Raw genomic sequence first — 112,278 nt, forward strand, 5'->3', positions numbered from 1 at the left:
GCAAGGCGCATCCCGGACTCGGGGTACTCGTGCTGTCGCAGTACGTCGAGGAGCGGTACGCCACCGAGTTGCTGGCCGGGTCCAGCCGCGGGGTGGGGTACCTGCTCAAGGACCGGGTCGCGGAGGTGCGTGAGTTCGTGGACGCGGTGGTGCGGGTGGCCGAGGGAGGTACCGCCCTCGACCCCGAGGTGGTCGCCCAGCTGCTGGGACGCAGCCGTAAGCAGGACGTGCTCGCCCATCTCACGCCCCGGGAGCGGGAGGTCCTGGGACTCATGGCCGAGGGGCGCACCAATTCGGCGATCGCGCGGCAGCTCGTCGTGAGCGACGGGGCCGTGGAGAAGCACGTCAGCAACATCTTCCTGAAGCTGGGGCTGTCCCCGAGCGACGGCGACCACCGGCGGGTGCTGGCGGTGCTGACCTATCTGAACTCCTGACCCGCACCGGGACGGGAGCGGGGCCGGGACCGGGGGCGAGACCAAGAACCGAAGAACGATGACGGAGCGTCTTCAAGGAAAGCGCCGGGGGGCGAGTGAATCGTGACAAGTCGGGGCGTCGTACCGTCTCAAAACCGCTTTCATCATGCGAATGACCGAGGGAAGGCGACCCTCGCGGTCGTAGGGTTGATCCTGGGAAGGCCTGCGGGAAGGCCGCTCCCGAACAGCCGCCCAGAGGGAGGTCCAGTTCAGTGACCAGTCAGGTCAGCAGCCCAGCGGAGCAGGCCGACGAAGCCGTCGTGGGAGAGCAGCGCAACGAGGCCGGCGTGAAGGACGTCCGCCGCCTCGACCGGGTGATCATTCGTTTCGCGGGCGACTCCGGTGACGGGATGCAGCTCACCGGGGACCGTTTCACCTCGGAGACCGCGTCCTTCGGCAACGACCTGTCCACCCTTCCCAACTTCCCCGCCGAGATCCGGGCCCCTGCCGGAACCCTGCCGGGTGTCTCCTCGTTCCAGCTCCACTTCGCCGATCACGACATCCTCACTCCGGGTGACGCGCCGAACGTGCTCGTGGCCATGAACCCGGCCGCCCTGAAGGCCAACATCGCCGACCTGCCTCGCGGTGCGGAGATCATCGTCAACACGGACGAGTTCACCAAACGGGCGATGCAGAAAGTGGGGTACGCGGCCTCGCCGCTGGAGGATGGCTCGCTCGACGGGTACAGCCTTCATCCGGTCCCCCTGACCACGCTGACCGTCGAGGCCCTCAAGGATTTCGACCTCAGTCGCAAAGAGGCCGAGCGCAGCAAGAACATGTTCGCGCTCGGCCTCTTGTCGTGGATGTACCACCGGCCCACCGAGGGCACGGAGAAGTTCCTGCGGACGAAGTTCGCGAAGAAACCGCAGATCGCCGAGGCGAACCTGGCGGCGTACCGGGCCGGCTGGAACTTCGGCGAGACGACCGAGGACTTCGCCGTCTCCTACGAGATCGCCCCGGCCACGAAGGCGTTCCCGGTCGGCACCTACCGCAACATCTCCGGGAACCTGGCGCTGTCCTACGGACTGGTCGCCGCGTCCCGCCAGGCGGACCTGCCGCTGTTCCTGGGCTCGTACCCGATCACCCCGGCCTCGGACATCCTGCACGAGCTGAGCAAGCACAAGAACTTCGGCGTACGGACCTTCCAGGCCGAGGACGAGATCGCCGGCATCGGCGCGGCGCTGGGCGCGGCCTTCGGCGGCTCACTGGCGGTGACGACGACCTCCGGGCCGGGCGTGGCCCTGAAGTCGGAGACCATCGGGCTCGCGGTCTCCCTGGAGCTGCCGCTCCTCGTCATCGACATCCAGAGAGGCGGCCCGTCGACGGGTCTGCCGACCAAGACCGAGCAGGCGGACCTGCTGCAGGCGATGTTCGGGCGCAACGGCGAGGCGCCGGTGCCGATCGTCGCCCCCCGCACCCCGGCAGACTGCTTCGACGCGGCGCTGGAGGCGGCCCGGATCGCGCTGACGTACCGCACGCCGGTGATGCTGCTCTCGGACGGCTACCTGGCCAACGGCTCCGAGCCCTGGCGGATCCCGGAGCTGGACGAACTCCCGGATCTGACCGTGCAGTTCGCGCAGGGCCCGAACCACACCCTGGACGACGGCACCGAGGTCTTCTGGCCCTACAAGCGCGACCCGCAGACCCTGGCCCGTCCCTGGGCCGTGCCCGGCACACCCGGCCTCGAACACCGCATCGGCGGGATCGAGAAGGAGGACGGGTCGGGCAACATCTCCTATGCCCCGGCCAACCACGACTTCATGGTCCGTATCCGCCAGGCCAAGATCGACGGGATCGACGTACCGGATCTGGACGTGGACGATCCGCATGAGGCGCGCACGCTGGTGCTGGGCTGGGGATCGACGTACGGCCCCATCACGGCGGCGGTACGGCGCCTGCGGACGGCCGGCGAGTCGATCGCTCAGGCCCATCTGCGCCACCTCAACCCCTTTCCGGGCAACCTGGGCGCGGTGCTGAAGGCGTACGACAAGGTCGTCATCCCGGAGATGAACCTCGGACAGCTCGCCACGCTGGTGCGGGCGAAGTACCTGGTCGACGCGCACAGCTACAACCAGGTCAACGGCATGCCGTTCAAGGCCGAACAGCTGGCCACGGCTCTCAAGGAGGCCATCGATGGCTGAGACGTCCACGGAAGGCACGGGCACGATCGAAGCACTCCAGCTGGTCCCCAAGGCCGAGGCCCGCCAGAGCATGAAGGACTTCAAGAGCGACCAGGAAGTCCGCTGGTGCCCCGGCTGCGGTGACTACGCGATCCTCGCGGCGGTCCAGGGCTTCATGCCGGAGCTGGGGCTGGCCAAGGAGAACATCGTCTTCGTCTCGGGCATCGGGTGCTCGTCGCGGTTCCCGTACTACATGAACACGTACGGCATGCACTCCATCCACGGGCGGGCGCCGGCGATCGCGACGGGTCTCGCGGCCTCGCGCCGGGACCTGTCGGTGTGGGTGGTGACGGGTGACGGCGACGCCCTCTCCATCGGCGGCAACCACCTCATCCACGCCCTGCGCCGCAACGTCAACCTGAAGATCCTGCTCTTCAACAACCGGATCTACGGCCTCACGAAGGGGCAGTACTCCCCCACCTCAGAGGTCGGCAAGATCACCAAGTCGACGCCGATGGGGTCGCTGGACGCGCCCTTCAACCCGGTGTCCCTGGCGATCGGCGCGGAGGCGTCCTTCGTGGCCCGGACGGTGGACTCGGACCGCAAGCACCTCACGTCGGTGCTGCGGGAGGCGGCCGCCCACCCCGGCACCGCGCTGATCGAGATCTACCAGAACTGCAACATCTTCAACGACGGCGCCTTCGAGGCCCTCAAGGACAAGCAGCAGGCCGAGGAGGCGGTGATCCGCCTCGAACACGGGCAGCCGATCCGCTTCGGCACGGACCTGTCCAAGGGCGTGGTCCGGGACGCGGCGACAGGTGACCTGAAGGTGGTGCCGGTGACTGCGTCGAACGAGGCGGAGATCCTCGTCCACGACGCACACGCGTCGTCCCCGACGACCGCCTTCGCCCTGTCCCGCCTGGCCGACCCGGACACGCTGCACCACACCCCGATCGGCGTTCTGCGCTCGGTGGACCGGCCGGTGTACGACACGCAGATGGCGGACCAGCTGGATGCGGCGATCGAACAGAACGGCAAGGGGGACTTGGCGGCGTTGCTGGCCGGCGGGGACACCTGGACGGTGGTGGGCTGACCGCCCCTGGCAACAGCGGGGCCCGGATGCGCACACGGCATCCGGGCCCTTGTCGTTCCCACGTCAGGATGGATTCGCAGTCGCCACGTCCGGGCGTCCGACGGTTGCCGGTGCTTTCCCTCGGACAGGTCTTCCAGGCTGCTGATGACCACGGCGAGGGAGGGAGCGTCGATGGCTCGGTCCGCGAATCCGGCCGACGTGTTTGCGCGCCGCGGGGCCCGTCCGTCGCGCCTGTGGATTCTGTACGTCCAAGGCGAACCCCCAGGTCACACATGGACAGGGACGACGACAGCCCTGCCCGGGTCGGGGCGCTTACGCCGCCCGGTGGCCGAACCGAGTGAACCCCGCGTGCGTCGTCACTGACCGGCGCCGCCCCTTCGCGCGTCGTACGCCTCGCGTGCCCCCTGCACCGCCGACATCCTCTTCGCGGTCCACTCCGCCAGCCCCCGTACCTGTTCCGCCGCCTCGCGGCCGAGGTCGGTCAGGGAGTAGTCGACTCTCGGGGGGATCACCGGCTTGGCGTCGCGGTGGACCAGGCCGTCGCGTTCGAGGGTCTGGAGGGTCTGGGTGAGCATCTTCTCGCTCACCCGGCCGATCGCCCGGCGCAGTTCGCTGAAGCGGTGGGGGCGGTCGAGGAGCTGGATCAGGACCAGGACGCCCCAGCGGCTCGTCACGTGCTCCAGGACGAGGCGGTGGGGGCACATCGCCTCGCCGGACGAGGTCAAGGGGCTCACTGCACTTACTGCCATGCCAGTACCTTACTTCAAAGTGGGTACTTTCCAAGAGTTAGCGCTTCTCCTATGGTTAGTGCCACCGCACCCCACAAGGAGACCGCACATCATGAGCATCGTCGTCACCGGAGCCACCGGACACCTCGGCCGTCACGTCGTCGAGCAGCTGCTCGAGAAGGTTCCCGCCGAGCAGGTCACCGCCGTCGTCCGGACCCCGGAGAAGGCCGCCGACTTCGCGGCGAAGGGCGTGAAGATAGCCGTCGCCGACTACAACAGCCCCGAGACCTTCGACGGCGTCTTCGCGGCCGGCGACAAGGTCCTGCTGATCTCCGGCAACGAGTTCGACAAGGGCCGCCCCGCCCAGCACCAGGTCGTCATCGACGCCGCCGAGGCCGCGGGCGTGGCGCTCCTCGCGTACACCAGCGCCCCCGGCACTCTGACCGCCGCGCTCGCCGACGACCACCGGGCCACCGAGAAGGCGCTGCTCGCCTCCGGTCTGCCCTACTCGCTGCTGCGCAACGGCTGGTACAACGAGAACTACACGGAGAACCTCGCCCCCGTCCTGGAGTACAACGCGGTCGTCCAGGCCGCCGGTGACGGCCGTGTCTCCACCGCCTCGCGCGCCGACTACGCGGCCGCCGCGGTCGCCGTACTGACCGGCGAAGGGCACGAGAACACGACGTACGAGCTCGGCGGCGACGAGCCCTGGGGCTTCGCCGAGTACGCGGCCGAGCTGAGCAGGCAGACCGGCAAGGAGATCGCCTACAACGCCGTGTCCGTCGAGGCCTACACCGGGATCCTGACCGGCGCCGGGCTGCCCGGGCCGTTCGCCGCGATCCTCGCCGGGGTCGACGCCTCCATCGAGAAGGGCGAGCTGGTCGTCACCTCCGGCGACCTGTCCCGGCTGACCGGCCGTCCCGCCACTCCGATCGCCGAGTCGATCGAGGCCGCGCTCAAGGGCTGACACTCCCCCAGCGGACCTTGGGCGCTCCACCCCCGCCTGTCATGACCGTATAGCGATACGGGCATGACAGGCGGGGGTGCTCGGCGTTACCTTCGTGCGGCGAGGACAGTGCGAGGAGGAGAGTCCGTGAAGTCCAGAGGCGAGCGGCACATAGGTCTGCTGAACGGTTTCGCGGCCTATGGGATGTGGGGACTCGTCCCGCTGTTCTGGCCGCTGCTCAAGCCCGCCGGCGCCGCCGAGATCCTCGCCCACCGGATGGTGTGGTCGCTCGTCTTCGTCGCCGTCGCGCTGGTCTTCGTACGGCGCTGGGCCTGGGCGGGTGAGCTGCTGCGGCAGCCGCGCAGGCTGGCCCTGATCACCGTGGCCGCCGCCGTCATCACCGTGAACTGGGGCGTCTACATCTGGGCCGTGAACTCCGGCCATGTCGTGGAGGCCTCGCTCGGGTACTTCATCAATCCCCTGGTCACCATCGCGATGGGCGTGCTGCTGCTCAAGGAGCGGCTGCGGCCCGTGCAGTGGGCGGCGGTCGGGATCGGCGCCGCAGCGGTGCTCGTCCTCACCGTCGGGTACGGCCGGCCGCCGTGGATCTCCCTCACCCTCGCCTTCTCCTTCGCCACGTACGGCCTGGTCAAGAAGAAGGTGAACCTGAGCGGGGTCGAGTCGCTGGCCGCCGAGACCGCGATCCAGTTCCTGCCCGCGCTCGGGTATCTGCTGTGGCTGGGCCACCAGGGCAACCTCAGCTTCGCCACCGAGGGCCCCGGGCACGCGGCGCTGCTCGCCTCGACCGGCATCGTCACCGCGCTCCCCCTGGTCTGCTTCGGCGCCGCGGCGATCCGCGTGCCGCTGTCCACGCTGGGGCTGCTCCAGTACCTGGCCCCGGTCTTCCAGTTCCTGCTCGGCATCTTCTACTTCGGCGAGGCCATGCCGCCCGAGCGCTGGGCCGGGTTCGCGCTGGTCTGGCTGGCGCTGACGCTGCTGACCTGGGACGCCCTGCGCACCGCGCGGACGCTCAGGAGGGAGATCGGCAGGCCCAGCACCACCATGACGACGGGCGCGGTCAGCGCCGTAAGGAAGGCGGACAGTCCGGCCTCGGGGTCGGAGCCGCCGGCCTCGCCGGCCGCCAGGCCGTAGACCGCCGTCACGGCCGAGATCCCGATCGCCGAGCCGAACTGGGTCGCCGTGTGCAGCAGCCCGCCCGCCGGGCCCTGCTCGGACTCGGCGACCCCGTCCGTCGCCGCGATCGTCAGCGGTCCGTACGCCGGCGCGAACGCCATGCCACTCCATGCCGAACGGCAGGAAGGAGCCGTAGGCGGGCACCGACACGGGTGTTGCCATCTGGTCGCGCCGCCCCGGGTGGAGTACGAACTGACCCCGCTCGGCGGCACCTGCACGCGGCCATCCGCTCGCTGGTGACCTGGACCGAGGCGCACCAGGAGGCGATCGCGGCGGCACGGTCGGCGTACGACAGCCGGGCGGCCGCGGTGGTGTGAGCCGGGCCGCTGTCAGTGGTCACCGCTATAAGTGACGGTATGACACCCGTGCACTGGAAAGTCGTGATCGACGCCGCGGACCCGCACGCCCAGGCCGACTTCTGGGCCGCCGCACTGCGCTACGAGACCGAGGACAACGACGCCCTGATCCAGCGTCTGCTGGAGCTCGGCGCGCTGCCGCGCGAGGCGGTCGTCGAGTACCACGCCCGCCTGGCCTTCCGGGACCTGGTCGCCGTACGGCATCCGGACGACCCGTACGACAAGGACAGCGGCACGGGGCTCGGACGGCGGCTGCTGTTCCAGCGCGTACCGGAGCCGAAGACCGTCAAGAACCGGCTCCACCTCGACCTGCATCCCGGGGAGGGCAGCCGCTCGCCCGAGGTGGAGAGGCTGACGGGGCTCGGGGCGAGAGTGCTGCGCGAGGTGAGCGAACCGTCGGGGGCCTGGGTGGTGATGGCGGATCCGGAGGGGAACGAATTCTGCGTCCACTGATCCCCTTGCCGTCCGGTGACCCCCTGCGCTCCGGTATACGAACTCCCCTGACCGGATTGCGCTCTTGACGGAGAGTCAACCTCAGCTTCACCATCCAGGCACCCATTCGCTGTGGAATCCCTGTGCCCTCAGGGGTTCCCACGGAATTCGGAGCCCCCCACATGAAGCTCTCGGTTCCCGGACGCGTCACGGCCACCGCCGTCGTCGCGACCGTCTCCCTCCTGGCCGGCGGATCCATAGCCGGCGCGGCCCCCGCGGGACAGCCCGTGGCGGCCGCGGCCCCCGACATCCCGGTGGCCAACGTCAAGGCGCATCTGGCCCAGCTCCAGTCCATCGCCACCGCCAACGGTGGCAACCGCGCGCACGGCCGCACCGGTTACAATGCCTCCCTCGACTATGTGAAGGCCAAGCTGGACGCCGCCGGATTCACCACGACCGTCCAGCAGTTCACGTCCTCCGGCCGCACCGGCTACAACCTGATCGCGGACTGGCCCGGCGGCGACACCAGCCAGGTGGTCATGTCCGGCTCGCACCTCGACAGCGTGACGGCGGGACCTGGCATCAACGACAACGGCTCCGGTTCCGCGGCCGTCCTGGAGACCGCGCTCGCGGTGTCCCGGGCCGGCTACCACCCCACCAAGCACCTGCGGTTCGCGTGGTGGGGAGCGGAGGAGCTGGGCATGGTCGGCTCCCGCTACTACGTCAACCGCCTGGCCACCACGGACCGTTCACGGATCAGCGGCTACCTCAACTTCGACATGATCGGCTCGCCGAACCCCGGCTACTTCGTCTACGACGACGACCCGGCCATCGAGAAGACCTTCAAGGCGTACTACGCCGGCCTCGGCGTCCCGACCGAGATCGAGACCGAGGGCGACGGCCGCTCCGACCACGCACCGTTCAAGAACGCGGGCGTGCCGGTGGGCGGGCTGTTCAGCGGCGCCGACTACGTCAAGACGGCGGCGCAGGCGGCCAAGTGGGGCGGTACCTCGGGGCTGGCCTTCGACCGCTGCTACCACTCCTCGTGCGACACGGCGGCCAACATCGACGACACGGCCCTGGACCGCAACAGCGACGCGGTGGCGTACGCGGTGTGGGAGCTGTCCCGGTAAACGGGCCCGCTCAGGGCTGCTGATCGGCGTTCCGGGCACGTTCCGCGAGTCGGAGCATCCGGGCACGCGCCGACTCCAGCTTGCCGGGGTCCTCGGCCGCCGGACCCTCTCCGGCGGCCAGGTCCGTCCACAGGGTGAGCAGCTCGCGCCCGAGGGCCAGGCCCCGCAGCGGATCCCGTACGGCCTTCCACGCGGTGGCCGCGCTCTGCGTGTTGCCGTAGGCCGCCTCGGCGTCCCCGGCGCGGTGGTGGATGCCGGCCAGGTCGAGGGAGATCTCCGCGGCCTGGACCGGCTCGCCGCCCAAGTAGGCGATGTAGGCGGCGAGTTCACGCACCCGCAGCACGTCGGGATGCTCGGCGCCCAAGGTCTCGGAGGCCTCGCCGACCACCTGCTCCGCCAACGCGGCGGCAGCGTCCGTCCGCCCCTCCCGCACGGCCTCGCTGATCCGCCCGACCGGCTCCGCGAGCACCGCGCCCTCGTCGATCACCAGCCCCTCCCCCAGAACGGCCTCGGCGACGGCGTCGAACCCCCGCACGGGCGTCGGCTTGGGACCGGGGTCGTCCAGGAGGGGGACGGGGTCGATGAGGGGGGCGGCGGCCCGTGGGGCGGGCGCGACCGACGGAAGCGGCTGGGGCGCGACGGCGGCGAAACCGGCCGTCGGCAAGGGCAAGGGCAGGGGCTCGGGAACGGGGGCGGCGGGCGGTCGGTGGGCCGGAGGACCGGACGGCGCGGACACCGGGGCCGGTACGGCGTCGGACGACGGCGGGACCGGGCTCTGAGCAGGATCCCACTGCGACGGGACGGAGGTGCGAGCCGGTCCGGTCTGCGGCGCGTCCGGGGCCGGGCCCTGGCCGGTCTGTGGCAGGGGCCGCTGTGTGTAGGCGGGGTCCGTCCGGGACGGCGGGGACGGGGTGGAGGCCGGGCTCGCGTCCATCACGGGCGGCGGGCCGAACTCGCCCGTCGGGGGTACGACCGTCCCGGGGGCCGGAGCCGGGGCCGGGCCGGTGGAGCGGGTGTCCGGCAGCCGGCGCAGGACCTGGGTCGGGGACGGTTCGGCGTCCTGGGGCAAAGACGGTTCGTCGTCCGTCGGCTGCGGCTCGGGCAGGTCGCTCGGCCGGAACGTGGGGGCCGGGTCGCGCGAGGGTTCGTCGAGTGTCCGCAGGAGACGCGTGGGCCCTTCTTGCGGGGCGGAGGCCGCGGGCGGCCAGGACTGCTGCGGCGGCGCCTCCCCCGCGCCGGACGGCGACGGCCGGTCTCCCTCCACGGGCGCCGTCGCCCCGAACGCGTCCCGCTCGGCGGCCCGGTTAGGGCCCGCGCCCTCCGGCGGAGCCATCCGTACCGGTTCCCCCGTGAAGCGGCTGGCACCGTCCGTCGCGACTTCCAGGAGGACCACGTAGCCGATGCGGGCGTCGTGGATCGTGGCGTGGACCGGGTGGCCGTTGGTGCGGGCGAGGCGGTGGAGGTGGGTCAGGACGGTCTGGTGGAGTTCCTCGCCGGGTGACGCGGTGACCGCTGTGCCGGCCACCGTCGCGGACTCACCCGTCAGGGGGACGCGGACGTCGATCGGGGTCGTCCCCCGCTGCTGGTCCCGCTTCTTGTCGCGGCTGAGTCGAGACATCTCATCCCTCACGGTCGTGCACGTACTGTCGAGTCTCTCCGCTCGCCCCCGGTTCTCACGTCACCGTGATGTCACAGGCCTGTTCCAGGAGGGGGAGGGCGGGTGGGATGACAGGGTCGGGGCGCGGGCATGCGGACCGACGTGCGGCGAGAGGCGGAGAGCGTGCAGCAGGGACCGGAGATCTGGATCCGCGGGCCGGTGGCCCCGACCGGGAGGCGGTTCGCGTGGGTCGGCACGCACGGCGGTGCCGGCGTCTCCACCCTGGCCGCCGTCTACGGCGGTCATGACTGCGGACGCGACTGGCCCGGGGCCGGCGCCCCCGCCTCCGTCCTGCTCGTCGCCCGTACGCACGCCGCCGGACTGCTCGCCGCCCGCCGCACCCTGGAGCTCTTCCGGCGCGGGGAGCACCCGCCGGGGCTCGACCTCGACGCCGTCGTCCTCGTCGCGGACGCTCCCGGCAGGCTCCCGCGCCCGCTCGCCCGGCAGGTCAAGGAGATCGAGACCACGGTCGACGTGTACCGGGTGCCCTGGGTCTCCGCGTGGCGCCTCGGCGACCTGGGCGCGACGCCACCGCGCGGAACCGAGGCACTCGTGCGGCTCACCCGGGCCGCCGCCCCATGACGGCGGCCGCCTCCCTCTCCGCCGTGGACCTGGCTTCGGCGGTCCGTTCGCGTTCGCTGCGGGCCGTCGACGTCGTCGCCCGCGCCCTGGAGCGGATCCGGCGGGTGGATCCCGAACTGTGCGCCTTCGTCGAGGTGTGGGAGGAGGAGGGGCTGCGCCGGGCACGTGAGATCGATCTCCGCGTCGAGGCGGGTGAGCGGCCGCCGCTCGCCGGGGTGCCGATCGGAGTGAAGGGGCGGCACGGTCTGCGCGGTGCGGCGCCGCTCCTCGCGGCCGGATGCGTACCCGTCGGCGCGACCTCCGTGCCCGGTCCCGGAACTCCCTGGCAGACCTGGGGACTCGGCGCCCACGGCCGTACCGTCAACCCCTGGCGCGCCGACCGCACCCCGGGCGGGTCCTCGGCGGGTTCCGCGGCGGCGGTGGCCGCGGGTCTCGTCCCGATGGCGACGGGGAGCGACGGGGCCGGGTCGGTACGGATCCCGGCGGCGTGGTGCGGGGTGATCGGCCTCAAGACCACGAACTCCGGCCACGGCCGCACCGGCACCGGCCTCACCGCCCCCGGCGTCCTCGTCCGCCACGCCTGTGACGCGGCCGCCTACTGGCACGCGGTCTCCGCGGACGGGAAGGGGGACGCGAACGGCGGCAGCGACAGGGACGGAGACGAGGGCCGCGGTACCGAACCGCCGCACGCCCTTGGCGTCCCCGTCCCCGCGCTCTGGTCCCCCGATCTGGGCTTCGCCGACCCCGACCCCGGAATCGTCCGGATCGCCCGCGCGGCGGTGGCGCGGCTGACCGGCACAGGTGTCGTACGGCTCGTCCGGCCCCTCGCCCGGCCGCGCCTGCACGACCCGGCCACCGCCTGGCTCGCCCTGCGCGCCCCGGGTGCCGACCTGCGGGACGCCGACCGGATCCGGGCCGCCAACGATCGTCTCCTCGACGAGATCTTCGCCGACACCGACCTGCTGCTGACACCCACCACCCCTCACCCGCCGCACGGGCACGAAGGCCCGGGTGAGCGCTACTCCACCGCTCTCACCTGGGCCTTCAACCTCAGCGGGCACCCGGCGCTCAGTCTCCCGGCGGGTCTCGGCCCCGACGGCTGTCCGGTCGGGCTCCAGCTCGTGGCCCGGCACGGCGGCGAGGCGCTGCTGCTGGAGGTGGCGCGGGCGGCTCAGGCGTACGCCTGAGATACCAGGCATCAGGCATCAGGCATCAGGCGCCAGGCGTCAGGCACCCCCTGGACAGTTACTTGCGCACGCATATAATGCATGTGCGATTATCTATCGTACGCCGATCAGCCGGGAGCTCTCCATGACACGCCGTTTCCTGTTCGTCCTCGGCAGCAGCCGAAGCGACGGCAACACCGAACTGCTGGCCCGCCGGGCCGCCGAGCAACTGCCCCCGGACGTCGAGCAGCAGTGGATCGACCTCGCGGAGCATCCGCTGCCCGACTTCGAGGATCTGCGGCACGACACGGACCATGTGCGTCCGACGATCGGCCACACGGCCCTGCTCTTCGACGCGACGCTCGCGGCGACGGACATCGTGATCGCCTCCCCGTTGTACTGGTACTCGGTCTCCGCGCACGTCAAGCGCTACCTCGACTACTGGTCGGGGTGGCTGCGCACGCCGGGTGTCGATTTCAAGGCGACCATGGCGGGGCGCACCCTGTGGGGTGTCACCGCGCTGGCCCACGAGGAGTTCGAGGTCGCCGCCCCGCTGATCGGCACCCTGAACAACTCGGCCGCGTACATGGGGATGCGCTTCGGCGGAGTGCTCCTCGGCAACGGCAGCAAGCCCGGTGACGTGCTGCGGGACACCGACGCGCTCGCCCGGGCGAAGACCTTCTTCGACCAGGAGGCCCCGCTCGCGCGGTTCCCCTACGAGCAGGTCACGCAGTGATGTCCTTCGCCATGAACCTCGCCCACGCGGCCGGGCCGAACACCGCCGCGTACAGCGCCTGGAGGCCGAGGTTCTTCACCAGGTCGTCCCAGTAGACCGGCTCACGCATGAGGTCGGCGAAGGACAGCCAGTAGTGGGAGAAGAAGTACGGCTGCAGAGCGTGCAGTTGGGGTATCTGGTCGAGGATCTGGACCGTGATCAGCAGGCCGACCGTCGTGGCCATCGCCGCGATGCCGCTGTTCGTGAGCGTCGACACGAACAGGCCGAGGGCCGCCACGCCGGTCAGTGACGCGGCCACCACCAGGGCGACCAGCAGGGCTCTGCCCAGTCCCTCCGCGAAGGTGATCTGCGTGCCTGAGATCGTCGTCAGGTCGCCGAGCGGAAAGAGGACCGCCCCCACCGTCAGCGCCGAGAGGGCGACCACGAGGGTGGCGACCAGGCAGAACGTCATCACCGTCGCGTACTTGGTCAGGAGCAGCCGGGTGCGGCCCGCGGGGGCGACCAGGAGGTAGCGGAGGGTGCCGGCGTTGGCCTCGCCCGCGATCGCGTCGCCCGCGATGACGCCGACGGACATCGGGAGGAAGAAGGGGAGGGTCGCGGCGAGGGCGGTGAAGACCAGGAAGAGACCGTTGTTGGTGATCTGGGAGATGAAGGCCGGCCCGCCGCCGCTGGGTCCGGACGAGGAGTCGTTGCCGGTCTCGATCTTCACTGCGATGCCTACGAGGATCGGGACGGCTGCCAGTACGGCGAGCAGGGCGAGGGTGCGCCAGCGGCGGAACGTGGTGTGGAGTTCGTTGCGGAAGAGGGTGCCGTAGAAGGTTGTACGGCGGCTGACGGTCAGTGGGGGCTGGTCGCGCAGTTCCCCGCGCCCCTTAGGGGCGCTCAACTCAGCCTGCGACATCGAAGCCCTCCCCCGTCAGGGCCACGAAGGCGTCCTCCAGGGAGGCCCGTTCCAGCGCGAAGCCCCGCACCCGCACTCCAGCCGTCACCAACGCCGCGTTGAGGTCGGCCAGTTCACCGTCGGGCGGGTCGGAGGTGACCCGATCCTCCTCGATGACCACATCCGCGACGCCCTGTTCCTTCAGGACCCGCGCCGCGTCCGCCCCGTCCGGAGTCGTCACCACCAGCCTCCCCCTCGCCCCCGCCGCCAGCTCCGCCACCGAGCCCTGGGTGATCAGGCGGCCCTGGGCCATCACCGCCGCGTGGGTGCAGACCTGTTCGATCTCGTCGAGGAGGTGGGACGAGAGGAAGACGGTCGTGCCGTCCGCGGCCAGTTCCCTCACCAGGGAGCGGATCTCGCGCATGCCCTGCGGGTCCAGACCGTTGGTCGGTTCGTCCAGGACCAGGAGTCTGCGGGGCTGGAGGAGGGCCGCGGCCAGGCCGAGGCGCTGTTTCATGCCCAGCGAGTACGCCTTCGCCTTCTTGCCGGCGGCGGCCGCCAGCCCGACCCGGTCCAGGGCGGCCGCCACGCGCGTGTTCCGGGTGCGGGGGTCGGCGGTCGGGTCCGCGGCGTCGTAGCGGACGAGGTTGTCGCGGCCGGAGAGGAAGCCGTACAGGGCCGGGCCCTCGATGAGCGCGCCGACGTGCGGGAGTACGGTCCGGGAGGCGCGCGGCATGGGGCGGCCCAGGACGCGCGCGGTGCCGGAGGTCGGTTCGATGAGACCCATCAGCATGCGGATGGTGGTGGTCTTGCCGGAGCCGTTCGGGCCGAGGAAGCCGAAGACGCTGCCCGCCGGGACGGTCAGGTCGAGACCGTCCACGGCGAGCTGTCCGCCGCGGTAGCGCTTGGTGAGGGCGCGGGTGCGGATGACGCTCTCGTCCCCGCCCGCGTCACCGCCTGCGCCGTCGTCCGACCCCTCCGGGTCCGGGTCCGTGGCGGACGGCTGGTCCATCGGCTCCCTCGATTCCTTGTGCCCGCTCGGGACTACTTCGCCGCGTCGGCCGCCTTCACCAGCGCGTCCTGGGTGACCGCGCCGACGTAGACCTTGCCGTCGTCGGTGATCAGGGCGTTGATCAGGCGGGTCTTGAAGACGGTGCCCTTGCCGAACGTGCCGGAGACCTTGTCGCCGAGCGAGTCCAGGAAGCCGCCGACGTCACCGCCGACCTCGGAGCCGGACGGGACGCCCTGGCCGCCGGTGTCGAAGGTGGCGATGGAGTCCCAGCCGTCCCCGATGACGTTCAGGCCCTCGGGGCCGTTCTTGCCGAACTCGTCGGCCGCGCCCTTGCCGAGGTCCTTCGACGGCCTCTTGCCGGGGTGCTCCGCGTGCCCGGGCGCCTTCGGCGCGTCCCCCTCCTCGACCTTCGCGCCCTTCGGCGGGGTGAAGTCGAAGGTGGAGGCGGCCGGCTTGGCGAAGCTGACCTGGGTGAAGCCCGCGTCCACGACGGCGGAACCGCCGCTCGCCGGTGTCAGCGTGAACTTCAGCGGCAGGCCGGTCTTCGAGTCCACGGCCACGGTGATCTGACCGACCGTGGAACCTTCGTCCTTGGGCTTGATGACCAGGCGGTAGGCGTCCCGGCCCGCGACCTGCGCGGTGCCCTCCACCGTCACCGAGGTGGTCTTGTCGGCGGCCTTGAGGGCGTCCTGGGCGAGGTCCTTGGGTGTGGCCGGGAGCTCTTCCCTCTGCTTCCCGTCGCTCTCGGAGGCCGTGGTGTGGAAGACGGAGTTGGACTTGCTGTCGTAGCCCCAGACGTCCTTGCCGTTGTGGATGAGGCTGTACTCGGCCGCGTCCTCCAGCAGGGAGACCTTCTGCCTGTCCTCGCCGTCCGCCGCGACGCGCAGCGTGTGCGTGCCGGAGGCGAGTTCGGTGAGCTTGGTGGTCGGGTCGGCGGACGAGTCGCCCGATCCGGAGGGGCCGGCGGCGGAGCCGAGCGAGCTCTCCAGGCCGCCGAGGTCCGGCAGACCGAGATCCGTGGTGATCTTCACGGTGCCGGACAGCTGCTGTACGTCCGACGCGGCGATCTTCTCGATGAGTTCGTGTGCGCTGATCTTCGGCAGGTCGGGGTCGCCGGAGTCGGCGAGCGCCGGGACGAGCCCGATGGTCGCCGCCGCGATCCCCACCACCGTGGCCGGCACGACGTACCGCGCGGCCTTGCGCCGACGCGCGGAACGCAGCTCTTCGGCGTCCGCGGCGGTCACGCTGTCGTCGGATTCGTACGGTGCCATGTGTGCCTTACCTCCGTCGTCGGCGGCGGCTGTCAACTCCCGTGCGTTCACCTGTAGCCGCCATTCTCACCCGAATCGGTGAGGAGTGGTGTTTTCCGTGATGTCCATCTGACCAAATCGGCCATGAGCATGCGTCAGCCCTCGGGGCCAACTCCATGTACACCTGGGGTATGACACGACATGCCGACGCCCCCTACGACCCGTAGGGGGCGTCGCTGCCCGGGACCTGCCGGGCCTGCCGTCCGGACCTAGCCCGCCCGGTGGACCACCGCGTCGCACAGCTCCATCAGCGCCGCCCGCGCGTCGCACTCCCGCAGCGGGGCCAGGGCCGCGCGCGCGTCCTCCGCGTAGCGCACGGTGTCCCGGCGGGCCTGCTCCAGCGCGGGGTGGGTGCGCAGGGCCGCCAGTGCCTCCGCGTGCCGGTCGTCGTCCGTGAGGTCGGAGTCGAGCAGCTCGCACAGGGCGACGTCCTCGGCCAGGCCGAGCCGGGCGGCCCGCTCCCGCAGCCGCAGGACCGGCATCGTGGGGATGCCCTCGCGCAGGTCGGTGCCCGGCGTCTTGCCGGACTCGTGGGAGTCGGAGGCGATGTCCAGGACGTCGTCGGCGAGCTGGAAGGCGACGCCGAGGCGCTCGCCGTACTGGGTGAGGACGTCCACGACCCTCTCGTCGGCGCCGGACATCATCGCCCCGAAGCGGCACGAGACGGCGACCAGCGAGCCCGTCTTGCCGCCGAGCACGTCGAGGTAGTGCTCGACCGGATCGCGGCCGTCCTGCGGCCCGGCCGTCTCCAGGATCTGGCCGGTGACCAGGCGCTCGAACGCCTCGGACTGCACCCGGACCGCTTCGGGCCCGAGGTCGGCCAGGATGTGCGAGGCACGGGCGAACAGGAAGTCGCCGGTCAGCACGGCCACGGAATTGCCCCAGCGGGTGTTGGCGCTGTCGACGCCCCGCCGGACCTCGGCCTCGTCCATGACGTCGTCGTGGTACAGCGTCGCGAGGTGGGTCAGCTCCACCACCACGGCCGACGGCACCACGCCCGGCGCATAGGGGTCGCCGAACTGGGCGGCGAGCATCACGAGCAACGGCCGGAAGCGCTTTCCACCCGCCCGCACCAGATGCTGGGCGGCCTCCGTGATGAAGGGGACCTCGCTCTTGGTGGCCTCGAGCAGTCCCTCCTCGACAGCCGTCATTCCGGCCTGGACATCGGCTTCCAGAGCCTGGTCCCGCACGCTCAGCCCGAACGGCCCGACGACGGTCACGAGGGGTCTCCTGTCTGCTGGTGTCTACTGGCGGTCACACGGAATGTCGATAGGTCGCTGCCATCACTCAAGTCAGCGTATCCGGTCACCTTTGGATCACCGATAGCGCCCGCCCCGTCCATGCCAGGCGGGATCGGATCACGACCGGTATGTTTTTGATCACCTGAAAAGAATGGATATCAATCGATTTGTAGGGAAGTAGCCGCCCTCGTCGTGACACCCGGCGCACTGAGACCGACGGGACCCCACCGATGCGCATCCGCACGCCCTTCCCCTACGAGACGACCCACGACGACGTCCGCATTCCGCTCCCGGACGGGACGCTCCTGTACGCACGCGTGTGGCGACCCCTCACTCAGGAACCGGTACCCGCGATCCTCGAATACCTGCCGTACCGCCTCACCGACTGGACCGCGCCCCGTGACGGGCAGCGCCACCCCTGGTACGCGGGCCACGGCTACGCCTCGGTCCGTGTCGACGTGCGCGGGCACGGGAACAGCGAGGGCCTGCCGGGTGACGCGTACTCGGCGGCCGAACTCGCCGACGGGGTCGAGGTCGTCGACTGGCTGGCCGCGCAGCCCTGGTGCGACGGCCGGGTCGGCATGTTCGGGATCTCCTGGGGCGGCTTCGACGCCCTCCGGATCGCGGCCCTGGCACCCGAGCCGCTCAAAGCGGTCGTCACCGTCTGCGCCACCGACGACCGCTACGACAACGACGTGCACTACCTGGGTGGTTCCGTCCTCGCGGCCGACATGCACGCGTGGGCGGCGACGATGCTCGCCTACGTCTCCCGGCCTCCGGACCCCCTCCATGTCGGCGACGGCTGGCGGGAGATGTGGCTCGCACGCCTCGAAGCGGTCGAGCCGTTCGTCCACACCTGGCTCGGCCACCAGACCCGCGACGGCTACTGGCGCCACGGCAGCGTCCGCGAGGACCACGACGCGATCGGCGCGGCCGTCCTCGCGGTCGGCGGCTGGCACGACCCGTACCACGACACCGTCCTGCGGCTCGTCGAGCACCTGCCGGCCGACCGGGTACGGGGGATCGTCGGCCCCTGGTCCCACCAGTACCCGGACCGCGGCCTGCCGCCCGGCCCGGCGATCGGCTTCCTCCAGGAGACCCTGCGCTGGTGGGACCAGCACCTCAAGGGCGTCGACACCGGCGTCATGCGAGAACCCCTCCTGAGGGCCTACATCGGCGACTCCCACCCCCCGGCCACCGTCCTCGACACCCTGCCCGGCCGCTGGGTCGGCGAGCCCGCCTGGCCCTCCCCGCACGTGACGACGGTGGCGTACGGCCTTCAGGGCGCCCCCGTCCTGGTCCGTTCCCCGCAGCACACGGGCGTGGACGCCGGCCGTTTCCGCCCCGTCGGCAACGACGCCGACCTGCCGCCGGACCAGCGGGAGGAGGACGCCCGTTCGGCCTGTTTCGAGTTCGCGACGGGCGAGGAGACGTGGGTCCTCGGGCGGCCGCGGGTGCGGCTCAGGGTGACCTCGGAGGTGTCGCGCGGGCAGGTCGTCGCGCGGCTCTGCGATGTCGCCCCGGACGGGTCGTCGACGCTCGTCACGCGAGGGGTGCTGAACCTCTCGGCCCGCCACGGACAGGACCGGACGGTGCCCTGGGAGCCCGGGGCGACGCAGGAGGTGGCCTTCGAGCTGAACGGCATCGGGCACGCCTTCCCGCCCGGTCACCGCATCCGGCTCGCCGTCTCCTCGGCGTACTGGCCGTGGATCTGGCCGCAGCCGGGGTCGCAGGCCGGATTCACCCTGGAGCCGGCGGGCAGCTTCCTCGAACTGCCGGTACGCGCGCGGGAAGCGGCCTCGGACATCGCCTTCGAGGAGCCGGAGCAGTCCGGGCCGCTCGACGTCACCCGCGGCGTAGCCGCTGACGGATGGAGCCCCGCGACTTTGGACGAACCCCGCCCCGAGCGCCTGGTCGTCCGTGACGTGGCCAAGGGCGAGTGGCGTCTGGAGGTCGACCCCCGGTACGGCGGCACGCGCGTGTACCCCGACGGCCTGGAGATCACCGAGGACGCGCTGGAGACGTACACGATCGACGAGCAGGACCCCCTGTCCGCCCGCACCCGCTCGGACTGGACGATCCGGCTGCACCGCCCCGAGCTCGCCTGGGACACCACCGTCCGCACCCGCGCGGAGATCACCTGCGACAGGACGGACTTCCACACCTCCGACGAGGTCGTGTGCACCGCCGGCGATGAGGTGGTCTTCCACCGGACGTGGGAGAAGCGGATCCCACGCACGGCCGGTTGAAGACGAGTTGGGCTTTCCTGACCGTTTTACCCCTCTTGCGCTCGGCTGTGATGTGGCCCACTCGCGGGGGTGGACCGGCATGGATGCGGAATCCGTCGATCCGCCTTTTCCTTTGCGCGAGTTGAGGTTGGCGAACGCAAAGGATCAAGCGCCTCAAATGCCTCTTTCCAAGGTCAATAGGCACCGCATGTGAATTCGCCACTTGTTCCGGACATGTGCTCTCGCATACGTTCCCGGCCTGTCGGGCGGACGCCGAATCCTGCCACCACCCGACAACACCCACCTAGCACCACGGCAGGAGCGGGGGAACCAGGTAAGTCGCCGGACCGGACGTCTTCGGACATACCGGCACGGCTTGGGGTGAAGTCGCGCCTTTCGCAGGCGTGGCCGGGCAGCTCCCGCCCGAACCCGACAGCTCACCTCGCAGGCGACGGAGAGGAACTTCGCCATGTCTGCTGCCGCTCAGCACCGCCGTACCCGCACCAGCCGTCTCGCCCGCAAACTCGCCGTCGCCGGCACCGGAGTCGCCGTCCTCGCGCTGCCGCTCATCGGCGCGAGCAGCGCGTCCGCGGCCACCCCGACCGTGCAGACCGCCACCACGCTCGGCTACTCCAACACCCTCGACGGCTGGATCCGGGCCTCCCTCGCCGTCATGGCGGAGCACGGGATTCCCGGCTCCTACGACGGGATCTACCGCAACGTCATACGCGAGTCCTCCGGCAACCCCTACGCCATCAACCTCTGGGACTCCAACGCCGCGGCCGGCACGCCCTCCAAGGGCCTGCTCCAGGTGATCGACCCGACCTTCAACGCGTACCACGTGGCCAACACCTCGTGGGACCCGTACGACCCGGTCGCCAACATCACCGCGGCCTGCAACTACGCGGCCCAGCGGTACGGGTCCATCGACAACGTGTTCGGCGCGTACTAGGAACTACGCCCGCGGGAAGAGCCTTTCGAGGACGACGGCGATGCCGTCGTCCTCGTTCGACAGGGTGACCTCGTCGGCCACGGCCTTGAGTTCGGGGTGGGCGTTGGCCATCGCCACCCCGCGGGCCGCCCAGTCGAACATCGGGATGTCGTTGGGCATGTCCCCGAAGGCGATCGTCACCTCGGGCCCCAGTCCCAGGTGTTCGGCGGCCAGCGCGAGGCCGGTCGCCTTGGTGATGCCGCATGGCTGGAGTTCGACGGTCCCGGGGCCCGACATGGTGACCGTCGCCAGCGAACCCACCACCGAGCGGGCCGTGACCGCCAACTCGTCGTCGGACAGGTAGGGGTGGCGCAGCAGCACCTTGCTGATCGGCTCGCACCACAGGTCGTCGCGCCGGCCGACCCGTACCGCGGGCAGGGTCGGATGGGGCATCAGATAGCCCGGTTCGATGAGGGTGAGTCCCTCGACACCGTCCTGGTCCACGGCCGCGTACACCTGCCCGACCTCGGCCTCGATCTTGCCCAGCGCGGTCTCGGCCAGCTCCCGGTCCAGGGTCACCGACCAGAGCAGACGGTCCGCGCCGGCGTCGTACACCTGCGCGCCCTGTCCGCACACCGCGAGCCCCGTACTGCCGAGGTCGTCGAGCAGCGGCCGCACTCTGGGCGCCGGCCGGCCCGTCACGACGAGATGCCGGGCCCCGCCCGCGGCCACCCGTGCGAGCGCGGCCAACGACCGGTCGGAGAGGGTGTCGTCGGTCCGCAGCAGCGTTCCGTCCAGGTCAGTGGCGATCAGTGAATATGCGGAAGAGGCGGCCATGATCAGAGAATACGGATGGTTGGCCCCTGCGACTCGACGCGAACCGGACGGCTGCTGCTTTCACATGCGTTGACGGCAGTTCCGGTTCCTGGGTGCGGCGGCACGGCACGAACACGGCCGGCGGGCCCCGGCGGGAGCGGCCCGAAACCCTCGGCCGGTCGCCGACTTTCACCAGTACCAGCGGATCCTGGTGAGGGCCGCGAGCCCGCTTGTGCTCTTCGGCGGCGTCCTCCCCGGCCGCCCCACGGACCGAGGGGCCCCCGGCTCCGGCCGACGCCTGCCGGACGCGCCGACGGGCCCCGCGCCCGGGCCGCCCCCCCTCGGCGCCTCTCGCGGAGCGCTACGCCGAGTCCCGGACCACCAGTTCCGTCGGGAGGATCACTCCTGCCGTGTCCTCGCCCGCGATCTGGGCGAGGAGCATGCGGACCATCTCGGCGCTGATGCGGTCGAAGGGCTGGCGCATGGTGGTGAGCGCGGGGGCGATGGCGGTCGCCGCCGGGGAGTCGTCGAAGCCGCCGACAGCGATGTCATCGGGGACCGAACGCCCGGCCTGCTGAAGAACGCCCACCACACCCAGGGCCATGAGGTCCGAGGCGACGAACACCGCGTCCATGTCCGGGGCCTGGGCCAGCAGGCGGCGGGCCGCCCGTTCGCCGCCGCTGCGCCGGAAGTCGCCCTCGACGACGAGCGAGGGGTCGTAGGGCAGGCCCGCCTCGGCGAGCATGTCCCGGTAGCCGGCCAGCCGGTCGGGGCCGCCCGGCATGTCGAGCGGCCCGGTGACCATGCCGACGCGGCGCCGGCCGCCGGCGAGGAGATGACGGACCATGTCCTGCGCGCCCTCGCGGTCGGCGGCGGCCACGTAACTCACCTTGGTGCCCCGCCCTATCGGCTTGCCGCAGACCACCAACGGGATCCCGGCGTCGTGCAGTTCGGCCGCGACCGGGTCACCGCTGTGGTTGGAGAGCAGCAGCACCCCGTCGACGTGGCCCGAGGTGATGTACCGGGTCAGCCGGCGCCGGTCGTCGTCGCTCTCGGCCAGCATCAGCAGCAGCGGGATGTCGTGCTGGGCGAGCCGCTCGGTGCAACCCCGCAGCAGGACGTTGAAGTTGGGGTCCTCGAAGAACTTCTCCTGCGGCTCGGTCAGCAGGAACGCCACCGAGTCCGACCGGCCCGTACTGAGGCTGCGGGCATGCCGGTTGACCACGTAACCGGTCTTCCTGATGGCGGCCTCGACCGCCCGCCGGGCGGCGGGCGAGACGTAGTGGCCGCCGTTCAGGAAGCGGGAGACGGTGCCCCGCGAGACGCCCGCCTCCCGGGCCACGTCGTGGATGGTCGGTGGCTTGCGGCGTCCGTTCGCGGTGGTGGTCATGTTCCTCGTTCGGAGACGTTCGTGAAGGGGAGCCCGGGGCCTCAGGCCTTGACCGATCCGCTCATCAGGTCCAGCGACCAGAACCGCTGGATCACCAGGAAGAGCCCGATCAGCGGAAGGATCGCGAGCAGACACCCGGTGATGACCAGGGTGTACAGCGCGGGCTGCGAGGCGCCCTGGGCGAGCAGCGTGTACAGGCCGAGGGTGATCGGGAACTTCTCGTCGTCCGCCAGCATGACGAAGGGCAGCAGGAAGTTGTTCCAGATGCCGACGAACTGGAAGAGGAACACCGTGATCAGGCCGGGCATCATCATCGGTACGGCGATCCGCGAGAAGATCCTCCACTCGCTCGCGCCGTCCATCCGGGCCGCCTCCATGAGCTCGGCGGGCACCGACGCGGCCGCGTAGATGCGGACCAGGTAGACGCCGTACGGCGACAGGATCGACGGCAGCAGCATCGACCAGTACGAGTCGGCCATGCCGAGCTTCGACAGCAGCAGGTACTGCGGTACGGCCAGCACGATGGACGGCACCAGGACCCCGGCCAGGATCATCTTGAAGATGGCCTCACGGCCGCGGAAGCTGTAGCGGCCGAGCGCATAGCCGCCGGCGGCGGAGACCGCGGCGGAGAGCAGGGCGCCGAGACCGGCGTAGAAGGCCGAGTTGGCCATCCACCGCCAGAAGATGCCGTCGCGGTAGGCGGTCAGGTCGCTCAGGTTCTGGAAGAAGCCGCTGCCCGGGGCGAAGGTGAAGGTGGAGAAGAGCTCCGACCGGTCCTTGGTCGCCGCGACGACCACCCAGGCGATGGGGATCAGGCAGTACAGCGCGCCGAGGATCAGCACGAGCGTGGGCACCCACGCGGTGCGGCGGCCGCCCTTGGACGTGGCGGTGAGGGTGAGCGGGGTCATGCCCGGTCCTCCCGGGTGTGGCGGTCGGAGACGCGCAGCAGGGTGAAGGAGAGGAGATACGTGGCCAGGGCCAGGACGACCGCGGTGGCGGAGGCGCCGTAGATGTCGGACTGGAGGAAGGCCTTGTCGTAGATGGCCATCAGGGGGCTCCACGAGCTGGGCAGGCCGTTGGTGAGCGGCTTGAGGGCCATCGGCTCGGTGAAGACCTGGAGAGTGGCGATCACCGAGAAGAAGAAGGTGAGCACCAGGGAGGGCATCACGATCGGGATCTTGATCTTCAGGGCGATGCCCAGGTCGGTCGCGCCGTCGAGCCTGGCCGCCTCGTAGATGTCCGGCGGGATCGCCCTGAGGGCGGTGTAGATGACGATCATGTTGAAGCCGGTGCCGCCCCAGACCGCGATGTTCGCGAAGGAGAGGTACAGGTTGCCGCCGTCGAACAGGTCGGGCTGCGGGAGGCCGAACTTGTCCAGCAGGTAGTAGAAGGGGCTGACGTCCGGCAGGTACAGGAAGCCCCACATGAGCGCGGCGATGATGCCCGGCACCGCGTACGGCAGGAAGATCATCAGCCGGGCGAAGGGCGCGCTGCGCGCCTTGGGCGTGTCCAGCATCAGCGCGAACAGCAGGGCGAGGCCGAGCATGGTCGGGATGACGATGAGGCCGTATCCGAAGGCCCGCAGCACGCTGTGGCCGAACTCGGAGTCGTTCAGGACGTCGGTGTAGTTGCCGATGCCGTTCCAGACCTGCTGCCGGGCGCCCTTGCCGAGCCCGATCCCCTTGACCTGCACCCGGTGCAGGCTCAGCCAGATCGCGTACCCGATGGGCACGACGGTGAAGGCGGCGAAGAGGGTGAGGGTGGGCACCAGGAACCAGTACGGTGCGCTGCGGCCACGGCGGCGGGGGCGGCTGGGGCGGACGGACTGGGCGGTGCCGGTGCCGTCCGCCAAGGGCGCGACCTCGGTGAGGTCGGCGCCCTTGAGCGGAGCGCTGGTCATGCCTCGGTCACCTCGAAGCCCTGCTTCTTCATGTCGGCGAAGGTCTTCGACTGCACGGTGGCGAGGGCGGAGTCGAACTGGGTCTCCTTCTTCGCCTTGGTGGCCTTGCCGAAGGCGTCCTGGAAGGTGGTGTAGGCCGTGTTGACGTTGGGGCCCCAGGCCGCGGCGGCGGTGGTCGCGGCGATCTCGCCGGCGGTGGTGTAGAAGTCCGCCTGGTTCGAGAAGAACTCCGGCGTGGTCAGGACGTCCCCGGACTGGCCCTTCGTGGCGGCCGGGTAGATCGCGACCTCCTTGACCAGGGCGGCAAGCGCCTCCGGGTCGGTGTTGAGCCAGGTGGCGAACTTGGCGGCGGCCTCCGCGTGCTTGGAGTCGGTGGAGACGCCGGTGGAGGAACCGCCCCAGCTGCCGGTGACGTTGTCGCCGGACTTCCACTGCGGCAGCGGGGCCATGCGCCACTTGCCCTTGGTGTCGGGGGCGGAGGAGACCAGCACCCCGGGCGCCCAGACGGCGGAGACCCAGGCGAGGTGGGTGCCCTTGTTGAGGGCGTTGTTCCAGGCCGGGGTGTACATCGGCTGGTTGTCGACGACTCCCTCCTGCACGAGCCCGCCCCAGAACTCGGCGACCTTCTTGGTGGCCGCGTCGTCGATGCCGACGGTCCACTTGCCGGACGGGTCGACGGTCCACCAATTGCCGCCGGCCTGCTGGGAGAGGCCCGCGAAGAGACCGGGGTCGTTGGCGGAGAAGGTGGTCAAGTAGGCGTCCGGGACGGCCTTCTTGGCGGCGCGGGCGGTCTCCGCGAACTCCGTCCAGGTCTTCGGCACGGTGAGGCCGTGCTTCTTGAAGAGGTCCTCGCGGTAGTAGAACATCAGCGGCCCGGAGTCCTGCGGGATCGCGTAGAGCGCGTCCGTGCCGAGGGTGACCATGCCCCACAGGCCCTCGGCGAACTCGGACTTGGTGTCACCGGCGTACTTGGAGATGTCGGCGAGGACGTCGTTGGAGACCAGGGTGGGCAGCGACTGGTACTCGACCTGGATCAGGTCGGGGGCGTGGCCGGCCTTCTTCGCGGTGATCAGCTTGGAGAGGATCTCCTGACCGCTGGCCTGCTTGGACACCGTGACCGTGATGTCCGGGTTCTTCTTGTTCCAGATCGCGGCGACCTTCTCCATGTTCGGCGCCCACGACCAGTAGGTCAGCTTGACGGGCCCGCTGCTCTCGCCGGAGTCCTTGTCGTCGGAACCGCCGCAGGCGGCGAGGGTGCCCGTGAGGCCGAGGGCTGCGGCCCCGGCGAGGATGGTGCGCCTGCTGATCTGGCGGCGGTTGATCGACATCTTCATCTCCCCTGACTTGGAACCAGCCGGTCTCGAGACGTCGCGCGTTCGCGGCAACCGCCGTGGGGGGAGGTTCTGCGGACGTGACCGAGAGGCTGTGCGCGAGGGCCGCGCGGCTCTGTGATCGTGCACAGTAGAGAATTGTTTCGGCCCCTTGTCAATGGCGGGTGCGTGGGGTTACCTACTTGTTGCTCGCCCAGGACAGGGGTGAGGGGAGCTGTGCACGATCACAGAAAATGAGGGTTTTCTGAGTCGTCACGCGGTTCACCGGCTCCCTTCACTCCGCTCCTCGACATCTCCCCGGCCGTCCCCCGGCCGCCCTGGCCACCGCAGAGCCGGTATCTCCGTGGCCGTCCGCGAAAGGACCCTTTGACATGCGCAGACGCAGTGTTCTCACCGCTGCCGGAGCCGCCGCGCTGGCCGTTCCCGTGCTGGGGGGCGCGCCGGCCGCCGCGGCACCCGCCACCGCGGCACCCGCCACCGGCGCGCCGGCCGCCGGTCGGCGGGGCTGTCTGGACATCCGGGGGGCGGACATCTCCTCGCTGCCGAAGAACGAGGACCACGGCGCGGTGTACCGCACCGCCGACGGTCACCGCGCGGACCCGATCCGTCTGATCGCGCAGGCCGGGGTCACCCACGCCCGTCTCAAGGTGTGGGTGAACCCGGCCGACGGCTACAACACCAAGGCGCACATCCTGCCGCTCGCCCGCCGCCTCAAGCGGGCCGGGGTCGGCGTCTGGATCGACTTCCACTACTCCGACAGCTGGGCCGACCCGGCGCACCAGACCAAGCCGGCCGCCTGGGCGGGCCTGGACGTGGCGGGCCTGGCGAGGGCGGTGTACGACCACACGGCCGACGTCCTCGGTGCGCTGAAGCGGCAGGGCACCCCGGCCCAACTGGTGCAGATCGGCAACGAGCTGAACGGCGGCCTGATCTGGCCCGAGGGCAACTGGGAGCACTTCGACAACATGACCGCCTTCCTCAAGGCCGGTCTGAGCGCGGCCCGCGACACCACCCCGCGCGTCCGCACGATCCTGCATCTGGCGAACGGCGGCGACAACGGGCTGTACCGCTGGTGGTTCGACAACGTGGTGTCGTACGGCGTCGACTTCGACATCATCGGGCTCTCGTACTACCCGTTCTGGCACGGCCCGATCGCGGACGCGGCCGCCAACATGGCGGACATCACGGCGCGTTACGGCAAACCGTGCGTAATAGCCGAGACGGCGTACCCGTTCACGCTGGAGAGCGAGGACGGCGTCAACGACATCATGAACAGCCCCTCGCAGCTGACCGACGGTTTCCCCGCCACCCCGGAGGGCCAGGCCGCGTGGCTGCGCACGGTGGCCGACCTCGCCGCCGGCGTCCCGGACGGGCAGGGCCTCGGCTACTGCTACTGGGAAGGCCTGTGGACCTACCGCGCGGGCAGCGGCTGGGACCCGACGGACCCGTCCGCGGGCAACGCGTGGGAGAACCTGGCGCTGTTCGACTTCGGGGACAGGGCACTGCCGGGGCTGCGGACGCTGGGGCGTTACCGGTCGTAGGCGGGGTTCGTGGGGGGGGGAGAGAGAGCCGGGCCACGTCTCGCGGGGCGGTCGGGTTACCCGTAGCGGGAGCCGGGGCCTCGGCACCTGTGTACGAGGACCAGGGGGTGTCGGGCGCCCACACCCCGCAGGCCGCGGGGGCGGGCCGGACGACCCGACTCGGGACGCCGGAGGGGGCCCTGTCGCTCGTACGCGAGGGGACCCGCGAGGTAGAAGAGGCCCCACCTCGCAGGCCACGGGGGCAGACCAGCCCCGCCGCCCGTACACGAGGACGGCAGGGCGGACCGGCCCACACCCGGCAGGCCGCGCGGACCGACCGGGCTCCCCACCGCAGGACACCCGGGCCCTGTCGCCCGTATCCGAGGACCGCGGGGTGGACCCGCCCCGCGCCCCGCAGGCCACGCGGACCGACCGGGCTACCCGTCGCAGGACACCGGAGCCCCGCCCCCCCGTACACAAGGACCGCAGGACGTACCGGGCAGCCATACGCCGCAGGCCGCGGGGGCGGGCCGGACGACCCGCCGTAGGACAGCCCCGCCGCCCGTACACGAGGACGGCAGGGCGGACCGGCCCACACCCGCAGGCTACGCGGGCAAACCGGTCCACCCTCCGCAGGACACCCGGCCCCTGTCGCCCAGACACGAGGGGCACGGGGTGGACCGGCCCCCGCCCCGCAGGCCGCTCGCGCCGAGCGGGCTACCCGCCGCCAGACACCGGAGCCCCGACCCCCGTACACAAGGACCGCAGGACGTGCCCGCACACCCAGGGCAGGTCCCTCGCGGCTGGAGTACCTCCGCGGCTAGCCGTGGGCCGTCGCCAGGTGTCGGGCCAGGCGTGGGGAGGCGAACTCCGTGCCGCACACGAAGCGCATCACCGGGCCGTAGGAGGCCGCCGCCGGCAGGCCCGTGAAGTACAGGCCCGGCACGGAGGAGACGTACCCGGCGCCGAGCCTGGGCGTGCCCCGGCTGACCGCGAGGGCCGCGCGCAGTTCATGGCCGAGGAAGTCCATCGCGGCGAGGTCGACGCGGTAGCCGGTGGCGGCGATGACGTGGTCGGCGTCGAGGCGGTCCATCGCGCCGGTGTGGGTGAGGACGTCCAGGGCCGGGTGGCCGTCGGCCGCGTCCGCCTTGAGGATCCGGTCCACCTCGGTGACCTGCACCTTGCCCTCGAAGCGGTCGCGCAGCCACCACGCGCCGAGCGGGCCGAGGACCCGCCGGACCAGGTAGTGGCGGGTGCCGGCCGGGAGCCGGCGGTAGGGGTGCGGGTAGTAGGTCAGGGCCCACAGCGACCAGGCGCGGCCGAAGGGCGACTCCGGGCGCAGCCTCGGCTGCTTCCACGGCGGGGCGCCGAAGTCCACGCTGCCGCGTCCGCGTGCCACCACCCTGACCTGGGCGCCCGCCTCCGCCGCGAGGACGGCCGTCTCCAGCGCGGACTGGCCGGCGCCGACGACGATGAGCTCCTTGCCGGAGTACCGGCTGAGGTCGTGGTGCTGGGAGCTGTGGGAGACCGGGGCGGTGGGGGCGGGGCCGTCGGGTGCGGCGGCGGACAGTTCCGAGGGCAGGTGGGAGAGCCCCGAGAGACCGGTGGCGACGACGACCGCCCGCGCGGTGAACGACTCCCCCGAGTCGAGCTTGAGCTGGAAGCCGCCCCGCTCGCTGCGGTCCACGGACACCACCCGCACCTGTTCCAGCTGGGGCACCAGCTTCTGCTGGAACCACTGGCCGTAGGCGATGAAGGTCTCCACGGGGATGATGTCCTCGTCGGTCACCAGCCGGCGGATGCCCGCCGCGTCGCAGTAGTCGACGAGGGTGTGCCCGGGCTGCGGCGCGTCCAGGTTGGAGGCGGCCGGAGTGGACTTGAGGAGCATGCCCGCGGGCATGCTGTCGCGCCAGCTGACCATGGGGTCGCCGAAGACGCGCACGGGGATGCCGCGCGCCTGCAGATGGGCCGCGGTCGACAGGCCGAAGGGCCCGGCGCCGATGACTGCTACCGGTTGGATCACGAAGTCCCTCCCCAGGACGTTCACTTCGTCACTTCGTGGTGGTGCGGGTGGTGCGGGTGGTGCCACTGTTCACCTGGCCGTAGTGGTGCGGCTGTTCACCTGGTCGTGCCGCCGCGGCGGTTGGTGCGCCACAGCTGGTAGAGATGTTTCGCGCCGGGCCGTACGAAGCGCCCGAGCATGGTGAGGAACGGCAGCGGGTCGTCACCCGCGAACCAGGCCAGTTCGGTCCCGCTGGGCCGCACCGGCGCGTGCGGGGTCGTATAGCCGCTGCGGCGGTAGGCGAGCAGGGCGGGCAGGTCGATGTTCTCCACGACATAGCGGTGACCGGCCCGCTGTTCCCCCTCCGGAACGGCCCGCCCGGTCAGGTCCAGGTGCATGGCGCGGACGACGTCCACGCCCGACTCGCTCTCGAAGAGCCGGAACTGGGCGCCCATGCGGGGGTTGAAGTCGAGCAGTTTGTACTGACCGTCGCGCCGGTCGAAGCGCAGGTCGAGGTCGATGATGCCGGTGTAGCCGATCTGTTTGACGAAACGTGCGGCGAGGTCCGCGAGTTCCGGGTTGTCGACGACGTACGCGTTGGCCGTCATGCCCGCGTGCGGCGGCCAGGAGCGCACCTTGACGCCGGTGAACAGGGCCAGCGGGGTGGAGTTGTCGTCGAAGTAGGCGTGCACGATCCAGTCCTCCGCCTCCTCTCGTGGCAGGTATTCCTGGAGGATCACCCCGGGCCGCTCGCCCCAGTCACGGGCGAGGGCGAGCAGCCCTTCACGGGTGGTGATACGCGTGGTGCCGCCCACCGCGGGCCGTCGGCGCCGTACGAACGCCTCGCGGTTCTTGGCCACCACCGGGAAGCGGGCCGTCTCGGCGAAGGCCACGATGTCGTCGTACGACTGCGGGAAGGCGGCCTGCGGGCTGGCGATCCCGTGTTCCACGCACAGTTCGTGCAGGCCCTGTTTGCTGGCCAGCCGGCGGGTGAGGCCGGGCTCCACGCGCGGGAAGAGGAACCGGCCGAAGAGGTCGCTCTGGTGCTCGGCGATCAGGACCGCCGCCTCCTCGTCGGTCGGGACGAGGACCGCGGGGCGGCCGATGCGGCGCCCGATCCGGATCAGTCCCTCGACCAGCCGACCGGGGTCCTCGGTGCCGGTCGTCGGCCAGACGAAGGCGCGGGTGAGATAGCGGGAGGCGGCCGCGGGTGTGTATCGGTCCTCCGTGATGGCGTACACGGGTACACCGAGGCGGCCCAGACTGCGGATCGCGCCGACTCCCCCGTGGTGCAGGGGGTAGTCGCCGAACTTGACGATCAGGGCCGGCACCTCACGGTCGGCCTTGAACGGCACACTGCTCGCGCTTTTGGCCACAGTCCCCCCACGCGTCCCCCCACGGACGCGACCCCACCCATCCCGTCCGTGCTCGCAAAGGACGCTAAGCCGGAATGGAAGCCTCCGACCGTCCCTTAACAGGACATTGCTAACTCTTTAGCCACATCGCCAACCCTTCAGACACTCCCGTGACCGGCGACTCGGCCGTAACGTGTGGCCCGACCACCCGGACCGCAACGTGTGCCGCGACCACCTGGTCAGCACGGCATGCGCGAGAGTGAGGCAGCACCCCATGCCCCCCTTCGATGTCCCCTTCGACCTGCCCGAGGGCGACCCCTTCGGCCCGCACAACCTGCCGTACGGCGTCTTCTCGCCCTCGGGCTCGGCCGACCGGACCGTCGGCGTCCGGCTCGGCGACCACGTCCTCGACGCGGGCGCGGCCGCCGCGGCCCTCGGCTCCCCGTACGTCTCGCTGCTCGCCCGGCCCTCCCTCGGCCCGCTGCTCGCCGCCGGCCGCACGGCCTGGTCGGACGTGCGGCGCGCGCTGACCGCGTGGGTGACGGTGCCGGCGCACCAGGAGGCGATCGCGGGCCTCTTCCACCCGCTGTCGTCGGTCGACCTCCACCTCCCCTTCGAGGTCGCGGACTACGTCGACTTCTACGCCTCCGAGAACCACGCGCGAAACGTCGGCCAGATCTTCCGCCCGGACGCGGCGGACTCCCTGACCCCCAACTGGAAGCACCTGCCGATCGGTTACCACGGCCGCTCGGGCACGGTGGTGGTCTCGGGCACGGACGTCGTCCGGCCCTCGGGGCAGCGGAAGGCCGTTTCTGATGCCGCTCCCGTCTTCGGGCCGTCCGTGCGGCTCGACATCGAGGCGGAGGTCGGCTTCGTGGTCGGGGTGCCGTCCGAGCTGGGCCGGCCGGTCGGGCTCGGCGACTTCCGGGAGCACGTCTTCGGACTGTGCCTGCTCAACGACTGGTCCGCGCGGGACATCCAGGCCTGGGAGTACGTCCCTCTCGGACCGTTCCTCGGCAAGTCCTTCGCCACGTCGGTGTCGGCGTGGATCACCCCGCTGGACGCGCTGGAGGAGGCGCGGGTGGCACCGCCGGAGCGGACGCACGAGCTGTTGCCGTATCTGGACGACTCCGCCTCCGACGTCGAGCGGGGGGGCTACGACCTGCGGATCTCCGTCGCGATCAACGGCCATGTGGTGTCGGAGCCGCCCTTCTCGACCATGTACTGGACGGCGGCCCAGCAGTTGGCGCACATGACGGTGAACGGGGCCTCGCTCAGGACGGGTGACCTGTACGGCTCGGGGACGGTGAGCGGGCCCTCCGCCGCCGAGCGGGGGTCGCTGCTGGAGCTGACCTGGAACGGACGGGACGCGCTGGAACTCCCCGACGGGAAGCGGACGTTCCTGGAGGACGGGGACGTGGTGACGCTGTCGGCGTGGGCTCCCGGTCCGGACGGGGTCCGGGTGGGGCTCGGGGACGTGGTGGGACGAGTGGTGTCCGGGGACGTGTGAGGCGTCCGGAGCCGTTCGAGCCCTGCCGCGGGGCCTCCACTCACGGCATACTGGCGGCGGGCGGCATGCGTGGGACGACGTGTCGACCGCCCAGCAGCGCCTCACCACACCGCCCCACCTCCCCTGTCTCCGATCAGGATCCGGAGCCCGTGGCATGACTCTCTGCCTGCTCCTGCTGAGCACCGTCGCCGTCGCGGCCGCCGTGCCGGTGCCGCGCGCGCTCACCCGGGCCGCGTGGCCCGAACGGGAACCGGTGGTGGGGCTGTGGGTGTGGCAGTGCCTGGTCGCCACGGTGCTGCTGTGCTGTCTGACCGCGCTGGTGCTGGGCGCGGCGGCGGTCTTCCACACGGTCCGCGACCATGTGTTCGCCCCGGCGCCGCCGGCCGTGACCGCGGCGTACGACCTGTCGGCCGCGCCGGTCTGGGCGGTCGCCTCCACCCTCCTGCTGGCGGCCGGGGCCGCCTGGACCACGGCGATGCTGGCCCGTGAACTGGTCGAGGCCCGTCGGCGCCGCGGCGCCGCGCGTGAGCATCTGCGGGAGCGCGCGCCGGACCTGCCGGCCGGGCTGGGGACGGCGACGCGCGGTCCGCTGCTGGTGCTGGAGGACGAGTACCCGGACGCCTGGTGGATGCCGGGGAGTCCGCCGCAGCTGATCGTGACGACCGGCGCGCTGCACCGGCTGACCGACCACCAGCTGGACGCGGTCCTCACCCACGAGCGCGGGCACGCCCGGGCCCGCCACGACTGGCTGCTCCATCTGTCGACCGCGCTGGCCACCGGGTTTCCGCGGGTGCCGCTGTTCGCCCACTTCTGCGACCAGACGCACCGGCTGGTGGAGCTGGCGGCGGACGACACGGCGTCGCGGCGGTGCGGGCATCTGACGACGGCGCTGGCGCTGATCGAGCTGAACCAGCATCGGGGGGTGCTGTCGTGTGCGTCCAGTCATCGGTTGCTGGGTGAGCGGGTGGATCGGTTGCTGGAGCCGCCGCCGCGGTTGCTGCGCAGGCAGCGGGCGCTGACGTCTGCGACGGCTGCGCTGGTGCCGTTGTTGCCGTTGTTGATCGTTTTCGGGCCGGGGTTGTCGGCGCTGGCGTAGGGCGGTCGATTGTCGGCTGCCGGCCGGTGGGGGCTTGTCGCGCCCACGCGGCGGAGCCGCATATCGACACAGCCCCGCGCCCCTGGGCAGGCCGCACACCCCGCGCTTGCCTCGCCAGGTGGCACATCTCACCCCACAGACCAAAAAACCACAGGTCAGACCCGGATCCGTCACACCGTCAGGTGGCGCAACAATCCGGCAACACTGGATTTCCTACCAGCTCGGTATGGTTCCAGCCATGCCATCCACCGACCGTATCCGGGACCACGCCGGCCAGGGCGCGACCACCGTCGCCGCCCGTGCCCGGCGCCGGCTGCGCGCGGACCAGGCACGACAGCTCGCCGACCTCCTCCGCCATCAGATCCTCACCGGCGGCTTCGAAAGCGGCAGCCTGCCCCACGAGACGACCCTGGCCGCCGACTACCGCGCCTCCCGCAACACGGTCCGCCAAGCCCTGGACCTGCTCCGCGCGGAGGGCCTGGTCGAGCGCCTGCCCGGCGTCGGCACCGTGGTCGTCGGCCGGAAGTACCCCCACGGCCTGGACCGTCTGATGGGCCTCGCGGAAACCCTGCGCGAACACGGCACGGTCACCAACGAGGTACGCACCATGGGCCCCGCCCCGGCCCCCCACCCGGTGGCCCGGCGCCTCCAGGTCACCCCGGGCGCCGATGTCCTCTACATCGAACGTCTGCGCCGCCTGAACGGCCTGCCCCTCTCCCTCGACCTCACCTACATCCCGCTCGACCTCGGCACCGCCCTGCTCGGCGCCGACCTGGAGAACACCGACGTCTTCCGCCTCCTGGAGACGATCACCGGACAGGGCCTCGGCCACGCCGAGATCACCCTGGAGGCGGTGAACGCCGACACGCACTCCGCCGCCGTACTGGAGGCCCCGCGCGGGGCGGCCGTCCTCATGCTGGAACGCCTCACGCACCTCGCCGACGGCCGTCCGGTCGACCTGGAGTTCATCCGCTTCCGCGGCGACCGCATCACCATGAGCGGCCTGCTGCACCGCTCCCTCTGACCTCTTTCCGAGCCGTTTCCTGGAGACAGCCATGCCCTTGGTGCCCCAGCGGGCCGACGTGCCCGTGACCATCGACGAGTCGAAGTGCATCGACGGCTGCACGCTCTGCGTGGACATGTGCCCGCTGGACTCCCTGGCCATCGACAACAGCAGCGGCAAGGCCTACATGCACGTCGACGAGTGCTGGTACTGCGGCCCGTGCGCGGCCCGCTGTCCCACCGGAGCCGTCACGGTCAACATGCCCTATCTGCTCCGGTGAGAGGTCTCGAACTCCCATGAAACACACATCAGTTGTCGCCACCCTGCTGTTGCTGGCGCCGCTGACGGCCTGCGGCAGCGCCCAGGCGGGCGACGGCTCCACGGTCACCGTCACCGTCGGCTACCAGTCCAGGACCATCAACACGGTCACCGCCGGCACCCTGCTGCGCTCCCTCGGCTACTTCGAGAAGGAACTCAACTCGCTGCACGACGGCAGGACCTACAAGGTCGACTGGCAGGACTACGCCACCGGCGCCCCCATCACCGCCCAGATGACCGCCGGGAAGATCGACATCGGCTCGATGGGCGACTTCCCGCTCCTCATCAACGCGGCCCGCGGCAAGCAGCTCGGCAAGCCCACCCATCTGGTCTCGGTCACCGGCTACAACCTGCGCGGCGGCCTGAACACGATCGTCACCTCCCCGGACTCCAAGCTCGCCTCGCTCGCCGATCTGCGCGGCAAGAAGGTCTCCACCAGCGTCGGCTCGGCCGCCGACGGAACCCTCGTCCGCGCCCTCCAGCGCGCCGGCATCGATCCCGACAAGGGCATCGAGAAGCTCAACCAGCAGCCCGCGGTGGGTGCCTCGGCCCTGACGGCGGGCAGTACGGACGCGCTCTCGCAGTTCGTCGCCTGGCCGGGACTGCTCACCTACCAGGGCAAGGCGAAGGCCCTCTACGACGGTGCCGAGCTCAACCTCCCGACCTTCCACGGTGTCACCGCCCGCGAGGACTTCGCCGAGAAGCGCCCGGCGGTCCTGGAGGCGTTCCTCAAAGCCCAGGCCGAGGCCACCGACTACCTCCACGACCACCCGGTCGCCGCCGCCGAGTCGGTCGCGAAGGCCACCGGCCTGCCCGCCGAGGTCGTCTACCTCTACAACGGCGACCACGGCATCTCCACCTTCGACCCGGCCGTCAAGCCGCAGCTGGTCTCCGCGCTGAAGCAGGACGTCTCGGTGCTGAAGGCGGCCAAGCTGACCGGTGACATCGACGTGGACTCCTTCGTCGACGACCAGTACGTCAGGAAGGCCCTCGGGGCCGGTTACGCGGCCCGCCTCGCCGCCGCTCCCGCCGCCTCCGCGAGCGAGGTCTGGCCCAAGGGCGCCTCCGCCACGCAGAGCTTCAAGACGCCTTCGGAGCTGCTGGCGTACGTCTCCGCGCACCGGAACGGCATCCGCGGCGCCTACGTCCCCGACGCCACCACCGGCACCCTCTGGTTCGCCGACAAGGCGATCTGGGTGGCCGACGGCGACCAACTGCTGCCCTTCGTCGCCCCGGAGACCGCGCGGGCGTACGTCTCCGCGCACGGCGGCGCCCGGGTCATCACATACGCCGACGCGCTGGAGCGGGCGTCGTGAGCCGGCCCCTGCCGAAAGCCGGCCGGTACGCGCTCAGGGCGGCCTCCCTGGCGATCGCCCTCGGCGTGTGGCAGCTGCTGACCAGCCTCGACATCGACCTGTGGCTGCGCTTCTCGCAGTTCCCCACGGTCACGGACGTGGCGAGCGCCTTCGCCGACCGGCTGTCCGGTCCCGACTACTGGACGGACCTCACCGACAGCCTCACCCGCATCCTCACCGGCTTCCTGCTCGCCGCGGTGCTCGGCGTGGCGACGGGCGTGCTCATCGCGCGCTCCCGCCTCGCCGAGGACCTTCTCGGCCCGGTCCTGGAGGTCGTCCGCCCGATCCCGGCGATCGCCCTGGTCCCCGTCGCGATCCTGCTGTTCCCCTCCAACGAGCAGGGCATCGTCTTCATCACCTTCACCGCCGCCTTCTTCCCCGTCCTGGTCTCCACCCGGCACGCGGTCCGCGCCCTGACCCCCGTGTGGGAGGAGGCGGTGCTGACCATGGGCGGCGGCCGGTGGCGGATCCTCGCCTCGGTCGTCCTGCCGGGCGCCCTGCCCGGCATCTTCGGCGGCCTCTCGGTCGGCATCGGCGTCTCGTGGATCTGTGTGATCTCCGCCGAGATGATCTCCGGCCAGTACGGCGTCGGCTACCGCACCTGGCAGGACTACACCGTCGTCGACTACGCGGGCGTCTTCGTCGGCATGGTCACCATCGGCGTCCTCGGCTGGGTCACCTCCACGGCCGTGGAGCTGCTGGGGCGGCGGCTGACGCGGTGGCTGCCGAGGACGTCGTACGTCGGCGGGCGAACCCTGCGGCGGGCACGCGACACCTCGACTGCCGTGCCTGTCAGCCCCAGGACGAAGGAGGGCATCCCCCATGACCAGCTCGTCTGAGGGGCGTTCCCGCTCCGGCACCGGTGCGGCGCTGGCCCTGCACGGCACCGCACTGGGACGGCCCGACGCACCCGTACTCGACGCGGTGGAACTCGATGTGGCCCCTGGTGAGATCCTCACCGTCGTCGGCCCCTCCGGCTGCGGCAAGTCGACCCTGCTGCGCACCCTGGCCGGCCTCCTGGCCCCCCTCTCCGGCCAGGTCACCCAGGACTCCCGCCCCTTGACCCGCCCCTCGGCCGACCGCGCCCTGGTCTTCCAGGAGGACGCCCTCCTGCCCTGGCGCACCCTGCGCGCCAACGTCGAACTCCCCCTCGCCATCAAGGGCCTGTCACGCGCCGACCGCCGCGCACAGGCCGAGTCCTGGCTGGCCCGGGTCGGACTCGCCGACCACGCCCGGCAGTTGCCGCACCGCGTCTCCGGCGGACAGCGCCAGCGTGCCCAACTGGCCCGTGCCCTCGCCGGCCACCCCCGTGCCGTCCTCATGGACGAACCCTTCGGCGCCCTCGACGCCCAGACCCGCGCCGGCATGCAGGACCTGCTGGTCGAGGTGCTCCAGGGCACGGGCGCCACGGTCGTCTTCGTCACCCACGACGTGGACGAGGCCCTCTTCCTCGGCGACCGCGTAGCCCTCCTCGGCGGCGGCCGCCTGAGCGCCGTACGCGAGGTCCCGCGCCCGCGCGACCGTTCGGCCCACGACGATCCCGCGCGCGTGGCGCTGCGCCGCGACGTCCTCTCCTCGCTCGGTACCTGAAAGGCCCCCCGGTGACCACCCCCGCCTTGAACATGCCTCTGGAGATCCCCGCCCTCACCGACGCCGAGGAGATCCGCTGTGACGTCCTCGTCGTCGGCGGCGGCACCGCCGGCACCATGGCCGCCCTGACCGCCGCCGAGCACGGCGCGAACGTGCTGTTGCTGGAGAAGGCCCACGTCCGGCACTCCGGCGCCCTCGCCATGGGCATGGACGGCGTCAACAACGCGGTCATCCCCGGCCGCGCCGAACCCGACGACTACGTCGCCGAGATCACCCGCGCCAACGACGGCATCGTCGACCAGTCCACCGTCCGCCAGACCGCCACCCGCGGCTTCGGCATGGTGCAGCGCCTGGAGTCGTACGGCGTGAAGTTCGAGAAGGACGAGCACGGCGACTACGCGGTCCGCCAGGTCCACCGCTCCGGCTCCTACGTGCTGCCGATGCCGGAGGGCAAGGACGTCAAGAAGGTCCTGTACCGGCAGCTGCGGCGGCGTGAGATGCGGGAGAAGATCCGCATCGAGAACCGGGTGATGCCGGTGCGGGTGCTCACGGCGGAAGGGCGGGCCGTGGGTGCGGTCGGCTTCAACACGCGCACGGGCGCGTTCGTCACGGTCCGCGCGGGCGCGGTGATCCTGGCGACCGGCGCCTGCGGCCGCCTGGGCCTGCCCGCCTCCGGCTACCTGTACGGCACCTACGAGAACCCGACCAACGCGGGCGACGGCTACGCCATGGCCTACCACGCGGGCGCCGAACTGACCGGCATCGAGTGCTTCCAGATCAACCCGCTGATCAAGGACTACAACGGCCCCGCCTGCGCCTACGTCGCCAACCCCTTCGGCGGCTACCAGGTCAACCGGCACGGCGAGCGCTTCGTCGACTCCGACTACTGGTCCGGCCAGATGATGGCCGAGTTCGCGGCGGAGGTCGCCTCCGACCGGGGCCCGGTGTACCTGAAGCTGAGCCACCTGCCCGAGGAATCGATCTCGTCCCTGGAGTCGATCCTGCACTCCACGGAACGGCCCACCCGCGGGACCTTCCACGAGGGCCGCGGTCACGACTACCGCACCCACGACATCGAGATGCACATCTCCGAGATCGGTCTGTGCGGCGGCCACTCGGCCTCCGGCGTCCGCGTCGACGACCACGCCCGTACGACCGTCCCGCGCCTCTACGCCGCCGGCGACCTGGCCTGCGTCCCGCACAACTACATGATCGGCGCGTTCGTCTTCGGTGACCTCGCGGGCGCGGACGCCTCCCAGTACGCGCCCTATGAAGGGGAGTTGCCGACCGACCAGCTCCGCGAGGCGCACGAACTGATCTACCGCCCGCTGCGCAACCCGGACGGCCCACCGCAGCCCCAGGTCGAGTACAAGCTGCGCCGCTTCGTGAACGACTACGTGGCCCCGCCGAAGTCCGGCGCCCGTCTTTCGCTGGCCCTGGAGTCCTTCGAGCGGATGCGGGAGGACATCGCCGCGATGGGTGCGCAGACCCCGCACGAGCTGATGCGCTGCGCCGAGGTCTCCTTCATCCGCGACTGCGCGGAGATGGCCGCCCGCGCCTCGCTGGCCCGCACGGAGTCCCGCTGGGGCCTCTACCACGACCGTCTCGACCACCCCCATCGCGACGACATCTCCTGGTTCCACCATCTCGATCTGCACAAGTCCCCCTCCGGTGCGATGGAGTTCACGGCCCGGCCCGTGGCTCCCTATCTGGTCCCGATCGACGAGTTCACTCCGGTCGGCGGCCCCTCCCGGCACCTCGGCGAGGTGCACGCCGAGGAGGTGGCGACGGCGGGGGCACGCGAGCTCGCCCCGGTCGCGGGCGGGCGGCCCGGTGCCTCGGGCGACACCGACACGGGCGACCCTGGCGACCGCTCCGGTGCGGGAGCGGTGGCGAACGCCCCGATCCCGGCGGCCCCCGTCTCGTCCCGTCTGCTCGACCTCCTCGCCCTCGCCGAGCAGGAACCCGAACTCGCCGCCCTGCGGACCTACTTGTCCGACCCCGATCCCGCCGTCCGCCGTACGGCCGTCACCGTCCTGACGGAGACCACGCCCCCGGGGACCGGACCGGTCCTCGCGGAGTCCCTCACCGACAACGACCCCGGTGTCCGCGCCGCCGCGGCCGCGTCCCTGCGCGAACTCGTCGAGACGCTGCCGCCCGAACCCGCCCTCCGCGAAGGTCTCGCCACTGCCCTGGCCGAGTCCGACCCGGTGGTCCGCGCCACCGCCCTGGACGTCCTGCGCGCCCTGCACCTCGGCGACACGGAACTCTTCGCCGGGGCCCTCACCGACACGGACATCCCGGTCCGCATCGAGGCCGTCCGCGCCCTCGTGTCGGTGGACGCCGCCGAGGAACTCGCCCGCGCGGCCGCCACCGACCCGTCCCGTGAGGTCCGCGTGACGATCGCCAAGGCGTTGGCGACGGTGTGGGCCGAACGCCCGCTGGACGTCGCCCTCGACGCCCTGGCCCGTCTCACCGAGGACCCCGACGCCCTGGTGCGGGGGGCGGCTTACGGAGCGCTGGGCACCACCGGCTGCCCCGCCCCCCTCGCCGCCCGCGCCGTCACCGCCCTGTCGGCCCCCGCCTGGCAGGTCCGGTCGGGTGCCGCGACGGCACTGTCCGCCGCCGCCCCGGACGTGGCCGTCCCCGCCCTTGCCAAGGCCCTCGCCGACCCGAACGCCGACGTCCGCAAGGCAGCCGTCCTCGCCCTGACCCGGCACACGGGCACCGAGGACGCCCGCGCGGCCCTGGCCACGGCGACGACGGACTCGGACGCGGACGTCAGGGCGTATGCGGCGCGGGCGTTGTGACGTGAGGTGACATGAGGTGAGGTGACGTGACGTGACGTGAAGTGAGGTGACGCGGGACAACTCCCGCGCCCCACGCCGGAGCCCGGCGGCGGCTATATCCAGTCGTCCTCGGGCTCCGGATCCGCGTCCATCTCGGGCCAGTGATCCGCGCCGGGATCAGCTCCAGGGTCCGCGCCCGGCCCCGCGTTGCCGGCCGGGCTCGGTGTCTTCGCGGCCGCACCGCCCTCGGCCAGTCCGGCGAGCACCTCGATCACGCCCTCGCCGTATGTCGCGAGCTTCTTCTCACCGACCCCGCCGACGCTCCCGAGCTGCGTCACCGACGTGGGCCACACCGTGACGATCTCCCTGAGCGTGGCGTCGTGGAAGATGACGTACGCGGGGACGCCCTGCTCACGGGCCTGTTCGGCACGCCAGGCCCGCAGGGCCTCGAAGGCCGGCACCAGCGCCTCGGGCAGCTCGGCCACCGCGGCCTTGGCCTTGCCGCGCCCGGACGAGGGCGAGGATGCGGACTTGGCGCTCGCCGGCTTCTCGGGTTCCTTGCGCAGCGGCACCTCCCGCTCCCGCCGCAGCACCGCACCGCTCGCCTCGGTCAGCACCAGCGTGCCGTAGTCCCCCTCGACCGCGAGGAGCCCCTGGGCGAGCAACTGCCGTACCACCCCTCGCCATTCGCCCTCGGAGAGTTCCTCGCCGATGCCGAACACCGACAGCTGGTCGTGGTCGAACTGGATGACCTTGGCGGTGCGCTTGCCGAGCAGGATGTCGACGATCTGTACGGCCCCGAACTTCTGTCCGCGCTCCCGCTGCAGCCGCACGATCGTGGAGAGCACCTTCTGGGCCGCGACGGTGCCGTCCCAGGTCTCCGGCGGAGTGAGGCAGGTGTCGCAGTTGCCGCAGCCCGCGGGCTCCGGCTCCTGTCCGAAGTACTTCAGAAGCTGTCCGCGCCTGCACTGCGCGGTCTCGCACAGCGCGAGCATCGAGTCCAGGTGGGCGGCGGCCCGGCGCCGGAACGCCTCGTCGCCCTCGCTCGACTGGATCATCTTGCGCTGCTGGATGACGTCGTTGAGCCCATAGGCCATCCAGGCCGTGGACGGCAGTCCGTCCCGCCCCGCGCGGCCCGTCTCCTGGTAGTAGCCCTCGACCGACTTGGGCAGGTCGAGGTGGGCCACGAAGCGGACGTCCGGCTTGTCGATGCCCATGCCGAAGGCGATGGTCGCCACCACCACCAGGGCCTCCTCGCGCAGGAAGCGGGACTGGTGGGCGGCGCGGGTCCCCGCGTCCAGGCCTGCGTGGTACGGGACCGCCTCGATGCCGTTGCGGGAGAGGAACTCGGCCGTGGCCTCCACCGACTTGCGGGAGAGGCAGTACACGATGCCCGCGTCGCCCGCGTGCTCCTCGCGCAGGAAAGCGAGCAGCTGCTTCTTGGGGTCGGCCTTGGGGATGATCCGGTACTGGATGTTGGGCCGGTCGAAGCTGGCCACGAAGTGCCGGGCCGTCGGCATGTCGAGCCGCTGGGTGATCTCCTCGTGCGTGGCACGGGTGGCCGTCGCGGTCAGCGCGATCCGCGGTACGTCGGGCCAGCGCCGGCCGAGCACCGACAGCGTCAGGTAGTCGGGGCGGAAGTCGTGGCCCCACTGGGAGACGCAGTGCGCCTCGTCGATGGCGAAGACGGCGATCTTGCCCCGGGAGAGGAGATCCTGCGTGGCGTCGAGGCGCAGCCGCTCCGGCGCGAGGTAGAGCAGGTCCAGCTCCCCGGCCAGGAACTCGGCCTCCACCACGCGGCGCTCGTCGAAGTCCTGCGTGGAGTTCATGAACCCGGCGCGCACGCCGAGCGCCCTGAGCGCGTCCACCTGGTCCTGCATCAGGGCGATGAGCGGTGAGACGACGATGCCCGTGCCTGGTCTGACCAGGGACGGAATCTGGTAGCACAGCGACTTGCCGGCGCCGGTGGGCATGAGGACGACGGCGTCCCCGCCGGCCACCACATGCTCGATGATCTCTTCCTGCTCGCCGCGGAAGGCGTCGTATCCGAAGACCCGGTGCAGCGTGGCCAGTGCCTCGCTGTCGCTCGCGTCCGGTGTCCCGGTGATCCCTGGCATCTCGCTGATACCGCCCATCCCGCCCATAGTCCCGTCCCCCGTACGTCGTCCCTCGACCACTGCCTCCACGATAGGGGCCGGGACCGACAGCGTCGGAGTTATCCACAGGCCGGGCCGGTGACGTTGCATGGTCATTCGATCGGCCGATGTCACATGGCGCACTCGTTCGAGGCGGGACATGCTGCTGGGGCGGGCTGGGGAGGCCCCGTTCCTCCCCACGGACGGCGCCTCGCCCGCACGCCTCTCCCGCCTCAAGCGCCTCAAGGAGAACCACGATGGCCCCTCGGCCCCTGAAGGCAGTGCTCACCGTCGCGGCGGCAGCGGCCTTCTCACTGACCGCGGTCCCCGCGCAGGCAGCAGACCCGGACCCGCTCGTCTGGACGGAGCTGTCCAAGACGTACGGGGCCACGGGTGCGTATGCCTACGAGCCGTACGCCGTCGCCGACGGCTTCACCCCGACGGCCTGTGTGCCCGGCGGGGGCTACCGCTACGTCAACGAGGAGAACGTCGGGCAGACCGATCCCGAGACGCCCGCAGCTCTCCTCTACGAGGACGGCCCGTACGGGCGCAGGCTCGTCGCGGTGGAGTGGATCGCGAAGGCCGAGTCGGGTGCCGCCGCGCCGGTGATGTTCGGTCAGACCTTCCAGAAGCCGGTCGACCGGCCGGACACGGACTCCAGCTACACGCTGCGTGCCTGGATCTACAAGACGAACCCCAGCGGTCTCTTCAGCCCCACACATCCCGATGTGACGTGCTCGGCGGACCAGGACTCAGACCCTGACCTGACCCACGACCTGATCCCGGACCTGGATCTGGACCTGGACCTGTGACCACATGCGGCGGGCCCCGGCTCCCTGTGAGGGATCCGGGGCCCGCCGCATGAACACGGTTCTGTCCTCCCAGGTCAGCGCACGAACACTCCCGCCTGGTTCGCCAGGTCCAGGAAGTACTGCGGTGCCACACCGAGCACCAGGGTGACCGCCACGCCGACCCCGATCGCCGTCATCGTCAGCGGCGACGGCACGGCGACCGTCGGTCCCTCCGGACGCGGTTCGCTGAAGAACATCAGCACGATCACGCGGATGTAGAAGAACGCCGCGATGGCCGACGAGATCACACCGACCACGACGAGCGGCGCCGCGCCGCCCTCCGCCGCCGCCTTGAACACGGCGAACTTCCCGGCGAAGCCGGAGGTCAGCGGGATACCGGCGAAGGCCAGCAGGAACACCGCGAACACGGCGGCCACCAGCGGCGAACGACGGCCCAGCCCCGCCCACTTGGACAGGTGCGTCGCCTCACCACCGGCATCGCGGACCAGCGTGACCACGGCGAACGCGCCGATCGTCACGAACGAGTACGCGGCCAGGTAGAAGAGGACCGACGACACCCCGTCCGGCGTGGTCGCGATGACACCGGCGAGGATGAATCCGGCGTGCGCGATCGACGAGTACGCCAGCAGCCGCTTGATGTCGGTCTGGGTGATCGCGACGATCGCACCGCCGAGCATGGTGACGATCGCGACGGCCCACATGACCGGCCGCCAGTCCCAGCGCAGGCCCGGCAGGACGACGTAGAGGATCCTGAGCAGCGCGCCGAAGGCGGCCACCTTGGTCGCCGCCGCCATGAAACCGGTGACCGGCGTCGGCGCCCCCTGGTAGACGTCCGGGGTCCACATGTGGAACGGGACCGCGCCCACCTTGAACAGCAGCCCCATGACGATCATCGCGGCGCCGATCAGCAGCAGCGCGTCGTTGCCCATGGTGTCGGCGAGCGCCGGGTCCACGGTGCCGATGGTCCCGTCGACGACCTTCGCGATGGTGCCGTACGACACCGAGCCCGCGTAGCCGTACAGCAGCGCGATGCCGAACAGGGTGAACGCGGAGGCGAACGAGCCGAGCAGGAAGTACTTGACCGCGGCCTCCTGCGACATGAGCCGCTTGCGGCGGGCCAGCGCGCACAGCAGGTACAGCGGGAGCGAGAAGACTTCCAGGGCCACGAACAGCGTCAGCAGGTCGTTGGCGGCCGGGAAGATCAGCATGCCGGCGACCGCGAAGAGCAGCAGCGGGAACACCTCGGTGGTGGTGAACCCGGCCTTCACGGCCGCCTTCTCGCTGTCGCTGCCCGGCACCGAGGCGGCCTGCGCGGCGAACGAGTCAACGCGGTTGCCGTGTGTCTCGGGGTCGAGCCTGCGCTCGGCGAAGGTGAACAGGCCGACCAGGGACGCCAGCAGGATCGTGCCCTGGAGGAACAGGGCCGGTCCGTCGACGGCGATCGCGCCCATGGCGGCGATGCCCGCCTTGGTGGTGCCGTATCCGTCGGCGGCCAGGGCTACGACCGCCGCGAAGGCGGCGCACAGGGCCACGACGGAGACGAACAGCTGGGCGTAGTAACGGGACTTGCGCGGGACGAAGGCCTCGACCAGCACTCCGATGATCGCCGCGCCCAGGATGATCAGGGTGGGCGACAACTGCCCGTATTCGATCTTCGGCGCGTCGATCTTGGAGATCGGGTCGGCCGCGGTTGTCCACAGGCTGTGGACGACTGTCGCGCTCACTTGGCCGCCTCCACCTCGGGCTTGGGGTCCTTCTTGTGTACGTCGGACATGGTCGACTTCACCGCCGGGTTCACGATGTCCGTGACGGGCTTCGGATAGACGCCCAGGAAGATCAGCAGGACGACCAGCGGGGCCACGACCACGAGCTCACGCACGCGCAGGTCCGGCATCGCCGAGACCTCCGGCTTCACCGGGCCCGTCATCGTCCGCTGGTAGAGGACGAGGGTGTACAGCGCGGCGAGCACGATGCCGAAGGTCGCGATGATGCCGATCACCGGATAGCGCGCGAACGTGCCGACCAGGACCAGGAACTCACTGACGAAGGGCGCGAGTCCCGGCAGGGACAGGGTCGCGAGGCCGCCGATCAGGAAGGTGCCCGCGAGCACCGGGGCGACCTTCTGGACACCGCCGTAGTCGGCGATGAGCCGCGAGCCGCGCCGCGAGATCAGGAAGCCGGCCACCAGCATCAGCGCGGCCGTCGAGATCCCGTGGTTGACCATGTAGAGCGTCGCCCCGGACTGGCCCTGGCTGGTCATCGCGAAGATGCCCATGATGATGAAGCCGAAGTGCGAGATCGACGCGTAGGCCACCAGGCGCTTGATGTCCCGCTGGCCGACCGCGAGCAGCGCCCCGTAGATGATGCTGATCACCGCCAGGACGAGGATCGCGGGCGTCGCCCACTTGCTGGCCTCCGGGAAGAGCTGGAGGCAGAAGCGGAGCATCGCGAAGGTGCCCACCTTGTCGACGACCGCCGTGATGAGCACGGCGACCGGGGCGGTGGCCTCCCCCATCGCGTTGGGCAGCCAGGTGTGCAGCGGCCACAGGGGCGCCTTCACCGCGAAGGCGAAGAAGAACCCGAGGAACAGCCAGCGCTCGGTGTTGGTCGCCATGTCGAGCGTGCCGTTGGCCCGCGCCTCGGCGATCTCCTGAAGGCTGAAGTTCCCGGCGACGACATAGAGGCCGATCACCGCGGCCAGCATGATCAGACCGCCGACCAGGTTGTAGAGGAGGAACTTCACGGCGGCGTACGAGCGTTGGGCCGCCGCGTTCTCGTCCGAGCCCGCGTGGGCGCGGTCCCCGAAGCCCCCGATGAGGAAGTACATCGGGATCAGCATGGCTTCGAAGAAGATGTAAAACAGGAAGACGTCGGTGGCCTCGAAGGAGATGATCACCATCGCCTCGACGCCCAGGATCAGGGCGAAGAAGCCCTGCGTCGGCCGCCACCGCTTGCTTCCGGTCTCCAACGGGTCGGCGTCGTGCCAGCCCGCCAGGATGATGAACGGGATCAGCAGGGCGGTCAGCGCGAGGAGCGCCACCCCGATGCCGTCCACACCCAGCTCGTACCGGACGCCGAAGTCCGCGATCCAGGCGTGCGATTCGGTGAGCTGGTAGCGGGCGCCGTCCGGGTCGAAGCGGACCAGGACGACGATCGCGAGGGCGAGGGTGGCGATCGAGACGAGCAGCGCCAGCCACTTCGCGGCGGTGCGCCGGGCGGCCGGCACGGCGGCCGTGGCGATGGCCCCGATCGCCGGGAGCACCGCCGTCGCTGTCAGCAGAGGAAAGGACATCGGTATCAGACCGCCCTCATCAGCAGGGTCGCGGCGACGAGGATCGCCGCGCCGCCGAACATCGAGACCGCGTACGACCGCGCGTAGCCGTTCTGCAGCTTGCGCATCCGCCCGGACAGACCGCCGACCGAGGCCGCCGTGCCGTTGACCACGCCGTCGACCAGGGTGTGGTCGACGTACACCAGGGACCGTGTGAGGTGCTCTCCGCCGCGGACCAGGACGACGTGGTTGAAGTCGTCCTGGAGCAGGTCGCGCCGGGCGGCCCGGGTGAGCAGCGACCCGCGCGGGGCGACGACCGGGACGGGTTTGCGGCCGTACTGGGCCCAGGCGAGGGCGACGCCGATCAGCAGGCACACCATGGTGGCGCCGGTGACGGTGGCCGCGCTGAGCGGGGAGTCGCCCTCGCTGTGCCCGGTAACCGGCTCCAGCCAGTGCAGGAAGCGGTCGCCGATGCTGAAGAACCCGCCCGCGAAGACCGATCCGAAGGCCAGCACGATCATCGGGATCGTCATGGACTTCGGGGACTCGTGCGGGTGCGGTTCTGCGTGCTCGCCATGGTGTTCGGCCGCGGGCTCCGCACTGGGGGCCTCCGGGGAGCGGGTGGACTGGTTCTTCCAGCGCTCCTCCCCGAAGAACGTCATCAGCATCACGCGCGTCATGTAGAAGGCGGTGATGGCCGCGCCCAGCAGGGCGCAGGCGCCGAGGATCCAGCCCTCGGTGCCGCCCTTGGCGAAGGCCGCCTCGATGATCTTGTCCTTGGAGAAGAAGCCGGACAGGCCGGGGAAGCCGATGATGGCGAGGTAGCCGAGGCCGAACGTCACGAAGGTGACCGGCATGTACTTCCTGAGGCCGCCGTACTTCCGCATGTCGACCTCGTCGTTCATGCCGTGCATGACCGAACCGGCTCCCAGGAAGAGCCCGGCCTTGAAGAAGCCGTGCGTCACCAGGTGCATGATCGCGAAGACGTAGCCGATGGGGCCGAGGCCCGCGGCGAGGACCATGTAGCCGATCTGCGACATGGTCGAGCCGGCCAGTGCCTTCTTGATGTCGTCCTTCGCGCAACCGACGATCGCACCGAACAGGAGCGTGACGGCACCGACGACGGTGACGACGAGCTGGGCGTCCGGCGCGAGGTTGAAGATGTTGGCGGAGCGGACGATCAGGTAGACGCCCGCGGTCACCATGGTCGCCGCGTGGATGAGGGCCGAGACCGGGGTCGGGCCCTCCATGGCGTCCCCGAGCCAGGACTGCAGCGGCACCTGGGCCGACTTGCCGCAGGCGGCGAGCAGCAGCATCAGGGCGATGCCGGTGAGTGTCGCCTCGGAGGCGCCCTCGACGAGTCCGGGCTTTTCATGACTGCCGAGGACCGGGCCGAAGGCGAAGGTGCCGAAGGTCGTGAACATCAGCATGATCGCGATCGACAGGCCCATGTCGCCCACGCGGTTGACCAGGAATGCCTTCTTCGCGGCCGTCGCCGCGCTGGGCTTGTGCTGCCAGAAACCGATCAGCAGGTAGGAGGCGAGACCGACGCCCTCCCAGCCGACGTACAGCAGCAGGTAGTTGTCGGCGAGGACGAGCAACAGCATCGCCGCGAGGAACAGGTTCAGATAGCCGAAGAAGCGGCGGCGGCGCTCGTCGTGCTCCATGTACCCGATCGAGTACAGGTGGATCAGCGAGCCGACGCCGGTGATCAGCAGCACGAACGTCATCGACAGCTGGTCGAGACGGAAGGCGACGTCCGCCTGGAAGCCCTCGACGGGCACCCAGCTGAACAGGTGCTGGGTGAGCGTGCGGTGCGCGGCGTCCTTGCCGAGCAGGTCGGCGAAGAGGATGGCGCCGAACACGAAGGAGGCGCCGGCGAGCAAAGTGCCGATCCAGTGGCCGACGGCGTCCAGCCGCCGGCCGCCGGTCAGCAGGACCGCCGCTCCGAGCAGGGGCGCCGCGATGAGCAGCGCGATCAGGTTCTCCACGATTCAGCGACCCCTTACAGCTTCATCAGGCTGGCGTCGTCGACCGAGGCCGAGTGGCGGGAACGGAACAGCGACACGATGATCGCGAGCCCGACCACGACCTCCGCGGCGGCGACGACCATCGTGAAGAAGGCGATGATCTGGCCGTCGAGATTGCCGTGCATCCGGGAGAAGGCGACGAACGCGAGGTTGCAGGCGTTGAGCATGAGCTCGATGCACATGAACACGACGATGGCGTTGCGCCTGATCAGCACTCCGGTGGCGCCGATCGTGAACAACAGGGCGGCGAGGTAGAGGTAGTTGACCGGGTTCACTTCGACGCCTCCCTCTTGAAGGTGGCCGGTTCGATCTCGGTCCGCTCCAGGCGTTCCTCGGCGCGCTGCTCCAGCGCCTTGAGATCGTTGAGGGCTTCGGCGGACACGTCACGGATCTGACCGCGCTCGCGCAGTGTCTTGCTGACCGTGAGTTCGGACGGGGTGCCGTCGGGCAGCAGGCCCGCGATGTCCACCGCGTTGTGGCGGGCGTAGACGCCGGGGGCGGGCAGCGGCGGGACGTGCTTGCCCTCGCGGACGCGCCGCTCGGCCATCTCGCGCTGGGTGAGAGCGCGTTCGGTGCGCTCGCGGTGGGTGAGCACCATGGCGCCGACGGCGGCCGTGATCAGCAGGGCGCCGGTGATTTCGAAGGCGAAGACGTACTTGGTGAAGATGAGGGTCGCCAGGCCCTCCACATTGCCGCCCGCGTTGGCCTGGGTGAGGCCGTTGAACTGCTTGAGCGAGGCGTTGCCGATGCCGGCGAAGAGCAGGATGCCGAAGCCGAGCCCGCACAGCAGGGCCAGCCAGCGCTGGCCCTTGATGGTCTCCGTGAGGGAGTCCGCCGCGGTCACGCCGACGAGCATCACCACGAACAGGAACAGCATCATGATCGCGCCGGTGTAGACGACGATCTGGACGACGCCGAGGAAGTAGGCGCCGTTGGCGAGGTAGAACACCGCCAGAATGATCATGGTCCCGGCGAGACAGAGGGCGCTGTGCACGGCCTTCCTCATGAAGACGGTGCACAGGGCGCCGATCACGGCGACAGTGCCGAGGACCCAGAACTGGAAGGCCTCGCCGGTGGAGGTGTCGGCGGCCAGTGTCGTCGCGGCGGCGAGCTGGAGGGGTGCGGTCATCGCCCGATCACCTTCTCCGACGCCGGTTCGTCCGCACCGAAGGTGGAGTCGGCCTCCTGGACCACCTCGCCCTTGGAGACGGCGACCTGCGGCACGGTGCCGGGAGCGGCCTCCGTGACCAGGCCCCGGTAGTAGTCCTGCTCGTCCGTGCCGGGGTAGATGGCGTGGGGCGAGTCGACCATGCCCTCTTCGAGGCCGGCGAGCAACTGCTCCTTGGTGAAGATGAGGTTGGCGCGGCTGCTGTCGGCCAGCTCGAACTCGTTGGTCATCGTCAGCGCGCGCGTGGGGCAGGCCTCGATGCACAGCCCGCACAGGATGCAGCGGGCGTAGTTGATCTGGTAGACGCGGCCGTACCGCTCGCCCGGCGAGTAGCGCTCCTCGTCGGTGTTGTCGGCGCCCTCCACATAGATGGCGTCAGCGGGGCAGGCCCAGGCGCACAGCTCGCAGCCGACGCACTTCTCCAGGCCGTCCGGATGGCGGTTGAGCTGGTGCCGTCCGTGGAAGCGGGGAGCGGTGGTCTTCTGCTGCTCCGGGTACTGCTCGGTCAGCCGCTTCTTGAACATGGCCTTGAAGGTCACGCCGAAGCCGGCGACGGGGTTCATGAAACCGGGTTTGGTCTCCTTGGGCTCCTCAGCCATCGGACGCCTCCTTTCCATCCGTAGAACCAGTCAGCGGTCCGTCACTGTGAGTATCGGGCCCGCCACTGACAATCAGCTCCCGCTCCTGGCGCGAGCGGCGCCTGGGCACCGGCGGCAACTCCTGTCCGGGCAGCGGCGGGACGGGGAATCCGCCCGCCATCGGGTCGAATCCGGCCGGCTGTTCGGCGGGCTCCGCGGCCGCCTTCGACTTCTCACGGAACATGTCGGCGACGAAGGAGAGCAGCAGCAGGACCAGGACTCCGCCACCGACGTAGAGGGCGATGTCGGCGAAGTCGTAGTTCTCGTTGCGCAGCGTCCGCACGGTCGCGACGAGCATCAGCCACACCACGGAGACCGGGATGAGGACCTTCCAGCCGAGCTTCATCAACTGGTCGTAGCGGACCCGCGGGAGCGTGCCGCGCAGCCAGATGAAGAAGAACAGCAGCAGCTGCACCTTGATCACGAACCAGAGCAGCGGCCACCAGCCGTGGTTCGCGCCCTCCCAGAAGGTGCTGATGGGCCAGGGGGCCCGCCAGCCGCCCAGGAAGAGCGTGGTGGTCACGGCCGACACCGTCACCATGTTCACGTACTCGGCGAGCATGAACAGCGCGAACTTGATCGACGAGTACTCGGTGTTGAAGCCGCCGACCAGGTCGCCCTCGGACTCCGGCATGTCGAAGGGGGCGCGGTTGGTCTCGCCGACCATGGTGATGACGTAGATGATGAAGGAGACCGGCAGCAGGACGATGTACCAGCGGTCCTGCTGCGCCTCGACGATCGCCGAGGTCGACATCGACCCGGAGTAGAGGAACACCGAGGCGAAGGCGGCGCCCATGGCGATCTCGTACGAGATCATCTGCGCGCACGAGCGCAGGCCGCCGAGCAGCGGATACGTCGATCCGGAGCTCCAGCCCGCCAGGACGATGCCGTAGATACCGACCGAGGCGACCGCGAGGATGTAGAGCATCGCGATCGGCAGGTCGGTGAGCTGCATCGTCGTGCGGTGGCCGAAGATCGAGACCTCGTTGCCGGACGGGCCGAAGGGGATCACCGCGATCGCCATGAAGGCCGGGATGGCCGCGACGATCGGCGCGAGGACGTAGACGACCTTGTCCGCGCGTTTGACGATGACGTCTTCCTTGAGCATCAGCTTCACGCCGTCGGCGAGCGACTGGAGCATGCCCCAGGGGCCGTGCCGGTTGGGGCCGATGCGCAGCTGCATCCAGGCGACGACCTTGCGCTCCCACACGATGGAGAACAGCACGGTCACCATCAGGAACGCGAAACAGAAGACGGCCTTGACGACGACCAGCCACCAGGGGTCGGTGCCGAACATCGAGAGGTCTTCCGCGGCGAGGTACGGGCTCATGCCTCCACCTCCTTGGGGACTTCGGCTGCGAGCGTCGCCGGGCCGATGTGGACGAGGGAGCCGGGCACCACCCCGGCGTCGGAGGCGACGCCCGCGCCGGTGGAGTTCAGCGGGAGCCAGACCACGCGGTCGGGCATCTCGGTGATCTGCAGCGGCAGTTCGACGACTCCGGTCTTGCCGGTCACGGCGAGGAGGTCGCCGTCCTTGACGCCCACCTCGGCGGCCGTCGCGGCGGACACCCGCGCGTGTGCCGCGTGCCGGGTCCCGGCGAGCGCCTCGTCGCCCTGCTGGAGCAGACCCTGGTCGAGCAGCAGCCGGTGTCCGGCCAGGACGGCCTCTCCGGCGGCGGGCCGCGGCAACTGGGCCCCGGTCTCGAAGGGTTCGGTGCCGCGCGGTCCGTCCCAGGGGCCGAGCCGGTCGATCTCCGCGCGCGTGGTGCGCAGATCCGGCAGACCCAGGTGTACGTCCATGGCGTCGGCCAGCATCTGGAGTACCCGTGCGTCGGTGGGCGCGAGCCGGCGGGTCATCTGGTCGGGCTTGAGCGCGGCCTCGAAGAAGCGCACCCTGCCCTCCCAGTTGAGGAAGGTGCCGGCCTTCTCGGCCACCGCGGCCACCGGCAGGACGACGTCCGCGTGCTCGGTGACCTCACCGGGACGCAGTTCCAGCGACACCACGAACCCGGCCTCCTGGAGCGCTGCACGCGCGCGTGCCGGATCGGGCAGGTCCGCGAGCTCGACGCCCGCGACCACCAGGGCCTGGAGCTCGCCGGACATCGCGGCCTCGACGATCTGACCGGTGTCCCGGCCGTAGCGGTGCGGGAGTTCGGCCATGCCCCAGACGGAGGCGACCTCGTCACGCGCGCGCGGGTCGGTGGCCGGACGCCCGCCCGGCAGCAGCGACGGCAGCGCGCCCGCTTCGAGGGCGCCGCGCTCTCCGGCCCGCCGCGGGATCCACACCAGCTGCGCGCCGGTCGCGGAGGCGGCCCGTACGGCGGCGGTCAGTCCGCCCTTCACGGCGGCCAGCCGCTCGCCGACGACGATCACCGCGCCCGCGGTGCGCAGCGCCTCGGCGGCCCTGCTGCCGTCGTCCTCCAGACCGACTCCGCCGGCCAGCGCGTCCAGCCACTCGGTCTCGGTGCCGGGGGCAGCGGGCAGCAGCGTGCCGCCCGCCTTCTCCAGACCGCGCGTGGCGTAGGTGGCGAGCGAGAAGACCTTCTGGCCGTGCTTGCGCCAGGCCTTGCGCAGCCTCAGGAAGACGCCGGGGGCTTCCTCCTCGGCCTCGAATCCCACCAGCAGGACCGCCGGCGCCTTCTCCAGAGCGGAGTACGTCACGCCCGTACCGTCGAGGTCACGGCCGCGGCCGGCGACCTGCGCGGCCAGGAAGTCGGCCTCCTCGCTGCTGTGCACGCGCGCGCGGAAGTCGATGTCGTTGGTGTCGAGCGCCACGCGCGCGAACTTGCTGTACGCGTAGGCGTCCTCGATGGTGAGGCGGCCGCCGGTGAGGACACCGGCCCGGCCGCGCGAGGCGAGCAGACCCTGGGCCGCGATCTGGAGCGCCTCCGGCCAGGACGCCGGCACCAGCTCGCCCTCGGGGTTGCGCACCAGCGGGTGCTCCAGCCGGTCCCGTTGCTGGGCGTACCGGAAGGCGAAGCGCCCCTTGTCGCAGATCCACTCCTCGTTGACCTCGGGGTCGTTGGCCGCGAGCTTGCGCATGACCTTGCCGCGCCGGTGGTCGGTGCGGGTGGCGCAGCCGCCAGAGCAGTGCTCGCACACGCTCGGGGAGGACACCAGGTCGAAGGGGCGGGAGCGGAATCGGTACGCCGCCGAGGTGAGCGCGCCGACCGGGCAGATCTGGATGGTGTTGCCGGAGAAGTACGACTCGAAGGGGTCGCCCTCGCCGGTGCCGACCTGCTGGAGCGCGCCCCGCTCGATCAGTTCGATCATGGGGTCGCCCGCGACCTGGTTGGAGAAGCGGGTGCAGCGGGCGCACAGCACGCACCGCTCGCGGTCGAGCAGCACCTGGGTGGAGATCGGGACGGGCTTCTCGTAGGTCCGCTTCTTGCCTTCGAAGCGGGACTCGGCCTGACCGTGGGACATGGCCTGGTTCTGCAGGGGGCACTCGCCGCCCTTGTCGCAGACCGGGCAGTCCAGGGGGTGGTTGATGAGGAGGAGCTCCATCACACCGTGCTGGGCCTTCTCGGCGACCGGCGAGGTGAGGTGGGTCTTCACCACCATGCCGTCGGTGCAGGTGATGGTGCAGGAGGCCATCGGCTTGCGCTGGCCCTCGACCTCGACGATGCACTGGCGGCAGGCGCCGGCCGGGTCGAGGAGGGGGTGGTCGCAGAACCGGGGGATCTCGATGCCGAGCTGTTCGGCGGCCCGGATGACCAGGGTGCCCTTGGGCACGCTGATCTCGGCGCCGTCGATCGTCAGCGAGACGAGATCCTCCGGCGGGACCGCCGCCTCTCCCCCGCCCGAGGGAGTGCTGGTGGTCACGGTCATGCGTTCACCTCCGTGCGGTCGGCCCAGGCCGTCGACTTGGCCGGGTCGAAGGGGCAGCCGCGGCCCGTGATGTGCTGCTCGTACTCCTCGCGGAAGTACTTGAGCGAGGAGAAGATCGGCGAGGCGGCGCCGTCGCCGAGGGCGCAGAACGACTTGCCGTTGATGTTGTCGGCGATGTCGTTGAGCTTGTCGAGGTCGGACATGACGCCCTTGCCGGCCTCGATGTCGCGCAGCAACTGCACGAGCCAGTAGGTGCCTTCACGGCACGGGGTGCACTTGCCGCAGGACTCGTGGGCGTAGAACTCGGTCCAGCGGGTGACGGCGCGGACGACGCAGGTCGTCTCGTCGAAGCACTGCAGGGCCTTGGTGCCGAGCATGGAACCGGCGGCGCCGACGCCCTCATAGTCCAGGGGGACGTCGAGGTGCTCCTCGGTGAACATCGGCGTCGAGGAGCCGCCGGGCGTCCAGAACTTCAGCCGGTGGCCCGGCCGCATCCCGCCGCTCATCTCCAGGAGTTGCCGCAGGGTGATGCCGAGCGGTGCCTCGTACTGGCCGGGGCTCGCGACGTGCCCGCTGAGCGAGTACAGCGTGAAGCCCGGGGACTTCTCGCTGCCCATCGACCTGAACCAGTCTTTCCCCCTTTGGAGGATCGCGGGAACCGACGCGATCGACTCCACGTTATTCACAACAGTCGGGCAGGCGTAGAGGCCCGCGACCGCAGGAAAGGGGGGACGGAGCCGCGGTTGACCACGGCGGCCTTCGAGCGAGTCGAGCAGTGCGGTCTCCTCACCGCAGATGTACGCGCCGGCGCCCGCGTGCACGGTGATGTCGAGATCGAGGCCGCTGCCCAGGATGTTCTGTCCGAGGTAGCCGGCCGCGTAGGCCTCGCTCACGGCCGAGTGCAACCGCCGCAGTACGGGGACGACTTCACCCCGCAGATAGATGAAGGCGTGCGAAGACCTGATGGCGTAACACGCGATGATCATGCCCTCGATGAGGCTGTGCGGGTTCGCGAAGAGGAGCGGGATGTCCTTGCAGGTCCCGGGCTCCGACTCGTCGGCGTTGACAACTAGATAGTGCGGCTTTCCATCTCCCTGCGGAATGAACTGCCATTTCATCCCGGTGGGGAATCCGGCGCCGCCGCGGCCGCGCAGGCCGGAGTCCTTGACGTACGCGATCAGGTCGTCCGGCGACATCGCGAGCGCCTTGCGGAGTCCCTCGTAGCCCTCGTGCCTCTGGTAGACGTCCAGCGTCCAGGACTTGTCCTCGTCCCAGAAGGCCGACAGCACGGGTGCGAGCAGCTTCTCGGGGCTGGTGTCTTTCAGTTCGGGTGCCAAGGTCATCACTCCCCCTCCTCGGCGGTGGGCCCGGCCGGGTGGGCCGGGTCGGAGGCCGACGTGTCCTGTGGCGCGTCGTGCGAACTCAGGTGCTCCGACGGGGACGGCTCGTGGGCGCCCCTGTCCTGCGGTGCGCCGTCGCGGTCCTGCGATGCTCCTTCGCGCGGATGGACCACGCGCGCGGGTGCGGTCTCTCCCCTGGCCAGGCGGAGGCCCACCAGCGACGCGGGTCCCGCCCCGCCGCTTGCCTCGACGGCCCCTGGCCGCTCGTCGGGGAAGCCGGCGAGGATCCGCGCGGTCTCCTTGAAGGTGCACAGCGGCGCCCCGCGCGTGGGCTCGACCGGACGCCCCGCGCGCAGGTCGTCGACGAGCCGCTTGGCGGTGGCCGGGGTCTGGTTGTCGAAGAACTCCCAGTTGACCATCACGACCGGCGCGAAGTCGCAGGCCGCGTTGCACTCGATGTGCTCCAGGGTGACCTTGCCGTCGTCGGTGGTCTCACCGTTGCCGACGCCCAGGTGCTCCTGGAGCTCGGTGAAGATCGCGTCGCCGCCCATCACCGCACAGAGGGTGTTGGTGCAGACCCCCACCTGGTAGTCGCCGGAGGGCTTGCGCCGGTACATGGTGTAGAAGGTGGCCACCGCGGTGACCTCGGCCGTGGTCAGCTCCAGCACGTCCGCGCAGAACCGCATGCCGGTGCGCGTGACATGTCCCTCCTCCGCCTGCACGAGATGCAGCAACGGCAGGAGCGCCGAGCGGGAGTCCGGGTAGCGGGCGATGATCTCGCGCGCGTCCGTCTCCAGGCGGGCTCGGACGTCGTCCGGGTAGGCGGGTGCGGGCAGTTCGGGCATGCCCAGGCTGACGCCCCGCTCGGAAGAACTGGTGGTCACCGGTCGACGCCTCCCATCACGGGGTCGATGGACGCGACAGCGACGATGACGTCGGCGACCTGGCCGCCCTCGCACATCGCCGCCATGGCCTGAAGGTTGGTGAAGGACGGGTCGCGGAAGTGGACCCGGAAGGGGCGGGTGCCGCCGTCGGACACGGCGTGCACCCCGAGTTCGCCCTTGGGTGACTCGACGGCCGCGTACGCCTGTCCCGGCGGCACGCGGAAGCCCTCGGTGACCAGCTTGAAGTGGTGGATCAGGGCCTCCATGGAGGTGCCCATGATCTTCTTGATGTGGTCGAGGGAGTTGCCGAGCCCGTCGGGGCCGAGCGCGAGCTGGGCGGGCCAGGCGATCTTCTTGTCGGCGACCATGACCGGTCCCGGCTGGAGCCGGTCCAGGCACTGCTCGATGATCCTGAGCGACTGGCGCATCTCCTCGAGCCGGATGAGGAAGCGGCCGTAGGAGTCGCAGGTGTCGGCGGTCGGGATGTCGAAGTCGAAGGTCTCGTAGCCGCAGTAGGGCTGTGCCTTGCGCAGGTCGTGCGGCAGGCCGGTGGAGCGCAGGATGGGGCCGGTGGCGCCGAGGGCCATGCAGCCCGCCAGGTCCAGATAGCCGACGTCCTGCATACGGGCCTTGAAGATGGGGTTCCCGGTGGCGAGCTTGTCGTACTCCGGGAGGTTCTTCTTCATCTTCTTCACGAACTCGCGGATGTGGTCCACCGCGCCGGGCGGCAGGTCCTGCGCGAGTCCGCCGGGGCGGATGTACGCGTGGTTCATCCGCAGGCCCGTGATGAGCTCGTAGATGTCGAGAATCATTTCACGATCACGGAATCCGTAGATCATGATCGTGGTGGCGCCGAGTTCCATGCCGCCGGTGGCGATGCACACCAGGTGCGAGGAGAGCCGGTTCAGCTCCATCAGGAGCACCCGGATGAGGGTGGCCCGGTCGGTGATCTGGTCCTCGATGCCGAGGAGCTTCTCGACGGCGAGGCAGTAGGCGGTCTCGTTGAAGAAGGACGTCAGGTAGTCCATGCGCGTCACGAACGTGGTGCCCTGCGTCCACGTGCGGAACTCGAGGTTCTTCTCGATGCCGGTGTGCAGGTAGCCGATGCCGCAGCGGGCCTCGGTGACCGTCTCGCCGTCGATCTCCAGGATCAGGCGGAGCACCCCGTGGGTGGAGGGGTGCTGGGGCCCCATGTTGACGACGATGCGCTCGTCGTCGGCCTTGGCCGCGCTCTGGACGACCTCGTCCCAGTCGCCACCGGTGACCGTGTAGACGGTGCCCTCGGTGGTCTCGCGCGGAGTTGCGTGCTGCGTGCTCATGAGTAGGACCTCCGCTGGTCCGGAGCCGGGATCTGGGCGCCCTTGTACTCGACGGGGATGCCGCCGAGGGGGTAGTCCTTGCGCTGCGGGTGGCCCTGCCAGTCGTCCGGCATCATGATCCGCGTCAGGGCCGGGTGGCCGTCGAAGACGATCCCGAAGAAGTCGTAGGTCTCGCGCTCGTGCCAGTCGTTGGTCGGGTACACCGAGACCAGCGACGGGATGTGCGGGTCGGCGTCCGGCGCGCTGACCTCCAGGCGGATCAGCCGGTTGTGGGTGATCGAGCGCAGGTGGTAGACGGCGTGCAGCTCGCGGCCCTTGTCGTGGAGATAGTGGACCCCGCTGACGCCGGTGCAGAGCTCGAAGCGCAGGGCCGGGTCGTCGCGCAGGGTCTGTGCGACGCGCAGCAGGTGCTCGCGCTCGATGTGGAAGGTGATCTCGCCGCGGTCGACGACCGTCTTCTCGATGGCGTTGCCGGGGAGCAGTCCCTGTTCCTCCAGAGCGCCTTCCAGTTCGTCGGCGACCTCGTCGAACCAGCCGCCGTAGGGGCGGGCCGCCGGCCCCGGGAGGCGGATCGAGCGGACCAGGCCGCCGTAGCCGGAGGTGTCGCCGCCGTTGTCGGCGCCGAACATGCCGCGCTGGACGCGGATCTCCTCACCTCCCTCGCCGCGCTGGCCGGGGAGGTTGGAGCCGCTCAGCTCCTTCTCCGGGTTGGCTCCGTTGGTGCCGTTCGCGTCGCTCACCGCAGCAGCCCCTTCATCTCGATCGTGGGCAGGGCCTTGAGCGCCGCCTCCTCCGCCTCGCGGGCCGCCTCCTCGGCGTTCACGCCGAGCTTGGAGGACTGGATCTTCTGGTGGAGCTTGAGAATGGCGTCCATCAGCATCTCCGGCCGTGGCGGGCAGCCGGGCAGATAGATGTCGACCGGGACGATGTGGTCGACGCCCTGCACGATCGCGTAGTTGTTGAACATGCCGCCCGAGGAGGCGCAGACCCCCATGGAGATGACCCACTTGGGGTTCGGCATCTGGTCGTAGACCTGCCTGAGTACCGGCGCCATCTTCTGGCTGACCCGGCCGGCGACGATCATGAGGTCCGCCTGGCGGGGTGAGCCGCGGAAGACCTCCATGCCGAAGCGGGCCAGGTCGTAGCGTCCGGCGCCGGTGGTCATCATCTCGATGGCACAGCAGGCGAGGCCGAAGGTGGCCGGGAAGACGGACGCCTTGCGCACCCAGCCCGCGGCCTGCTCGACGGTGGTCAGCAGGAAACCGCTCGGCAGCTTTTCTTCGAGTCCCATGAGTTAAAGGCCCCTCAGTCCCATTCCAGGCCGCCGCGCCGCCATACGTACGCGTACGCGACGAAGACGGTGAGCACGAAGAGCAGCATCTCCACGAGCCCGAAAACACCCAGGGCGTCGAAGGTGACGGCCCAGGGGTAGAGGAAGACGATCTCGATGTCGAAGACGATGAAGAGCATCGCCGTCAGGTAGTACTTGATGGGGAAGCGCCCGCCGCCGGCCGGCGTGGGGGTCGGCTCGATCCCGCACTCGTAGGCCTCGAGCTTGGCCCGGTTGTACCGCTTCGGACCGATCAGCGTGGCCATGACCACGGAGAAGATCGCAAAGCCTGCCCCGAGGGCTCCCAGTACGAGGATGGGCGCATAAGCGTTCACCGCTCCTCGCTCCTCTCAGTCGGCACTGACTGCTGGCGATGGCATCGGACTCACACCCCACTCATACGTCCCTCTGACCTCCGTCCGTCCCGACGAAGATCGCGAACATGTGAAGCAGGTCACAAGCCCAACTGACCCGCATCTTATGCCCGCCGGTCTGTGATCTGCGACACGGGGTATTGCACAAGCTTTGTGATCTCCACCACCAGACGAAGGATCATGAAGTCGGATCAGCGGTGATCTTCATACGAGAAGCGTCCGAGTGATCACCAGAGGTGACATTTCCGCTAGTCGGCGCAGGCCGGGAGAGGCGTCTCCATATCAAGAGGGTTCCCCTGCATGCAAATTGGCGGTGGACGCGGGGGCTTGATAGTGGACGGCGTTCACACATCAGAGGGAGGCGCGAGGACGGGTGTGGACACGTGCACACATTCACGAGCGTCGGCCGGCTTCGGACGCAGCCCTCGCCGTAACCGTTGCGTGACCTCCGCCACACCCATGAGAGATCCATAAGAAGGGGGCTTGGCCATCGGGCCCAACCGATGGTAGCTGCGGGGCAATTCGGGCGTAACAGCGAAAGGCCATGATCACAGCCATGATCACGAGAGTCCGCAATGTCCGTTACGGCGTCAATAAAGAGTGAGCCGCCGGGTATTCGGGCCGCCGATTGAACAACTGTGGCGCACCACACGTTTCTTGAAGGTATGGAGGAGCCCCTGATACCAGTTGGTCTCATGTCCCACACCGCTCACATACGCAGCCACCGGAAACCCCGCCGCAGCGCGACGACTTCGATCGCCGTGCGTGCCGGAGTCGCCGGTGGCGTGCTCAGCATGGCAGCGGCGGGCGCGTCGGCTTCGGCGTTCGCCGCCGAGTCGACGACGCAGACCCTCGAACTGCCCACCCTGTCGGCCGACCTGGGCAGCCAGGTCGCCGAGTCCGCCGACGCGATGCAGCAGGCCGCCGCCAACTACCAGCTGCAGGCCGAGCGTGACGCGGCGGCCGCAAAGGCCGCGAAGCAGGCCAAGGCGGACCTCGCGGAGGCCAAGAAGAAGGCGGAGGCCAAGAAGAAGGCCGAGGAGGCACGCAGGGCCGCCGCTGAGGAGGCCGCCTCGCGCAGCTCCCAGCGGACCACCCTGTCCGCCTCGGCGAGCGCCAGTGTCTCCACGAGCTCGTCCACGGCCACCGGTTCGGCCGCGGCCGTCATCGCCTTCGTGAAGGCGCAGGTCGGTGACGCCTACGTCTCCGGCGGCACCGGCCCCAACTCGTGGGACTGCTCGGGCCTCGTGCAGGCCGCGTTCAGCCAGATCGGCATCGACCTGCCGCGCGTCTCGCAGGACCAGTCGACCGCGGGCACCCAGGTCTCGCTGAACAACCTCCAGCCGGGCGACATCCTGTACTGGGGCAGCGCGGGCAGCGCGTACCACGTGGCGGTGTACGTGGGCGACGGCATGTTCGTCGGCGCGCAGAACCCCTCGACCGGTGTGGCCGAGAAGCCGCTGTCCTACGACCCGCCGACCGGAGCGGTGCGGGTTCTCTGACCCCGTAACAGCTTGGTAGGGCCGCAGCCGCTCGGGGGCTGCGGCCCTGCTGGCTTCTGTGACCCCGGTCCCTGACGGAAACCCCGGCCTCCATCTCCCCCACCAGGAACCGTCCGTGGCCCAAGGCCGGGGCGGGCCTCGCGGCCAACCAGGTCGGCGTCGGTCTGCGGCTCTTCGTCTACGACTGCCCGGACGACGACGAAGTCCGGCATGTCGGGCACCTCGTCAACCCGGAGCTCGACCAGCTCGACCCGGCCGGGCGCAGGCTGCTCGACGACAGCGAGGGGTGTCTGTCGGGGCCGGGCGCCGTCATGGCCGTACCGCGTCCGGACCGGGCCGGGGGCCGGGGGTTCGACAGGGACGGCGAGCCGCTCGTGATCGAGGGGACCGGGTACTTCGCGGGCTGTCCGGCGCACGAGACGGACACGGCCAACATCGAGGCGCTGAACGGCGCTCAGGGCACCGTCAGCGCCTCAGGGAGTGGACCAGCGCCCACACCGACACCGCGATGAGGATGACGAACACGGGTAACGCGACCCCTACGTCCATCCCTCCACGGTGCTCCGTTCAAGGGGCTCCCGTCACGCCTTCGGCGCCACCTTGCTCAGCCCGTTGATGATCCGGTCCATCGCGTCGCCGCCCGTGGGGTCGGTGAGGTTGGCGAGCATCTTGAGGGTGAACTTCATGAGCAGCGGATGGGTCAGGCCGCGCTGGGCCGCGATCTTCATGACCTTCGGGTTGCCGATGAGCTTCACGAAGGCGCGGCCCAGCGTGTAGTAGCCGCCGTAGGTGTCCTTGAGGACCTGCGGGTAGCGCTGCAGGGCGATCTCCCGCTGGGCGGGCGTGGCGCGGGCGTGGGCCTGGACGATGACGTCGGCGGCGATCTGGCCGGACTCCATGGCGTAGGCGATGCCTTCGCCGTTGAAGGGGTTCACCATGCCGCCGGCGTCGCCGACCAGGAGCAGGCCCTTGGTGTAGTGCGGCTGGCGGTTGAAGGCCATCGGCAGGGCGGCACCGCGGATCGGGCCGGTCATGTTCTCCGGGGTGTAGCCCCAGTCCTCCGGCATGGAGGCGCACCAGGCCTTCAGCACCTCGCGCCAGTCCAGCTCCTTGAAGGAGTCGGAGGTGTTCAGGACGCCGAGGCCGACGTTGGAGGTGCCGTCGCCCATGCCGAAGATCCAGCCGTAGCCGGGCAGGAGGCGGTCCTCGCCGGGGCCGCGGCGGTCCCACAGCTCCAGCCAGGACTCCAGGTAGTCGTCCTCGTGGCGGGGGCTCTCGAAGTACGTCCGTACCGCGACGCCCATCGGGCGGTCCTCACGGCGGTGCAGGCCCATCGCGAGGGAGAGCCGGGTGGAGTTGCCGTCGGCGGCGACCACGAGGGGCGCGTGGAAGGTGACTTCGCGCTTCTCCTCGCCCAGCTTGGCGTGGACGCCGGTGATCCGCCCGGTGCGGTCGTCGACGATCGGGGCACCGACGTTGCAGCGCTCGTAGAGCCGCGCCCCGGCCTTCTGGGCCTGGCGGGCGAGCTGCTCGTCGAAGTCGTCGCGCTTGCGGACGAGGCCGTAGTCGGGGAAGGAGGCCAGTTCCGGCCAGTCGAGCTGGAGGCGTACGCCGCCGCCGATGATGCGGAGGCCCTTGTTCCGCAGCCAGCCGGCCTCTTCGGAGATGTCGATGCCCATGGCCACGAGCTGCTTGGTGGCACGCGGGGTCAGGCCGTCGCCGCAGACCTTCTCGCGCGGGAACTCGGTCTTCTCAAGGAGGAGGACGTCGAGTCCGGACTTGGCGAGGTGGTACGCGGTCGTGGAGCCGGCCGGCCCCGCGCCGACGACGATGACATCGGCGGTGTTCTCGGACAGGGGCTCGGTCACGGCGGGATCTCCCCAGGCTCGGAATCAAGTTCGGAATCAAGTTCTGAATCCGCGTGCCGACCGGCACTGGACATGGGCAGTCTATTCAGCAGAATTGATCACCCGGCTGAAGGGCTGCCCCCAGTGAACCGAGCTCTGCCCGTAGTACGGCTGCGCGTCCCCACCGACGAGGACGCCGTCGCCTGGCACCGGGTCTTCGACGACCGGGACGTCATGGAGTTCCACGGCGGCAGGTCCGCCGAGCTGTACGTCTACGAGGAGCTCACCGCGAGGCAGCGCCGGCACGACGCCGAGCGGGGTTTCTGCCTGTGGACCATGGTCGACGAGCGCGGGCAGGTCATCGGCTTCACCGGGGCCCAGCCATGGCCGCGGGACTGGGGGCCGACGGGCGAGATCGAGATCGGGTGGCGGCTCGGACGGGCCTACTGGGGTCAGGGGTACGCCACGGTGGCCGCGCAGATGACGCTGGACCGGCTCAGGACGGCGGGCGTCACGGACGTGGTGGCGATGGTCAGACCCGGCAACGAACGGTCGATCGCGGTCACCAAACGCCTCGGAATGGAACTCGCGGAGACCTTCCCGCACCCCCGGTTCGGGGAAGAGGCGCTGTGCTTCCGACTCTCCCTGCGGGAAAGTCACCCAGAGTAGCGGTCTGTCGCAGAAAGACACCCGGCACTTCCGGCCGCCGCCGCGCCGGAGTTACCCTGCCAGTACCGCTGGGGGTGACATCTGTGCGCATACCACCCAAGACGCCCGAAGTGCGCGTACCGCGTCTGGTCGGACTGATGGCCGTCGACGCGCGCGAGACGGCCCAGGCGCAGGGCCTGTTCGTCAACGCGCCGGATCGCAAGGACTTCCATCTGGCCGTCGTCGACTACGTCGTACGCCAGTACCCGCAGGCCGGTGCCGAGGTGCCGCGGGACTCGGTGGTGTACGTGTGGTTCGACCTCGGCCCGGGTGAGGGCGGCGGAGGCATCCGCGAGCCGCGCATCCCCAGACCTCCGAGCGGCGGGCTCCAGCGCGAGCTGGACGAGCCGGGCGATCCGTACGTGGTCCGGTGTGTGACGGGGCTCTGACGTCGCGCCCCGCCCCTTACCGAGCCGCTCAGCTCTCCTTGACGCCCCGGTGCAGGGCCACGATCCCGCCCGTCAGGTTCCGCCAGGCCACCTTCGACCAGCCCGCCTTCTGGAGGCGCTCCGCCAGAGCCGGCTGGTCGGGCCAGGCGCGGATGGACTCGGCGAGGTAGACGTACGCGTCGGGGTTGGAGGAGACCGCGCGGGCGACCGGCGGCAGGGCCCGCATCAGGTACTCGGTGTAGACCGTGCGGAACGGCGCCCAGGTCGGGTGGGAGAACTCGCAGATCACGACCCGGCCGCCGGGCCTGGTCACCCGGTACATCTCACGCAGCGCCGAGTCGGTGTCCTGGACGTTGCGCAGCCCGAAGGAGATGGTGACGGCGTCGAAGGTGTCGTCCTTGAAGGGCAGCCTCGTCGCGTCGCCCGCGGTGAACGGCAGCCAGGTGTGCTTGCGCTTGCCGACCTGGAGCATGCCGAGCGAGAAGTCGCAGGGCACGACGTAGGCGCCGGTGCGGGCGAAGGGCAGCGACGAGGTGGCCGTGCCGGCCGCGAGGTCCAGGATCTTCTGGGCGGGGCGGGCGTCGACGGCCCGGGCGACCTCCTTGCGCCACACCCGGTCCTGGCCGAGCGACAGCACGTCGTTCGTCAGGTCGTACCGTTCCGCCACGTCGTCGAACATCGAGGCGACTTCGTGCGGCTGCTTGTTCAGGGAAGCGCGGGTCACGTCCCCATTCTTGCAGCCGCCCTCACGACGAAGCCCGACGCCCTCCCGGCAGCAGCCGCGGCTTCTTCTTCCCGGCCACGTCCTCCACCCATCCGCACAGCACCACGAACACCGCGATCAGGACCCACCCGATGCCGAACATGAACCACTGGCTCTCCAGCGGCAGCCACTTCTCGAACGCGGGCACGTTCCAGAACTGGTCGATCAGCGGCACGGCGAGGATCAGCGCGATCTCGTGCCACAGGTAGATCGTCACCGCGCGGGAGTTGAAGACCGTGACGACCCGGTCGGTCCGCCGGAAGCGGGTCAGCCAGGCGAAGTCGATCCCGAACCACGACTTGGCCCACATCAGGAGCGTCACGTACCCGGCGGACCAGAAGGCCTGGGCGAGGGGGATGTCGTCGAGGTCGTACGAGCCCGTCTCGGCCTGGTGGGTGAAGGCGTACCAGCCGCCGAAGGCGATCGCGGCGAGCGAGAGCAGGACGACGGCGGCCGGCTTCAGCCTCTCCAGGATCCCGTCCCGGTGGGCGAAACCGAGGATCCAGCAGAACAGGAAGGTGGCCAGGTCGGTCAACGCGCTGCCGAGGCGGTCGTCCGGCGGCTCCCACAGGAACTGGAAGACCACGATGGGGGCCAGGGACATCATCAGGACCGGAACGGGAGCCGACCGGAACACCTTCAGCAGCACCGGGGACAGCAGCACGAACCACAGGTACGTCCGCAGGTACCAGAGGATCTCCCAGGCCTGCTCGCCCCACGCGTTGCCCGGCGGATCGCCGAGCGGCACGATCCAGTAGACGATCTGCCAGCCCGGCATCCAGTCGTGGACCAGCATCGCGAGGACCACGAAGGCGCCCCAGAACCAGAACGGGGGCAGCAGGCGGCGCAGCCTGCTCCTGACGACCGTGGCCGCGGGGCGCTCCAGGGACTTCGCCATGAGTGTCCCGGCCAGGCCGAACATGATGCCCATGGAGGGGAAGACCATGCCGGCCCAGGCCCACCCGAACGTGTGATAGGTGACGACGCGGATCAGGGCGACGGCCCGCAGCGTGTCGAAGTAGCGGTCTCGGCCCGGGGGCCGAGACGGAGGCTTCTCCTCCTCCGCCTCGGCGTCAGCGGGGGCATCGAGAACCGGTGGCTCCGGCTCCGGCTCCACCACCGGCAACGGGGACGTGGCGTCCGGCACGCCCTGTCCGTAGTACCCGGGGGCGACGTGATCCTGTGGATACGGCTGCTGCGGGTAGGTGTGCTGTTGATACGACTGCTGCGGATACCCCGAGTACCCGTACTCCTGGCCGTACCCCTGTTGCGGGTAGTCCTGCTGCTCCCAGCTCATCAGCCGACCCCCGCCGGGGTGCCGACCTCGCCGGTCCGCTTCAGTTTCTGCCAGCGCAGGCGGCCGCCGGTCAGGGCGGTGATGCAGGAGTGGATGAGGACGAGGTACATCATCTGGCGGTAGGCCAGCTGCTGGAGCGGCATCATCAGCAGATAGCGGTACTTCTCCTTGTCCAGCCTGAAGGCGTACGCCGCGCACACGAACTGGATGCCGAGGACCGCGAGCCACGCGTACAGCGCCGCCCGGAAGTCGATGAAGATCATCGAGTAGGCGGTGAACACGTCGATCAGCGGGGCGAAGACCGGCGTGACGATCTGGAAGATCACCACCAGCGGCATGCCGACCCGGCCGAAGCGGCCCGAGGGCCCCTTGTCGGTGAGGGACTTGCGGTGCTTCCACAGCGCCTGCATGGTGCCGTACGACCACCGGTAGCGCTGCGACCACAGCTGCTTGAGGGAGCCGGGCGCCTCGGTCCACGCGCGTGCGTGCTCCTGGTAGACGACCCGCCGGCCCGCGCGATGTATCGCGATGGTGATGTCGGTGTCCTCGGCGAGGGTGTCCTCGCTCATGCCGCCGACCTGGAGGACCGCCTCGCGGCGGAACGCGCCGATCGCACCCGGGATGGTGGGCATGCAGCGCAGCAGGTCGTACATCCGGCGGTCGAGGTTGAAGCCCATCACGTACTCGATGTGCTGCCAGGCGCCGATGACCGTGTCGCGGTTGCCGACCTTGGCGTTTCCGGCGACCGCGCCGACCTCGGGGTCGGCGAAGGGCTGCACCAGCTGGTGCACGGCGTCCGGTTCGAAGACCGTGTCACCGTCCATCATGATGACGATGTCGTAACTCGCGTTGCGGACACCGTTGTTGAGGGCGGCCGGTTTGCCGGCGTTGTCCTGGCGGATGACCCGCACGTTCGTCATGCCGAGGGCCCGGGCCGCCTCGCGCGAGATCTCGGAGGTGCCGTCCGACGAGCCGTCGTCGACCACGATGATCTCGATCGGATGGGTGCTCTTCGACAACGACTCCAGAGTGTTGGCGATGCACTCCTTCTCGTTGTACGCCGGGACGATCACCGTCACCGGCCGGGTGACCGTGGGTCCCCAGCTGAAGCGACGTTTGTTGCGCAGTCTGTAGTGGCGGCGGGCGAGGATCAGCATCATCCCGAACCGGCCCATGACGGCCACGCCCACGATCACGAGTCCGACCGACAGCGTGGGCACGGTGTACTCGGCGACGGCGACGGCCGCGACGAGCGCCTTGCCCTCGTAGAGGGTCGTGCCGGTGGCCTCGCGGTGCGCGGCCTGGAGACGGTCGGTGCCGTCGGTGCTCGGGCCGTTGGCCGCCCCCTGGGGCTGCCGGCCCGTCTGCCCGCCCGCCGGAGCGCCGTTGGTGTTCTGCGCCTCGATGACCCCGCTGATGGTGGTGAAGGTGTAGCCCTTCGCCCGCATCTTCTCGATGTACTCCGGCAGCGCCTTGATCGTCTGCTCACGGTCGCCGCCGGCGTCGTGCATCAGCACCGCGGCGCCCGAGGTCCCGGACGGGGTGGCCCACTTGACGATCTTCGCGACGCCCGGCTTCTTCCAGTCGTCGCTGTCGGTGTCGACGAAGACGCTGGTGTAGCCCTCCTCTCCGAGCTTCTTGTAGACGGGCCAGCTGTAGTTGTCGATCGCGTCCGTCTCGGAGGAGTACGGCGCCCGGAACAGCGTGGTGGTGATGCCGGCCGCGCCCGCGAGGGCGAGCTGTGTCTGGGTCATCTCGCGCCGGATGCGGGCGTCGCTCTGGTAGGAGAGGTCGACGTGGGTGAAGGTGTGGATGCCCACCTCATTGCCCTGGTCGACCATGTCCTTCACGATCCCCGGGTAGCGCGAGACCATCGAGCCCACCAGGAAGAAGGTCGCCGGGACGTCGTACTTCTCCAGGATCTCCAGCACCTGGGGGGTGTACGTCGGGTTCGGGCCGTCGTCGAAGGTGAGCGCGATCGTCTTGGACGGTACGGAGGTCGTGGTCGCCTGGCCGCCCCGGAAGCTGATGATCGGCCCGCCGTTGATGATCTCGTCGGGGACCTTGCTGGAGCTGGCGCCGTCGCGCACCCGCTCGTCGCCGCCGACCTCGGCGCGCAGATAGCCGTCGAGCAGCATCACGCTGGTCAGGCCGAGCAGGAGCAGCAGGGCGAGGAGGACCCGCGGTTTCTGCAGCGCCGCGGCCTTGCCCGCCGCCCGCTCGATGCGGGAGGGGGCACGCCGGCGGCCGCGGGAGGGCGTCGTCGTGGTCATGTGGTGGGCCCCGTTCCGGTCAGTTGGAGGCCGCGGAGGCGGTCGCGGTGGGGGCGGCGGTCGGCGGAGCGCCCGTGGCGGTGCCGACGGGCGGGGTGCCCGTGGGCCTCGACGGCGGGGTGCCGACACCGCCCTGTGGCCGGAGGCCGCCGGGGCCGGAGTTCGAGGCGCCGGGGCCGCCGCCCGCGAAGGGCAGCAGGGTCGTGCTGGAGACGCCGATGCCCATGAAGGCCAGGCCCAGCACGACGGCGTACCCGAGGGACAGGACGCCGAGGAGAAGGCCGATCCGGCGCAGCAACTTGGAGCGGCGTCCGGAGTTGTCAACGAACACGGGACCGTCGGCGGGCCCGTTACTACCGCGTTTGCGGCGGCGACCGCGCGTGTCCGCACGGTTTTCGGTGGCAGTCTCGGAATGCATTCCCCAGACATTAAGGAGTCTTTATGTGACCGAGTCGGCCGTTCTTGTGAGACGCATATGAGAAACGCCTTAACCTGTCTTTTTCCTGAGAGACTCCGTGAACGCCTGCGCAGGTCGCCATGGCGGCAAGTGCACCGAATGCCCCGTTCATTTCGCCCGATTGGCCTGATTCGCGCAATGCCGCCCGTGGATTCCCTATGGATCGACTGCTGCTTTGAACAACGGCTCCGTATGAGACGTTCTCTTCTTGAATGAGCCTTTGTTTCGAGCCTGAGACGAACATCACGAGAGCGGGTGCATGAACAATGCGGGGTTTCCTGAGGTCGGCCGCCGGGTTTACGTGTCTGTTTGCCCTGGCCGCCACGGGGTGTTCCGCGGAGTCCGAACGGCCCTCGTCAAGCGGCACCTCGTCAGCCGGCACCTCGTCGACCGGCACCTCGTCAGCCGGCACCTCGTACGCCCCGTACGTCAGCGCCACCGAGGCCTCGGACAACGACTCCGCAGGCTCGCCCTCGGTCTACAACCTCGCGTTCGTGATCGCCGACGGGACTGACTGCACACCGTCCTGGAACGGCACGTCGGCGGTCGGCGACTCCTCCGTCAGGTCCCGGATCAGCGCACTGAAGAAGGGCGGCGCGGAGGTGCGGGTGTCCTTCGGCGGGGCGTCCGGGAAGGAACTGGCCGAGACCTGCTCCAGTGCGGCGAAGCTCGCGGCGGCTTATGGGAAGGCGCTGGACGCGGCCGGTTCCTCGCTCGCCGACTTCGACATCGAGGGGGACGCGCTGACCGACTCGGACTCGGTGGATCTGCGGTCCCAGGCGATCGCGTTGCTCCAGAAGGAACGGAGCGATCTCGCCGTGTCGTTCACGCTTCCCGTGATGCCGTCCGGGCTCGACGACGACAGCGTGGCGTTGCTGGAGTCCGCGAACAACAAGTCGGTTCAGGTGTCGACGGTCAACATCATGACGATGAACTACGGGGAGTCGTACGACGGGGACATGGGGTCCTACGCGATCACTTCGGCGAAGGCGGCGCAGACGCAGTTGAAGTCGGTCTTCGGTACGTCCGACTCCACTGCGTGGCGGGCCATGGCGCTCACCTCGATGATCGGGACGAATGACGTGAGCGGGGAGACGTTCACGTTGTCCGACGCGGCGCAGGTGCGGGAGTTCGCGGCGTCGAAGGAGGTGGCGTGGGTGTCGATGTGGTCGACGTTCCGGGATCAGGAGTGCGAGTCGGGGAACTCGGACGAGGACGACCCGCTGACCAACTGCAGCGGGGTTTCTCAGGATGCCGGGGCGTTCGGGGAGGCATTGTCCGGTTGAGGGCCTCGGCTCGGCTCGGGCGCCACCGGAACCACAGGCGTCGCCCCCTCCGTTCGCCGGATGCATCTCCCTCCCGGCATCAGAGACCTCGTACCTGCTCTTTCCAGGACTCGGCCACATCGGCAGGCTACCGACCGGAGGCCTCCGCCTCCATGGTCACGAGCCGCGGCAGGAGTGCGGCAGGAGTACCGATGGCCCCTACCTGCGCCGGTGCAGCAGGCGGCCCTTGATCACCGTGGCCACGCAGGCTGTCAGGTCCTGGGTCTCGAAGGCGGCGAAGGTCGCCTCCATGCCGGGGAGCAGCGGGATCAGGGGCTCCTCCGTGAAGCTGTGCTCGATCGTCAGGCCCGACCTGTGGACGGCGTCGATCACCGCGGGGCGCCGCAAGGGCCCCACCACCGCCACCGTCCCCTGCGCCAGCAACCGCTGCACACCGCGCCTCGCGCTGGCACCCCACCGCGTGTCCGTCATGTCCAGGGACTCCAGCGCCTCGCCCGAGATCGGCTCGCTGCCCAACTCCTCGCGCGGGTCCGGATGGTAGGCCTGCTCCAACAGCTCCGGACCGTACGGGTTCACCAGGCCAGGGGCGAGAACTCCCGGCCAGCGGCGGACCCTCGCGGAAGGGTGTGCGGCCACCATGTCGTCGTAGACCTCCACGGCCGCGAGCTGCCGCCCCTCGACCAGTACCGCCCCACCGGGCAGCGGCGGCTTTCCGCCGCCCGGGATCAGCAGGTCGGCGGTGTGGATCGTCAGCACCGCACGCCTAGTTGGACGCGAGGATCTTCAGCTCGGGGTGGGCCGTGCCGCCCTCGATCGCCGTGGAGGAGATGTGGGACATCACGCGCGCGTCGACGGGGTCGTTCGCCGGGTCGTCGTGGACGACGAGGTGTTCGTACGTCGTGGCGCGCTGGGCCGGGACCCGACCCGCGGTGCGGATCATGTCGATCATTTCCTGGAGGTTGGAGCGGTGCTTGGCGCCGGCCGCCGAGACGACGTTCTCCTCCAGCATGACCGAGCCGAGGTCGTCCGCGCCGTAGTGCAGGGTCAGCTGGCCCGCGTCCTGGCCGGTGGTCAGCCAGGAGCCCTGGATGTGGGCGATGTTGTCCATGAAGAGCCGGGAGATCGCGATCATCCGCAGGTACTCGAAGATCGTGGCCTGGGTGCGGCCCTTCAGGTGGTTGTTCATCGGCTGGTAGAGGTACGGGATGAAGGCCCGGAAGCCGCCCGTGCGGTCCTGTACGTCACGGATCATGCGCAGGTGCTCGATGCGCTCGGCGTTGGTCTCGCCGGTACCCATGAGCATGGTGGAGGTGGACTCCACGCCCAGGTTGTGCGCCGTCTCCATGATCTCCAGCCAGCGCTCGCCGGACTCCTTGAGCGGCGCGATGGCCTTGCGGGGGCGCTCGGGGAGCATCTCGGCACCGGCGCCCGCGAAGGAGTCGAGGCCGGCCGCGTGGATGCGCTGGATGGCCTCCTCGACGCTCACCTTGGAGATCCGGGCCATGTGCTCGACCTCGGACGCACCCAGCGAGTGGATCACCAGCTGGGGGAACTCCTGCTTGATGGCGGCGAAGTGCTTCTCGTAGTACTCGACGCCGTAGTCGGGGTGGTGGCCGCCCTGGAACATGATCTGCGTGCCGCCGAGCTCGACGGTCTCCGCGCACCGGCGCAGGATGTCGTCCAGGTCGCGGGTCCAGCCCTTGTCCTTGGCGGTGGGCGGGGCGTAGAAGGCGCAGAACTTGCACGCCGTGACGCACACGTTGGTGTAGTTGATGTTCCGCTCGATGATGTACGTCGCGATGTGCTCCGTGCCCGCGTACCGACGGCGGCGCACCGCGTCCGCGGCGGAGCCCAGCGCGTGCAGCGGGGCGTCGCGGTAGAGGTCGAGCGCCTCCTCCGGAGTGATGCGCCCACCCTCGGCGGCACGGTCGAGGACGGACTGAAGGTCGGCCTTCTCGGTCACCGGGGCGTGCCTTTCGTCAAGGGTTCTGGCGGTCTGGGCCAGCCTACGCCAGCCCTGTGACAAGCCGGATGTCAGGCCGCGTCAGCACCGTTCTCAGGCCGCGTCAGCGCCGTTCCCAGGCCGCGTCCGCCCCGCTCTCAGGCCGCGTACGCACCGATCAGCAGCCCCGCGTACGCCCCCGTGATCAGGAACGGCCCGAACGGGATCGCCGTCTTGCGCCCGGCCTTGCCCACCAGGACCAGGGCACCGCCGTAGAGCGCGCCGAGCAGGAAGCCCGCGAAGGTCCCCAGGAGCACGGTGTCCCAGCCGTACCAGCCCAGGACCGCCCCCGCCCCGAGCGCCAGCTTCACGTCGCCGAAGCCCATGCCGCCCGGGTTGACCCGCCACAGCACCCAGTAGCCCGCGCCGAGGGCGAGGGCGCCGAACAGGGCGTGCGACCAGCTCCCGGTGTGCTCCGGCACGAAGGAGACGACCCCGAGCAGTGCGAGCGCGGCGGCCGCGAGGGGGAGGGTGAGCGGGTCGGGCAGTCGTCGTACGCGCAGGTCGACGACGGCGAGCAGCACGCCCACGGGGACGAGCAGCAGCCAGACGGCGATCTCCGGGCGGGTGCCGGTGGCGGCGGCGAGGGCGGCGCAGAGGAGGGCGGTGACGGTGGACAGGAGCAGGGTGCCGCGACCGTACGGCTGCCGCGGACCGCAGTTACCGCAGCTCGCCCGCCCCAGCCAGCCGCCCGGCCAGCCGCCCAGGGGGTGCCCCTCGGGGCAGGTCCCGCGCCACGGTTGTCCGGACGGGACGGAGAAGCGGTAGGCGGCGCGCGGCAGCAACGCGCCCGTCGCCGCTCCCCACAGCGCGGCCATGACGACGAGCAGCTGCGTCACCGCCCGACCTTCGACATCCGTGCCTCTGGGTATCCCTCGGCCTCGCTCTCCGAGGTGTACTTCAGGTCGTCGCCCACCGTGGTGAGGCGGACGGTGTGGGCGGTGGGGTTGCAGCCGGCGTGGTTGTCCGCGGCGCCCACGGCCGTGGTGACGAGTTCGGTGTCGGTGACCTTCTTCAGGGTGAGGACGTCGGTGCAGACCGCGCCGATCGCGTCGGTCTGCTGGAGGCGGCCCAACTCCTCGCCGATCCTCGCCTTCTTGACGGTGATGCGGAAGGTCCCCATCGGCAGGCTCCCGCCGAGACCCGTGCCCTGGCCCTCCCAGGTGCCGAGATAGCGGGCGGGGACCGCGGTCGGTCCCGCCGGGCCGCTCGACGGCTCGCTCGACAGCGACGGGGAGACCGGGGAGGACGCCGACGGCAGGGAGGCCGACGGTACGGACGTCGGCCCCGAGGAGTACGCGTCGCTGCCGGGACCGGAGCTCGCCGAGTCGTCCTGGCCCCGCCCCGGCAGCAGGTCGAACAGGAACACCGAGCCCACGGTCACCGCGGCCAGCGCCCCCGCGACCGCGAGCGCCACCGTGCAGCTCATCCGGCGGCCACGCCCGTTGGTGCCGGGTGCGGAGGTGGCGGCCACGGAGACGGAGAGCTTTCCGGGACCGGATCGCCGGTCCGAGGGCACCACCGTCTCGTACGGCACCGCGTCCCGGGGCTCGGGCACGGAGGGCCCGGAGTGCCCGGAGGGAGTGCCCGTGGGAGCCGGCGGCGTGACCGGATACGACGGTGGCCCGGCCGCGGCGGCCGGAGGCGCCCCCGCGGACACGACCGGCATCACCGGCGGCGGCCCGAACGCCCCCATCGTGCCCGCCGAACCCCCGCCCACCGAAGGACTGCTGAACCCCACCGGCCCCGACGCCTGCTCCCCCGCCCGCTCCCCCGCCGCCTCGAGGTTCAGCAGCTGTACGGCACTGCGCCCCAGCTGCTCGACCAGCGCCCCCGGCAGCCACCCCGCCGCCACCAGCCGCGCCGCGCCCTGCGGAGCCAGCCGCCGGGCCACCTCGCCCGGAGTCGGCCGCTCCTGCGCCGACTTGTCCAGGCAGCTCTCCACGACGTCCCGCAACTCACCGCTCAGCGATCCGAGTTCGGGCTCCTCGTGCACCACCTTGTAGAGGAGGGAGGCCGAGGAGTCCCCGGGGAAGGGCGGCGCCCCCGTGGCCGCGTACGCCAGGACCGCGCCCAGGGAGAAGACGTCCGCCGCGCCCGAGATGCCCTTGCTCAGGATCTGTTCCGGGGACATGTAGCCGGGCGAACCGATGGAGACACCGGTCGAGGTGAGGGAGGCGGTGCCGTCGGTGGCGCGGGCGATGCCGAAGTCGATGAGGAGGGGTCCGTCGACGGTGAGCAGGACGTTGGAGGGCTTCACGTCCCGGTGGACGAGCCCCAGTTCGTGCACGGCGGCCAGCGCCTCGGCCAGCCCCGCGCCCAGGACCCGTACGGAATGCTCGGGCAGCGGGCCGCCGTCCGCGACCGCCGAGGCCAGGGAAGGGCCCGCCGCGTACCCGGTGGCGACCCAGGGCACCGCCGCCTCCGGGTCCGCGTCGAGGACCGGCGCCGTCCAGGCCCCGCCCACCCTGCGTGCCGCGTCCACCTCGCGGCGGAAGCGGGCGCGGAACTCCTCGTCGAGCGCGAAGTGCGGGTGCACGATCTTGACCGCGACCGTGCGGCCCCCGGCACTGCGGCCGAGATAGACCCGGCCCATGCCGCCGGAACCGAGCCGTCCGAGCAGCCGGTAGGGCCCCACGGTCGTGGGCTCGTCGACGCCGAGCGGCTGCATCCCGCCTCCCCGTCCCCCGTAAGTCCCCGTAAAGGTACGGATGCAGGTTACGGCTGAAGCAGTTCCACCTTCACGTCCCCGGGGAAACCCGTTGTGGGCCCCACCCGGCGCGCGAACTCCGTGACCGCCGCCAGCTGCGGGGCCCCGAAGCGGAAGTCCAGCGTCGTGAAGTACTTCTCCAGGACCTCCTCGTCGAAGTCCTCCCAGCGGGCCGCCTGTTCGGCGACCTTGCCGACCTCCTCCAGGGAGAGGTTCCGGGAGGCGAGGAAGGCCTCGTGGACCTTGCGGGTGATGACCGGCTCGCGTGCGAGGTAGTCCCGGCGGGCGGCCCAGACGGCGAAGACGAACGGCAGCCCGGTCCACTCCTTCCAGAGCGAGCCGAGGTCATGGACCTGGAGGCCGAAGCGCGGACCGTCGAGGAGGTTCGCCCGCAGCGCCGCGTCTCCGATGAGTACGGCCGCCTCCGCCTCCTGCATCATCAGGCTGAGGTCGGGCGGGCAACTGTAGTAGTCGGGCCGCACGCCGTAGCGCTCGGCGAGGAGGAGCTGGGCGAGACGCACGGAGGTGCGCGAGGTCGACCCGAGGGCCACCCTTGCGCCGTCCAGCTCGTCCAGCGGGACCTGCGAGACGATGACGCAGGACATGACCGGGCCGTCGCAGCCGACGGCGATGTCGGGGAAGGCGACCAGGTCGTCCGCGTTCTTGAGGAACTCGACGAGGGTGATGGGCCCGATGTCGAGATCTCCCTGCACCAGCTTCTCGCTGAGCTTCTCCGGGGTGTCCTTCGTGAGCTCGAAGTCGAGGAGCGTGCCCGTCCTCGCGAGCCCCCAGTACAGGGGCAGGCAGTTCAGGAACTGGATGTGGCCGACGCGCGGCCGGGTGCGAGAATTGTCCACATCGCGACACTAGACCCCTTGGGGTACGCTTCGGACTTCAGCCCCAGGGTCAACCACTCCGCGATCTTCAAACATCCGAGTGACGTGATCTTGGCCTCTATTGCTTTCGGCTGCCCGCGTGCTAGGCTCGCCGCAAGTTGCAGTTTGGTTTCCCTTGCAGTACAGAGCCTGCGGAGCATGTAACCGCAGGCTCTAGTCGTTTTCAGAAGAATGCAGTTGTGCGGCACTGTTTTCACACTTGCAGGTTCTGGAGCAGGGCAACCCTTTTGGGCCCAAGGAGGGCTTATGGCTACCGGAACCGTGAAGTGGTTCAACGCCGAAAAGGGCTTTGGCTTCATCGCCCAGGAGGGCGGCGGCCCCGACGTCTTCGTCCACTACTCCGCGATCAACGCGAGCGGCTTCCGCTCGCTGGAGGAGAACCAGGCGGTCTCCTTCGACGTGACCCAGGGCCCGAAGGGCCCGCAGGCGGAGAACGTCACCCCCGTCTGAGCGATCCCGTCTCATCGTGATCCCGTCTCATAGGCGCTCAAGCCTCTGATCCGGACCTGAAATGCAGTACCCAAGGAGCCCCGCGCCGCACGGCAGCGGGGCTCCTGCCTTTTCCCGTGCGCGTGCTAGACGTGCTGCATGACGAGCACGAAGGTCGTACCCGGCTCCAGCGCCTCGTACGAGTGCGGCACATCCCCGCGGTACGCCATGTAGTCCCCGGGCTCCAGTTCCACCGTCTCCCCGGCCGGACCGGCCTTCATCCGCCCCGTGCTCACGATCAGATGCTCCACCGAGCCCGGAATGTGCGGATCCGACTCCCGTACGGCCCCTGGTTCGGCCCGCAGGTGGTAGATGTCCCGGCGCGCCCCGGGCGGGCTCGCGGAGAGCAGGGTGGCCATGTACTCGGCCTTCTCGGAGGCCACGCTCGGCCCCTGTCCCGCCCTGATCACCCGCACGGACGGTGCCGGCGGCTCCACCAGGGCGCTGAACGGCACGCCGAGCGCCACCCCCAGCGCCCACAGCGTCTCCACGCTCGGGTTCCCGCCCGCCGCCTCCAGCTGGGACAGCGTGGACTTGGCGATTCCGGCCCGCTTGGCCAGCTCGGAGAGGGAGAGCCCGGCGCGGGTGCGTTCGCGGCGCAGGGAGGCGGCGATCCAGTCCAGGGGGAGCCGGGGCGGCGGGCTGTCGGACATGCTGTTCGCTCCATCGGTACGATCGTTCGCCTTGACGAACAAGACTCTGGCGTCCAGTCTAGTGAACATGCGTACGGCAGAGCGAACAGCCTTGGTCCGGGACAGTGCGCTCGTCTGGCTCGCGAGCGGAGTGGTGGGCGTCTCCTTCGGCGCGATCGCCGTCACCGGCGGCCTGCCGATATGGGTGCCGGTGGTGATGTCCCTGGTCGTGTACGCGGGCTCCGCCCAGTTCAGCGCGATCGGCGTCCTGCTGGCCGGGGGCGGTCCGGTCGCCGCGGCGGCCACCGGCCTGCTGCTCAACACGCGTACGGCGGCCTTCAGCCTCGCTGTCGCCGACATCCTCGGCCGGGGCCGGCTCGCCCGTTTCCTCGGTGCTCATCTGGTCACCGACGAGACGGTGGCCTTCGCTCTGGCCCAGCCGGATCCGGGCCGGCGCCGGGCGGCCTTCTGGATCTCCGGGCTCGGCCTGTTCGTCGTGTGGAACCTCGGCGTCCTGGCCGGGGCACTCGCCGGGGGCGCGCTGGGCGACACCGGCACCTACGGCCTGGACGCGGCCTTCCCCGCCGTGCTCGTCGCCCTGGTGCTGCCCACGCTGCGCGACTCCCCCGCGATACGGCGGTCCGCGCTGCTCGGCGCCGGGCTGGCGCTGGCGGTGACCCCGGCGGTCCCGGCGGGGGTGCCGGTGCTGGTGGCCCTGGCCGGGCTGGTCCTCCACGGCAACAGGAGGACGGCGTGAACGCGACGGTCGCCATGATCCTGGCGATGGCGGTCGGGACGTACGCCTTCCGGCTGGTCGGGCCGGCGCTGCACGGGCGGGTGGAACTGCCGGAGCGGCTGCAGGAGTTGCTGTCGGCGGGCGCGATCGTCCTGCTGGTGGCCCTGCTGGCGACGGGCGCGCTGACGGAGGGCGGCGGGTTCGCGGGATGGGCCCGGCCGGTCGGGGTGCTGGTGGCAGCCGTGCTGGCCTGGCGGAGGGCGCCGTTCGTGGTCGTGGTGCTGGGGGCGGCGGCCACAACTGCCGTACTGCGGGCGGCTGGAGTGGGGTGAGTGTCAGTAGGGGCCACTAGGGTCCCCGGCCATGACCGACACCGATTTCGTGGCCGCCACCCGCACCTTCTACGACACCGTCGCCGAGGACTACGCCGAGCAGTTCCGGGACGGACTCGCCGACGCGCCCCTGGACCGGGCGATGATCGCCGGGTTCGCCGAACTCGTGGGCGGTGGCGGGACGGTGGCCGACCTGGGATGCGGGCCCGGGCGGGTCACGGGATACCTGGCCTCCCTCGGGCTGTCCGTCTTCGGCCTCGACCTGTCGGAGTCGATGCTGGCCATCGCCCGCCGGGAGAACCCGGGGCTGCGGTTCGAGCGGGGCTCCATGTTGGAACTGGATCTTCCGGACGGGGCGCTCGCCGGTGCCGTGTCCTATTACTCGTCCATCCACACCCCTGTGGACCAACTCCCCCGTCTGTTCGCCGAGTTCAACCGCGTACTGGCACCCGGGGGACATCTCCTCGTCGCCTTCCAGGCCGGCGACAAGGACCGGCATCACGACCGACCGTGGGGGCGCCCCGTCGCGCTGACCTTCCTGAGGCGGCGGCCGGAGCAGATCGTCGAGCTGCTCCGGGGGGCCGGGTTCGCGCTCGTCTCACAGACGGTGCGCGAACCCGGCCCCGAGGAGGTGTCGCAGCAGGCGTTCCTGATCGCCCGCCGCCCCTAGGACTCAGCCCACGGTGTAGGAGTACGGGATCCCGATCAGCTCGGACCCCATGACGCCCGAGAAGGCCGTGTCGGTGTCGACGTAGACCGTGCCGTGGACGACCGTGCCGACGGGGGCGGTCGGGGTCAGGGTGAGCTTCATCGTCGCCGTCCTGCCCGCGGCGGCGACGACGGGGTTCCAGTCGGCGTCGAGGTCCCAGAACTCACCGGTGGAGGCCTTGGCCGCCGGGTCGAACGACTGGGTCGTGGCGGTGACCGTGACCTTCGCCGTGCCCTTGCCCGCGGGCTTGTCCCCGAAGGGGCCCGGATCGGTCACCTCGGTGGTCCACAGCCCGGAGGCCAGCTGGCCGGCGACGGCGGTGGCGACCGTGGTGTCACCGGTGCCCGCCTCACTGAACACCATGGGAGAAGCGGTCCAGGGATACATGTTCAGGTCGACCGGGCGGTCGGCGGTGGCCGTGGCGACCAACTTGGTGGTGTGCGAGGGCACGAACCAGCCCAGGCCCCCGTCGTTGATCTTCGCCGTCCCCGACTTGTCGCTGCCGTTCTCGACGAGAGCGATCTCGCCCGTGGTGTCGAGCCTGGGGTCGAGGTAGTAATGCCGCTCCGCCGGACCCGAGTTGGGCAGGCGGACGGGGACGGTGAGCGTGCTGCCACGCTTGAGGACGCGGGACGGGCTGTCCGGCAGGCCGGGAGCGGTCGCCTTCATGGCGTCGAGGCGGACCTTTCCGGTGACCTTCTGGCTGAAGGCCTTGCCGCTGACGGCGTCGGGCAGTCCGACGATCAGCGTCCACCGTCCCGCGGCCGGGCGGTGGGCGGTCAGGCTCGCGTACTTGGTCGGGACGCTGTGCTCGCCCGCGGTCCGGTCGGTGTCCCGGGCGAGGATCTGGCCGTCGGGGCTGACCAGGTAGTACACCAGGGAGGTGGCGGGGTCCTCGGCGGTGAGGTCGACGGTCAGGTCACGCCTGCCGGGCGGCACGTCCAGGTAGTAGCCGTTCGTCTGGCCGACGTCCCGGCCGACACCGCCGGTGATGGTGGCGGCGAAGGAGGTGCTGTGTCCGCGGGCCGGATCGACGGGGACCAGCGTCCGGCGGGCCACCGGGAGGGACAGGCGGGTCCCCGTGTCCGAGGCGAACTGCAGGGAGAAGGGCGTGTCACCGGCCGTACGCGGCAACGGGACCCGTACCGGGAAGCGCGCGATGCCGCCCGCCGGGACGGTCCGGGTCTGCTCGGGGACCCCGGCCGAGGTGTAGCGGTGGCCGGTGATGCGGACGGTGAGCGGACCGCGGTAGCTGCCCGGCTTCAGGGGCTTGTCCTGAAGGTGCATGCGGCCGTTGTTCCACACCACCTTCACGGTCCAGGTGCCGGGGCGCGGGTCGTGGACGTCGACGTGCTGGTAGTTGCTGTGCAGCCCGTAGCCGTCGTAGTCGTAGCTGACCTGTGTCAGCGCTCCGGCCGGATCGACCAGGACCAGCGCGAGCTTGCCGGAGTCCGCGGTGCCGGGCCACACCATCTCGGCGTCCAGGAGCGGGGTTCCCTTCGGCACCTTGACGGTGAACGGCCGGGCGGCGAGCTTGCCCTCCCGGTCGTCCCCGGCGAGCGGGGAGGCGACGGTGACCTTGTGCCGGCTGCTGAAGGTCTGCGCGCCGACCGTGCGGGAGGTCATCGTGACCCGCTGCGGATGGTCGGCGGTGTTGGTGAGGGTGACGGAAGTGCGCCGCTCGCCGGCCGGCTGCCCGATGACGTTCAACTGGCCTATGGACGGCACCAGTTGCGGGGCGTGTCGGTCGACGGTGTTCAGGGCCCTGGCCGCCCGGACCGCCGCGCCGGTGTCCAGCAGTCCCGCGCCCTGCTCGTCGGCGGGGACGTGCAGGTCGGTCGCCGTGCCGGTCAGGATGCGCTTGACCAGGTCCGGCGACGGCCGCAGCCCGCCGTGCGCGTCCTTGTACGCCTGGATGACGTCCGCCGCCGCGCCGGCCACGAAGGGGGCCGCCTGGCTGGTCCCGCCGAACACCTGGGTGGGCAGGGCGCAGTCGCTCCAGCGCGGGTCGACGGTGCAGGCGGACATGCCGACCATGCCCGGCGCCACCAGGTCGACCAGCTTGTTGTCCTGGGTCGTACCGCCGGAGGACAGCCCGGTGATGTTGTCGCTGGTCCACTTGCGGTAGCCGTAGCCCTGGGCCGCCAGCCGGAACGACGTGGTGGCGCCGACCCCGATCACGTTCGGGTCGCTCGCCGGTGAACCCACCGTGCCGGATGTCCCGGAGTCGCCGCTGGAGGCGACCACCGTCACCCCGGCGGCGACGGCGGCGTCGTCGGCCAGCCGGACGGGGTCGGTGGCCGCGTCGGGGTAGAAGTTGGAGCCGAAGGACTGGCTGAGGACGTCCGCGTGGTGCTCCACCGCGTACTGGATGGCCCGTACGAAGCCCGAGGTGAAGGAGTTCGCGCCGAACACCCTCAGGTCCATCAGCTGCGCGCCGGGCGCGAAGCCGCGGACCCGGAAGGTGCAGCCCTTCGGGAGCTTGGCGTACGGCAGTTGCGCGGACATGTCGTAGGTACGGCTGCCCTGTGCCGCGATGGCACTGGCATCACCGAAGGCCTCGCCGCCGCTGGTGGCGGCGTTCACGCCGTCCCCGCTGAAGTCCTCGGAGTCGGTGACCACACGGCTGCCGTCGGGGCGGACGAACTCGGGGTTGGCCGCGTCCATGCCCTCGGCGAAGAAGGCGACCTTGACCCCCTTGCCGGTGGCGGTGCGCTGTGCCGCATCGGTGTGCGTCAACTGGAGCGCCTCGGGTTCGAGGAGGGGCTTGGCGGGATCCTTGGGGCAGACGGTGCCGGGTGCGGTCGTGCCCGTGGCGGTGGCCGCGGAGGCCGTGGTGGCGAAGTCCGCGCCGGGCCGTCGTAGCGGAAGGTCCGGCACGACCGCGGCCACCCGTGAGTCCTCGCGTATCCGCGCTATCGCGGCCGGTTCCAGCGTGGCGGAGACGGCGTTGATCAGGCTCATCCCGTGCACGCGGGTGGCCCCGCTCTTCTTCAGCTGGGCCACGACCGGCGCCTGGTCGTCGGCCGCGGCCTGGGTGCGCTTCGCGGCCTGCGTGCGCATCGGGAGGTCGGTGAGCTGGTCGCGCATGACGACGATGACGCGCTGCGGGGAGCCGCTCGCGCTGTCGCCCGCCGCCTGTACGGGTGTTGCGCCCAGAGAGAAGGCGCTCAGCAGGACCGTGCCCGCGAGCGCCGCTCTTCTTCTGTTGTTGTTCATGGAGTTCTCCGCTGGTGGGGGGTGCGGGACGGCTGAGACAGCCGTCGCCGATGATCTTTCGCCCCAACTGGTGAACTACGCCAGATACTTGGCGTCAAGGGATCTTCAAGGTTTCAAGAAGGGGACCTCCTCTAGAGCACCCCGGCGAGATCCCGGGCCGCGACATACCCGAAGGTCATCGCGGGTCCGATGGTCGAGCCCGCGCCCGCGTAACTGTGGCCCATGACGGCCGCGCTGGCGTTCCCGGCGGCGTACAGGCCGGGGACGACGGAGCCGTCGGGCCGCAGGACACGGGCGCGGGCGTCGGTCACCAGGCCGCCCTTGGTGCCCAGGTCTCCCGGGACGAGCCGGAAGGCGTAGTACGGGGGCAGCCAGAGCGGGGCCAGGCAGGAGTTCGGGAGGACGGACGGGTCCGTGTAGTAGTGGTCGTAGGCGCTGTCGCCGCGTCCGAAGTCCGGGTCGTCGCCCTTCAGGGCAAGGGAGTTGAAGCGGTCGACGGTGGTCCGCAGGGCGGCGGCCGGGACGCCGATGGACCCGGCCAGGGCGTCGAACGACCATGCCTTGTGGGCGGCACCCGAGCCGTACCAGTCGTCGGGGAGGACGAAGGTCGGCGCGATGTCCCTGAAGAGGTACCGGTTGCGGTAGTTCTGGTCGACGACCAGCCAGGCCGGGATGTCGGGGTCGGTCGGGTTGCGGTCGTACATGGTGTGGACGACGTCGCTGTAGGGGGCGGCCTCGTTGACGAACCTCCGGCCGGCCGCGTTGACGATGAGCCCGCCGGGCAGGGTGCGTTCGGCGAGGCAGAAGTACGGGTCGCCGGGGAGCGGGATGGCCGGTCCCCACCAGGCGTCGTCCATCAACGCCACGTCGGCGCCCAGTCGCTGCCCGGCCCGGATGCCGTCCCCCGTGTTCTCCTTCGCGCCCACGGTCCACTCCGTGCCGATGGGCTGGCGCTGGTACTGGGCCCGCATCGCCGCGTTGTGCTCGAAGCCGCCGGACCCGACGATCACACCCCGGCGGGCACGGTAGAGGCCGCCCGGGGTCACCGCTCCGGCGACGGTGCCGTTCTCGACGTAGAGCTCGGTGAGAGGGGTGTTGAGCCGGACCGGCACGCCCGCGTCCAGGAGGCCCTTCCTCAGCCCGGCGGCCAGTGACTGTCCCATGGTGAGCGGGGTCTGCCCGAGCAAGGCCGCTTTCGTGCCCCGCGCCAGGCACTCGGCGGCGACGGCGGCGCCCTTGACGCTCACCGCGGACAGGGCGAGCCACTTGTAGTCGGCGCTGAACACGACCAGTCCGGCGGGGACGTCGAGGTACGGCGGGTTCAGGTGGGCCAGTTCGGCGCCGAGGAGCTTGCCGTCGAACTGGTCGGGCTCGATGGAGCGGCCGTTCGGCAGGCCGCCCGGGAGCTCGGGGTAGTAGTCGCTGTACCCCTCCATCCAGCGGAACCGCAGCGGGCTGTTGGCCAGGACGAAGGAGATCATCGCGGGGCCGTGCGTGAGGAAGGCCCGCTGCCGGGCGGCCGGGACGTCCGGTCCTACGACGGCGGCGAGGTAGGCGGCCGCCTTGGCGGGGGTGTCCGGGACACCGGCGGCGAGGAGGACGGGGTTGTTCGGGATCCAGATCCCGGCCCCGGACCGGGCCGCGGACCCGCCGAAGGTGGGAGCCTTCTCCAGCACCACGGTGCTGAGCCCCTGCTTCACGGCGGTGAGCGCGGCGGTCATACCGGCGGCGCCGGAACCGATGACGACGACGTCGTACGTACCCAGAGGCGGCAAGTCGGCGGCGCTCGCGCCCTGTTGCACCCCGGCGGCTACGGCCGCCCCGGCGCCGGCGGCCAGCAGGTGTCTTCGGGTCACGCTCATGGTCGGGTCCCCCTGCGGTTGGTATGGACGAAGAGGTCCGGAACGTCGCGCGGGGGTCTTGAGAAGTCAAGAGGTGTGGAGGACGGCGAGGGCGTCCCGCCGAGCGGGGGTACAGGCCCTCAGCTCAGAATCCGGGAGCGGGCAGGAAGCCGGGCCACCACGGTGGTACGCCGCTGGGACATTCGTACGTGGCGCCGCCCCAGAAGAAGGAGACAGCACACCAGCACAGAGCGGGGAGCACCACCGTGAGGGCGAGTGCATGGAGGAGGGCCAGTCTCCCCAGGACAACTCCCACCATCACCCAACTCAGGGTCAGAAGGCCCCAGAGGGACGGGATGAAAAGAACGATGAGGAACGTACCGTTCGCCGCGCCGTTGACGCCGGCGTCGCAGGCGCTCAGCGCTCTGCCGAGAAGCATGGCGGTGAGCACCGCGAGAGCGAGCCCCATCACCGTTCCCAAACATCCGTGAAGCCGCCGCTCAGGCATGTATCTCCTCACCACTGCCGGCAGACCGTCACCATTCCTTTCCCCGCATCCCACCGCTCACGCTGCGCCCGAAGCCCCCGGGCGAAGCGCGCCTGTGGAGCCGATCGTCGGCGTCATCACCCGAGCCCGATCTCGGCCCACACCGTCTTGCCGACGTCCCGCTCCGTGACGCCCCAGGTGTCGGCGAGGAGGGTCACGAGAATCAGGCCCCGGCCGTGTTCGCCGTCCTCGTCGTTGACGAACCGGAGCCGGCGATCGCCTCGCGCGTCGCTCACCTCGATACGGAGCGTGTTCCCCGGGAGCCGGAGGAGGCGCAGCTCGAAGTCCCTTCCGGGTACGCGGCCATGGGTCACCGCGTTGGCGGCGAGCTCGGCGACGAGGTGCTGCGCGGTGTCGTTCACGTCGGCGTCGTGGGGGTGGCCCCATTCCGCGAGCTGGGTGGCCGTGAGTCTGCGGGCCAGGCGGGCGCCTCGCGGGGTGGAGCTCAGACGCTGGGTCAGTTCGTCGGTGGGGGTGGAGATTTCGGCGTTCACGTGACTGAGCGTGCTGGGTTGTCTCTACGCTGACCAGGTGTGACTCGGCGACGCTGAGTAGCCGTACGGGTGCGGTCGGTTCGGTGTACGGGTTGTCGCGTGGGAGGGGTGAGGCGTGTGGGTGAGCGGAGGCCGGAGACGCCTGCGGAGGCGGACGGTACGGCGGGGCTGTTCGTCGCGCTGGGCAAGATGGTGAAGCTTCTGCGGGAGCGGAAGGGGTTGACGCAGAAGGAGTTCGGGGAGCTGGTGGGGTACGGCCCGGACGCGGTGTCCTCCATGGAGAGGGGGGTACGGACACTTCGGCCGGAGGTCCTGATCAAGGCGGACGAACTCCTTGACGCCGGGGGTCTGTTGAAGGAGGTCCTTCCCGAGGTCGAGGAGGCGATGGCGAAGACTCGGACGCGGCATCCGGAGTGGTACCGGAACTATGCCGGGCTGGAGGCCGAGGCGGTCTCCCTGTACGACTACAGCACGATGGGTGTGCTGGGCCTGCTCCAGACGGAGGACTACGCCCGGGCCGTGTTCACGCAACGGCACCCGCCGCTGGACGAGGAGACCATCGAGAAGCGTGTCGCCGACCGGCTCTCCCGTCAGCAGCTCTTCGAGAAGTGGCCGCCGCCGGAATGCAGCTTCGTCCTCGAACAGGCTGTACTGGAACGGCCGATCGGCGGCCCCGCCGTGCACGCGGGTCAGCTTCGACGGCTGCTGCACATCGGGCGGATGCGGAATGTGCAGCTCCAGGTGATGCCGACGGGGCGGGACGAGCACCCCTGCCTGGACAACTCGTTCACCCTGCTCACTCCCAAGGGCAAGGAGCAAGTGGTGTACATGGAGAGTCAGGGGTACCCACGGCTGATCACCGGCCGGGAAGAGGTACGCATCCTCGCCGCCCGCTATGGGATCATCCGAGCTCAGGCCCTCAACCCGCACGAGTCCCTGGACTTCATCGAGAAGATGTTGGAAGAGCGATGACCATAGAGAAGCTGAACTGGTTCAAGTCGAGCTACAGCAGCGGCGAGGGCGGCCAGTGCCTCGAAGTCGCCGCAACCCCCCACACCATCCACCTCCGCGACTCCAAGAACCCCACCGGCCCTCACCTCACCCTCTCCCCCACGGCCTGGTCGGCCTTTCTCTCCCCTACTGCGGCAACTGCGCGATCACATTGAGCTCGCGAGCCCCCGCCGTCCCGACGCCGGACTCCGTGCCGGGGAGCATCAGGCTCGGGCTGTAGTACGTGCTCGACACCAGCAGGTCCTTGTCCGCCCGCGTACTTCACGGCGCCGACCTTCTCCTCGGGCACGCTGACCGCGAGGTCCGGGTAGCCGTCGCCGTCGGTGTCACCCGCGGAGAGGTCGGAGCCGAAACCGTCGTTCTTCGTGGCGGCGGTGGCCACGCCCGAAGTGAACTGGGAGAGCCGGTACTTCGTGGTCGGGCCGGCGGAGCCGCCGCGCAGGAACCAGGCGTCCTGGGTCATCTTGTCGACCGCCCCGGTAGATGTAGATGTGCTCGAAGCCGTCGGCGACGGCCAGGTCGGCGTATCCGTCCCGGTTGAGGTCGGCGGTGGCCAGGGCGGCGCCCACGCGGCCCCCTCGTACTCCGCACACCAAAACCTGCGAAGCCACCGTCGCGAAGCCCAGTTCAAGGAGGTCGTGCTGCGGAGACGCCCTCACCGAGGCCGCCATCACCTGCTGGGCCGACAAGGGCTACCAGGGCGCGACCGGCACAGTCCGTCTCCCTGACCGCGGCCTACGGGACAGCCTCTCCACCGGCCAAAACAGACCGACAACCGTCCCACCCAAGGATCCGCACACTGGTCGAACAAGCCATTGCCACCTCAAGTCCTGGCGGCTCCTCCGTAAACTCCGCTGCTCGACAACCCGGATTACGAGCCTTGTCCAGGCCGTCCGGGTCCGCCGGCTCGCTGCCACGGGCGGAGATCAACCCGCAGTATTCACCAGGTCCGTCAATGCGGCCTCGGTCGTCCCGGCCCGCAGACAAACGTCGAAGGTGTAATCCTCGGCCACCACGAGGATACCCGTTCAGGCCGGAATTCATGTCTGCGATGTGTCGGCGCCAAATTTACGAAAGATGGAGACGGTATGCGGGACGCCGCGGTATGGACATTTATCGTGAGTGCATCTGCATTCACCTTCGGCTCAGTACTCCTGTCCTATCGGCGGCTGCATCATAACGATGCAATGGGACTGCGCCGACATCAACATATGATCGACGTACTGGGGGATAGTATCCGCCCGCGGCGCAACATACATCCACTCGATTACGCCGAAGAGAGTACCCGGTCGCCGACATCAGCAATTTCCGAAAATGATTCCGGCATCCCAAGCTGACAGGCCCTGAGCCGGCCCGATCTGGCCCGCCATAGGCCACTCGGGGCCTGCGGGGCACGTCTCTGCCTGCGGAATTTGAAATCTTCCGCTGTCTCATACGATCGCCTGTAGGTCGGTCCGGTCCCTGCAACAACGTGTTTGTCGGGCTATTCATTCACCCGTTCAGAGCGCATCCGCCAAGAGGTGCCGCCGTTAGTCGCTACATGACGAAGCCGATCAGGGAATTGATGATCAAACCTCTCCCGAAGAGGACGCCCGCAGTAGGATACCGAGTCACCCGAATGGGCCCCTTCACTTACATCCCGAAACCCGGACGTGACGACACCGTGCACGGGATTCTCGCGAAGGGAGGACTGTCCGTCCCGCTGGATGTGACCGGGAAGGACCTGCAGGATCTCATGCACGCCTTGAACGTTCTGGAAGAGGGTCTTTCAAGACGCTGGATGGAGTTGGAGATCTGAGTATTGGTGCAACGAGACGGGCAGCCACCCCATGTACGACGAGAGAACAACCCCCCATCCGGGTTTCTCCGCGGAATTTGCCTACGGCTATGAGGGAGCCAGCGGATATCAGGAACCCGTTGGAACTCTGTATCCGCCTTTGATGCAGCAGGAGTCAGGCTGGGATCCCGCAGAGGAACTGGCCTATATGCTGCGGGATGCTGCCGAGGCCGAGCAGCCCAGAGTGCAGGCCGCGCGCGGTGAGGAGCCCCCGACTCCCAGCTCCCACCGAGAGACGCTGGTCCAGATCACCGCAGAGTTGGGCCCCGCGAAGGCCGCGACCCGGGGCCATCGCAAAACACGGGAGCGACGCCAGGACAAGCTCCTCACTCTCAGTTACTGCATTGCCGCAGCAGCGACCGTCATCGCGTCGACGGTCAGCGTGTTCGGCGGGTTGATCGCTTACGACCCGCTGATGTTCATCGCGACGGGCCGTACCGAGAGCAGTGTCGCCTCCTTTTGGCCTCTGCTGGTCTTCGGGCCCTGGCTGGTGGCGTCGCTGTCCATCCTGCGACACGCACTGCACCAGCGTCGATCTTTCCACTCTTGGTGCGTGGTCCTGGTGTTCTCTGCCATCGCCATGGCCATGTGTGTCGCCCAGGCCCCCAGCGACCTCATGGCCAGAGCCGCGGCTGCGCTGCCGAGCTTCGCGTCCTTGGCGTGTTTCCAGCAATTGGTACGCCAAATCACTCTGACCAGGCCACCCCGGCGCTCACTGCGCCGGCATCGACAGCAGCCCAGGGAGGCGCCTGTCGGTAAAGCCCCGTCGGACCGCGGCTTCGGACTTCCGCCCGAGCGCAACTCCTGTCTGTGAAGCCGGCCAACGGCCGTTCCTGAAAGGGCAGGTCAAAGGCATCGCCCTCTGCGACTCCTGAGGACTCTTCCTCGAGATCTTGGACTCTCCTCTGTCATGCCGCGAGGGCATGTTCGATGCCACTGCCTGGTCGCGGCGTGGGCGGTGGCCCGGTCGCGCCAGATGCGGGATGCCGATCTCTTCCTTGAGCAGGGCGCAGAAACTGTCTGCAGCCACAGAATTGGGCCGAGGCTGTACTGGCTGCCGCCGTCACTGTGGATCGGGCAGCCGGGCTCGCCATCAGGCGCGGTAGAGCCGGCCCCAGTAGTGCTTCGTCAGGTTCGCCTCGGTGCGGCGCAAGTCGATCCAGCCGATGGCTCAGCGGCTGCCGGACGGGAACATGCAGGCCGTGCAGCAGTTCGCCAACCAGTCGCCGTGGACGCCGGTAACGGCGGCGGATCGCCGCGGGCATCGGTGCGGGCGGCCCGGCAGTACTGCGGAGCGTTGGGCAAGCGGGCCGACTGCCAGGTCGCCGTCAGCGTGCAGGCGGCCACCGATCGTGTTTCCGGCCCGTTGGGATGGGAGCTGTTCCTGCCCGAGAAATGGGCCCACGACACCCAGCGACGCACGGCCGCGGGCGTGTCCGACGAGGTCGGCCATGGGACTTGGGCCGCCCGGGCAGCCAGTGTCCCCATCAAGGAGACAGGCCCTAGTGACGGGGAGCAGGACAAACCGACATGATCAGCTCTCGAAGCTTCTCAATGTAGAGGCGTACGTTCTTACAAGCGACGTCTGTATCCGGGTACCGACATGCGAGCCACAGTCCCTCGTGAAGCCGGTTGACCCAGGCGCAGACCTGATCGCCGTACGACACACGGAGCAACCCATACGCCTTCTGTTCGGTCCAGCAGGCCGAACCGGGAATGAGGCGGGCATCCACATATGAAACGATCGAGTACAGATCAGGTGAAGTAGGGCGGAAGTCCTCGCCCAGAAGGTGCAGAACCCGGGCCAGAGGAATGCGCGCCAACGACCGATTCGCCTGCAGTTGCGCCCGGACAGAGGCAAGAGCGGCGTCGAAGTCCGGTGCTGCAGGTACTTCGATCGGCGCGCCACCGACATACCAGCCCACGGACTCTGACCATGCGGACTTCAGTCGGGTATGGAACGGCACGACCGTGCGGTAGACCGGTTGCCCACCAAGTTCGTGGACGATGAGACTGGTCGCGGCCAGGACACCCACCAGGCTGCCGCCGTAAGGTCGGCAATACGTCTCGAACGCCGCGGCCGCGTCCGCATCGACGAGCGGCTCGCGCATCAACTTTTGGACCGGCAACTGGTCACCGGGCTGCAGGCCGAGATCGACAGGAAACTCCGGAAGCCTTCCGTCGCACCGGCCGATGAACTCCCGCCAGCGCGCGACGATCGCGTGTGTGTCGTCGATGGTGTTGGCGTTCGCCCGCTCCTGCTCGCAAAAGTCCACGTAACTGGCGACCTGCGTCATGGTGGAGGGCCGCCCTGCGGCAAGCGCTGTGTACAGCTCATGAACCTCAGCCGGGATACGCTGCAGCGAGTAGGCATCGACATTGGTGTGATCGAATGCCAGGTACACGCTGGTGGAGTCCTCCCGGACGATCGCCGCGTAGATGAGGTTGGGCCAACCGAGAGCGTCTGCCGCCTCGTCGAAACGGTCCTGCAAATGCCGGACCAGCAGGTCCGGATCGGTGAAGACACCAACCACCTCGCGCTGGAGTGTGACGTCGTCTTCGTCGAGAGTGAACCGGTGCATCTCGTCGCCGACCCACCTGAACCCACTGCGCAGCGTCTCGTGGCGCAGTGTCCAGCCGCGCAGAGCCTGTTCCAGCAGATCAAGGTCCACCTGGCCGGCTAGGTCGAAAGCCGTACCGAGCCAGGTCGGCACGAACAAGCCGCCCTCGCGCACCGACCGCGCAGTTCTGATGTGTGATTCCTGGATGTACGCCGGGGGCCGAGGATCCGTCGGCAGTGCCGCCGCGGCCGCAACGGTTTCAGGGCTGAGCCTCCACTCCACAAGCTGTCCGGGCCGAACCTCGCAGCGCTGAATATCAGAAATTCGCACAGTGGCGTCTCCTTGTCGGAAAAGCACAGATCTGATCAACGTGGAGTCGTGTGCGAGTGCCATGTGCCATATCGCCCGCGAACCAGCAGAATTGTGACACGTCGAGTGGTGAAACGACTCATCCATCGCTCCCTATCTAGCGGCTATTCACCGCCTTGCCGCCCGCGGTGGTTGGGGGGACCCCCGTGGGGCGGCGAATGGGGCGTGACGGATAGCGGGCAGTGTCGTTGAAGAGGCAGCACGGCACGTCCGCAATCTGGCGGCCTCTGACCACCTTCTTCCCTTCGGTGGTCGGCGACCCTCGGACATCGGCCGTTCTCGCCGTGGCAGGAGAGGGGCCTGATGGCCCGGGACTGGCCACCCTTCAAAGAGGCCGGCCCGGGGCTTGTTCCCCTCCCTGGTGAGAGAGGGGAACAAGCCCCGGGTATTGCTCCGGCGACACGACGTACGGCTCAGGATCATGCCGTGAACTCCCGCAAGGAAGCAAACCGCGTCACAGGCCGACAGTCACATGATCGATCAGCTGACGGGGCTCCTTAACCCAGTACAGCGACTTGGAAGGGGCCACGCCATAACCCCGTTGCTTTTCCAGCGTTTACAGACATGCGGGTAAGTACCCGCAGTGATGCAAGAAAGGTAAGGATCTATGAGACGGGCCATGCAAAACCGTGTGCTCGCCGTTGCCGCCGCATCCGGCGCGATGGCCGTGGCACTTCCGGCGTCTGCCGCCTTCGCAGCCGACGGTGCTGACGCCGCGGCCACGGCGGCCGGTTCGCCCGGAGTGCTCTCCGGGAACAACCTCCAGGTTCCGTTGTCTGTGGAGCTCAACCTCTGCGGCAACACGGTGGATGTCGTGGGGCTGCTCAACCCGGCCATGGGCAACGCGTGCGAAAACCGGGAGGTTGTGAAGACCGCCGGTGCGGAAACCGACGGTGGATCATACTCGTCAAGTGAGACCTCGTCGACGCACGGCCGCGTCACGGACTCGCCCGGGCTGATCTCGGGCAACGGCTTGCAACTGCCGATCGATCTTCCGTTGAACGTTTCTGGGAACAGCGTCAACGCGGTCGGCGTGGGGAACCCGGCGTTCAACAACCAGTCGATCAACGGCCACCACACGCATCCCCACATTCCGCGTCAGACCACGAACCCAAAACCCCGGGCGTCGCAGCCGGCCCCCGGGCACCATGCCGTTCGGAACATCCCGGATACGGCGAGGTCCACGCTGGCCCACACAGGAGCAGATGTGACTGTTCCCGCCCTCGCCGGCAGCGTCATGTCCATCTTTGCGGGTGCGATCTTGTACCGCCGTTTCCGTCCAAGGTACTGACCTTGAGCCCGACATCGTCGCAGTGCGCGAGAGCAGCCGGTCTGCCCATAACCTCTCGAGCATAGAGTCGTTGAATGAGGTGCGTTCCTTTTCGGGGGCCCCAGGAGGTCAAGGCACTTCCTTCTGGGGCCTGACGCATGTGATCTGCACGGCACTTCGCACTCGGACGATGCGGTTGATCCCATATGCACAAGGCAACGCACGCCCGCTGTGCCGTCCTGCGAGCCCCACGGAAAACGGAGGCGGCGTGGACGCATCATTCGTCCACGCCGCCTCCGCGCAGCAGCGATGCAGGGTGGCGTCGGCCAAAGCGAAAAAGTGCACAGGCAAGAAGCCATGGGCGCGGATCAGCAGGGGCACCGCGCTGACGGAATGAAAGCCCTGCGTCCCAACTCGGTCAGATCGCCCGGCTGTTGCATCCCATTTCGGAACCGAGGTGGCTCTGCTGTGCGCCTGCGGCCCCTTCGCCGTTCAGCAAGTTGCCGGCCAGGCCGGTGAGGGCTCCGACGCTGCCGAGCACCTCGATGTTCATGTCGTGCGAACGGCACTCGACGCCCTGCGTGATGTCGAAGTCGCTGCCGGTGTCGTGGCCCGGTTCGCCGTGTGCGAAGGCAGAGTTGGCACCCACGGAGCCGATACTGCCGAGAAGGGCGCTCAGAACAACTACCTTGTGCAACTTGCGCATTTGAAGCTCCTTGGGCGGATGCGAAAACCGGTATGTCAAGTTCAGGTGTGCGGAGTGCGTAGAGGGCGAGCTATCAGCCGAGGCGAGGAAGTCCCAATTGCCCGATGGGAGGCGCCGCGATCTGCCCGAGGCCGACCGGAGCCAGCTGGGGCGCGCTGTCAGGTGTGATCGTCGGGTTGACGAGCGGGTTCACTTGAGGGTTGAGCTGCGGGTTCACCTGCGGAGCGACGGCCATCGGAGGCTCGGCGTACGCCTGGGGTACTGCCACCTGCGGCGCCACCTGCGGCATGACCTGGGGCATGACCTGCGGGACGACCTGCGCCGGCTGGACGGGCGCAGGCTGCTGAACAGGCACGGCCTGCTGAACGGGCGCGGCCTGCTGAACGGGCGCGGCCTGCTGGACGGGCGCGGCCTGCTGCAGGTTCGGTGAACTGGAGGCCTGGGCCGTGCCTTGCGATGAGGCAGAGGCCGAGGCGAATCCGGACTGCTGCGGCCCGGATGGAGCAGCCTGTCGCGCCGGTTCGGGAGCGCCGACCGGAGCAGCCGGCTGATCCGGAACCGAAGCCGGAGTGGCATTGAGCTGCCCCTCCGAGGGGTTGGCATAGCTGCTACCAGCGCCCACGCCGGCCAAACCACTGGCTGCTGCGACGATGAGCGCGGCCTTGTGAAGCTTCCGCATGAAACCCTCGGCCCTTCGTTACCTGAAATGTGAGTCAATTGCATTCAATGCGGTCACGCGTGCAGTTGGTGCGTTACTCGCATCGCGCCGGAGGCTACGGATAGCAGGCCCTGTGCCCTTGCTGAAGTGGGTAGCCGCCCTCTCCTACGGGGAACGACGTGTCTGCCCCGTGGTCACGGCATTCCATGACTCATCACCCATTTGCCGTCCACCGACCCGGGTCTCATGCCCTGCGTCAAACGGGTGACCAACCCCCCGGCCACCGTGTCGAGTTGAAGCCTGGGTCGTTCCCCACGGGGCGATAGGAATGGCCCATCGCAGCCGAACAGGGCAGCAAGGACAGCGAAGGACCGGCGCTGCCCCGTCGGTCATTCGCTCCGTACACAGGTCAATTGAAGAGCCGAGGAACACATGCGCATGCTTCACAAGGTCGCGCTCGTCGCCGCAGCAGCCAGCGGCCTGTCCGGCATCGGCGCCGGCGCAAGCTCCGCCGCCACCGTATCCGCCCCCAACGGCGCTGCGCCGCCCCCGGTTTCCCAGCCCGACGCCCAGGCTGCCTCTGCGTCCTCCGCTCAGGCGACCGCGCAGACCTATGGCTCACCGGCTCCGCAGCAACCGGCACCTTCCCGTGGCACTCAGGTTTCCCCGCAGGTGAACCCGCAGGTGAACCCGCAGGTCAGCCCGCACATCTCTCCTGCAGCGCCGCAGCAGCAACAGGGCGCTTCAGCGGGGCAGGCCAACTTGTTCCGTCCCTACCAGGAGTGCAGCCCTCAGACCCTGCTCGACGCCAACGTCCCTGTCGCCCTGCTTGCCGCCTCCCAGACGCGGGGCGTTGAGTGCACCCAGGCCAACAGCCAGTCGAACTCTTTCGCCAGCGTGCAGCGCTGACGGACGTTCACGTCGACGTCGCCCCACAACCGCGGACCACAGGGTTCAGCTGACTCCGCGATATGGCTTACATATTTCCTCGGCGGCACCAGGTCGGCGTGTCGTTGTCCGCTTTGCGGCTTTTGTCGCTACAGTCACACCCTGTAATCGCGATCTGGTGTGGATCGCAAACACTCACCCTCGGAGATGAAATGCGCAAGCTTCGCAACGTTGCGGTCGTGGCCGCTGCCATCGGCAGCATCGGACTCATGGGCGGTACGGCCTACGCCGGAGGCCACGGCGAGGGCGGCGAGGGCGGCGACCAGTTCAGCGTCACCCAGAGCTCCAACTGCAAGTCGCACGACCTGAACCTCGACATCCTCGGCCAGGTCGGCGTGCTGAACGGCCTGCTGGGCAACGCCCTCAACGGCGAAGGCAACCCGGGTGCCCAGTCCACCGACATCGGCTCCACCATGGGCTGCAACAACAGCGCCTTCTGACGTCCCCTCCGGCACAAAAACGCAGAACAGTGAATGGTCCCGGCACTGGGCCCCAGGCAACGTGCCGGGGCCATTCACGTGCACCAAGTCACTTCCGACGCGGCGCAGCGCTGGACGTTTCCAGGTACTCGCTTCCGACGCCGTTTCACCCTCCGTCCACAGAAGGCGATCCTCCGTGGATCCCTTCACCTCACGTCTTCTGGAGACAACATGCGCAAGTTCCGTACGGTCGCATTCCTGATGGCCGTACTCGGGAACCTTGGCCTTCTGGGCGCCGGCGTCGCCCATGCTGATCAGGGCTGGGGCGGCGACAGTGGCAGCCTGAACATTACGCAGAGCAGCACCTGCCGGTCGCACGACAGCAACATCGACGTCCTCGGTCAGGTCGGCATCGGCAACGGGCTGGGCGGCAACCTGCTGAACGGCGAGGGCAACCCAGGCGCCCAGCAGACATCATTGGGCTCAAGCATGGGCTGCAACAACAAGTTTGGCCGCTGACAGGCGCCGTGCCACAACGCAGAAGGCTCCCGTGCCGCTGGGGTAGGTGTTCGAAGTCTCAACCCACCGGCACGGGAGCCTTGCTGGTTCCGTAGGTGGCCACCGATTCCTCGTGCTGCCAGTCAAAGCACAAGCCGCGGTGGAGGTGTCAACTGAAGCCCCGCCCCGTTGCCACTGATCTTCCCTGAGCCGCGGATTACTGGCCGGCTGGTAGCCCGCCGGAGGGCGCCGGTGTGGGTGGCTCATCTCGCCCGAAGAGTCGTCGACGGGACGCTGATCCCGCCTGAACGTCCAGGTCATCACAGATCCGGATGGAACGCTCAGACGAAATGCTGGCCCGGAGTCCCTTCCCGGACCAGCATTTCCCATACGCGCTCAAAAATTGATGTGCGGCTTCTTGAATCCTTCAGGCAGCTTGGCCGTGTTGGAGCACTCCACAACTGGTCCCGTCTTGACAGTTTCGCTCCCCAACAGCTGATCCTGCTGCGTGACTACGTGCGGCCGATCTGTCGTCGAGCATTGCTGGTCCTGCTTGACAATGTGCGTGCCGTCCTCGTCGACGTATGCCTCTCCCTTCTGTACGCACATGACACCCTCCTGCACGGCAGTGGGGCAGCCATCCGAGTTTTCTTCAGCATGGGCGTGTGTAGCGCCGAGGCAAATGACCGCGAGGCTTCCGACGAATGCTGCGGCGGCCGCAGTCTTCTGCGAAAAGAGCATGTATTGCATTCCTTTAGTGGAAGATTGTCAAGAAAAATGAGCCCTTGCCCGCTGGCGGGATGGCTGTAGCCCGGACGCGATACCGGCGTCCGGGCTACCTGCACCACGGGTGTCACTCAGCGCACCGCTTGTTACGCATCCCCGACGCTGAGTGAGGCCGCGGCGAGTCCTGCTCTCAGCCGTTGTCGCCCTGCTCCTGCGGCTGAGCCTCCTCCTGCGGTGCAGCCTCCGGCTGAGCCTGCTCCTGCGGGGCAGCCTGCGGCTGGAAGTAGTAGCCACCCCCGACGGCCACGGCGTTGGCAGACGAGTTGGCAACGGCGGTGACCGGCACAGGCGCGCCGTCGTTGCCGTCGGCGAAGCCGATGCCGGCACCGAGGGCGGACAGCCCCATGATCGCCGCTGCTACAACCGCACCACGCTGAAACTTACGCATTACATGACCCTTTCCTGACCAGGTGTGCACCTGGAGTGAATACTCAAGGTAATCATAAACACACTCTGTGTAGTCATTCGGGATCTGCGAGTTCTGGCGCGCCGGTGCCCTGGATGACGAACGCCAATGAGGCCAGGGTGAGGCCTCAGCCGCCACGCTCCTCAGGGCCGGAGGTCGAGCGGTTCCCGGTGCCTGCCAATCATTTGAGGTGTCTCAGATGTGGCAGTCGAGCAGGTCACCTTGGGGCCGAGTTGTGTCGTGCCATTGCCTGTGGGGGCAGGCAGCGTCAGGGCCTCCACCGGCAGGCAGGTCTCCTGATGAGGAATGGGGCCACCGTCTCCGGGGGTTTTGCCTTCGATGTGCTGCACGCAGACGACGTCGCCCTGGAGGGTGTAAGTGCACGGTGCCGCACCCCCCGCAACGTGCGCATAGGCGATGCCGGTGGATGCCACGGCGAGCCCGCCGATGAACCCGAGGAGGGCCGCGAAGTATTTTCTGCTGACCATGTAGTGCGTGTCCTTGGTTTCGGCCAGGAGAACTGGCGAGGACTCGGGGCCGGGAGGGACCCCATACCAACCGTCACGGCGGTGAGCGCCTGTGACCTCAGCCAGTGAAGGCGGTGTTGTACTGGCCGCAGGTGGTGTCCAGAGTCTGACCGAGACCGAGCACACCGATCGGAACATCGTTCTCCGACACCGTCTGCGGGCTGCACTCCTGGTAGGGACGGTAAACGTCCAATACCTGCGATCCGTTGCCGGTGTCAGCCGCAGCCGTTCCGGCACCCATGGCGGACAGGCCGCCGGCCGCTACTGCTGCTGCGATGACGACCTGCTGAAACCTACGCATGAAACCCTCGCTTCTTCATTGCTCACATGTGGCGGCTAGTTGCCTAGCGTGACCGGGCGAACACTACCAGTAGCGTTGAGTGGTGGGCGGCCGTGGGTCATACGTGTTCCCTCGTAGAGGACATCTGCGTTGTGTGGCTGAGGCGTTGAGGGCTGAGCGGGTGTAGGTGGCGCGAGAACGCGCGATGACGTCTGGGATGGGAGCGGCTATAGCGGTTCCCGTTGGCCAGGCGGAAGTTGCTGGTGGCGGTCCACTGCCGCGCGAACCCGAACATGCGGCAGCTCGCGCTTTTCGGAACCCCACCCGCGACCGTCTGCCGGGTGATCCAGCGCCTGGCCTCCTACAAGAGGACGGCCGTCATCAGGAGGGGCAGTGCGAGCGCGAGCACGATCACAGGACCTCCCTTGGGCTGTGGGCCTGGGACTGAGGGAGTGACCGGGCTTCAGGATGCAGACGTATGGCTGATGCGCACGTTGGCCCCCGCCCTGGCCCGCCGACACGACAGCCGCGGCCGGGGCGCAGGGCAGCGGGGCCGTGCCCACAGCCGCAGAGCACTCGTTCACACGACATGGAGGAAGATCCGCAGCCAGGACGGGCCAGTCTGTTGGGCGCCTGCCGGTCGGGCTCGCCACCCCCGCCACAAGAGCGCTGCGCGTGCCGGGAAGACGGCCGGCAGGGACCACCTGAAGGTCAGCGGGTATCTGAACACCTCCCACGGCCGGGTCACCACGACCGTCGACAGCGCGAACAGCCTCCGGGGCCCGCGAGGACCGGCACGCGGTGGCCACGACGAGCGAGCGGTACCGGCGGACCGCTGCTGACGGGTCACTCCCTCACGTACAGGCCCTCGATCTCCCCCGCGAAGTCCCGCATGACCGCCTCCCGGCGCAGCTTCATCGACGGGGTCAGGTGGCCGGCCGCCTCGGTGAAATCGGTGGGCAGGACGGTGAAGCGGCGGATGGACTCGGGGCGGGAGACCATCTTGTTCGCCTCGTCCACCGCGCGCTGCAGGACCTGCCTCAACTCCTCGTCGTCGACGAGGAGTTCGGCCGGGACGGGGTGTTTGCCGTTCATCTGGCGCCAGTGGTTGACACCGTCCATGTCGAGGCTGATCAGGGCCGAGATGTAGGGACGGCGGTCGCCGAGGACCATGCACTGCGAGATCAGGGGGTGGGAGCGCAGCCAGTTCTCCAGCGGGGCCGGGGCGACGTTCTTGCCGCCGGCCGTGATCAGGATCTCCTTCTTGCGGCCCGTGATCGTCAGATAGCCCTCGTCGTCCAGCTGTCCGATGTCACCGGTCGGGAACCAGCCGTCGGCGGAGGCGGGGGCCACCCCCTCGCCGTACGGGTCCCAGTAGCCGCGGAACACCTGACCGCCGTTGAGCAGGATCTCGCCGTCCGCCGCGATCCGGATCCGGGTGCCCGGGATGGGCCAGCCCACCGTGCCCAGGCGGGGTTTGAGGGGCGGGGTGCAGGTCGCGGCCCCGGTCGACTCCGTCAGGCCGTAGCCCTCGTAGATCTCCATGCCCGCGCCCGCGTAGAACGCGGCGAGGCGGCGGCCGAGCGGGGAGCCGCCGGAGATGATGTGCCGGATGCGGCCGCCCATGGCGTTGCGGATACGGCGGAAGACGAGCGGGTCGTAGAAGGTGCGGGCCGCCTTCAGGGCCGCGCCCGGGCCGGAGCCGGTACCGGCGTGGCGGGACTCCATCGCCTCGCCGTAGCGCACGGCGACGTTGGTCGCACGGTCGAAGACGGTGACCCGGCCGCCGCTCTCCGCCTTGGCGCGGGCGTTGTTGAAGACCTTCTCCAGCATGTACGGGATCACCAGGAGGAAGGTCGGTCTGAAGCTGGCCAGGTCGGCCAGCAGGTCCTCGGCCTGGAGGCTCGGCGCGTGGCCGAGGCGGACGCGGGCGCGGACGCAGGCGATGGCGACCATGCGGCCGAAGACGTGCGAGATGGGCAGGAAGAGCAGGGTCGCCAGGTCCGCCTCGTCCGACTTCGACTTGAAGACGGGGTAGAGGAGTTCGATGGCGTTGTCGATCTCGGCGAGGAAGTTGCCGTGGCTGAGCACACAGCCCTTGGGGCGGCCGGTGGTGCCGGAGGTGTAGACGACGGTGGCGACCGTGCCCGGGCCCAGCATTCCCCGCCGGACCCCGATCTCCTGCTCGGGGACGGCCTGGCCGAGCTCTCCCAGGCGCTCCACATGACCCTTCTCCATGATCCACATGTGGCGCAGGTCGGGGAGACGGCTCAGCTCCGGACCGAGCGCGGCGGCCTGGGCGGCCGTCTCCGTCACCAGGGCGACCGCACCGGAGTCCTGGAGGATGAAGCGGGTCTGGAAGACGGAGGACGTGGGGTAGATGGGGACCGTCACCAGGCCCGCGGCCCAGGCGGCGAAGTCGAGGAGCGTCCACTCGTACCTCGTACGCGCCATGATCGCGACCCGGTCGCCCGGCATCAGACCCTCGCTGATCATCCCCTTCGCCACGGCCAGCACCTGCTGGGCGAACTCGGCCGCCGTGAGGTCGACCCAGCGGCCGTCGTCCGTACGGCGGCTCATCACCCGCTGCTCCGGCGCCGCCTGCGCGTTGTCGAACGGCAGGTCGGCGAGCGAGCCGTGGGTCACCGGCGGGACCAGCGGCGGCACCGACACCTCGCGGACCTCACCGTCCAGCCGCACGATCTCTGGTTCCACGAGCACGGGCGCGCCGTCGTAGTCGTGGCCGGACACGTACGAGAGGGACATGGTCAGCTCCTGGGACGTACAACTCGGTACCGCTCCGCTGCATGAGGTACGCAGGGGACGTACCGGGGCGTTCACCCGCGAGTGCGCCGGGAAGGGTTACCTGGGGTAGGACGGTGATCCTAAGTGCCTCAAGTGGCGAGTCTGTGCCGGTTTGTTGATGGTCCGGAGCCAGGACTGTGCAACCCTGACCGCAAAGTGAGACTTTGTCAGCTATCGGCCGCTACGGTCGCTCCAGAATCGCCGTGACTCCCTGCCCGCCCGCCGCGCACACCGAGATCAGCCCGCGGCCCGGGCCCTCCCGCTCGGCCAGCAGCTTGGCGAGCGTGGCCACGATCCTCGCACCGGTCGCCGCGAAGGGATGCCCCGTGGCGAGGGAGGACCCGGTGACGTTGAGCCGGTCCCGGTCCACCGCGGCCAGACCCCGCTTCTCCCAGGCGGCGAGGGTCGCGAGGACCTGGGAGGCGAAGGCCTCGTGGATCTCCACCAGGTCGAAGTCCTCCATGCCGAGCCCGGCCCGCTCCAGCATCCGGGGGACGGCGTGGGCGGGGGCCATGAGCAGCCCGTCCTCCCCCTGGGCGACATCGCCTCGCACGAAGTCCACGGCCGCCGTCTCGTACGCCGTGAGGTACGCCAGCACCGGAAGGCCGCGTGCCTCGGCCCACTCCTCCGAGGCCAGCAGGACGACCGCCGCGCCGTCCGTCAGCGGGGTCGAGTTCCCGGCCGTCATGGTCGGTTCGGCGTCCTTCAGGCCGAACACCGGCTTGAGCGCGGCGAGTTTGTCCGCCGTCGAGTCGGGGCGGAGGTTCTGGTCGCGGGGCAGGCCCCGGAAGGGGACCACCAGGTCCTCGAAGAAGCCCCGCTCGTAGGCCGCGGCCAGCCGCTGGTGACTCGTCGCCGCCAGTTCGTCCTGGGCCTCGCGGGTCACGCCCCACACGCGGGCGGTGACGGCGGCGTGCTCGCCCATCGACAGGCCGGTGCGGGGTTCGGCGTTGCGCGGGATGTCGGGCACGAGATGGCTCGGACGGATGCGCGCGAGCGCCTTGAGGCGGCCGCCCGCGGACTTCGCGCGCCGGGCCTCCAGCAGGATGCGGCGCAGGTCGTCGTTGACGCCGAGGGGCGCGTCGCTCGCGGTGTCCGCTCCGCCCGCGATCGCGGACTCCGTCTGACCCAGGGCGATCTTGTTGGCGGCGGCGATGACGGCCTGGAGGCCGGTCCCGCAGGCCTGCTGGATGTCGTACGCCGGGGTGCGCGGGTCCAGCTTCGAGCCGAGGACCGTCTCGCGGGCGAGGTTGAAGTCGCGGGCGTGCTTGAGGACGGCACCGGCGACGAACTCCCCCACGGCGCCCGGCCCCTGGAGCCCGGTGCGCTCCACGAGGGCGTCGAGGGCGGCGGTGAGCATGTCCTGGTTCGAGGCGGTGGCGTACGGACCGTCCGAGCGGGCGAAGGGCACACGGCTGCCGGCGACGATCGCCACACGCCGGGCGACCGGCGGCTTCAGGGGACTCATCTCCACCAGCTCCTCACCACGGAAATCGACTTACCTACGGTAACCTTACTCCAGAGTAAGGAATCTGCGACCGACCCGGGAGATGGACATGGCCGACCGCTATCTGAGCTTCACCGGTACCGCGCCGGGCCGGTTCCTCACCCGCCGCCTCGGGCTTCCGCAGCCGGCGGCGCTGCGGCGGTGGTCGCCCCAGTCCCCGGGGTTCGAGGGCGGGGTGCTGCACCTGACGGCGGGCAAGTCGGAGCTGTCCGGACCGGAGTTCCCGGAGTTCCCCTCCCCGTCGGACGCGCCCGCCGCGGTCCTCCTCGACGCCACGGGCGTGCGGGACGTGGCGGGGCTGGCCGAGGTGCACGCGGCCCTGCACCCGGTCGTGCGGTCGGTCGCCGCGAGCGGCCGGGTCGTCGTCCTGGGGGCGCCGCTCTCTTCGGCGGATCATCACCAGGCCGCCGCCCAGCAGGCGTTGGAGGGGTTCACCCGCTCGCTCGGCAAGGAGATCGGGCGGGGCAGAACGGTCAACCTCGTACGGCTGACCGACACGTCCGCGGCCGAGTCGACCCTGCGCTTCCTGCTCTCCCCCAAGTCGGCGTACGTCAGCGGTCAGGTGATCGAGGTCGGGCAGGCGCAGGAGCTGGACGTCGACTGGTCTCACCCCCTCGCCGGGCGGACGGCCCTGGTGACCGGCGGGGCGCGCGGCATCGGCGCGGCGGTCGCCGAGACGCTGGCGAGGGACGGGGCGCGGGTCGTCGTCCTCGATGTGCCGGGGGCGTCGGCGGATGCCGAGCGGCTGGCCGCGCGGCTCGGGGGCAGTTCCCTCGCGCTGGACATCACGGCCCCGGACGCGGGCGCGCGGATCGCCGAGGCGCTGCCGGACGGGCTGGACGTGCTGGTCCACAACGCCGGCATCACCCGGGACCGGCGACTGGCCAACATGCCCGCGGAGCGCTGGAGTTCGGTGCTCGACGTGAACCTGGCGAGCGTGCTGCGCACCACCGACGCGCTGCTGGAGGCGGGCACCCTGCGACGCGGCGGGCGGATCGTCGCCACCGCGTCCATCGCCGGGCTCGCCGGGAACACCGGGCAGACCAACTACGGCGCGAGCAAGGCCGGTGTCGTCGGCCTGGTGCGCTCCCTGGCACCCCGGGCGGCGGCCGAGCACGGGGTCACGGTGAACGCGGTCGCCCCGGGGTTCATCGAGACGAAGATGACGGCGGCGGTCCCGCTGTTCATCCGGGAGGCGGGACGGCGGATGAACTCCCTCGGACAGGGCGGACTGCCCGTCGACGTGGCCGAGACGACGGCCTGGCTGGCCCATCCGGCCTCCGGCGCGGTCAACGGACAGGTCGTACGGGTGTGCGGCCAGAGCCTGTTGGGGGCGTAGTGGCGACGTACTCGGACGACACGCAGGCCGAGGGGTCGTACGGGGAGGGCGGACGACCCGAGGGCTCGAACGGGGAGGGCGGACGGGCCGAGGGCTCGAAGGGTCCCGGCGCAGGTCCGTCAACCATCCTCCGCCGGTCCCCCTCCCTCCTCCCCCGCCTCGCCCTGGGCGCCCTGCGCTCCCCCTTCAAGCGGCCCTCGGCCACCGCGGACTTCCCCCGGACCCGTCTCGTGCTGCCCGGTCTGCGGATCGACCTCGCGCGGCTCGCCGCCTACGAGCGGGTGTGCGGGTTCCCGACCGGGGAGGACGCGCTGCCGGTGACGTATCCGCATGTGCTGGGCTTTCCCCTGGCCATGAGCCTGATGAGCGGGCGGGACTTCCCGCTGCCGCTGCTCGGCCTGGTGCACACGTCGATCGAGATCACCCGGTACCGGGAGCTGACCGCGTCGGGCGAGTACGAACTCACCGTGTACGTCGACGGGCTGGCACCGCACCGACGCGGCACGGAGGTCGCGGTCGTCACCGAGCTGCGGGTGGGTGCGGAGGTCGTCTGGGAGTCGGTGAGCACGTATCTGGCGCGGCACCGCACGAAGGACACCGGCGGGGAACGGGAGCGGGAGACGCACGGGCCGCTGCCCGGGGTGGCCGAGTGGCGGCTGGCCGGGGACATCGGACGGCGTTACGCCGCCGCGTCCGGCGACCGCAACCCGATCCACCTGTACCCGCTCACCGCCCGCCTCTTCGGCTTCCCGAGGGCCATCGCGCACGGCATGTGGACGGCGGCCCGCTGCCTGGCGGCGCACGGCACACCTCAAGCTGTGCTGGTGCGGGCCGAGTTCAGGGCTCCGGTGCTGCTGCCGACGACGGTGACCTACGCGGCGGACGGGGAGCGGTTCGAACTGTGCGGCGGGGACCGCGTGCACGTGAGCGGGGGCGTGTACCCGCTCACCGGGCCCACCGCGGCAGGCGCGGTCAGCTGACCTGGAGCGGGGCGCTGCCGGACGGCGTGTCCTGGAGGGTCCAGGGCCGGCCCTCCATCATGTTCCCGAGGCCGGCCCACGCGAAGTTCATCAGGGTTGCCGCGGACTGCCGCGCTGTCACGCCCGCGGTCGCGTTGGCCCAGGCGGCGAGCGACTCGGCGGCGCCGACGAGCGCCTCGGCGAGGCCGGCGACCTCGCGCTCGGGCAGGTCCGGGTCGCGGTGGGCCTCGCGGGCCGCGACCACGATCAGATGGGTCACGAACGCCACGATCTCCTCGCGCATCGCGGTGACCTCGGCGGCGAACGCCTCACCGTGGATACGGGCCTGGAGGTGCAGCACCGACCAGCCGTGCGGGTGCTGCGAGGTGTGCGTGAAGAAGGCCAGCAGCCCGTCCCACAGCTGACGGTCGGCGGGCAGCTCGGTCCGCACGCCCGTGCGTACGGCCTCGGTGAGCGCGGCCGCCTCCCGGCGGATGCACGCGGTGAAGAGGTCTTCCTTCGAGTTCAGATACAGATAGACCAACGGCTTGGAAACACCGGCGAGTTCGGCGATCTCGTCCATCGAGGCGGCCATGTACCCACGCTGCCCGAAGATCTCCACGGCGGCGTCCAGCATCTGCTGCTCCCGCACGGCACGCGGCATCCGCTTGCTCTTCACGACACCCATGCCCAAAGCCTACGGTCACCCGGGCACGGCAGCGGGGGCGTTGGGCTCAGGAGGTCTGCGGGGCCTGTCCCTGGGAGGGGGCGGCCTGGTCGGCGGCCTCGTCCTCCTGGCTGCGGTTCGCCTCCAGGTTGGCCTTCATCCGGTCGACCCGCTGGACGACCTGGACGGAGGCACGGTCGCGCTCCTTGCGCAGCACGACGAAGCTGATGGGGGCCGAGAGCAGCAGGGAGAGCAGGACGACCCACATGCCGTTGGAGTCGCCGAGGCCGCGCGGGGCGAGGCCGGAGTAGACGAGGCCCCAGACGACCACGAGGCAGCCCACGAAGATCCCGAGGCGCATCAGCGTGTAGCGGAGCATGTCAATCCACTCTTCCGTTTCGAACGGTTTTGAACACCACAAAGGGGCACCGTCCAGTGAAGCACGCCGGGCACCCGATCTTCGACGGGGGTCAGCCGAGCGGCAGCAGCATGATCACGTCGTCGCGGTCGTCGCCCGGTGCGACCCGGATCGCACCAGGGATCCGGCCGACCTCCTTGTAGCCGCAGGAGCCGTAGAAACGCTCCAGGCCGAGGCCACCGCGGCAGGTGAGCCGTATCGCCTCGATGCCGTCGATCCCGCGGGCCGCCTCCGCGGCGGCGCCGAGCAGGTCACGGCCGTAGCCCTTGCCCTGGTGACGCGGGTGCACCATCACGGTGTACAGCCACAGCCAGTGGGTCATCAGCCGGTGCGTGTTGAAGGCGAGGAACACGGCGGCGGCCACCCGGCCGTCGGCATCCTGTCCGACGAGCAGCCGGGTGCGGCCGTCCGCCATCGCCGCGAAGTGCTTCACCAGCTCGGGGCGTATGGTCTCCCGTTCCACGGGTGCGACGAAACCGACGGCACCGCCCGCGTTGCTGACGTCCGTCCACAGATCGAGGACGCCGTCCCGGAGGGCGGGAGTGACGGCCGGGTCGAGAGTAAACGTAAGGGACACAGCAGCATCGTAAGCCTTACGCCAATGCGCGTGCCGCGACCTCCAGGTCCGCCACCAGGCCCCGGTACGCGGCCTCCCTGTCCTCGGCCCACAACACGGACGAGGGATGCACGGTCGGCACCAGCCGCTCCCGCCTGCCGTGGATCTCCTCCTCCAGCACGGTCGGCCTCCCCTGCAGGTCCTCCTGATCACCGGGCTGCTCCCCGACGAGCATCACGCGCGCGTGGCGTCCCGGTGCAGGGGGCAGCCACGGCAGCCGGCGGCGGCGCGGCGCAGGGCGTCGGCCTTGTCAGCCATACGGTGCGGGTACCCCCTCAAGGGGCGCGGGGAACTGCGCGACAAGCCCCCACTCACCCGCACCCGCACCCGCCCGACGACCGACTCAGAGCCGCATCGGCTGCGGTGACTCCCGGCGGCCCGTGTCCGGGCCGTCGTACTCGCGGATGATCTCGTAGCGCGTGTTCCGCTCCACCGGGCGGAAGCCGGCGTCGCGGATCAGGTCCAGCAGGTCCTCGCGGGTGAGCTTGTTCGGGGTGCCGTAGTTGTCGGCGTCGTGGGTGATCTTGTACTCGACCACCGAGCCGTCCATGTCGTCCGCGCCGTGCTGGAGAGCCAGCTGGGCGGTCTGGACGCCGTGCATGACCCAGAAGACCTTGACGTGGGGGACGTTGTCGAAGAGGAGGCGGGAGACCGCGAAGGTCTTCAGGGCCTCCGCGCCCGTGGCCATCTGCGTCCGGGCCTGGAGGCGGTTCCTGACCTTGCCGTCCTTCACGTCCACGAAGTCGTGCTGGTAGCGCAGCGGGATGAAGACCTGGAAGCCGCCGGTCTCGTCCTGGAGTTCACGCAGCCGCAGGACGTGGTCCACGCGGTGACGGTGCTCCTCGATGTGGCCGTACAGCATGGTGCTCGGGGTCTTCAGACCCTTCTCGTGCGCCAGGCGGTGGATCCGGGACCAGTCCTCCCAGTGGGTCCGGTGGTCCACGATGTGCTGGCGGACCTCCCAGTCGAAGATCTCCGCGCCACCGCCGGTCAGCGACTCCAGACCCGCGTCGATCAGCTCGTCGAGGATCTCCGAGGCCGAGAGTCCGCTGATCGTCTCGAAGTGGTGGATCTCCGTCGCGGTGAACGCCTTCAGGGAGACGTCCGGAAGCGCCGCCTTCAGTTCGCGCAGCGACCGCGGGTAGTAGCGCCACGGCAGGTTCGGGTGCAGGCCGTTGACGATGTGGAGTTCCGTGAGGTTCTCGCCCTCCATCGCCTTGGCGAGCTTCACCGCCTCCTCGATGCGCATCGTGTACGCGTCCTTCTCCCCCGGCTTGCGCTGGAAGGAGCAGTAGGCGCAGGACGCCGTGCACACGTTGGTCATGTTGAGGTGGCGGTTGACGTTGAAGTGGACGACGTCGCCGTTCTTCCGCGTCCGCACCTCGTGCGCGAGGCCGCCGAGCCAGGCCAGGTCGTCCGACTCGTACAGCGCGATGCCGTCCTCGCGGGTCAGCCGTTCACCGGACCTGACCTTGTCCTCCAGCTCGCGCTTGAGCCCGACGTCCATGGGGGTCACACCTTTCTCCGACGACTGCGACAACCGTACGTCCCCGCCTCTACGCTTCTTCGGGCAGCTCTCCCACCCGGTTCTCCCACTTCGTGGACAGCACGATCGTGGTACGGGTGCGGGAGACCCCCTCGGTCCCGGACAGCCGCCGGATGATCTTCTCCAGACCGTCCACATCCGGCGCCCGGACCTTCAGCATGTACGAGTCGTCGCCCGCGATGAACCAGCAGTCCTCGATCTCGCCGAGGTCCCGGAGCCGGCGTGCCACGTCCTCGTGGTCGACCGCGTCCCCGAGCGAGATACCGATCAGCGCGGTGACGCCGAGGCCGAGCGAGGCGGAGTCGACGGTGGCGCGGTAACCGGTGATGACACCGGCCGCCTCCAGCCGGTTGATGCGGTCGGTGACGCTGGGTCCCGACAGACCGACGAGGCGCCCCAGCTCCGCGTAGGAGGCCCGGCCGTTCTCCCTCAGGGCCTGGATGAGCTGCCTGTCCACCGCGTCCATGGGATCGAAGCCTTCCGCTGAAAAGTGCCTGAAGTGATGAGAGGTACTGCCACGTGCCTTACTGACCCGGCGTGCCGCCGCCCAGGTCCCCCTGCCAGCGCCGGTACAGGTCGTGCCCGACACCCGCCGCGTCCAGCACCCGCCCGGCGACGAAGTCCACCAGGTCCTGGATATGGGTGGCGCCCGCGTAGAAGCCCGGCGAGGCCGGGACCACGCTCGCGCCTGCGTCGTCGAGCGCGACGAGGTGCCGCAGGGTCTGGCCGTTCAAGGGGGTCTCCCTCACGGCCACGACCAGCGGCCTGCGCTCCTTCAAGGTCACGCTCGCGGCCCGCTGGAGCAGGTCCTTGGAGAGGCCGAGGGCGACTCCGGCGACGCAGGCAGTGGAGGCGGGGACGATCAGCATCCCCTTGCTCGGGTACGACCCCGAGGACGGCCCCGCGGCCAGGTCCCCGGCGGGCCAGTACCGCACGGCGTCGGTGTCGACGTCGAAGGTCGCGGGCTTGCCGTCGGCCCCACGGGCCAGCCATTCCCGCAGGTCATCGCGCCAGTGCGCGTCCCGGAAGGAGATCCCCGTCTCGTCGAGCAGGGTGAGCCGCGAGGCACGGGAGACCACCAGGTCGACGCTCTCGCCGGCGGCGAGCAGCGCGCGCAGCACAGACGCGGCATACGGGGTGCCGGAGGCGCCGGACACCCCTACGATCCAAGGCGTACGCCGCGTCTCTCCTGGCTTGACTGGGTTCACACCCCCGAGCCTATCCGGCGTCACAGGGTGGGAACCGGCCAAGGGGGTCGGGCGTTCCTCTGAAGGGGAGGGGGTTGCCATGACAGACAGGGAACTCGAGTGGTCGCGCGGTGATCGCGCGAAGGCGGCGGCCAAGCTGATGGTGGGCTGGGTCGCGCTGCTGTGGCTGCTGGAGGTGGTGGACGTGGCGAGCGGCCACGCCCTGGACGGCCTCGGCATCACCCCCCGCACCCCCTCCGAGCTGGTCGATGTCGTCCCGGCCGCCTTCGTCCACTTCGGCTTCGCCCACGTGGCCGCGAACAGCGTCCCGCTGCTGGTCATGGGCTTCCTCGCGGCCCTCGGCGGCCTGCGCCGGTTCGCCGCCGTCTGCGCCCTGATCATCGTGGCCGACGGCCTGGGCGTGTGGCTCATAGCCCCGGCCCACACCAACACGGCGGGCGCGTCCGGCCTGATCTTCGGCCTCTTCGGCTACCTGGTGGTGACGGGCTTCGTGGAGCGCAGGCCGCTGGGCGTCCTGGTGGGTCTGTTGGTAGCGGCGATCTGGGGCACGTCGATCGTGGTGGGCCTGGCACCGACCCAGTCGGGGGTGAGCTGGCAGGCCCACCTGCTGGGCCTGCTGGCGGGAGTGGCAACGGCGTTCGCCTTCAAACGCCGGGGACCTGTGCCCACCTAGGGGCGCGGGGCTGTATCGATATGCGGCTCCGCCGCGTGGGCGCGACAAGCCCCCACCCGCCCGCAGCCCGCAGCGGGCCTGCGGACCCGGGCTCAGACCGTCAACCCCCGCACCAGCAGATCCAGCAGCGCGCAAATGAAGAGGCTGATGCCGATGAAGCCGTTCGTCGAGAAGAACGCCCGGTTCAGCCGGGACAGGTCATGCGGCCGCACGATCGAGTGCTCGTACACGAACGCGCCCGCGACGATCATCAGGCCCAGCCAGAAGAAGCCGCCCGCATCCGTCGCGACGGCGTACCAGATCAGCAGGGACGTCGTCAGGACGTGACAGACCCGCGCCCCCCAGATCGCCGCCGGGATGCCGAAGCGCGCCGGCACCGACATGACGCCGGTCTCCCGGTCCGTCTCCACGTCCTGGCAGGCGTAGATCAGGTCGAACCCGCCGATCCAGATGCCGACCGCGAGGCCGAGGATGACCGCGTCCCAGGACCAGGACCCGGTGATCGCGAGCCAGCCGCCCACCGGACCCATCGCCTGGGCGAGACCCAGGATGGCCTGGGGGAAGTTCGTGAACCGCTTCCCGTACGGATAGACCACCATCGGGATCACCGCAACGGGCGCCAGCGCCAGGCACAGCGGGTTCAGCAGCGCCGCAGAGCCGAGGAAGACCACGACCGCGACCAGTGCCCCGGTCCAGGCGTGCTTGACCGACATCGCCCCGGTGACGAGCTCGCGCTGTGCCGTCCGGGGGTTCCGCGCGTCGATCTCCCGGTCGATGATCCGGTTGACCGCCATCGCGAAGGTGCGCAGTCCCACCATGCAGATCGTCACCAGGAGCAGCCGCCCCCAGTGGATGTTCTTGTCCCACTCGTACATCGCGGTCAGCGCGGCGATGTACGCGAAGGGCAGCGCGAAGACCGAGTGCTCGATCATCACGAGGCGCAGGAAGGCCTTCACCTTCCCGGTCGGCTGCGGCGCCGGGCCCGGGCCCACGACCCCGTCGGCGGTGGTCATCATGCGAGGCTCCCGAGGAAGGCGTCGAGGTCGGTCAGGAGTGCGGCGGAGGGCAGCGGGCCCGTCTCCACGGTCACCGGTGTCCCGGCGTCGTCGGGCGGGGTCACGTGCGCGGTGAAGGCGTATCCGTCCGGGCCTGCCGGAGAGGCGTCCAGGCGCAGCGCCGCTCCGCCGTCGACCGTGAACGGACCGTCCGCCGCGGTGAGTTCCGCGCGCAGCCGCTCGGCGAAGTCGGCGGGTTCCGCGTCGCGCACCCCGGGCAGCTCGAAGCCGTCGCCGTCGCCGCCGTGCTCGAAGAGGACCGCCCAGGTGTCACCGGGTCCGGCGAGTTCCTCCGGGGTGACGCCCGCCTGTTCGGCGGCCTGGCGTACGCCCGGGTCGGCCGGGTCCAGCGCGGGCCGCACGAGCGCCACGTAGTCGGTGTCGGTGCCGATGAACAGGGCCGGGCCGCCCGCGGGGATGGGGCTCACAGGCCGTACTCCTTCCACCGGCGGTCGACCTTCGCCGCCGTCTCCGGGTCGGACAGCACCATGTCGGGCCAGCCGCCGTCACGCGTGTAGCCCTCCTCGGGCCACTTCCTCGTCGCGTCGATGCCCGCCTTGCCGCCCCAGAACTGCTGGTAGGAGGCGTGGTCGAGGTGGTCGACCGGTCCCTCGACGACCGAGAGGTCACGGGCGTAGTCCGTGTTGCCCAGCGCCCGCCAGGCGACCTCGTGCAGGTCGTGCACGTCGCAGTCCGCGTCGACGACCACGATCAGTTTGGTCAGGGACATCATGTGTGCCCCCCAGACCGCGTGCATCACCTTCTGCGCGTGCTTCGGGTACTTCTTGTCGATCGAGACGATCGCGCAGTTGTGGAAGCCGCCCGCCTCGGGCAGGTGGTAGTCCACGATGTCCGGCACGATGATCTTCAGCAGAGGGAGGAAGAAACGCTCCGTCGCGCGGCCCAGCGGTCCGTCCTCCGTCGGGGGGCGGCCCACGACGATCGACTGGAGCAGCGGCCGCTTCCGCATCGTCACACAGTCGATCTTCAGCGCCGGGAACGGCTCCTGCGGGGTGTAGAACCCGGTGTGGTCCCCGAAGGGCCCCTCCGGCAGCATCTCGCCCGGCTCCAGCCAGCCCTCGATGACCACCTCGGCCTGCGCCGGGACCTGGAGCGGGACCGTCTTGCAGTCCACCATCTCGATCCGCTTGCCCGCGATGAACCCGGCGAAGAGGTACTCGTCGATGTCGCCGGGGAGGGGGGCCGTGGAGGCGTAGGTGACGGCGGGCGGGCAGCCGAAGGCGATGGCCACCGGGAGGCGCTCACCGCGCCGGGCGGCGACCTGGTAGTGGTTGCGGCTGTCCTTGTGGATCTGCCAGTGCATGCCGATCGTGCGCTTGTCGTGGCGCTGGAGGCGGTACAGACCGAGGTTGCGGATCCCGGACTCCGGGTCCTTGGTGTGGGTGAGCCCCAGGTTGAAGAAGGACCCGCCGTCCTTGGGCCAGGTGAAGAGCGCGGGCAACTGGTCGAGGTCCACGTCGTCCCCGGTGAGGACGACCTCCTGGACCGGGGCGTCCCCGGACTTCACCTTCTTCGGCGGGACGTGCGTCATCGAGCCGAGCTTCCCGAAGGCCTCGCGCACCCCCACGAAGCCCTGCGGCAGTTCGGGACGCAGCAGGCCGCCGATCTTGTCGGAGATGTCCCCGTACGACTTCAGGCCCAGGGCCTTGAGCAGTCGCCGGTCGGTCCCGAAGACGTTCATCGCGAGCGGCATGGCCGACCCGCGGACGTTCTCGAAGAGCAGCGCGGGGCCGCCCGCCTTCTGCACCCGGTCGACGATCTCCCCGACCTCCAGATATGGGTCGACCTCGGCCTTGATCCGCTTGAGGTCTCCCTCGCGTTCCAGTGCCCTGAGCAGGGAGCGAAGATCGTCGTAAGCCATGGGGTCAAGTATCCCCGAGCCGCTACCCTGACCCCGTCAGGGGCCCGTCACAGGCTCCACACCACGTTCCCTGGGGGGCCACAAGACATGTTCCGGCTGCTGATGTACCTGATCCCGCTGGCGCTGACGATCTACGCGTTCATCGACTGCCTCAACACCCCCGAGGACGAGGCGAAGCACCTTCCCAAGATCGCCTGGGTCTTCATCATCCTGCTGTTCTGGATCGTCGGCCCGGTCGCCTGGCTCGCCGCGGGCAAGCTGCGCACCCCGCCGGCGAACGGCCGCACCCCCTCCGAGTGGCACCGCAACCACCGCATGGAGTACGTCGCCCCCGACGACAACCCGGAGTTCCTGAACTCCCTCAAGGCGGAGCACAAGAAGGACGAGGCGCTCCTCAAGGACTGGGAGGCCGACCTGCGCCGCCGCGAGGAGGAGCTCAAGCGCCGCGAGCAGGGCGAGGACCCCAAGGCAGGCTGACAAGCTGTACGTCGTAGAGCCCCCCGAAGCGGACATCGCGCCCCTGGGCGGAGGCGAGCGGGGGCCGGACACTTACCTCGCATGACGACAGCTCCCGCCGACTCCGCCGGCACCCTCGCTCCCGCATACGGTGACAAGGTCATCGCCGTCGAGGCGACGGGCTCGGAACCCGTCCCCGACGCCGAACGCCACGGCGGCCCGCTCCAGTTGCTGTGGACCTGGGCCTCCCCCAACATCGAGTTCGCGACCGTCTTCATCGGGGTGATCGCGGTCCTCTTCTTCGGCCTGAGCTTCTGGCAGGCCACGGCCGCCATCGTGCTCGGCACCGCCCTCGGGGCGATCACCCAGGGCGTCCTGTCCCTGGACGGGCCCCGGTTCGGGGTGCCGCAGATGGTG

105 protein-coding genes, 7 pseudogenes and 1 riboswitch (2 of these 113 running past the window's edge) are annotated in these 112,278 nt (G+C 69.9%); of the genes and pseudogenes, 48 read left to right on the plus strand and 64 right to left on the minus strand.

Annotation, left to right across the window (positions count from 1 at the left end):
- The 3 genes from D1369_RS16535 to D1369_RS16545 form a co-directional block, all read left to right on the plus strand.
- Window positions 1-434, plus strand: partial view of a response regulator transcription factor gene (locus D1369_RS16535; RefSeq protein ID WP_276147339.1) — the 3' portion only. 226 nt of this gene lie to the left of the window's left edge; the window shows 434 of its 660 coding nt (coding positions 227-660); its start codon lies beyond the left edge, outside the window; its stop codon occupies window positions 432-434.
- A gap of 251 nt (window positions 435-685) precedes the next feature.
- Entirely contained in the window at window positions 686-2,614 is a 1,929-nt protein-coding gene (locus D1369_RS16540) for a 2-oxoacid:acceptor oxidoreductase subunit alpha (RefSeq protein ID WP_007384009.1), read from the plus strand.
- Window positions 2,607-3,686 (plus strand): 2-oxoacid:ferredoxin oxidoreductase subunit beta, encoded by a 1,080-nt coding sequence (locus tag D1369_RS16545; RefSeq protein WP_007384008.1) that lies wholly within the window; start codon window positions 2,607-2,609, stop codon window positions 3,684-3,686. Before D1369_RS16540 ends, D1369_RS16545 begins: the two co-directional genes overlap by 8 nt.
- 356 nt (window positions 3,687-4,042) lie before the next feature.
- Here D1369_RS16545 and D1369_RS16550 read toward each other — a convergent pair whose 3' ends face one another.
- Window positions 4,043-4,435 (minus strand): helix-turn-helix domain-containing protein, encoded by a 393-nt coding sequence (locus D1369_RS16550; protein WP_007384007.1) that lies wholly within the window; start codon window positions 4,433-4,435, stop codon window positions 4,043-4,045.
- Between the two features lie 91 nt (window positions 4,436-4,526).
- On the opposite strand from D1369_RS16550, the gene D1369_RS16555 reads away from it, so the two are divergent.
- Window positions 4,527-5,381, plus strand: a complete 855-nt coding sequence (locus D1369_RS16555; protein WP_007384006.1) for an SDR family oxidoreductase — start codon at window positions 4,527-4,529, stop codon at window positions 5,379-5,381.
- Between the two features lie 126 nt (window positions 5,382-5,507).
- Window positions 5,508-6,512 carry an EamA family transporter RarD gene (gene rarD / locus D1369_RS16560; RefSeq protein WP_037901121.1) on the plus strand — a complete coding sequence of 335 codons (1,005 nt, stop codon included), beginning with the start codon at window positions 5,508-5,510 and terminating at the stop codon, window positions 6,510-6,512.
- On the opposite strand, the pseudogene D1369_RS43860 reads toward rarD, so the two are convergent.
- Window positions 6,398-6,658: pseudogene (locus D1369_RS43860) on the minus strand (MFS transporter); the annotation flags it as partial. The gene rarD and the pseudogene D1369_RS43860 sit on opposite strands and share 115 nt — an antisense overlap.
- A 55-nt stretch (window positions 6,659-6,713) precedes the next feature.
- On the opposite strand from D1369_RS43860, the pseudogene D1369_RS43865 reads away from it, so the two are divergent.
- The 3 genes and pseudogenes from D1369_RS43865 to D1369_RS16580 all read left to right on the plus strand — a co-directional run.
- Window positions 6,714-6,871 (plus strand): annotated as a pseudogene (locus tag D1369_RS43865) (winged helix-turn-helix transcriptional regulator); the annotation flags it as partial.
- Window positions 6,872-6,910: 39 nt separating this feature from the next.
- Window positions 6,911-7,363 carry a VOC family protein gene (locus D1369_RS16575; RefSeq protein WP_037901119.1) on the plus strand — a complete coding sequence of 151 codons (453 nt, stop codon included), beginning with the start codon at window positions 6,911-6,913 and terminating at the stop codon, window positions 7,361-7,363.
- A 161-nt stretch (window positions 7,364-7,524) separates the two neighbouring features.
- Window positions 7,525-8,475, plus strand: a complete 951-nt coding sequence (locus D1369_RS16580) for a M28 family metallopeptidase (protein ID WP_037901118.1) — start codon at window positions 7,525-7,527, stop codon at window positions 8,473-8,475.
- A gap of 10 nt (window positions 8,476-8,485) precedes the next feature.
- On the opposite strand, the gene D1369_RS16585 is transcribed toward D1369_RS16580, so the two are convergent.
- Window positions 8,486-10,093: a hypothetical protein gene (locus D1369_RS16585; protein WP_118082510.1), complete on the minus strand. Its 1,608-nt coding sequence runs from the start codon at window positions 10,091-10,093 to the stop codon at window positions 8,486-8,488.
- A 129-nt stretch (window positions 10,094-10,222) separates the two neighbouring features.
- On the opposite strand from D1369_RS16585, the gene D1369_RS16590 reads away from it, so the two are divergent.
- From D1369_RS16590 to D1369_RS16600, 3 genes are all read left to right on the plus strand, one after another.
- A complete protein-coding gene (locus D1369_RS16590) occupies window positions 10,223-10,714 on the plus strand; it encodes a DUF6668 family protein (RefSeq protein ID WP_037901113.1) in 492 nt (163 codons plus the stop codon).
- The gene (locus D1369_RS16595) at window positions 10,711-11,901 is read left to right on the plus strand and encodes an amidase (protein WP_037901110.1); all 1,191 of its coding nucleotides are present in this window, start codon (window positions 10,711-10,713) and stop codon (window positions 11,899-11,901) included. Before D1369_RS16590 ends, D1369_RS16595 begins: the two co-directional genes overlap by 4 nt.
- Before the next feature lie 124 nt (window positions 11,902-12,025).
- Window positions 12,026-12,616, plus strand: a complete 591-nt coding sequence (locus D1369_RS16600) for an NAD(P)H-dependent oxidoreductase (RefSeq protein WP_007384000.1) — start codon at window positions 12,026-12,028, stop codon at window positions 12,614-12,616.
- Here D1369_RS16600 and D1369_RS16605 read toward each other — a convergent pair.
- From D1369_RS16605 to D1369_RS16620, 4 genes are all read right to left on the minus strand, one after another.
- Entirely contained in the window at window positions 12,606-13,517 is a 912-nt protein-coding gene (locus D1369_RS16605) for an ABC transporter permease (RefSeq protein WP_007383999.1), read from the minus strand. The genes D1369_RS16600 and D1369_RS16605 overlap by 11 nt on opposite strands.
- Window positions 13,504-14,508 carry an ABC transporter ATP-binding protein gene (locus tag D1369_RS16610; RefSeq protein WP_007383998.1) on the minus strand — a complete coding sequence of 335 codons (1,005 nt, stop codon included), beginning with the start codon at window positions 14,506-14,508 and terminating at the stop codon, window positions 13,504-13,506. The genes D1369_RS16605 and D1369_RS16610 overlap by 14 nt, the downstream gene beginning before the upstream one ends.
- Window positions 14,509-14,540: 32 nt before the next feature.
- Entirely contained in the window at window positions 14,541-15,779 is a 1,239-nt protein-coding gene (locus tag D1369_RS16615; protein ID WP_007383997.1) for a sigma-E factor regulatory protein RseB domain-containing protein, read from the minus strand.
- Between the two features lie 248 nt (window positions 15,780-16,027).
- A complete protein-coding gene (locus D1369_RS16620) occupies window positions 16,028-17,038 on the minus strand; it encodes a polyprenyl synthetase family protein (protein ID WP_007383996.1) in 1,011 nt (336 codons plus the stop codon).
- Between the two features lie 251 nt (window positions 17,039-17,289).
- On the opposite strand from D1369_RS16620, the gene D1369_RS16625 reads away from it, so the two are divergent.
- Window positions 17,290-19,308: a CocE/NonD family hydrolase gene (locus D1369_RS16625; RefSeq protein ID WP_007383995.1), complete on the plus strand. Its 2,019-nt coding sequence runs from the start codon at window positions 17,290-17,292 to the stop codon at window positions 19,306-19,308.
- A 240-nt stretch (window positions 19,309-19,548) separates the two neighbouring features.
- Window positions 19,549-19,751, plus strand: a riboswitch (cyclic di-AMP (ydaO/yuaA leader).
- A 5-nt stretch (window positions 19,752-19,756) separates the two neighbouring features.
- Window positions 19,757-20,239 (plus strand): transglycosylase SLT domain-containing protein, encoded by a 483-nt coding sequence (locus tag D1369_RS16630; RefSeq protein WP_007383994.1) that lies wholly within the window; start codon window positions 19,757-19,759, stop codon window positions 20,237-20,239.
- A gap of 3 nt (window positions 20,240-20,242) precedes the next feature.
- Here D1369_RS16630 and D1369_RS16635 read toward each other — a convergent pair whose 3' ends face one another.
- From D1369_RS16635 to D1369_RS16655, 5 genes are all read right to left on the minus strand, one after another.
- Window positions 20,243-21,055 carry a Cof-type HAD-IIB family hydrolase gene (locus D1369_RS16635; protein ID WP_007383993.1) on the minus strand — a complete coding sequence of 271 codons (813 nt, stop codon included), beginning with the start codon at window positions 21,053-21,055 and terminating at the stop codon, window positions 20,243-20,245.
- A 340-nt stretch (window positions 21,056-21,395) separates the two neighbouring features.
- The gene (locus tag D1369_RS16640) at window positions 21,396-22,424 is read right to left on the minus strand and encodes a LacI family DNA-binding transcriptional regulator (protein WP_007383992.1); all 1,029 of its coding nucleotides are present in this window, start codon (window positions 22,422-22,424) and stop codon (window positions 21,396-21,398) included.
- A 41-nt stretch (window positions 22,425-22,465) separates the two neighbouring features.
- Window positions 22,466-23,332 carry a carbohydrate ABC transporter permease gene (locus D1369_RS16645; RefSeq protein ID WP_007383991.1) on the minus strand — a complete coding sequence of 289 codons (867 nt, stop codon included), beginning with the start codon at window positions 23,330-23,332 and terminating at the stop codon, window positions 22,466-22,468.
- Complete coding sequence (locus tag D1369_RS16650) at window positions 23,329-24,324, minus strand: sugar ABC transporter permease (RefSeq protein ID WP_037901107.1); 996 nt, start codon at window positions 24,322-24,324, stop codon at window positions 23,329-23,331. Before D1369_RS16650 ends, D1369_RS16645 begins: the two co-directional genes overlap by 4 nt.
- On the minus strand, window positions 24,321-25,658 hold the full coding sequence (locus tag D1369_RS16655) for an extracellular solute-binding protein (protein ID WP_037901106.1): 1,338 nt from the start codon (window positions 25,656-25,658) through the stop codon (window positions 24,321-24,323). Before D1369_RS16655 ends, D1369_RS16650 begins: the two co-directional genes overlap by 4 nt.
- Window positions 25,659-26,026: 368 nt before the next feature.
- Between D1369_RS16655 and D1369_RS16660 the strand changes: the two genes are divergently transcribed.
- Window positions 26,027-27,196, plus strand: coding sequence for an arabinogalactan endo-1,4-beta-galactosidase (locus tag D1369_RS16660; RefSeq protein WP_037901104.1), 1,170 nt, complete (start codon window positions 26,027-26,029; stop codon window positions 27,194-27,196).
- 799 nt (window positions 27,197-27,995) lie between these two features.
- On the opposite strand, the gene D1369_RS16665 is transcribed toward D1369_RS16660, so the two are convergent.
- Both D1369_RS16665 and D1369_RS16670 read right to left on the minus strand, forming a co-directional pair.
- On the minus strand, window positions 27,996-29,198 hold the full coding sequence (locus D1369_RS16665; protein WP_037903578.1) for an NAD(P)-binding domain-containing protein: 1,203 nt from the start codon (window positions 29,196-29,198) through the stop codon (window positions 27,996-27,998).
- A gap of 95 nt (window positions 29,199-29,293) precedes the next feature.
- On the minus strand, window positions 29,294-30,532 hold the full coding sequence (locus D1369_RS16670; protein ID WP_037901101.1) for a D-aspartate ligase: 1,239 nt from the start codon (window positions 30,530-30,532) through the stop codon (window positions 29,294-29,296).
- A 274-nt stretch (window positions 30,533-30,806) separates the two neighbouring features.
- Here D1369_RS16670 and fahA point away from each other — a divergent pair, with 274 nt between their 5' ends.
- The 8 genes from fahA to D1369_RS16710 all read left to right on the plus strand — a co-directional run bounded on the left by fahA (window position 30,807) and on the right by D1369_RS16710 (window position 40,214).
- A complete protein-coding gene (gene fahA / locus D1369_RS16675; protein ID WP_007383984.1) occupies window positions 30,807-32,042 on the plus strand; it encodes a fumarylacetoacetase in 1,236 nt (411 codons plus the stop codon).
- 154 nt (window positions 32,043-32,196) lie between these two features.
- Window positions 32,197-33,138, plus strand: coding sequence for a M56 family metallopeptidase (locus tag D1369_RS16680; RefSeq protein WP_007383983.1), 942 nt, complete (start codon window positions 32,197-32,199; stop codon window positions 33,136-33,138).
- A 238-nt stretch (window positions 33,139-33,376) separates the two neighbouring features.
- A complete protein-coding gene (locus tag D1369_RS16685) occupies window positions 33,377-34,162 on the plus strand; it encodes a GntR family transcriptional regulator (RefSeq protein ID WP_007383982.1) in 786 nt (261 codons plus the stop codon).
- Window positions 34,163-34,193: 31 nt separating this feature from the next.
- Window positions 34,194-34,421: a 4Fe-4S dicluster domain-containing protein gene (locus tag D1369_RS16690; RefSeq protein WP_007383981.1), complete on the plus strand. Its 228-nt coding sequence runs from the start codon at window positions 34,194-34,196 to the stop codon at window positions 34,419-34,421.
- Between the two features lie 16 nt (window positions 34,422-34,437).
- Window positions 34,438-35,775 carry an ABC transporter substrate-binding protein gene (locus tag D1369_RS16695; RefSeq protein ID WP_007383980.1) on the plus strand — a complete coding sequence of 446 codons (1,338 nt, stop codon included), beginning with the start codon at window positions 34,438-34,440 and terminating at the stop codon, window positions 35,773-35,775.
- On the plus strand, window positions 35,772-36,653 hold the full coding sequence (locus D1369_RS16700) for an ABC transporter permease (RefSeq protein ID WP_037901098.1): 882 nt from the start codon (window positions 35,772-35,774) through the stop codon (window positions 36,651-36,653). Before D1369_RS16695 ends, D1369_RS16700 begins: the two co-directional genes overlap by 4 nt.
- Entirely contained in the window at window positions 36,637-37,404 is a 768-nt protein-coding gene (locus D1369_RS16705; protein ID WP_007383978.1) for an ABC transporter ATP-binding protein, read from the plus strand. The genes D1369_RS16700 and D1369_RS16705 overlap by 17 nt, the downstream gene beginning before the upstream one ends.
- 11 nt (window positions 37,405-37,415) lie before the next feature.
- On the plus strand, window positions 37,416-40,214 hold the full coding sequence (locus tag D1369_RS16710; RefSeq protein WP_118082511.1) for a fumarate reductase/succinate dehydrogenase flavoprotein subunit: 2,799 nt from the start codon (window positions 37,416-37,418) through the stop codon (window positions 40,212-40,214).
- Window positions 40,215-40,306: 92 nt separating this feature from the next.
- On the opposite strand, the gene recQ is transcribed toward D1369_RS16710, so the two are convergent.
- Window positions 40,307-42,337 (minus strand): DNA helicase RecQ, encoded by a 2,031-nt coding sequence (gene recQ / locus D1369_RS16715; RefSeq protein WP_037901091.1) that lies wholly within the window; start codon window positions 42,335-42,337, stop codon window positions 40,307-40,309.
- A gap of 248 nt (window positions 42,338-42,585) precedes the next feature.
- Between recQ and D1369_RS16720 the strand changes: the two genes are divergently transcribed.
- Entirely contained in the window at window positions 42,586-43,140 is a 555-nt protein-coding gene (locus D1369_RS16720; RefSeq protein WP_037901087.1) for a hypothetical protein, read from the plus strand.
- Between the two features lie 74 nt (window positions 43,141-43,214).
- Here the strand turns inward: D1369_RS16720 and nuoN are convergent, their stop codons facing one another.
- Genes nuoN through D1369_RS16790 form a run of 14 tightly spaced genes read right to left on the minus strand, consistent with a single transcriptional unit; the run spans window position 43,215 to window position 59,286 of the window.
- On the minus strand, window positions 43,215-44,864 hold the full coding sequence (nuoN, locus tag D1369_RS16725; RefSeq protein WP_007383974.1) for an NADH-quinone oxidoreductase subunit NuoN: 1,650 nt from the start codon (window positions 44,862-44,864) through the stop codon (window positions 43,215-43,217).
- A complete protein-coding gene (locus tag D1369_RS16730) occupies window positions 44,861-46,432 on the minus strand; it encodes an NADH-quinone oxidoreductase subunit M (RefSeq protein WP_007383973.1) in 1,572 nt (523 codons plus the stop codon). The genes nuoN and D1369_RS16730 overlap by 4 nt, the downstream gene beginning before the upstream one ends.
- A 5-nt stretch (window positions 46,433-46,437) precedes the next feature.
- Window positions 46,438-48,402, minus strand: coding sequence for an NADH-quinone oxidoreductase subunit L (nuoL, locus tag D1369_RS16735; protein ID WP_007383972.1), 1,965 nt, complete (start codon window positions 48,400-48,402; stop codon window positions 46,438-46,440).
- A gap of 14 nt (window positions 48,403-48,416) precedes the next feature.
- On the minus strand, window positions 48,417-48,716 hold the full coding sequence (nuoK, locus tag D1369_RS16740) for an NADH-quinone oxidoreductase subunit NuoK (protein ID WP_003974374.1): 300 nt from the start codon (window positions 48,714-48,716) through the stop codon (window positions 48,417-48,419).
- Complete coding sequence (locus D1369_RS16745) at window positions 48,713-49,570, minus strand: NADH-quinone oxidoreductase subunit J (RefSeq protein WP_007383971.1); 858 nt, start codon at window positions 49,568-49,570, stop codon at window positions 48,713-48,715. Before D1369_RS16745 ends, nuoK begins: the two co-directional genes overlap by 4 nt.
- Window positions 49,567-50,208, minus strand: coding sequence for an NADH-quinone oxidoreductase subunit NuoI (gene nuoI / locus D1369_RS16750; protein WP_020120587.1), 642 nt, complete (start codon window positions 50,206-50,208; stop codon window positions 49,567-49,569). The genes D1369_RS16745 and nuoI overlap by 4 nt, the downstream gene beginning before the upstream one ends.
- Window positions 50,201-51,577 (minus strand): NADH-quinone oxidoreductase subunit NuoH, encoded by a 1,377-nt coding sequence (nuoH, locus tag D1369_RS16755; protein ID WP_007383969.1) that lies wholly within the window; start codon window positions 51,575-51,577, stop codon window positions 50,201-50,203. The genes nuoI and nuoH overlap by 8 nt, the downstream gene beginning before the upstream one ends.
- Window positions 51,574-54,078 (minus strand): NADH-quinone oxidoreductase subunit G, encoded by a 2,505-nt coding sequence (locus D1369_RS16760; RefSeq protein WP_118082512.1) that lies wholly within the window; start codon window positions 54,076-54,078, stop codon window positions 51,574-51,576. The genes nuoH and D1369_RS16760 overlap by 4 nt, the downstream gene beginning before the upstream one ends.
- Complete coding sequence (gene nuoF / locus D1369_RS16765) at window positions 54,075-55,424, minus strand: NADH-quinone oxidoreductase subunit NuoF (protein ID WP_007383968.1); 1,350 nt, start codon at window positions 55,422-55,424, stop codon at window positions 54,075-54,077. Before nuoF ends, D1369_RS16760 begins: the two co-directional genes overlap by 4 nt.
- Window positions 55,421-56,302 (minus strand): NADH-quinone oxidoreductase subunit NuoE, encoded by an 882-nt coding sequence (gene nuoE / locus D1369_RS16770; protein ID WP_007383967.1) that lies wholly within the window; start codon window positions 56,300-56,302, stop codon window positions 55,421-55,423. Before nuoE ends, nuoF begins: the two co-directional genes overlap by 4 nt.
- A complete protein-coding gene (locus tag D1369_RS16775; protein WP_007383966.1) occupies window positions 56,299-57,621 on the minus strand; it encodes an NADH-quinone oxidoreductase subunit D in 1,323 nt (440 codons plus the stop codon). The genes nuoE and D1369_RS16775 overlap by 4 nt, the downstream gene beginning before the upstream one ends.
- A complete protein-coding gene (locus D1369_RS16780) occupies window positions 57,618-58,361 on the minus strand; it encodes an NADH-quinone oxidoreductase subunit C (protein WP_007383965.1) in 744 nt (247 codons plus the stop codon). The genes D1369_RS16775 and D1369_RS16780 overlap by 4 nt, the downstream gene beginning before the upstream one ends.
- Window positions 58,358-58,912 (minus strand): NADH-quinone oxidoreductase subunit B, encoded by a 555-nt coding sequence (locus tag D1369_RS16785; protein ID WP_007383964.1) that lies wholly within the window; start codon window positions 58,910-58,912, stop codon window positions 58,358-58,360. Before D1369_RS16785 ends, D1369_RS16780 begins: the two co-directional genes overlap by 4 nt.
- Before the next feature lie 14 nt (window positions 58,913-58,926).
- Window positions 58,927-59,286 (minus strand): NADH-quinone oxidoreductase subunit A, encoded by a 360-nt coding sequence (locus D1369_RS16790; RefSeq protein WP_007383963.1) that lies wholly within the window; start codon window positions 59,284-59,286, stop codon window positions 58,927-58,929.
- Window positions 59,287-60,020: 734 nt separating this feature from the next.
- On the opposite strand from D1369_RS16790, the gene D1369_RS16795 reads away from it, so the two are divergent.
- Together D1369_RS16795 and D1369_RS16800 are read left to right on the plus strand one after the other, a co-directional pair.
- A complete protein-coding gene (locus D1369_RS16795) occupies window positions 60,021-60,827 on the plus strand; it encodes a C40 family peptidase (protein WP_037901082.1) in 807 nt (268 codons plus the stop codon).
- Window positions 60,828-60,955: 128 nt separating this feature from the next.
- Window positions 60,956-61,339: pseudogene (locus tag D1369_RS16800) on the plus strand (peptide deformylase); the annotation flags it as partial.
- Between the two features lie 69 nt (window positions 61,340-61,408).
- Here the strand turns inward: D1369_RS16800 and D1369_RS16805 are convergent.
- Window positions 61,409-62,695 carry a geranylgeranyl reductase family protein gene (locus D1369_RS16805; RefSeq protein ID WP_007383960.1) on the minus strand — a complete coding sequence of 429 codons (1,287 nt, stop codon included), beginning with the start codon at window positions 62,693-62,695 and terminating at the stop codon, window positions 61,409-61,411.
- A gap of 123 nt (window positions 62,696-62,818) precedes the next feature.
- Here D1369_RS16805 and D1369_RS16810 point away from each other — a divergent pair, with 123 nt between their 5' ends.
- Window positions 62,819-63,343, plus strand: coding sequence for a GNAT family N-acetyltransferase (locus D1369_RS16810; protein ID WP_007383959.1), 525 nt, complete (start codon window positions 62,819-62,821; stop codon window positions 63,341-63,343).
- 110 nt (window positions 63,344-63,453) lie between these two features.
- Window positions 63,454-63,771 (plus strand): PASTA domain-containing protein, encoded by a 318-nt coding sequence (locus D1369_RS16815; protein ID WP_037901080.1) that lies wholly within the window; start codon window positions 63,454-63,456, stop codon window positions 63,769-63,771.
- Window positions 63,772-63,799: 28 nt separating this feature from the next.
- On the opposite strand, the gene D1369_RS16820 is transcribed toward D1369_RS16815, so the two are convergent.
- Genes D1369_RS16820 through D1369_RS16835 form a run of 4 tightly spaced genes read right to left on the minus strand, consistent with a single transcriptional unit; the run spans window position 63,800 to window position 68,435 of the window.
- Entirely contained in the window at window positions 63,800-64,495 is a 696-nt protein-coding gene (locus tag D1369_RS16820) for a demethylmenaquinone methyltransferase (protein WP_007383957.1), read from the minus strand.
- Between the two features lie 22 nt (window positions 64,496-64,517).
- Window positions 64,518-65,831, minus strand: a complete 1,314-nt coding sequence (locus D1369_RS16825) for an acyltransferase (RefSeq protein WP_007383956.1) — start codon at window positions 65,829-65,831, stop codon at window positions 64,518-64,520.
- Window positions 65,831-68,104: a bifunctional polysaccharide deacetylase/glycosyltransferase family 2 protein gene (locus D1369_RS16830; RefSeq protein ID WP_037901077.1), complete on the minus strand. Its 2,274-nt coding sequence runs from the start codon at window positions 68,102-68,104 to the stop codon at window positions 65,831-65,833. The genes D1369_RS16825 and D1369_RS16830 overlap by 1 nt, the downstream gene beginning before the upstream one ends.
- 19 nt (window positions 68,105-68,123) lie before the next feature.
- Window positions 68,124-68,435 (minus strand): hypothetical protein, encoded by a 312-nt coding sequence (locus D1369_RS16835; RefSeq protein WP_037901072.1) that lies wholly within the window; start codon window positions 68,433-68,435, stop codon window positions 68,124-68,126.
- Window positions 68,436-68,827: 392 nt separating this feature from the next.
- Between D1369_RS16835 and D1369_RS16840 the strand changes: the two genes are divergently transcribed.
- Window positions 68,828-69,847 carry a chitinase gene (locus D1369_RS16840; protein WP_007383954.1) on the plus strand — a complete coding sequence of 340 codons (1,020 nt, stop codon included), beginning with the start codon at window positions 68,828-68,830 and terminating at the stop codon, window positions 69,845-69,847.
- 198 nt (window positions 69,848-70,045) lie between these two features.
- On the opposite strand, the gene D1369_RS16845 is transcribed toward D1369_RS16840, so the two are convergent.
- The 5 genes from D1369_RS16845 to D1369_RS16865 all read right to left on the minus strand — a co-directional run bounded on the left by D1369_RS16845 (window position 70,046) and on the right by D1369_RS16865 (window position 75,416).
- Complete coding sequence (locus D1369_RS16845; RefSeq protein ID WP_007383953.1) at window positions 70,046-70,603, minus strand: hypothetical protein; 558 nt, start codon at window positions 70,601-70,603, stop codon at window positions 70,046-70,048.
- Window positions 70,604-70,610: 7 nt separating this feature from the next.
- On the minus strand, window positions 70,611-71,810 hold the full coding sequence (gene mqnC, locus D1369_RS16850) for a cyclic dehypoxanthinyl futalosine synthase (RefSeq protein WP_007383952.1): 1,200 nt from the start codon (window positions 71,808-71,810) through the stop codon (window positions 70,611-70,613).
- Between the two features lie 137 nt (window positions 71,811-71,947).
- Window positions 71,948-72,688 carry an A24 family peptidase gene (locus D1369_RS16855; protein WP_240436078.1) on the minus strand — a complete coding sequence of 247 codons (741 nt, stop codon included), beginning with the start codon at window positions 72,686-72,688 and terminating at the stop codon, window positions 71,948-71,950.
- The gene (locus tag D1369_RS16860; RefSeq protein ID WP_118082513.1) at window positions 72,685-74,520 is read right to left on the minus strand and encodes a serine/threonine-protein kinase; all 1,836 of its coding nucleotides are present in this window, start codon (window positions 74,518-74,520) and stop codon (window positions 72,685-72,687) included. Before D1369_RS16860 ends, D1369_RS16855 begins: the two co-directional genes overlap by 4 nt.
- A gap of 47 nt (window positions 74,521-74,567) precedes the next feature.
- Window positions 74,568-75,416: a menaquinone biosynthesis protein gene (locus D1369_RS16865; RefSeq protein ID WP_007383949.1), complete on the minus strand. Its 849-nt coding sequence runs from the start codon at window positions 75,414-75,416 to the stop codon at window positions 74,568-74,570.
- A 285-nt stretch (window positions 75,417-75,701) separates the two neighbouring features.
- Between D1369_RS16865 and D1369_RS16870 the strand changes: the two genes are divergently transcribed.
- On the plus strand, window positions 75,702-75,905 hold the full coding sequence (locus D1369_RS16870; RefSeq protein WP_003998944.1) for a cold-shock protein: 204 nt from the start codon (window positions 75,702-75,704) through the stop codon (window positions 75,903-75,905).
- A gap of 125 nt (window positions 75,906-76,030) precedes the next feature.
- On the opposite strand, the gene D1369_RS16875 is transcribed toward D1369_RS16870, so the two are convergent.
- A complete protein-coding gene (locus tag D1369_RS16875) occupies window positions 76,031-76,597 on the minus strand; it encodes an XRE family transcriptional regulator (protein WP_037901066.1) in 567 nt (188 codons plus the stop codon).
- Window positions 76,598-76,664: 67 nt separating this feature from the next.
- On the opposite strand from D1369_RS16875, the gene D1369_RS16880 reads away from it, so the two are divergent.
- The 3 genes from D1369_RS16880 to D1369_RS16890 are packed head-to-tail and all read left to right on the plus strand — an operon-like array spanning window position 76,665 to window position 78,314.
- Entirely contained in the window at window positions 76,665-77,333 is a 669-nt protein-coding gene (locus tag D1369_RS16880) for an AzlC family ABC transporter permease (RefSeq protein ID WP_037903571.1), read from the plus strand.
- A complete protein-coding gene (locus D1369_RS16885) occupies window positions 77,330-77,644 on the plus strand; it encodes an AzlD domain-containing protein (protein ID WP_007383947.1) in 315 nt (104 codons plus the stop codon). Before D1369_RS16880 ends, D1369_RS16885 begins: the two co-directional genes overlap by 4 nt.
- Before the next feature lie 31 nt (window positions 77,645-77,675).
- Window positions 77,676-78,314, plus strand: a complete 639-nt coding sequence (locus tag D1369_RS16890; protein WP_118082514.1) for a class I SAM-dependent methyltransferase — start codon at window positions 77,676-77,678, stop codon at window positions 78,312-78,314.
- Window positions 78,315-78,317: 3 nt separating this feature from the next.
- Here D1369_RS16890 and D1369_RS16895 read toward each other — a convergent pair whose 3' ends face one another.
- The 4 genes from D1369_RS16895 to D1369_RS16910 all read right to left on the minus strand — a co-directional run bounded on the left by D1369_RS16895 (window position 78,318) and on the right by D1369_RS16910 (window position 84,454).
- Complete coding sequence (locus tag D1369_RS16895) at window positions 78,318-81,572, minus strand: S8 family serine peptidase (RefSeq protein WP_007383946.1); 3,255 nt, start codon at window positions 81,570-81,572, stop codon at window positions 78,318-78,320.
- A gap of 131 nt (window positions 81,573-81,703) precedes the next feature.
- Window positions 81,704-83,434: a 3-oxosteroid 1-dehydrogenase gene (kstD, locus tag D1369_RS16900; protein WP_007383945.1), complete on the minus strand. Its 1,731-nt coding sequence runs from the start codon at window positions 83,432-83,434 to the stop codon at window positions 81,704-81,706.
- Window positions 83,435-83,558: 124 nt separating this feature from the next.
- Window positions 83,559-83,882: a hypothetical protein gene (locus D1369_RS16905; protein ID WP_037901064.1), complete on the minus strand. Its 324-nt coding sequence runs from the start codon at window positions 83,880-83,882 to the stop codon at window positions 83,559-83,561.
- A 155-nt stretch (window positions 83,883-84,037) separates the two neighbouring features.
- Window positions 84,038-84,454 carry an ATP-binding protein gene (locus D1369_RS16910; protein WP_007383943.1) on the minus strand — a complete coding sequence of 139 codons (417 nt, stop codon included), beginning with the start codon at window positions 84,452-84,454 and terminating at the stop codon, window positions 84,038-84,040.
- 117 nt (window positions 84,455-84,571) lie between these two features.
- Between D1369_RS16910 and D1369_RS16915 the strand changes: the two genes are divergently transcribed.
- Together D1369_RS16915 and D1369_RS16920 are read left to right on the plus strand one after the other, a co-directional pair.
- Window positions 84,572-85,426 (plus strand): helix-turn-helix transcriptional regulator, encoded by an 855-nt coding sequence (locus D1369_RS16915; protein WP_007383942.1) that lies wholly within the window; start codon window positions 84,572-84,574, stop codon window positions 85,424-85,426.
- The gene (locus tag D1369_RS16920; protein ID WP_007383941.1) at window positions 85,423-85,620 is read left to right on the plus strand and encodes a DUF397 domain-containing protein; all 198 of its coding nucleotides are present in this window, start codon (window positions 85,423-85,425) and stop codon (window positions 85,618-85,620) included. The genes D1369_RS16915 and D1369_RS16920 overlap by 4 nt, the downstream gene beginning before the upstream one ends.
- Here D1369_RS16920 and D1369_RS16925 read toward each other — a convergent pair.
- Window positions 85,548-85,928: an FG-GAP repeat protein gene (locus tag D1369_RS16925; RefSeq protein ID WP_007383940.1), complete on the minus strand. Its 381-nt coding sequence runs from the start codon at window positions 85,926-85,928 to the stop codon at window positions 85,548-85,550. The two genes, D1369_RS16920 and D1369_RS16925, sit on opposite strands and share 73 nt — an antisense overlap.
- 185 nt (window positions 85,929-86,113) lie before the next feature.
- On the opposite strand from D1369_RS16925, the pseudogene D1369_RS43870 reads away from it, so the two are divergent.
- The 4 genes and pseudogenes from D1369_RS43870 to D1369_RS16950 all read left to right on the plus strand — a co-directional run.
- Window positions 86,114-86,383: pseudogene (locus tag D1369_RS43870) on the plus strand (transposase family protein); the annotation flags it as partial.
- Window positions 86,384-87,005: 622 nt separating this feature from the next.
- On the plus strand, window positions 87,006-87,263 hold the full coding sequence (locus D1369_RS16940) for a hypothetical protein (protein WP_237557659.1): 258 nt from the start codon (window positions 87,006-87,008) through the stop codon (window positions 87,261-87,263).
- A gap of 31 nt (window positions 87,264-87,294) precedes the next feature.
- Complete coding sequence (locus tag D1369_RS16945; protein WP_007383937.1) at window positions 87,295-88,116, plus strand: DUF2637 domain-containing protein; 822 nt, start codon at window positions 87,295-87,297, stop codon at window positions 88,114-88,116.
- Window positions 88,117-88,447: 331 nt separating this feature from the next.
- A pseudogene (locus tag D1369_RS16950) lies at window positions 88,448-88,755 on the plus strand (transposase); the annotation flags it as partial.
- A 49-nt stretch (window positions 88,756-88,804) separates the two neighbouring features.
- Here D1369_RS16950 and D1369_RS16955 read toward each other — a convergent pair.
- Window positions 88,805-90,193 (minus strand): condensation domain-containing protein, encoded by a 1,389-nt coding sequence (locus D1369_RS16955; RefSeq protein ID WP_037901059.1) that lies wholly within the window; start codon window positions 90,191-90,193, stop codon window positions 88,805-88,807.
- A gap of 658 nt (window positions 90,194-90,851) precedes the next feature.
- Here D1369_RS16955 and D1369_RS16960 point away from each other — a divergent pair.
- The gene (locus D1369_RS16960) at window positions 90,852-91,523 is read left to right on the plus strand and encodes a chaplin (RefSeq protein ID WP_237557658.1); all 672 of its coding nucleotides are present in this window, start codon (window positions 90,852-90,854) and stop codon (window positions 91,521-91,523) included.
- A gap of 397 nt (window positions 91,524-91,920) precedes the next feature.
- On the opposite strand, the gene D1369_RS16965 is transcribed toward D1369_RS16960, so the two are convergent.
- On the minus strand, window positions 91,921-92,208 hold the full coding sequence (locus D1369_RS16965; protein WP_007383933.1) for a hypothetical protein: 288 nt from the start codon (window positions 92,206-92,208) through the stop codon (window positions 91,921-91,923).
- 73 nt (window positions 92,209-92,281) lie between these two features.
- On the minus strand, window positions 92,282-92,887 hold the full coding sequence (locus D1369_RS16970) for a hypothetical protein (protein ID WP_007383932.1): 606 nt from the start codon (window positions 92,885-92,887) through the stop codon (window positions 92,282-92,284).
- 417 nt (window positions 92,888-93,304) lie between these two features.
- Here D1369_RS16970 and D1369_RS16975 point away from each other — a divergent pair, with 417 nt between their 5' ends.
- The 3 genes from D1369_RS16975 (at window position 93,305) to D1369_RS16985 (ending at window position 94,752) form a co-directional block, all read left to right on the plus strand.
- Window positions 93,305-93,775: a hypothetical protein gene (locus D1369_RS16975; RefSeq protein ID WP_237557657.1), complete on the plus strand. Its 471-nt coding sequence runs from the start codon at window positions 93,305-93,307 to the stop codon at window positions 93,773-93,775.
- A 191-nt stretch (window positions 93,776-93,966) separates the two neighbouring features.
- On the plus strand, window positions 93,967-94,254 hold the full coding sequence (locus tag D1369_RS16980; protein ID WP_037901053.1) for a hypothetical protein: 288 nt from the start codon (window positions 93,967-93,969) through the stop codon (window positions 94,252-94,254).
- A gap of 210 nt (window positions 94,255-94,464) precedes the next feature.
- Window positions 94,465-94,752, plus strand: a complete 288-nt coding sequence (locus D1369_RS16985; RefSeq protein ID WP_007383929.1) for a hypothetical protein — start codon at window positions 94,465-94,467, stop codon at window positions 94,750-94,752.
- A 375-nt stretch (window positions 94,753-95,127) separates the two neighbouring features.
- Here D1369_RS16985 and D1369_RS16990 read toward each other — a convergent pair whose 3' ends face one another.
- The 4 genes from D1369_RS16990 to D1369_RS17005 form a co-directional block, all read right to left on the minus strand.
- Window positions 95,128-95,472, minus strand: coding sequence for a hypothetical protein (locus D1369_RS16990; RefSeq protein ID WP_050789738.1), 345 nt, complete (start codon window positions 95,470-95,472; stop codon window positions 95,128-95,130).
- 175 nt (window positions 95,473-95,647) lie between these two features.
- Window positions 95,648-95,905 carry a hypothetical protein gene (locus D1369_RS16995; protein WP_007383927.1) on the minus strand — a complete coding sequence of 86 codons (258 nt, stop codon included), beginning with the start codon at window positions 95,903-95,905 and terminating at the stop codon, window positions 95,648-95,650.
- Window positions 95,906-96,066: 161 nt separating this feature from the next.
- A complete protein-coding gene (locus D1369_RS17000; RefSeq protein ID WP_007383926.1) occupies window positions 96,067-96,411 on the minus strand; it encodes a hypothetical protein in 345 nt (114 codons plus the stop codon).
- A 97-nt stretch (window positions 96,412-96,508) separates the two neighbouring features.
- A complete protein-coding gene (locus tag D1369_RS17005; RefSeq protein WP_007383925.1) occupies window positions 96,509-96,751 on the minus strand; it encodes a hypothetical protein in 243 nt (80 codons plus the stop codon).
- Between the two features lie 218 nt (window positions 96,752-96,969).
- On the opposite strand from D1369_RS17005, the pseudogene D1369_RS44770 reads away from it, so the two are divergent.
- A pseudogene (locus D1369_RS44770) lies at window positions 96,970-97,086 on the plus strand (IS5/IS1182 family transposase); the annotation flags it as partial.
- A gap of 490 nt (window positions 97,087-97,576) precedes the next feature.
- On the opposite strand, the gene D1369_RS17015 reads toward D1369_RS44770, so the two are convergent.
- Both D1369_RS17015 and D1369_RS17020 read right to left on the minus strand, forming a co-directional pair.
- Window positions 97,577-99,496, minus strand: coding sequence for an AMP-dependent synthetase/ligase (locus D1369_RS17015; RefSeq protein WP_007383924.1), 1,920 nt, complete (start codon window positions 99,494-99,496; stop codon window positions 97,577-97,579).
- 220 nt (window positions 99,497-99,716) lie between these two features.
- A complete protein-coding gene (locus tag D1369_RS17020) occupies window positions 99,717-101,003 on the minus strand; it encodes an acetyl-CoA C-acetyltransferase (protein ID WP_037903564.1) in 1,287 nt (428 codons plus the stop codon).
- Window positions 101,004-101,091: 88 nt separating this feature from the next.
- Here D1369_RS17020 and D1369_RS17025 point away from each other — a divergent pair, with 88 nt between their 5' ends.
- Together D1369_RS17025 and D1369_RS17030 are read left to right on the plus strand one after the other, a co-directional pair.
- A complete protein-coding gene (locus D1369_RS17025; RefSeq protein WP_086023269.1) occupies window positions 101,092-102,381 on the plus strand; it encodes a 3-oxoacyl-ACP reductase in 1,290 nt (429 codons plus the stop codon).
- The gene (locus tag D1369_RS17030) at window positions 102,381-103,361 is read left to right on the plus strand and encodes a MaoC/PaaZ C-terminal domain-containing protein (protein ID WP_007383921.1); all 981 of its coding nucleotides are present in this window, start codon (window positions 102,381-102,383) and stop codon (window positions 103,359-103,361) included. Before D1369_RS17025 ends, D1369_RS17030 begins: the two co-directional genes overlap by 1 nt.
- Here D1369_RS17030 and D1369_RS17035 read toward each other — a convergent pair.
- The 7 genes and pseudogenes from D1369_RS17035 to D1369_RS17065 all read right to left on the minus strand — a co-directional run bounded on the left by D1369_RS17035 (window position 103,354) and on the right by D1369_RS17065 (window position 107,795).
- Window positions 103,354-104,028 carry a TetR/AcrR family transcriptional regulator gene (locus D1369_RS17035; protein ID WP_037901052.1) on the minus strand — a complete coding sequence of 225 codons (675 nt, stop codon included), beginning with the start codon at window positions 104,026-104,028 and terminating at the stop codon, window positions 103,354-103,356. The two genes, D1369_RS17030 and D1369_RS17035, sit on opposite strands and share 8 nt — an antisense overlap.
- A 46-nt stretch (window positions 104,029-104,074) precedes the next feature.
- Window positions 104,075-104,386, minus strand: a complete 312-nt coding sequence (locus D1369_RS17040) for a DUF4229 domain-containing protein (protein WP_007383919.1) — start codon at window positions 104,384-104,386, stop codon at window positions 104,075-104,077.
- A gap of 91 nt (window positions 104,387-104,477) precedes the next feature.
- Entirely contained in the window at window positions 104,478-105,002 is a 525-nt protein-coding gene (locus D1369_RS17045) for a GNAT family N-acetyltransferase (RefSeq protein ID WP_007383918.1), read from the minus strand.
- A gap of 16 nt (window positions 105,003-105,018) precedes the next feature.
- A pseudogene (locus D1369_RS17050) lies at window positions 105,019-105,299 on the minus strand (hypothetical protein).
- An 85-nt stretch (window positions 105,300-105,384) separates the two neighbouring features.
- Window positions 105,385-106,548: an aminofutalosine synthase MqnE gene (gene mqnE / locus D1369_RS17055; RefSeq protein ID WP_007383916.1), complete on the minus strand. Its 1,164-nt coding sequence runs from the start codon at window positions 106,546-106,548 to the stop codon at window positions 105,385-105,387.
- A 49-nt stretch (window positions 106,549-106,597) separates the two neighbouring features.
- Window positions 106,598-107,053, minus strand: a complete 456-nt coding sequence (locus D1369_RS17060; protein ID WP_007383915.1) for an Lrp/AsnC family transcriptional regulator — start codon at window positions 107,051-107,053, stop codon at window positions 106,598-106,600.
- 58 nt (window positions 107,054-107,111) lie between these two features.
- Window positions 107,112-107,795 carry a UbiX family flavin prenyltransferase gene (locus D1369_RS17065; RefSeq protein ID WP_050789737.1) on the minus strand — a complete coding sequence of 228 codons (684 nt, stop codon included), beginning with the start codon at window positions 107,793-107,795 and terminating at the stop codon, window positions 107,112-107,114.
- 79 nt (window positions 107,796-107,874) lie between these two features.
- Here D1369_RS17065 and D1369_RS17070 point away from each other — a divergent pair, with 79 nt between their 5' ends.
- Window positions 107,875-108,468 (plus strand): rhomboid family intramembrane serine protease, encoded by a 594-nt coding sequence (locus D1369_RS17070; protein WP_007383913.1) that lies wholly within the window; start codon window positions 107,875-107,877, stop codon window positions 108,466-108,468.
- A gap of 92 nt (window positions 108,469-108,560) precedes the next feature.
- Here D1369_RS17070 and mqnP read toward each other — a convergent pair whose 3' ends face one another.
- Genes mqnP through D1369_RS17085 form a run of 3 tightly spaced genes read right to left on the minus strand, consistent with a single transcriptional unit; the run spans window position 108,561 to window position 111,405 of the window.
- Complete coding sequence (gene mqnP / locus D1369_RS17075; protein ID WP_202477061.1) at window positions 108,561-109,484, minus strand: menaquinone biosynthesis prenyltransferase MqnP; 924 nt, start codon at window positions 109,482-109,484, stop codon at window positions 108,561-108,563.
- Window positions 109,481-109,951: a hypothetical protein gene (locus tag D1369_RS17080; RefSeq protein ID WP_037901051.1), complete on the minus strand. Its 471-nt coding sequence runs from the start codon at window positions 109,949-109,951 to the stop codon at window positions 109,481-109,483. The genes mqnP and D1369_RS17080 overlap by 4 nt, the downstream gene beginning before the upstream one ends.
- A complete protein-coding gene (locus tag D1369_RS17085) occupies window positions 109,948-111,405 on the minus strand; it encodes a menaquinone biosynthesis decarboxylase (RefSeq protein WP_007383910.1) in 1,458 nt (485 codons plus the stop codon). The genes D1369_RS17080 and D1369_RS17085 overlap by 4 nt, the downstream gene beginning before the upstream one ends.
- 87 nt (window positions 111,406-111,492) lie before the next feature.
- On the opposite strand from D1369_RS17085, the gene D1369_RS17090 reads away from it, so the two are divergent.
- Window positions 111,493-111,882 carry a PLD nuclease N-terminal domain-containing protein gene (locus D1369_RS17090; RefSeq protein WP_007383909.1) on the plus strand — a complete coding sequence of 130 codons (390 nt, stop codon included), beginning with the start codon at window positions 111,493-111,495 and terminating at the stop codon, window positions 111,880-111,882.
- Window positions 111,883-111,963: 81 nt separating this feature from the next.
- A protein-coding gene (locus tag D1369_RS17095) for a cytosine permease (RefSeq protein WP_007383908.1) crosses the window boundary here: on the plus strand, window positions 111,964-112,278 show its 5' portion. The gene runs 1,077 nt beyond the window's last position; only the first 315 of its 1,392 coding nucleotides appear in the window; it begins with the start codon at window positions 111,964-111,966; its stop codon lies off the right edge, out of view.

This window comes from Streptomyces sp. CC0208, from assembly GCF_003443735.1.
Taxonomy (GTDB): domain Bacteria; phylum Actinomycetota; class Actinomycetes; order Streptomycetales; family Streptomycetaceae; genus Streptomyces; species Streptomyces sviceus.

Bases quoted from the DNA above. Each gene is read 5' to 3' on its own strand.
- D1369_RS16795 (WP_037901082.1), top strand. From the start codon at position 60,021: ATGTCCCACACCGCTCACATACGCAGCCACCGGAAACCCCGCCGCAGC.
- D1369_RS16870 (WP_003998944.1), top strand. From the start codon at position 75,702: ATGGCTACCGGAACCGTGAAGTGGTTCAACGCCGAAAAGGGCTTTGGC.
- nuoI (WP_020120587.1), bottom strand. From the start codon at position 50,208: ATGGCTGAGGAGCCCAAGGAGACCAAACCCGGTTTCATGAACCCCGTC.
- D1369_RS16965 (WP_007383933.1), bottom strand. From the start codon at position 92,208: ATGCGCAAGTTGCACAAGGTAGTTGTTCTGAGCGCCCTTCTCGGCAGT.
- D1369_RS16745 (WP_007383971.1), bottom strand. From the start codon at position 49,570: ATGACCGCACCCCTCCAGCTCGCCGCCGCGACGACACTGGCCGCCGAC.
- D1369_RS16995 (WP_007383927.1), bottom strand. From the start codon at position 95,905: ATGCGTAAGTTTCAGCGTGGTGCGGTTGTAGCAGCGGCGATCATGGGG.
- D1369_RS17090 (WP_007383909.1), top strand. From the start codon at position 111,493: ATGTTCCGGCTGCTGATGTACCTGATCCCGCTGGCGCTGACGATCTAC.
- D1369_RS16655 (WP_037901106.1), bottom strand. From the start codon at position 25,658: ATGAAGATGTCGATCAACCGCCGCCAGATCAGCAGGCGCACCATCCTC.
- D1369_RS16890 (WP_118082514.1), top strand. From the start codon at position 77,676: ATGACCGACACCGATTTCGTGGCCGCCACCCGCACCTTCTACGACACC.
- D1369_RS16825 (WP_007383956.1), bottom strand. From the start codon at position 65,831: ATGAGCTGGGAGCAGCAGGACTACCCGCAACAGGGGTACGGCCAGGAG.
- D1369_RS16860 (WP_118082513.1), bottom strand. From the start codon at position 74,520: ATGCAGCCGCTCGGCGTCGACGAGCCCACGACCGTGGGGCCCTACCGG.
- nuoH (WP_007383969.1), bottom strand. From the start codon at position 51,577: ATGAGCCCGTACCTCGCCGCGGAAGACCTCTCGATGTTCGGCACCGAC.
- D1369_RS16880 (WP_037903571.1), top strand. From the start codon at position 76,665: ATGCGTACGGCAGAGCGAACAGCCTTGGTCCGGGACAGTGCGCTCGTC.
- D1369_RS16960 (WP_237557658.1), top strand. From the start codon at position 90,852: ATGCAAAACCGTGTGCTCGCCGTTGCCGCCGCATCCGGCGCGATGGCC.
- D1369_RS17025 (WP_086023269.1), top strand. From the start codon at position 101,092: ATGGCCGACCGCTATCTGAGCTTCACCGGTACCGCGCCGGGCCGGTTC.
- D1369_RS16990 (WP_050789738.1), bottom strand. From the start codon at position 95,472: ATGCTCTTTTCGCAGAAGACTGCGGCCGCCGCAGCATTCGTCGGAAGC.
- fahA (WP_007383984.1), top strand. From the start codon at position 30,807: ATGCCCCCCTTCGATGTCCCCTTCGACCTGCCCGAGGGCGACCCCTTC.
- D1369_RS16580 (WP_037901118.1), top strand. From the start codon at position 7,525: ATGAAGCTCTCGGTTCCCGGACGCGTCACGGCCACCGCCGTCGTCGCG.
- D1369_RS16590 (WP_037901113.1), top strand. From the start codon at position 10,223: ATGCGGACCGACGTGCGGCGAGAGGCGGAGAGCGTGCAGCAGGGACCG.
- D1369_RS16985 (WP_007383929.1), top strand. From the start codon at position 94,465: ATGCGCAAGTTCCGTACGGTCGCATTCCTGATGGCCGTACTCGGGAAC.
- D1369_RS16640 (WP_007383992.1), bottom strand. From the start codon at position 22,424: ATGACCACCACCGCGAACGGACGCCGCAAGCCACCGACCATCCACGAC.
- D1369_RS16895 (WP_007383946.1), bottom strand. From the start codon at position 81,572: ATGAACAACAACAGAAGAAGAGCGGCGCTCGCGGGCACGGTCCTGCTG.
- mqnP (WP_202477061.1), bottom strand. From the start codon at position 109,484: ATGATGACCACCGCCGACGGGGTCGTGGGCCCGGGCCCGGCGCCGCAG.
- D1369_RS16615 (WP_007383997.1), bottom strand. From the start codon at position 15,779: ATGGCACCGTACGAATCCGACGACAGCGTGACCGCCGCGGACGCCGAA.
- D1369_RS16730 (WP_007383973.1), bottom strand. From the start codon at position 46,432: ATGTCCTTTCCTCTGCTGACAGCGACGGCGGTGCTCCCGGCGATCGGG.
- D1369_RS16830 (WP_037901077.1), bottom strand. From the start codon at position 68,104: ATGACCACGACGACGCCCTCCCGCGGCCGCCGGCGTGCCCCCTCCCGC.
- D1369_RS17040 (WP_007383919.1), bottom strand. From the start codon at position 104,386: ATGCTCCGCTACACGCTGATGCGCCTCGGGATCTTCGTGGGCTGCCTC.
- D1369_RS16975 (WP_237557657.1), top strand. From the start codon at position 93,305: ATGCTTCACAAGGTCGCGCTCGTCGCCGCAGCAGCCAGCGGCCTGTCC.
- D1369_RS16775 (WP_007383966.1), bottom strand. From the start codon at position 57,621: ATGAGCACGCAGCACGCAACTCCGCGCGAGACCACCGAGGGCACCGTC.
- D1369_RS16690 (WP_007383981.1), top strand. From the start codon at position 34,194: ATGCCCTTGGTGCCCCAGCGGGCCGACGTGCCCGTGACCATCGACGAG.
- D1369_RS16920 (WP_007383941.1), top strand. From the start codon at position 85,423: ATGACCATAGAGAAGCTGAACTGGTTCAAGTCGAGCTACAGCAGCGGC.
- D1369_RS16940 (WP_237557659.1), top strand. From the start codon at position 87,006: ATGACGAAGCCGATCAGGGAATTGATGATCAAACCTCTCCCGAAGAGG.
- D1369_RS16760 (WP_118082512.1), bottom strand. From the start codon at position 54,078: ATGACCGTGACCACCAGCACTCCCTCGGGCGGGGGAGAGGCGGCGGTC.
- mqnE (WP_007383916.1), bottom strand. From the start codon at position 106,548: ATGGACGTCGGGCTCAAGCGCGAGCTGGAGGACAAGGTCAGGTCCGGT.
- kstD (WP_007383945.1), bottom strand. From the start codon at position 83,434: ATGAGCGTGACCCGAAGACACCTGCTGGCCGCCGGCGCCGGGGCGGCC.
- D1369_RS17060 (WP_007383915.1), bottom strand. From the start codon at position 107,053: ATGGACGCGGTGGACAGGCAGCTCATCCAGGCCCTGAGGGAGAACGGC.
- D1369_RS16840 (WP_007383954.1), top strand. From the start codon at position 68,828: ATGCGGGGTTTCCTGAGGTCGGCCGCCGGGTTTACGTGTCTGTTTGCC.
- D1369_RS16545 (WP_007384008.1), top strand. From the start codon at position 2,607: ATGGCTGAGACGTCCACGGAAGGCACGGGCACGATCGAAGCACTCCAG.
- recQ (WP_037901091.1), bottom strand. From the start codon at position 42,337: ATGGGCGGGATGGGCGGTATCAGCGAGATGCCAGGGATCACCGGGACA.
- D1369_RS16720 (WP_037901087.1), top strand. From the start codon at position 42,586: ATGGCCCCTCGGCCCCTGAAGGCAGTGCTCACCGTCGCGGCGGCAGCG.
- D1369_RS16605 (WP_007383999.1), bottom strand. From the start codon at position 13,517: ATGTCGCAGGCTGAGTTGAGCGCCCCTAAGGGGCGCGGGGAACTGCGC.
- D1369_RS17085 (WP_007383910.1), bottom strand. From the start codon at position 111,405: ATGGCTTACGACGATCTTCGCTCCCTGCTCAGGGCACTGGAACGCGAG.
- D1369_RS16610 (WP_007383998.1), bottom strand. From the start codon at position 14,508: ATGGACCAGCCGTCCGCCACGGACCCGGACCCGGAGGGGTCGGACGAC.
- D1369_RS17015 (WP_007383924.1), bottom strand. From the start codon at position 99,496: ATGTCCCTCTCGTACGTGTCCGGCCACGACTACGACGGCGCGCCCGTG.
- D1369_RS16635 (WP_007383993.1), bottom strand. From the start codon at position 21,055: ATGGCCGCCTCTTCCGCATATTCACTGATCGCCACTGACCTGGACGGA.
- D1369_RS17035 (WP_037901052.1), bottom strand. From the start codon at position 104,028: ATGGGTGTCGTGAAGAGCAAGCGGATGCCGCGTGCCGTGCGGGAGCAG.
- D1369_RS16555 (WP_007384006.1), top strand. From the start codon at position 4,527: ATGAGCATCGTCGTCACCGGAGCCACCGGACACCTCGGCCGTCACGTC.
- D1369_RS16925 (WP_007383940.1), bottom strand. From the start codon at position 85,928: ATGACCCAGGACGCCTGGTTCCTGCGCGGCGGCTCCGCCGGCCCGACC.
- D1369_RS16600 (WP_007384000.1), top strand. From the start codon at position 12,026: ATGACACGCCGTTTCCTGTTCGTCCTCGGCAGCAGCCGAAGCGACGGC.
- D1369_RS16905 (WP_037901064.1), bottom strand. From the start codon at position 83,882: ATGGGGCTCGCTCTCGCGGTGCTCACCGCCATGCTTCTCGGCAGAGCG.
- D1369_RS16680 (WP_007383983.1), top strand. From the start codon at position 32,197: ATGACTCTCTGCCTGCTCCTGCTGAGCACCGTCGCCGTCGCGGCCGCC.
- D1369_RS16685 (WP_007383982.1), top strand. From the start codon at position 33,377: ATGCCATCCACCGACCGTATCCGGGACCACGCCGGCCAGGGCGCGACC.
- D1369_RS16980 (WP_037901053.1), top strand. From the start codon at position 93,967: ATGCGCAAGCTTCGCAACGTTGCGGTCGTGGCCGCTGCCATCGGCAGC.
- D1369_RS17020 (WP_037903564.1), bottom strand. From the start codon at position 101,003: ATGAGTCCCCTGAAGCCGCCGGTCGCCCGGCGTGTGGCGATCGTCGCC.
- D1369_RS16695 (WP_007383980.1), top strand. From the start codon at position 34,438: ATGAAACACACATCAGTTGTCGCCACCCTGCTGTTGCTGGCGCCGCTG.
- D1369_RS16705 (WP_007383978.1), top strand. From the start codon at position 36,637: ATGACCAGCTCGTCTGAGGGGCGTTCCCGCTCCGGCACCGGTGCGGCG.
- D1369_RS16875 (WP_037901066.1), bottom strand. From the start codon at position 76,597: ATGTCCGACAGCCCGCCGCCCCGGCTCCCCCTGGACTGGATCGCCGCC.
- D1369_RS16625 (WP_007383995.1), top strand. From the start codon at position 17,290: ATGCGCATCCGCACGCCCTTCCCCTACGAGACGACCCACGACGACGTC.
- D1369_RS16585 (WP_118082510.1), bottom strand. From the start codon at position 10,093: ATGTCTCGACTCAGCCGCGACAAGAAGCGGGACCAGCAGCGGGGGACG.
- D1369_RS16970 (WP_007383932.1), bottom strand. From the start codon at position 92,887: ATGCGGAAGCTTCACAAGGCCGCGCTCATCGTCGCAGCAGCCAGTGGT.
- D1369_RS16785 (WP_007383964.1), bottom strand. From the start codon at position 58,912: ATGGGACTCGAAGAAAAGCTGCCGAGCGGTTTCCTGCTGACCACCGTC.
- D1369_RS16550 (WP_007384007.1), bottom strand. From the start codon at position 4,435: ATGGCAGTAAGTGCAGTGAGCCCCTTGACCTCGTCCGGCGAGGCGATG.
- D1369_RS16945 (WP_007383937.1), top strand. From the start codon at position 87,295: ATGTACGACGAGAGAACAACCCCCCATCCGGGTTTCTCCGCGGAATTT.
- D1369_RS17070 (WP_007383913.1), top strand. From the start codon at position 107,875: ATGACAGACAGGGAACTCGAGTGGTCGCGCGGTGATCGCGCGAAGGCG.
- D1369_RS16595 (WP_037901110.1), top strand. From the start codon at position 10,711: ATGACGGCGGCCGCCTCCCTCTCCGCCGTGGACCTGGCTTCGGCGGTC.
- D1369_RS16630 (WP_007383994.1), top strand. From the start codon at position 19,757: ATGTCTGCTGCCGCTCAGCACCGCCGTACCCGCACCAGCCGTCTCGCC.
- D1369_RS16660 (WP_037901104.1), top strand. From the start codon at position 26,027: ATGCGCAGACGCAGTGTTCTCACCGCTGCCGGAGCCGCCGCGCTGGCC.
- D1369_RS16650 (WP_037901107.1), bottom strand. From the start codon at position 24,324: ATGACCAGCGCTCCGCTCAAGGGCGCCGACCTCACCGAGGTCGCGCCC.
- D1369_RS17005 (WP_007383925.1), bottom strand. From the start codon at position 96,751: ATGCGTAGGTTTCAGCAGGTCGTCATCGCAGCAGCAGTAGCGGCCGGC.
- D1369_RS16575 (WP_037901119.1), top strand. From the start codon at position 6,911: ATGACACCCGTGCACTGGAAAGTCGTGATCGACGCCGCGGACCCGCAC.
- D1369_RS17000 (WP_007383926.1), bottom strand. From the start codon at position 96,411: ATGGTCAGCAGAAAATACTTCGCGGCCCTCCTCGGGTTCATCGGCGGG.
- D1369_RS16645 (WP_007383991.1), bottom strand. From the start codon at position 23,332: ATGACCCCGCTCACCCTCACCGCCACGTCCAAGGGCGGCCGCCGCACC.